This window comes from Kitasatospora sp. NE20-6, from assembly GCF_045862635.1.
In genome coordinates this window covers 1-80,987 of record NZ_BPRL01000050.1, presented here as the reverse complement: position 1 = coordinate 80,987, position 80,987 = coordinate 1, and the positions used below count along the sequence as shown (strand labels likewise).

At 74.8% G+C, this 80,987-nt stretch carries 68 protein-coding genes and 1 pseudogene; 28 read left to right on the top strand and 41 right to left on the bottom strand.

Annotation, left to right across the window (positions count from 1 at the left end; genetic code table 11):
• Both SNE206_RS29010 and SNE206_RS29005 read left to right on the top strand, forming a co-directional pair.
• A pseudogene (locus SNE206_RS29010) lies at positions 1-238 on the top strand (sphingosine kinase); the annotation flags it as partial.
• 110 nt (positions 239-348) lie between these two features.
• The gene (locus SNE206_RS29005; RefSeq protein WP_407916473.1) at positions 349-600 is read left to right on the top strand and encodes a hypothetical protein; all 252 of its coding nucleotides are present in this window, start codon (positions 349-351) and stop codon (positions 598-600) included.
• Between the two features lie 73 nt (positions 601-673).
• Here SNE206_RS29005 and SNE206_RS29000 read toward each other — a convergent pair whose 3' ends face one another.
• On the bottom strand, positions 674-1,291 hold the full coding sequence (locus tag SNE206_RS29000; protein WP_407916472.1) for a DUF5994 family protein: 618 nt from the start codon (positions 1,289-1,291) through the stop codon (positions 674-676).
• A 724-nt stretch (positions 1,292-2,015) separates the two neighbouring features.
• Between SNE206_RS29000 and SNE206_RS28995 the strand changes: the two genes are divergently transcribed.
• Together SNE206_RS28995 and SNE206_RS28990 are read left to right on the top strand one after the other, a co-directional pair.
• A complete protein-coding gene (locus SNE206_RS28995) occupies positions 2,016-2,273 on the top strand; it encodes a hypothetical protein (RefSeq protein WP_407916471.1) in 258 nt (85 codons plus the stop codon).
• A gap of 117 nt (positions 2,274-2,390) precedes the next feature.
• The gene (locus tag SNE206_RS28990) at positions 2,391-2,888 is read left to right on the top strand and encodes a hypothetical protein (protein ID WP_407916470.1); all 498 of its coding nucleotides are present in this window, start codon (positions 2,391-2,393) and stop codon (positions 2,886-2,888) included.
• A gap of 13 nt (positions 2,889-2,901) precedes the next feature.
• On the opposite strand, the gene SNE206_RS28985 is transcribed toward SNE206_RS28990, so the two are convergent.
• From SNE206_RS28985 to SNE206_RS28950, 8 genes are all read right to left on the bottom strand, one after another.
• On the bottom strand, positions 2,902-5,376 hold the full coding sequence (locus SNE206_RS28985) for a SpoIIE family protein phosphatase (protein WP_407916469.1): 2,475 nt from the start codon (positions 5,374-5,376) through the stop codon (positions 2,902-2,904).
• A 130-nt stretch (positions 5,377-5,506) separates the two neighbouring features.
• A complete protein-coding gene (locus SNE206_RS28980; RefSeq protein ID WP_407916468.1) occupies positions 5,507-6,160 on the bottom strand; it encodes a TetR/AcrR family transcriptional regulator in 654 nt (217 codons plus the stop codon).
• A gap of 43 nt (positions 6,161-6,203) precedes the next feature.
• Complete coding sequence (locus SNE206_RS28975) at positions 6,204-7,805, bottom strand: AMP-binding protein (RefSeq protein ID WP_407916467.1); 1,602 nt, start codon at positions 7,803-7,805, stop codon at positions 6,204-6,206.
• 189 nt (positions 7,806-7,994) lie between these two features.
• Entirely contained in the window at positions 7,995-9,176 is a 1,182-nt protein-coding gene (locus tag SNE206_RS28970; RefSeq protein ID WP_407916466.1) for an acyl-CoA dehydrogenase family protein, read from the bottom strand.
• A gap of 89 nt (positions 9,177-9,265) precedes the next feature.
• A complete protein-coding gene (locus SNE206_RS28965) occupies positions 9,266-11,206 on the bottom strand; it encodes a biotin carboxylase N-terminal domain-containing protein (RefSeq protein ID WP_407916465.1) in 1,941 nt (646 codons plus the stop codon).
• Between the two features lie 11 nt (positions 11,207-11,217).
• Complete coding sequence (locus tag SNE206_RS28960; protein WP_407916464.1) at positions 11,218-12,816, bottom strand: acyl-CoA carboxylase subunit beta; 1,599 nt, start codon at positions 12,814-12,816, stop codon at positions 11,218-11,220.
• The gene (locus SNE206_RS28955; RefSeq protein ID WP_407916463.1) at positions 12,813-14,510 is read right to left on the bottom strand and encodes an acyclic terpene utilization AtuA family protein; all 1,698 of its coding nucleotides are present in this window, start codon (positions 14,508-14,510) and stop codon (positions 12,813-12,815) included. The genes SNE206_RS28960 and SNE206_RS28955 overlap by 4 nt, the downstream gene beginning before the upstream one ends.
• 226 nt (positions 14,511-14,736) lie before the next feature.
• A complete protein-coding gene (locus tag SNE206_RS28950) occupies positions 14,737-15,588 on the bottom strand; it encodes a LysR family transcriptional regulator (protein WP_407916462.1) in 852 nt (283 codons plus the stop codon).
• 94 nt (positions 15,589-15,682) lie between these two features.
• Between SNE206_RS28950 and SNE206_RS28945 the strand changes: the two genes are divergently transcribed.
• Entirely contained in the window at positions 15,683-16,414 is a 732-nt protein-coding gene (locus tag SNE206_RS28945; RefSeq protein WP_407916461.1) for an SDR family NAD(P)-dependent oxidoreductase, read from the top strand.
• A gap of 231 nt (positions 16,415-16,645) precedes the next feature.
• Positions 16,646-16,801 carry a hypothetical protein gene (locus SNE206_RS28940; RefSeq protein ID WP_407916460.1) on the top strand — a complete coding sequence of 52 codons (156 nt, stop codon included), beginning with the start codon at positions 16,646-16,648 and terminating at the stop codon, positions 16,799-16,801.
• Positions 16,802-16,965: 164 nt separating this feature from the next.
• Here the strand turns inward: SNE206_RS28940 and SNE206_RS28935 are convergent, their stop codons facing one another.
• Entirely contained in the window at positions 16,966-17,868 is a 903-nt protein-coding gene (locus tag SNE206_RS28935) for a LysR family transcriptional regulator (protein ID WP_407916459.1), read from the bottom strand.
• Positions 17,869-18,045: 177 nt separating this feature from the next.
• Between SNE206_RS28935 and SNE206_RS28930 the strand changes: the two genes are divergently transcribed.
• Both SNE206_RS28930 and SNE206_RS28925 read left to right on the top strand, forming a co-directional pair.
• Positions 18,046-18,984 carry a family 2A encapsulin nanocompartment shell protein gene (locus SNE206_RS28930; protein ID WP_407916458.1) on the top strand — a complete coding sequence of 313 codons (939 nt, stop codon included), beginning with the start codon at positions 18,046-18,048 and terminating at the stop codon, positions 18,982-18,984.
• The gene (locus tag SNE206_RS28925; RefSeq protein ID WP_407916457.1) at positions 18,959-20,809 is read left to right on the top strand and encodes a family 2A encapsulin nanocompartment cargo protein cysteine desulfurase; all 1,851 of its coding nucleotides are present in this window, start codon (positions 18,959-18,961) and stop codon (positions 20,807-20,809) included. Before SNE206_RS28930 ends, SNE206_RS28925 begins: the two co-directional genes overlap by 26 nt.
• Positions 20,810-20,886: 77 nt before the next feature.
• Here the strand turns inward: SNE206_RS28925 and SNE206_RS28920 are convergent, their stop codons facing one another.
• Complete coding sequence (locus SNE206_RS28920; RefSeq protein WP_407916456.1) at positions 20,887-21,876, bottom strand: GlxA family transcriptional regulator; 990 nt, start codon at positions 21,874-21,876, stop codon at positions 20,887-20,889.
• A gap of 71 nt (positions 21,877-21,947) precedes the next feature.
• On the opposite strand from SNE206_RS28920, the gene SNE206_RS28915 reads away from it, so the two are divergent.
• Positions 21,948-23,297: an MFS transporter gene (locus tag SNE206_RS28915; RefSeq protein ID WP_407916455.1), complete on the top strand. Its 1,350-nt coding sequence runs from the start codon at positions 21,948-21,950 to the stop codon at positions 23,295-23,297.
• Positions 23,298-23,660: 363 nt separating this feature from the next.
• Here SNE206_RS28915 and SNE206_RS28910 read toward each other — a convergent pair whose 3' ends face one another.
• Both SNE206_RS28910 and SNE206_RS28905 read right to left on the bottom strand, forming a co-directional pair.
• A complete protein-coding gene (locus tag SNE206_RS28910) occupies positions 23,661-24,272 on the bottom strand; it encodes a hypothetical protein (RefSeq protein WP_407916454.1) in 612 nt (203 codons plus the stop codon).
• Positions 24,273-24,399: 127 nt separating this feature from the next.
• A complete protein-coding gene (locus SNE206_RS28905) occupies positions 24,400-25,359 on the bottom strand; it encodes a helix-turn-helix domain-containing protein (RefSeq protein WP_407916453.1) in 960 nt (319 codons plus the stop codon).
• A gap of 101 nt (positions 25,360-25,460) precedes the next feature.
• Between SNE206_RS28905 and SNE206_RS28900 the strand changes: the two genes are divergently transcribed.
• Both SNE206_RS28900 and SNE206_RS28895 read left to right on the top strand, forming a co-directional pair.
• Positions 25,461-26,492: a saccharopine dehydrogenase family protein gene (locus tag SNE206_RS28900; protein WP_407916452.1), complete on the top strand. Its 1,032-nt coding sequence runs from the start codon at positions 25,461-25,463 to the stop codon at positions 26,490-26,492.
• Between the two features lie 334 nt (positions 26,493-26,826).
• Positions 26,827-27,078 (top strand): chaplin, encoded by a 252-nt coding sequence (locus SNE206_RS28895; RefSeq protein ID WP_407916451.1) that lies wholly within the window; start codon positions 26,827-26,829, stop codon positions 27,076-27,078.
• A gap of 74 nt (positions 27,079-27,152) precedes the next feature.
• Here SNE206_RS28895 and SNE206_RS28890 read toward each other — a convergent pair whose 3' ends face one another.
• The gene (locus tag SNE206_RS28890; protein ID WP_407916450.1) at positions 27,153-28,082 is read right to left on the bottom strand and encodes a Gfo/Idh/MocA family protein; all 930 of its coding nucleotides are present in this window, start codon (positions 28,080-28,082) and stop codon (positions 27,153-27,155) included.
• A gap of 322 nt (positions 28,083-28,404) precedes the next feature.
• On the opposite strand from SNE206_RS28890, the gene SNE206_RS28885 reads away from it, so the two are divergent.
• Positions 28,405-29,040: a DedA family protein gene (locus SNE206_RS28885; RefSeq protein WP_407916449.1), complete on the top strand. Its 636-nt coding sequence runs from the start codon at positions 28,405-28,407 to the stop codon at positions 29,038-29,040.
• On the opposite strand, the gene SNE206_RS28880 is transcribed toward SNE206_RS28885, so the two are convergent.
• The 9 genes from SNE206_RS28880 to SNE206_RS28840 all read right to left on the bottom strand — a co-directional run bounded on the left by SNE206_RS28880 (position 28,953) and on the right by SNE206_RS28840 (position 41,502).
• Entirely contained in the window at positions 28,953-29,813 is an 861-nt protein-coding gene (locus SNE206_RS28880; protein WP_407916448.1) for an alpha/beta hydrolase, read from the bottom strand. The genes SNE206_RS28885 and SNE206_RS28880 overlap by 88 nt on opposite strands.
• Before the next feature lie 91 nt (positions 29,814-29,904).
• Positions 29,905-31,326: a GH1 family beta-glucosidase gene (locus SNE206_RS28875; RefSeq protein ID WP_407916447.1), complete on the bottom strand. Its 1,422-nt coding sequence runs from the start codon at positions 31,324-31,326 to the stop codon at positions 29,905-29,907.
• A gap of 86 nt (positions 31,327-31,412) precedes the next feature.
• Complete coding sequence (locus SNE206_RS28870; protein ID WP_407916446.1) at positions 31,413-32,411, bottom strand: ABC transporter ATP-binding protein; 999 nt, start codon at positions 32,409-32,411, stop codon at positions 31,413-31,415.
• The gene (locus SNE206_RS28865) at positions 32,408-33,385 is read right to left on the bottom strand and encodes an ABC transporter permease (protein WP_407916445.1); all 978 of its coding nucleotides are present in this window, start codon (positions 33,383-33,385) and stop codon (positions 32,408-32,410) included. Before SNE206_RS28865 ends, SNE206_RS28870 begins: the two co-directional genes overlap by 4 nt.
• A 2-nt stretch (positions 33,386-33,387) precedes the next feature.
• Positions 33,388-34,368 carry an ABC transporter permease gene (locus tag SNE206_RS28860; protein WP_407916444.1) on the bottom strand — a complete coding sequence of 327 codons (981 nt, stop codon included), beginning with the start codon at positions 34,366-34,368 and terminating at the stop codon, positions 33,388-33,390.
• Positions 34,365-35,486, bottom strand: coding sequence for an ABC transporter ATP-binding protein (locus SNE206_RS28855; RefSeq protein ID WP_407916443.1), 1,122 nt, complete (start codon positions 35,484-35,486; stop codon positions 34,365-34,367). The genes SNE206_RS28860 and SNE206_RS28855 overlap by 4 nt, the downstream gene beginning before the upstream one ends.
• 113 nt (positions 35,487-35,599) lie before the next feature.
• Positions 35,600-37,297 carry an ABC transporter substrate-binding protein gene (locus tag SNE206_RS28850; RefSeq protein ID WP_407916442.1) on the bottom strand — a complete coding sequence of 566 codons (1,698 nt, stop codon included), beginning with the start codon at positions 37,295-37,297 and terminating at the stop codon, positions 35,600-35,602.
• A 115-nt stretch (positions 37,298-37,412) separates the two neighbouring features.
• The gene (locus SNE206_RS28845) at positions 37,413-39,332 is read right to left on the bottom strand and encodes an RICIN domain-containing protein (RefSeq protein WP_407916441.1); all 1,920 of its coding nucleotides are present in this window, start codon (positions 39,330-39,332) and stop codon (positions 37,413-37,415) included.
• Positions 39,333-39,549: 217 nt separating this feature from the next.
• Positions 39,550-41,502 (bottom strand): discoidin domain-containing protein, encoded by a 1,953-nt coding sequence (locus SNE206_RS28840; protein WP_407916440.1) that lies wholly within the window; start codon positions 41,500-41,502, stop codon positions 39,550-39,552.
• 315 nt (positions 41,503-41,817) lie between these two features.
• Here SNE206_RS28840 and SNE206_RS28835 point away from each other — a divergent pair, with 315 nt between their 5' ends.
• Entirely contained in the window at positions 41,818-42,756 is a 939-nt protein-coding gene (locus tag SNE206_RS28835) for a substrate-binding domain-containing protein (protein WP_407916475.1), read from the top strand.
• Between the two features lie 271 nt (positions 42,757-43,027).
• On the top strand, positions 43,028-43,312 hold the full coding sequence (locus SNE206_RS28830) for a DUF427 domain-containing protein (protein WP_407916439.1): 285 nt from the start codon (positions 43,028-43,030) through the stop codon (positions 43,310-43,312).
• A gap of 34 nt (positions 43,313-43,346) precedes the next feature.
• Here SNE206_RS28830 and SNE206_RS28825 read toward each other — a convergent pair whose 3' ends face one another.
• From SNE206_RS28825 to SNE206_RS28795, 7 genes are all read right to left on the bottom strand, one after another.
• Entirely contained in the window at positions 43,347-44,264 is a 918-nt protein-coding gene (locus SNE206_RS28825) for a LysR family transcriptional regulator (protein WP_407916438.1), read from the bottom strand.
• A gap of 48 nt (positions 44,265-44,312) precedes the next feature.
• Positions 44,313-46,259 (bottom strand): phosphatase PAP2 family protein, encoded by a 1,947-nt coding sequence (locus SNE206_RS28820; protein WP_407916437.1) that lies wholly within the window; start codon positions 46,257-46,259, stop codon positions 44,313-44,315.
• Between the two features lie 295 nt (positions 46,260-46,554).
• Positions 46,555-47,748 carry a glycine C-acetyltransferase gene (locus tag SNE206_RS28815; RefSeq protein WP_407916436.1) on the bottom strand — a complete coding sequence of 398 codons (1,194 nt, stop codon included), beginning with the start codon at positions 47,746-47,748 and terminating at the stop codon, positions 46,555-46,557.
• A 21-nt stretch (positions 47,749-47,769) separates the two neighbouring features.
• Entirely contained in the window at positions 47,770-48,798 is a 1,029-nt protein-coding gene (tdh, locus tag SNE206_RS28810; protein ID WP_407916435.1) for an L-threonine 3-dehydrogenase, read from the bottom strand.
• 343 nt (positions 48,799-49,141) lie between these two features.
• Complete coding sequence (locus SNE206_RS28805) at positions 49,142-50,209, bottom strand: hypothetical protein (protein WP_407916434.1); 1,068 nt, start codon at positions 50,207-50,209, stop codon at positions 49,142-49,144.
• 289 nt (positions 50,210-50,498) lie between these two features.
• The gene (locus SNE206_RS28800) at positions 50,499-52,967 is read right to left on the bottom strand and encodes a glycoside hydrolase family 9 protein (RefSeq protein WP_407916433.1); all 2,469 of its coding nucleotides are present in this window, start codon (positions 52,965-52,967) and stop codon (positions 50,499-50,501) included.
• A 498-nt stretch (positions 52,968-53,465) separates the two neighbouring features.
• Positions 53,466-54,524 carry an ATP-dependent DNA ligase gene (locus SNE206_RS28795; RefSeq protein WP_407916432.1) on the bottom strand — a complete coding sequence of 353 codons (1,059 nt, stop codon included), beginning with the start codon at positions 54,522-54,524 and terminating at the stop codon, positions 53,466-53,468.
• Positions 54,525-54,605: 81 nt separating this feature from the next.
• Here SNE206_RS28795 and ligD point away from each other — a divergent pair, with 81 nt between their 5' ends.
• Positions 54,606-55,589 carry a non-homologous end-joining DNA ligase gene (gene ligD / locus SNE206_RS28790; RefSeq protein WP_407916474.1) on the top strand — a complete coding sequence of 328 codons (984 nt, stop codon included), beginning with the start codon at positions 54,606-54,608 and terminating at the stop codon, positions 55,587-55,589.
• Between the two features lie 151 nt (positions 55,590-55,740).
• Here ligD and SNE206_RS28785 read toward each other — a convergent pair whose 3' ends face one another.
• Positions 55,741-57,195 (bottom strand): DNRLRE domain-containing protein, encoded by a 1,455-nt coding sequence (locus SNE206_RS28785; protein WP_407916431.1) that lies wholly within the window; start codon positions 57,193-57,195, stop codon positions 55,741-55,743.
• Positions 57,196-57,494: 299 nt separating this feature from the next.
• Here SNE206_RS28785 and SNE206_RS28780 point away from each other — a divergent pair, with 299 nt between their 5' ends.
• A complete protein-coding gene (locus SNE206_RS28780) occupies positions 57,495-58,469 on the top strand; it encodes a TolB family protein (RefSeq protein ID WP_407916430.1) in 975 nt (324 codons plus the stop codon).
• Positions 58,470-58,497: 28 nt separating this feature from the next.
• Here the strand turns inward: SNE206_RS28780 and SNE206_RS28775 are convergent, their stop codons facing one another.
• On the bottom strand, positions 58,498-59,202 hold the full coding sequence (locus SNE206_RS28775) for a histone deacetylase (protein WP_407916429.1): 705 nt from the start codon (positions 59,200-59,202) through the stop codon (positions 58,498-58,500).
• 181 nt (positions 59,203-59,383) lie between these two features.
• On the opposite strand from SNE206_RS28775, the gene SNE206_RS28770 reads away from it, so the two are divergent.
• From SNE206_RS28770 to SNE206_RS28760, 3 genes are read left to right on the top strand one after another with little or no spacing between them, the layout of a single operon-like run.
• On the top strand, positions 59,384-59,812 hold the full coding sequence (locus SNE206_RS28770) for a hypothetical protein (RefSeq protein ID WP_407916428.1): 429 nt from the start codon (positions 59,384-59,386) through the stop codon (positions 59,810-59,812).
• Positions 59,806-60,060, top strand: a complete 255-nt coding sequence (locus SNE206_RS28765; protein ID WP_407916427.1) for a helix-turn-helix transcriptional regulator — start codon at positions 59,806-59,808, stop codon at positions 60,058-60,060. Before SNE206_RS28770 ends, SNE206_RS28765 begins: the two co-directional genes overlap by 7 nt.
• On the top strand, positions 60,057-61,040 hold the full coding sequence (locus SNE206_RS28760) for an NAD(P)-dependent alcohol dehydrogenase (protein ID WP_407916426.1): 984 nt from the start codon (positions 60,057-60,059) through the stop codon (positions 61,038-61,040). The genes SNE206_RS28765 and SNE206_RS28760 overlap by 4 nt, the downstream gene beginning before the upstream one ends.
• 72 nt (positions 61,041-61,112) lie before the next feature.
• On the opposite strand, the gene SNE206_RS28755 is transcribed toward SNE206_RS28760, so the two are convergent.
• The 3 genes from SNE206_RS28755 to SNE206_RS28745 all read right to left on the bottom strand — a co-directional run bounded on the left by SNE206_RS28755 (position 61,113) and on the right by SNE206_RS28745 (position 63,722).
• A complete protein-coding gene (locus tag SNE206_RS28755) occupies positions 61,113-61,916 on the bottom strand; it encodes an alpha/beta fold hydrolase (protein WP_407916425.1) in 804 nt (267 codons plus the stop codon).
• 121 nt (positions 61,917-62,037) lie between these two features.
• Complete coding sequence (locus SNE206_RS28750; RefSeq protein WP_407916424.1) at positions 62,038-62,556, bottom strand: tyrosine protein phosphatase; 519 nt, start codon at positions 62,554-62,556, stop codon at positions 62,038-62,040.
• A 317-nt stretch (positions 62,557-62,873) separates the two neighbouring features.
• Positions 62,874-63,722 carry an SMP-30/gluconolactonase/LRE family protein gene (locus tag SNE206_RS28745; RefSeq protein WP_407916423.1) on the bottom strand — a complete coding sequence of 283 codons (849 nt, stop codon included), beginning with the start codon at positions 63,720-63,722 and terminating at the stop codon, positions 62,874-62,876.
• Positions 63,723-63,838: 116 nt separating this feature from the next.
• Here SNE206_RS28745 and SNE206_RS28740 point away from each other — a divergent pair, with 116 nt between their 5' ends.
• From SNE206_RS28740 to SNE206_RS28730, 3 genes are all read left to right on the top strand, one after another.
• Complete coding sequence (locus tag SNE206_RS28740) at positions 63,839-65,128, top strand: NAD(P)/FAD-dependent oxidoreductase (protein ID WP_407916422.1); 1,290 nt, start codon at positions 63,839-63,841, stop codon at positions 65,126-65,128.
• A gap of 163 nt (positions 65,129-65,291) precedes the next feature.
• On the top strand, positions 65,292-66,065 hold the full coding sequence (locus SNE206_RS28735; protein WP_407916421.1) for a DUF6585 family protein: 774 nt from the start codon (positions 65,292-65,294) through the stop codon (positions 66,063-66,065).
• 135 nt (positions 66,066-66,200) lie between these two features.
• On the top strand, positions 66,201-66,857 hold the full coding sequence (locus tag SNE206_RS28730) for an HAD family hydrolase (RefSeq protein ID WP_407916420.1): 657 nt from the start codon (positions 66,201-66,203) through the stop codon (positions 66,855-66,857).
• Positions 66,858-66,901: 44 nt separating this feature from the next.
• Here SNE206_RS28730 and SNE206_RS28725 read toward each other — a convergent pair whose 3' ends face one another.
• Positions 66,902-68,080, bottom strand: coding sequence for an 8-amino-7-oxononanoate synthase (locus tag SNE206_RS28725; protein WP_407916419.1), 1,179 nt, complete (start codon positions 68,078-68,080; stop codon positions 66,902-66,904).
• Positions 68,081-68,232: 152 nt separating this feature from the next.
• Here SNE206_RS28725 and SNE206_RS28720 point away from each other — a divergent pair, with 152 nt between their 5' ends.
• The 3 genes from SNE206_RS28720 (at position 68,233) to SNE206_RS28710 (ending at position 71,802) form a co-directional block, all read left to right on the top strand.
• Entirely contained in the window at positions 68,233-69,813 is a 1,581-nt protein-coding gene (locus SNE206_RS28720; RefSeq protein ID WP_407916418.1) for a PucR family transcriptional regulator, read from the top strand.
• 255 nt (positions 69,814-70,068) lie between these two features.
• Complete coding sequence (locus tag SNE206_RS28715) at positions 70,069-70,650, top strand: TerD family protein (RefSeq protein WP_407916417.1); 582 nt, start codon at positions 70,069-70,071, stop codon at positions 70,648-70,650.
• Between the two features lie 105 nt (positions 70,651-70,755).
• Complete coding sequence (locus SNE206_RS28710; protein ID WP_407916416.1) at positions 70,756-71,802, top strand: hypothetical protein; 1,047 nt, start codon at positions 70,756-70,758, stop codon at positions 71,800-71,802.
• Here SNE206_RS28710 and SNE206_RS28705 read toward each other — a convergent pair.
• The 3 genes from SNE206_RS28705 to pgm all read right to left on the bottom strand — a co-directional run bounded on the left by SNE206_RS28705 (position 71,771) and on the right by pgm (position 76,549).
• Positions 71,771-74,164: a SpoIIE family protein phosphatase gene (locus tag SNE206_RS28705; RefSeq protein WP_407916415.1), complete on the bottom strand. Its 2,394-nt coding sequence runs from the start codon at positions 74,162-74,164 to the stop codon at positions 71,771-71,773. The genes SNE206_RS28710 and SNE206_RS28705 overlap by 32 nt on opposite strands.
• Positions 74,165-74,284: 120 nt before the next feature.
• The gene (locus SNE206_RS28700; protein WP_407916414.1) at positions 74,285-74,863 is read right to left on the bottom strand and encodes a PadR family transcriptional regulator; all 579 of its coding nucleotides are present in this window, start codon (positions 74,861-74,863) and stop codon (positions 74,285-74,287) included.
• A 45-nt stretch (positions 74,864-74,908) separates the two neighbouring features.
• Positions 74,909-76,549 carry a phosphoglucomutase (alpha-D-glucose-1,6-bisphosphate-dependent) gene (gene pgm, locus SNE206_RS28695; protein WP_407916413.1) on the bottom strand — a complete coding sequence of 547 codons (1,641 nt, stop codon included), beginning with the start codon at positions 76,547-76,549 and terminating at the stop codon, positions 74,909-74,911.
• Between the two features lie 436 nt (positions 76,550-76,985).
• Between pgm and SNE206_RS28690 the strand changes: the two genes are divergently transcribed.
• From SNE206_RS28690 to SNE206_RS28680, 3 genes are all read left to right on the top strand, one after another.
• Complete coding sequence (locus SNE206_RS28690; RefSeq protein ID WP_407916412.1) at positions 76,986-77,363, top strand: hypothetical protein; 378 nt, start codon at positions 76,986-76,988, stop codon at positions 77,361-77,363.
• 217 nt (positions 77,364-77,580) lie between these two features.
• On the top strand, positions 77,581-78,183 hold the full coding sequence (locus SNE206_RS28685; protein ID WP_407916411.1) for a carbonic anhydrase: 603 nt from the start codon (positions 77,581-77,583) through the stop codon (positions 78,181-78,183).
• Between the two features lie 46 nt (positions 78,184-78,229).
• The gene (locus tag SNE206_RS28680; protein ID WP_407916410.1) at positions 78,230-79,699 is read left to right on the top strand and encodes a SulP family inorganic anion transporter; all 1,470 of its coding nucleotides are present in this window, start codon (positions 78,230-78,232) and stop codon (positions 79,697-79,699) included.
• 69 nt (positions 79,700-79,768) lie between these two features.
• Here the strand turns inward: SNE206_RS28680 and SNE206_RS28675 are convergent, their stop codons facing one another.
• On the bottom strand, positions 79,769-80,434 hold the full coding sequence (locus SNE206_RS28675; RefSeq protein ID WP_407916409.1) for a lactate utilization protein C: 666 nt from the start codon (positions 80,432-80,434) through the stop codon (positions 79,769-79,771).
• Positions 80,431-80,987, bottom strand: a 557-nt coding sequence (locus SNE206_RS28670) for a lactate utilisation protein LutB domain-containing protein (protein ID WP_407916408.1), incomplete at its 5' end; no start/stop codon positions are given. The genes SNE206_RS28670 and SNE206_RS28675, both read right to left, overlap by 4 nt.

Sequence of the window (80,987 nt, the reverse complement as noted above, 5' to 3'; positions counted from 1 at the left end):
CCTCGACGTCACCGTGGTGCGGGCCATGCCGCGGCACCGGGTGGCCCGGTTCTTCCCGTCGGTCTTCAGCGGCACCCACGTCCGCCACGAGGAGGTGGAGACCCACCGGACGGCCTCGCTGCGCATCGACTCACCCGGCATCACCGCGTACGCCGACGGCGAGTACATCGGCCCGCTGCCCGTCGACGTCCGGGTGGCACCGGGCGCACTGCGGCTCCTGGTACCGCGCCCGGCCTGACGGGCGCGTCCGCGGGGCCGGCCCGGCCCCCCGGTCGCCGCGGGGCCGTGCCGCACCTACGGTCGTGACCGGGGCGGGCTCGCGTTCGGATCGGCACCCAGGAGGCCGGCATGCGGCACTACCGATGGGTCCTGGAGACCCAGGACGACCACGGGCACTGGTCCCGCCAGGAGGGTTCGCCGATTCCGAACCCGCTGGAGTACGACGGGCCGCCCCAGCGGGCGGCCAACCACGTGCGGGACGTCCTCGTGCGCACGCTGTCCCGGCCTGCACCGGGGCCCCGGGCGATCAGGGTGTGCGTCTGGGAGGGCGACGCGACCGTCGGCGAGCCCCTGGCCCGGACGGAGTGGTCACGCGGGTGAGCCGTTCGGCCCCCGGACGGCCACCCCGCCCGGCCGTCCCGGGCGGGGGATGCGCCGGAGCGCTGTCAGGCCGTCAGGCGGGCGTCGGCCACGTCGCGGCACGGGTACGGGCCACGGCCTCGCGCCGCCCGGCGTCGCCGGGAACGTCGCCGGGCGCGGCGGCCGACGGCAGGAAGCCCGAGCGGAGGCCCCGCGCCTCCGGCGCGTCCACGGGACCGGCCGGCCCCGCCTGGGCGGACGCGCTCTCCATGCCCTCCGCGAGCAGTGCGCTCGCCGTGCAGGTGTTGGCCGGGTCCGCGGCACGGGCCATCAGCCGGACGGCCTCGACCGGGTCCGTCGACGGCGGCACGACCAGCAGGTCGAGCCGCCGGGGGGTGTACGAGCACACCATGATCATGTGCTCGTCCTGTTCGACGGTGAACCAGCCGGCATGCACCGAACGCCCGGCGACCGGGATGCGCCGCGGGACGACCGGCCACTGCGCCGGATTCACGGTGATCCGGGTGACCCGGCCCCACCGTGCGTCCAGCTCCGCGGCGAGGGCGGGGATTTCGAGGAGAAGATCACGCGACCGGGGCCACCAGGCGCCGTCGAGGCGGCCGGGTCGGACACCGTCGGGCGCCAGCGAGAGCCGTATCGGGGCGGCTGCTGCGGCCAGGGGCGAGGTTGCGGGATCGAGGATGGTGGACATGGTCGACGACCTGTCTCAGGGTCCGCCCGAGGGCCGGATCCGGAATTGCCGTGCGCCGGAGACGACGCCAGTGTCCGGTGCCGGCATGCGAGGTGCCTTCGGTAGTGCCCAGGTTACTCCTGGTCGTCACCGGCCGGGCGCCATCCGGCGCAGCGGTTTCCCCCTGGTCAACCGGAAAGGCCTCCAGCGCACTTCACGCGCCCGCGCGTCGATCCGGCACCGGGGCCCCGGGCCGGTGCCGGACGGCCAAAAAGGCCGCTTCCGCACATTCACGGAAACGGCCCACGCCCTGCGTCGATACCGGCCTGTACAACAGGATTTGTCCCTGTGCCCCCTACGTCCGAGCGATCCCACCGTCCCCGCCGGTCACCCGGCGGAGACCCTGGCGATCGCGGACCGCAGAATCAGGGCTCCTGCTTCGCCGAGCCTCATGTTCCACCTCCTACAATCGCCTTGCCGGTCCTTCGTGTCCCGGTGAATCCCAGGCTACTCCGCCCGACGGCCGCCCGGACCGGATGAGGTCCGCGGATTCCCGGTCGCGGCACGAGCGCGCCCCGGTGGCGTCCGGCCCGGACTACTCTGCGCGCAGCGGGAGTTCGATCTCCGCCCAGACGACCTTGCCCTCCTTCGTCGGGCGGGTGCCCCAGCGGTGGGCGAGTTCGCTGACGAGGTGCATGCCGCGGCCGCCCTCGTCCTGTTCGGCGGAGGAGCGCAGCCTCGGCGAGTGCCCGCCCGCGTCGGCGGCCTCGACGTCACCGTGGTGCGGGCCATGCCGCGGCACCGGGTGGCCCGGTTCTTCCCGTCGGTCTTCAGCGGCACCCACGTCCGCCACGAGGAGGTGGAGACCCACCGGACGGCCTCGCTGCGCATCGACTCACCCGGCATCACCGCGTACGCCGACGGCGAGTACATCGGCCCGCTGCCCGTCGACGTCCGGGTGGCACCGGGCGCACTGCGGCTCCTGGTGCCGCGCCCGGCCTGACGGGCCCGACGCGGGCCCGTCAGGGTCCATGCGGAACCGCCGGCCACCAGGAGACCGTCCCACCGGTCTCAGGACCCGTGTCGCCGCCCCGTCCCCTCACCGACCCCAGGACCCAGTGTGAAGAAGAGATCCGCCCGCCTCGCGACCGCCGTCGCGCTCACGGCCGCCGCGGTGGCAGCGTCCGTGCTGTACCTGCCGGAGGTGCTGCGCCCCGGCTGCTCCGTCGCGGCAGCGAAGGCCCCCGGCCACCCGGACACCCTGCGGCTGCTCTCCTCGCACCCGGCGGGCACCACCCCGCTCGGGGCCGTGGAGTCCTCCTGCGAGGACGGCAGGTTCAGCGAGTACGCGGGCTACGCCGAGAGTTCCGTCGTCTACGCGTACACGACCGGCGAGCGGGAGTTCGCCGCCCACTACGACGCCGAGGCGGCCCGGTCCGGCTGGGTGGCGCACCTGCGGGAATCCGGCACGGGCGCCGTCGAGACCTTCGACCGCTGCTGGACCCGGACGGTCGACGGCAGCCCCGTCACGGCCGAGCTGCGGTACGACCCCACCGCACGGACGTACGCCCTCACCGCCACGAGCGCACTGGACGGCAGCGGCATCCACTGCCCCTGACCGGACCCGCCCGTCAGCCGCCAGCCCTGAGCGGGAGTTCGATCTCCGCCCAGACGACCTTACCCTCCTTGGTGGGGCGGGTGCCCCAGCGGTGGGCGAGTTCGCTGACGAGGTGCATGCCGCGGCCGCCCTCGTCGTGCTCGGCGGAGGAGCGCAGCCTCGGCGAGTGCCCGCCCGCGTCGGCGACCTCGACGGTGAGCGTGCGGTCGTCGCGGTAGAGCCGCAGGCGGCGGGGGGCGTCGGCGTGCAGCAGGGCGTTGGTGACGAGCTCGCTGACCATGAGTTCGGTGAAGTCGGCGTGCACGGCGAGCCCCCAGGCCTGCAGGGTGGACCGGGCGAAGCGCCGGGCCTGCGACGCGAGCGGCCCCTCCCCGGTGAGGTGCAGGGTGGCGATCCGCTCGGCGGGCACCGGAAGGGCGCGGGCGAGGATCATCGCGATGTCGTCGTCGGTGCCGTCGGCGACCAGCGTGGCGAGCACCGCGTCGGCGCTCTCCTCCAGCGTGCGGGAGCGCCCCGACAGCGTGCGGGCGAGGAGGCCGATGCCCACGTCGAGGTCCTGGCCGCGGCGTTCGACCAGGCCGTCGGTGTAGAGGGCGACCGTCGCCCCGACCGGCAGGGTGAACTCGATGCTCTCGAAGGTCGCGCCGCCGACGCCCAGCGGCAGGCCGGGCGGCAGGTCGACGGGGCTGGACGAGCCGTCCGCGGCGACCCGCACGGGGGGCAGGTGGCCGGCCGAGGCGACCAGGCAGGTGCGGTCGACGGGGTCGTAGACGAGGCAGACGCAGGTCGCGAACTGTCCCTCGCCGATGGCGCTGGCCGTCTCGTCGAGCCGGGTCAGCACCTGCTCGGGCGGCAGGTCGAGGGTGGCGAGGGTGCGGGCGACGGTGCGCAGCTGCCCCATGGTGGCGGCGGCGCGGATGCCGTGGCCCATGACGTCGCCGACGACCAGGGCGACCCGCCCGCAGGAGAGCGGCACCACGTCGAACCAGTCGCCGCCGACCTCGGAGACGAGGCTGCTCGGCAGGTAGCGGTGCGCGATCTCCAGGCCGAGCGTGCGGTGGATCTCCTGCGGCAGGAGGCTGCGCTGCAGGGTGAGCGCGGTCTCCCGCTCGCGGCGGTAGAGCCGGGCGTTGTCGATGGCGAGGGCGGCGCGGGCGACGAGCTCCTCGGCGAGGGCGACGTCCGCGGCGGTGAACGGCTCGGGGTTGCGGGTGCGGACGAACTCCGCCCCGCCGAGCACCATGCCGCGGGCGAGCACCGGCACCATGAGGTAGGAGTGCACGCCGGCCTCGACGCCGGGCGCGACGCGGTCCGAGGTCGGCACCAGGCCGCGCAGCACCTCCTCGTCGACGTGGGAGCGCAGCAGCGGCCGGCCGCTGCGCAGGCACTGGGTGTAGACCCGCTGGGCGTCGTACTCGGTGGTGGCGCCGACGGCGTCCGCGGCGCGCGTCAGCCCGGCCTCGTACGCCTCGCCGACGGCGACGGCCCGGACGAGGACCGGCCGCTCCGGGTGGATCGGGGCGGGCTCCTCGCCGCGGAGCACGGGCTCCAGCAGGTCGACGGTCGCGAAGTCGGCGAACCGCGGGATGACGGCCTCGATCAGTTCCTCGGCGGTGCGCTGCAGGTCGAGGGTGGTGCCGATCCGGGCGGTGGCCTCGGCGAGCAGGGCGAGGCGCTCCTGCGCGCGGGCGGCGCGGGCCTCGGCCTGGAACCGTTCGGTGACGTCGATGAGGTTGGAGCTCACGCCGAGCACCCGGCCGGTGGAGTCCTCCAGGCGGAAGTAGGAGGCCGACCAGGCGCGGTCGCGGCGCGGGTCGCCGGGGGTGCGGCCGTGCGAGCGGGCGTCGACCACCGGGCGGCCGGTGGTGAGCACCTGCCGCATGACGGCCTCGACCTCGGCGCTGTTGAGGCCCGGCAGCAGGCTGGAGACGCGGCGGCCGAGGTGTTCGTCGACGGTCAGCCCGTTGATCTTCGCGAGGGCGTGGTTGAGGCGGACGAACCGCAGGTCGGTGTCGTAGACGGCCATGCCGATCGGCGACTGGTTGAAGAGGCCGTCCAGCACGGCGAGGTCGGCCTCGACCTGGCGCAGCGTGCGGACGTCGGAGGCGGTGACGAGCAGCAGCGGCTGCCCGCCGGGCCCGGCGATCGGGTAGGTGTGGAACTCCAGCTCGACGCTGCTGCCGTCGCTGTGGCGGATCGCGTGGACCCCGGACCAGCCGGAGCCCGCCATGATCTCCTGGAACAGCTCGTGCACCTTCGCCCGCATGCCCTCGGGGGCGAGCAGCCGCGCGGCGTACGCGCCGACGGCGCGGTCGGCGGGGTGTCCGGTGAGTTCCTCGGCCTCGGCGCTCCAGTGCAGGATGCGGCCGTCGGCCTCCAGCAGCGCGGTGGCGAGCGGTACGAGCCGGTGGCCGCCCAGGCGCGCGGAGGCGGCACCCGCCTCCGCGCGGCCGGCGCCGTCCTCGGCGATCCAGTCGAATCCGTGCATGATCAGGAACTCACCCGCCCGGTACCTTCCCTACGGGAGGCCGGCCAATCCGGTCCCCACCAGACTGCACAAAGCCCGGCCGGTCGGCGACTGCTCGTCGCCGGCCGGGCCGGGCGGGGTGCCGGAGGGCTCAGCATCCGGGTCTCCCCGCGTCGGGGGCCGGGCCGGCCGGGGCGGTGAGCGCGGAGTCCAGGAGGCCGGCCCACTGGCGGACGATGCCGGCGCGGCGCGGGCCGTCGTCGGTGAGCAGGTTGGCCAGGCCGAGGCCGCGGGCCATGTCCAGGGTGGCCTGGACGGTCTCGCGGACCCCGGGCACGTCCTCGTCCGCGCCGAGGAACTCCACGGCGGCCCGGTGCGACTCCCGGCCGACGTGGTGCTCCAGCGCGACGATCCGCTCCCGCAGCGCCTCCTCGGTGGCGGCGGCCACCCACAGGTGCAGGGCGGCGCGGAACAGCGGGCCGGTGTACAGCCGGACGATCATGGAGACGACGGCCTCCGTCCGGCCGGGACCGGCCGGCGGCAGCTGCTCCGCACTGGCGCGCACCGCGGCGAGCCGCTCGTCCGCGACGTGCTCGACGGCGGCCGTGAAGAGGTCCTCGCGGGTCGGGAAGTGGTGCTGGGCCGCGCCCCGCGTCACCCCGGCCCGCTCGGCGACGACCGCGACCGTGGACCCCTGCCAGCCGACCTCCGCCAGGCACTCCACGGCGGCCTCCAGCAGGCGGCGGCGCGTGGCGCGGCTGCGGTCCTGCTGCGGGGTGCGCAGCGTGGCGGCGTGGGCGTTCATGGCCTGGCTCTCCGATGGCGGGGGACGGGACGGGCCGATCCTCTCAGATCGCGCCTGCCCCGCTGGACTGCGGGCGGGCCCGCAACTCCCGTCGCAGGATCTTGCCGCTCGCGGACTTCGGAACGGCGTCGAGGAACTCCACCGCCCGCACCTTCTTGTAGGGGGCCACCTGCGCCGCGACGTACGCCTCGACCTGGTCCCCGGTCAGTTCACTGCCCGGCGCGCGCACGACATATGCCTTCGGGCGCTCGGTGCCGTCCTCACCGGTGACGCCGACCACCGCGGCGTCGGCGATCTCGGGGTGGGTGAGCAGCAGCGCCTCCAGTTCGGCGGGGGCGACCTGGTAGCCCTTGTACTTGATGAGTTCCTTCACGCGGTCGACGACGAAGAGGTAGCCGGCCTCGTCGACGTAGCCGACGTCGCCGGTGTGCAGCCAGCCGTCCTCGTCGATCATCGCGTCGGTCTCCGACTGCCGGCCGAAGTAGCCCTTCATCACCTGCGGCCCGCGGAAGAGCAGCTCGCCGCGCTGCCCGGCGGGCAGGTCGGTGGCGGGGTCGTCGAGGTCGGCGATGCGCAGCTCCGTGGAGGCGACCATCCGGCCGACCGTGCCGGGCGGCGGCGCCGGGTCGTCCAGCGGCACCACGTGCGTCACCGGCGAGAGCTCCGTCATGCCGTACCCCTGGTGGATGCGGGGCAGGCCGAGACGGCGGGCGGCCGCCTCGGCGAGGTCGGCGTCGAGCGGTGCGGCGGCGCTCAGCACGTACTTCACGGAGGAGAGGTCGAAACGGTCGACGAGCGGGTGCTTGGCCAGGGCGAGCACGATCGGCGGGGCGGCGAAGACGCCCTCGATGCGCTGGTCCTGGATGGTCCGCAGGAACTGCTCCAGGTCGAAGCGGGGCAGCACGACGACGGTGGAGCCGCAGCGCAGCGGATGGTTGAGCAGCGCGGTGAGGCCGTAGATGTGGAAGAAGGGGAGCACGGCGATGATCCGCTCGCCGGGGGCGGTGGCGTGCACCGCGTCGGTCTGCGCCAGGTTGGAGGCGACCGAGCGGTGGGTGAGCATGACGCCCTTGGGCAGGCCGGTCGTGCCGCTGGAGTACGGCAGCACGGCGAGGTCCACGGCGGGGTCGATCCGCGGGGCGGGCTCGGGCGCCGTCGAGGCGGCGAGCTCGGCGAGGGTGCGGTGGCCGGACGCCGGGTCGCAGACGAAGATCTCGGCGATCGGGCTGCCGTCGGCGGCGAGGGCGGCGGCCGCCGCGGTGGCCACCGGCAGGAACGCGGCGATGGTGATGATCCAGCGGGCCCGGCTGTCGCGGAGCTGTCCGGCGAGCTCGCCCGCGGTGGCGAGCGAGCTGACGGTGGTGACCGTGGCACCCGTGCGGGTGGCGGCGTAGAAGGCGACCGGGTAGGCGATGGTGTTGGGGCTGTACAGCGCGACGACGTCGCCCTGCCGCACCCCGGCCTCGGCCAGCCCGGCGGCGGTGCGGCGGCTCGCGAGGTCGAGCTCGGCGTAGGTGAGCGAGCGGCCGGTGATGCCGTCGACGAGGGCGGGCAGGCCGGCCCGGCCGTCCAGGTCGCCGAGCACGGCGTCGTGGATGGGCAGGTCGAGCGGCTCGATGTCGGGATGGTCGCTGCGGAACACCATGCATGCCTCCGGTGGGTGGTGGGGGCTCGTCCTCGGGGGTGGCCGAGTCGCTCGGTGACAGCGTGCCCGGTTTCCGCACCGGGGCCCAGAGGGCGTGCACCGCCGATCCTGTGCGCCGCCGCCCGGGCGCCGGGCGCACCGGGCCCACCGGGTGGCCGGGAGGAGCGGGAGTCGGGAGCCGCGGGGCGGTCAGTACGAGCGGGGCAGGCCCAGGGTGTGCTGGGCGACGTAGTTGAGCACCATCTCCCGGCTCACCGGCGCGACCCGCCCGACCCGGGTGACGGTGAGGAGCGCGGCGAGGCCGTACTCCTGGGTGAGGCCGTTGCCGCCGAGGGTCTGCACCGCCTGGTCGACCGTGCGGCAGGCGGCCTCCCCTGCCGCGTACTTGGCCATGTTGGCGGCCTCGCCGGCCGCCGCGTCGTCACCGGCGTCGTAGAGGTGGGCGGCCTTCTGCATCATCAGCCGGGCCAGCTCGACCTCCACGGCGCACTGCGCGAGCGGGTGTGCGATGCCCTGGTGGGCACCGATCGGGGTGTCCCAGACGGTGCGGGTGCGGGCGTAGTCGACGGCGGTGTCGAGGGCCCGGCGGGCCGCGCCGATGGAGAACGCCGCGGTCATGATCCGTTCCGGGTTGAGCCCGGCGAAGAGCTGCAGCAGCCCCGCGTCCTCGTCGCCGACCAGCGCGTCGGCGGGCAGCCGGACGTCGTCCAGGAAGACCTGGAACTGCCTCTCGGCGGCGACGATGTCCATCAGGATCGGCCGGTACTCGAAGCCGGGGGTGTCGCGCGGCACGACGAACAGGGCGGGCTTGAGGCGGCCGGTGCGGGCGTCCTCGGTGCGGGCCACGAAGAGCACCGCGTCGGCGTGGTCGATCCCGGAGATGAACACCTTGCGGCCGGTCAGCAGCCAGTCGTCGCCGTCACGGCGGGCGACCGTGGAGATCCGGTGGGAGTTGGAGCCGGCGTCGGGCTCGGTGATGCCGAACGCCATCCGGCGGGTGCCGTCGGCGAGCCCCGGCAGCCAGCGGCGGCGCTGCTCCCCGGTGCCGTAGCGGGCGATCACCGTGCCGCAGATCGCGGGCGACACGACGAGCATCAGCAGCGGGCAGCCGCCCGCGCCGAGCTCCTCCAGCACGATGGCCAGCTCGGTGATCCCGGCGCCGCCCCCGCCGTACTCCGCGGGCAGGTTGACGCCCAGGTAGCCGAGCTTGCCGGCCTCCGCCCACAACTCGTCGGCGTACTGGCCGGCGCGGGCCTTCTCCTGGAACCAGGCCGGGCCGAAGCGGGCGGCGAGGGCGGCGACGGCCCGGCGCAGGGCCTGCTGCTCGGGGGTCTCGACGAGGGTGCCTGCGGTGGTGCGCGGTGCGGACATGCGGGTTGTCCTTCCGGGCGGTTCGGGCGGTTCGGGAGGGTGTCGGTCCGGGCGGGTGGGCGGTTCGGGCGGGTGCCGGTCCGGGCGGTTCAGGCGGGCCGGACGACGGCGAGGACGGTGCCGGGCTCGACCTGCTGGCCGGGCACGACGCGGAGTTCGGTGAGCAGCCCGGCGGCGGGCGCGGCGACCTGGTGCTCCATCTTCATCGCCTCCAGCCAGAGCAGGGGCTGGCCGGCGGCCACGGTGTCGCCGGCCGCGACGGCCGTGCGGACGACCGTGCCCGGCATGGGGGCGAGCAGGGCTCCCGGGTCGGTGCGCACGGCCGGGTCGGGGAAGCGGTCGAGGGCGGTCAGGACGGTGGCGCCGGACGGCCCGTCGACGTACACCTGCGAACCGTGCACGGCGATGTCGAAGACCTGCCGCAGGGTGCCGGTCTCCAGCACGACCCGGCCGGGCGCGGCGGTGAGGAGGCGGGTGCCGGGGTGGTCAGCGGCGTCCAGCCCGGTGCGGGTCTGCCGGTAGCGCACCTCGGTCTCCGTGCCGTCGGCGGTGCGGTAGCGCTTGACCTGCGGCTGGGAGGGCAGGTTGCGCCAGCCCGGGGGCAGGGCGGTGCGGCGGCCCGCGGCGTCGGCGAGGGCGGCGGCGAGCGCGGCGAGCGGGGTGTGCTTGCCGTCGGCGGCGGGGTCCGCGGTGAGGTCGGCGGCGTGTTCGGCGAGGAAGCCGGTGTGCAGGCGGCCGTCGAGGAAGGCGGGGTGGCGCAGGGCCCGTACGAGGAGGTCGCGGTTGGTGGCGGGGCCGTGCAGGCGGGCGCGGGCGAGGGCGTCGGCGAGGCGCCGGGCGGCGGCCGCGCGGGTGGGTGCCCAGGCCACGGCCTTGGCGAGCATGGCGTCGTAGTGCACGGTGACGGTGGAGCCGTCGGTGACGCCGGAGTCGAGGCGCAGCCCGGCGGTGGCGGCCGGGTCGGTGGTGAACTCGGCGGTCACGCCGGGGAGTTCGATGCGGTGCACGGTGCCGGTCTGCGGCTGCCAGTCGCGGGCCGGGTCCTCGGCGTAGAGCCGGGCCTCGACGGCGTGGCCGGTGGTGGCGGGCGGCCCGGGCGGCAGCGGCTCGCCCTCGGCGACGGCGATCTGCAGGGCGACGAGGTCGAGGCCGGTGGTGCACTCGGTGACGGGGTGTTCGACCTGGAGGCGGGTGTTCATCTCCAGGAAGGCGAGCCGGCCGTCGGGGGCGAGCAGGAACTCCGCGGTGCCCGCGCCGGTGTAGCCGATCGCCCGGGCCGCGTCGGCGGCGGCGCGGTGCAGCCGTTCCCGCAGGGCGGCGGGGAGGCCGGGGGCGGGGGCCTCCTCGATCACCTTCTGGTGGCGGCGCTGGAGCGAGCAGTCGCGGTCGCCGACGGCCCACACGGTGCCGTGGGTGTCGGCCATCAGCTGCACCTCGACGTGGCGGCCGTCGGGCAGGTACGGCTCGCAGAAGACCTCGTCGGAGCCGAAGGCGGCCAGTGCCTCGGCGCGGGCCGCGGCGAGCGCGGCGGGCAGGTCGGCGAGGTCGCGGACGACCCGCATGCCGCGGCCCCCGCCGCCGGCCGCGGCCTTGACGAGGAGCGGCAGGTCGGCCTCGCCGGGCCGGTCGCCGACGGTGAGGACGGGCACCCCGGCGTCGGCCATGAGCCGTTTGGCGGCCGTCTTGGAGCCCATCGCGGCGATGGCCGCGGGCGGGGGGCCGATCCAGGTCAGTCCGGCGTCGAGGACGGCCTGCGCGAAGGCGGCGCTCTCGGAGAGGAAGCCGTAGCCGGGGTGGACGGCGTCGGCCCCGGCCGTTCGGGCGGCGGCGACGAGGAGGTCGGCGCGCAGGTAGGTGTCGGCGGGCGCCGCGCCGGGCAGCCGGACGGCGCGGTCGGCCTCCCGGACGTGCGGCGCGTCGGCGTCCGGGTCGGAGTGGACGGCGACGGTCGCGATGCCGAGGGTGCGGCAGGTCCGGAAGATCCGGCGGGCGATCTCGCCGCGGTTGGCGACCAGCACTGAGGTGATCACGACTGCACCTTTCACATCCGGAAGACGCCGTAGCCGCGGGCGCCCTCGACGGGGCCGCTGTGCACGGCGGACAGGCAGAGGCCGAGCACGGTACGGGTGTCGCGCGGGTCGACGACGCCGTCGTCGTAGAGGCGGCCGGAGAGGAACGCGGGCAGCGACTCCGCCTCGATCTGCTGCTCGACCATGGCGCGGATCGCGGCGTCGGCGTCCTCGTCGTAGGGCCGTCCCTTCGCGGCGGCGGACTGGCGGGCGACGATGGAGAGCACCCCGGCGAGCTGCTGCGGGCCCATCACGGCCGACTTGGCGCTCGGCCAGGCGAAGAGGAAGCGCGGCTCGTAGGCCCGCCCGCACATGCCGTAGTGGCCGGCGCCGTAGGACGCCCCCATCAGCACCGACAGGTGCGGCACGCGGGAGTTGGAGACGGCGTTGATCATCATGGCGCCGTGCTTGATGATGCCGCCCTGCTCGTAGGCCTCGCCGACCATGTAGCCGGTGGTGTTGTGGAGGAAGACCAACGGGATGTCGCGCTGGTTGGCGAGCTGGATGAACTGCGCGGCCTTCTGCGACTCGGCGCTGAACAGCACGCCCCGGGCGTTGGCGAGGATGCCGACGGGGTAGCCGTGCAGGGTGGCCCAGCCGGTGACGAGGCTGGTGCCGTAGAGCGGCTTGAACTCGTCGAAGTCCGAGCCGTCGACGATCCGGGCGATCACCTCGCGCGGGTCGAAGGGCACCCGCAGGTCGCCGGGGACGATGCCGAGCAGCTCCTCCTCGTCGTACGCCGGCGGCTCGGCGGCGGTGTCGGGCAGCGGGCCGTGGCGGCGCCAGTGCAGGCGCCTGACGATGCGGCGGGCGACGCGGCAGGCGTCGGGCTCGTCCTCGGCGACGTGGTCGGCGAGGCCGGAGGTGCGGGCGTGCATGTCGGCGCCGCCGAGGCGTTCCTCGTCGGCCTCCTCGCCGGTGGCCATCTTCACCAGCGGCGGCCCGCCGAGGAAGACCTTCGCCCGGTCGCGGACGAGCACGGTGTGGTCGGACATGCCCGGCACGTACGCGCCGCCGGCGGTGGAGTTGCCGAAGACGACCGCGACGGTCGGGATGCCCGCCGCGGAGAGCCGGGTGAGGTCGCGGAAGAGCGCCCCGCCGGGGATGAAGATCTCCTTCTGGCTGGGCAGGTCGGCGCCGCCGGACTCGACGAGGTTCACGAGGGGCAGGCGGTTCTGCAGGGCGATCTCGTTGGCCCGCAGGGCCTTGCGCAGCGTCCACGGGTTGCTGGCGCCGCCGCGCACCGTGGGGTCGTTGGCGGTGATGACGCACGTCGTGCCCTCGATCACGCCGATGCCGGTGACGAGGGCGGCGCCCACCGGGAAGTCGCTGCCCCAGGCGGCGAGCGGGGAGAGTTCGAGGAACGGCGAGTCCGGGTCGACGAGCAGCTCGATGCGTTCGCGGGCGAGCAGCTTGCCGCGGGTGCGGTGCCGTTCGACGTAGCGCGGGCCGCCGCCGGCCAGGGCCTTGGCGTGCTCGGCGTCGAGGGCGGCGAGCTTCTCCAGCATCGCGGCGCGGTGGGCGGCGTGGTCGGGGCCGCCGGGGTCGAGGCGGCTCGCGAGGACGGTCACAGGAGGGCCTCCGGGATGTCGAGGTGCCGGGAGCGCAGCCACTCCCCCAGTGCCTTGGCCTGCGGGTCGAAGCGGGCCTGCGAGGCGACGCCGTCACCGAGCAGGCCGGGCAGGGTGAAGTTGACGGCGCGCAGGTTCGGGAGCAGGTGCCGTTCGACGGCGAGCCCCGCGGTCTCGGGCAGCAGCCGGCGCAGCACGTCCTCGGTGAGGGTGTGGGCCAGCCACCGCCAGGCGTCCTCGGTGCGCACCCAGACGCCGAGGTTGGCGTCGCCGCCCTTGTCGCCGCTGCGGGCGCCGGCGACGAGGCCGAGCGGGGCGCGCCGGGTGGGGCCGTCGGGCGGCGGGGCGGGCAGCGGCGGGGCGGGCAGCGGCGCGAGCGCCCGGGTGAGGGCGGGCGGGGCGATCGCGAGGCGGCGGCCGTCGGGCAGCACCGCGGTGTGCGGCACGCTCCCGGCGTCGAGGTGGGCGCTCTCGAAGACCCCGTACGGGGTGCCCGGCCCGGGCGGAGCGGTGAGGTGGAAGCCCGGGTAGGAGGCGAGGCCGAGCTCGACGGCGGCGGCGGTCAGCGCCCGGCCGACGGCCCGCTCGTCGGCGTCGCGGACGGTGAGCCGCAGCAGGGCGGACGCCGTCTCCTCGGTGTCGGCGTCGGCGTGGTCGGTGCGGGCGAGGGTCCAGCGGAGGTCCGCGGGCGGCTTCGCGAGGCCGGCGGCGAGCTGACGGCGCACCAGGTCGGCCTTGGCCTCGATGTCGAGGCCGGTGAGCACGAACACGACCTCGTTGCGCCAGCCGGCGAGCCGGTTGAGCCCGACCTTGAGGGTGGGCGGCGGTGCCTCGCCGCGCACGCCCTCGATCCGCACCCGGTCCGGGCCCTGCTGGGTGAGCCGTACGGAGTCGAGGCGCGCCGTCACGTCCGGCCCGGCGTAGCGGGGGCCGGCGGTCTCGTAGAGGAGCTGGGCGGTGACGGTGTCGACGGTGACGGCGCCGCCCGTGCCGGGGTGCTTGGTGACGACGCAGCTGCCGTCGGCGTGGATCTCGGCGAGCGGGAAGCCCGGGCGGGGGTCCGCCTGCGCGCCGAGGTGCTCGCGGAACGCCGAGTGGTTGCCGCCGGTGGCCTGGGCGCCGCACTCCAGGACGTGCCCGGCGACGACGGCCCCGGCGAGTGCGTCGTGGTCGTCGGGGGTCCAGCCGAAGTGCGCCATGGCGGGCCCGGCGACGAGGGCGGCGTCGGTGACGCGGCCGGTGACGACGACGTCGGCGCCGCCGCGCAGGCAGGCGGCGATCCCGGCGGCGCCGAGGTAGGCGTTGGCGGCGAGCAGGCCCGGCCGGGGGCCGAACTCGGCGGCCCGGTCGAGCAGGTCGTCGCCGAGCACGTGGCCGACCTTCAGGTCGAGGCCCTGCCGGGCGGCGAGTGCGCCGACCGCCTCGGCGAGGCCGGCGGGGTTGAGGCCGCCCGCGTTGACGACGAGCCGGACGCGCCGCTCGGCGGCGAGGGCGAGGCAGGTCTCGGCCTGCCGCAGGAACGTCCTGGCGTAGCCGAGGGCGGTGTCCTTGAGGCGGTCGCGGGCGAGGATGAGCATGGTGAGTTCGGCGAGGTAGTCGCCGGTGAGGACGTCCAGCGGCCCCCCGGTGAGCATCTCCTCGAACGCGGCGAACCGGTCGCCGTAGAACCCTGACGCATTGCCGATCCGCAGCACGGCCCGCCTCCCCTGCCCTGGTCGTGCAGCAGCGTGGCACCCGGCCCGAGATAAATCAAGCATGCATGCTTGTTTTCAGGGCGGAGGCAGCACCCGGCCCGCCCCCTCCTGCGACCGTCGGCGATGGACGGCGATGGACGGCGATGGACGGCGATCGCGATGCCCATCACCGTCGGTAACGGCGGGCCGGGACACGGCAGGTGGAACCCGGCCGGGCATGGCGGAACTACCGGAGACGGGTCGCGGTCCGGACAAGGTCGGCGACGGCTCTGGAGCGGCTGTGCGGCGGCCAGGCGATCACGGTGGTGACTGTCGGCGCGTCCAGCACGGGCACGGCGGCGAGGTCGCCGTGCAGTTGAGCTCGGCACGACTCCGGTGAGACCGCGCAGGCCCGGCCGAGCGCGACGAGCTGCAACAGCTGCGCGTGGTCGCGGACCTGCGGGCCGGGGCCGGGCGGGTAGGTGCCGTCGGGGTCGGGCCAGCGCGGCAGGGGCAGGTCCGGCAGCCCGGTGATGTCGGCCATGTGCACATGGGTCCGGACGGTGAGCGGATGCCCGGCCGGCAGGACCACCACCTGACCCTCCGTGTCGAGTTCTTCGGTGTGGAACCCGGCCGTCGAGTCGAACGGCCGGTGCAGCAGCGCCACGTCGGCCCGGCCCTCGCGCAGAAATCGTCCCTGCTCGGCCGGGCCGCACAGGATGACGTCGACGGGGACCGCGCCGGGTTCGGCGGCGTACGCGTCCAGCAGTTTCGCCAGCAGTTCGCGGGACGCGCTGGCCTTCGTGACCAGGACCAGACCGGGGCGGCCGGCCGCGGGAAGGGCGGCGCGGCGGGTCCGGCGCTCGGCCGCGTCGACCGCGTCGAGGGCCGCCCGGCCCTCGGCCAGCAGTACCGAGCCGGCCTCGGTCAGCGTGACGGTGCGGCTGGTCCGGTCCAGCAGCGCCGCCCCGAGCCGGCGTTCGAGCTGCTGGATCGCCCGCGACAGAGGCGGCTGTGCCATCCCGAGCCGCTGCGCGGCGCGCCCGAAGTGCAACTCTTCGGCGACAGCGACGAAGTAGCGCAGTTCCCTGGTCTCCATCCGGCCACGGTACTCCGGATCAATACCCGGACGGTATCGCCGCCCACCCAATCGGTCCTGGACCCCCGCCGGGTCCGACAGCAGCATGGTCCCCATGAGCGAACGAACGATTGCGCTGGTCACCGGCGCGAACAAGGGAATCGGCTACGAGATCGCCGCAGGCCTGGGCGCCCTCGGCTGGAGCGTCGGCGTCGGCGCCCGCGACGATCAGCGCCGCAGGACCGCGGTGGAGCAACTGCGCGCGGCCGGCGTCGACGCGTTCGGCGTACCGCTGGACGTGACCGACGACGCGAGCGCGACCGCCGCCGCACGGCTGATCGAGGAACAGGCCGGGCGCCTCGACGTGCTCGTCAACAACGCCGCCATCACCGGCGGCATGCCGCAGGAGCCCACCCGCGTCGACCCCGCCACCATCCGCACGGTCGTGGAGACCAACGTCATCGGCGTCATCCGCGTCACCAACGCGATGATGCCGCTGCTGCGCCGCTCCGCCTCACCGCGGATCGTGAACATGTCCAGCAGTGTCGGCTCCCTCGCCCGGCAGTCAGGAACCGCCGGTGAGCTGACCACGGGTCCGGTGGCCGCGGCGTACTCGCCGTCGAAGACGTTCCTGAACGCCGTCACCCTCCAGTACGCCCGGGAGCTGAGCGGCACGAACATCCTGATCAACGCCGGCTGCCCCGGCTACGTCGCCACCGACCTCAACGGCTTCCGCGGCGTGCGCACCCCCGAACAGGGCGCGGCCATCGCCATCACACTCGCGACCCTGCCCGACGACGGCCCCACAGGCCAGTTCTTCGACGACGCCGGCGTCGTGCCCTGGTGAAGTGCACGGCGGTCGTCACCCGCCGGGGTGAGGTCGTTTCGCCCGCGCGTCTCGAACAGGTTCATCGACGGCGGCCGCCGCCCCGGCCGGCACTCCGGCGCCCGGGGCAACGCTCCGCACCGCCACCGGTTCCACCATGAACGGCAATCCACCACAGGTTGCAAGCAGCGTGACCATCCGGTTCCGACCATCGTGACCCGGGGATCCGCACCGCAGGGTCACTACACACCCATGGGCGGGATCATCGGCCTGGGAGACGCGGAGTTCCGGCTGCCCTTGCTGATCGGCGTGTTCGGCTCCGCCGCGCTGTCGGCCGTCATCTTGAACAAGGCGATGAGCCTGGTCGTGGTCAAGGTCGCCCGGCACGCCCGGCCCTCGGCTCCGTGAGGCCGGACTCTCCGTGACGAACCCCCGCAGCACTGGCCCGTTCGATCCTCCACCTGCCCACGTGACCATCTCTGTGGCCACCTACCGCTTCCGGTCACATACCGTCGGCAGGAGCCGGATCGGCGCCACGGACGTACAGCCGGTGAGGCGGAGCGGATCCGGGGTCAGGAGGGCCATTCGGGCTCGGAGACGGTCGCGCCGAGCGCGTCGAGGAGCACCTGGGCGGGCTGGGACGCGGGCGGCTTGCCGTACACGGCGGCGACGACCCGTCGGCGCATGCCGGAGATCCGTTCGAGCCTGACGCCGGGATGCCGGTTGGCGAGGAGGGTGAGCCCGGGCAGCAGGCTCACGCCGAGCCCGGCCGCGACGAGTGCCTGCACGGCGACGTAGTCGTCCGTCTCGAACTCGACGACCGGCGAGAACCCGGCCCGTCCACAGGCCGCGACGAGATTCTCGCGGCAGCGTTCGCACCCGGCTATCCAGCGGGTCTCGGCGTAGGTGGCCAGCTCCGCCAGGGGCCCGTCCCAGGAGCGGTCCGCCGGTGTGACCATGTACAGCGGTTCGTCGAGGAGCGGTGTCATGGTGGTGTCGCGCCGATCGCGCTGGGGCGGATCGCCGTGCTCGAAGATCAGCGCCACGTCGACGTCGTTGTTGCGCAGGGCGCTGAGCGCGTCCGGTGGTTCGGCTTCGACGAAGGTCAGCTGGATGCCGGGGTGCTGGGCGGAGATGCGCGCGGCCGCGAGCGGTACCAGGGTGGCCATCGCCGAGGGAAAGGCGGCCAGGCGGACCCGGCCGGCGCGCAGCCCGGCGAGCTCGTCCAGTTCGGCGTGCACCGATTCGACCTGCGCGAGGATCGACTCGGCGCGGTCCACCAGCAGCCGGCCGGCCTCGGTGAGCCGGATGCCGCGGCCCATCCGCTGCAGCAGCGGCACGCCGGCCTCCGCCTCCAGCTTGGCGAGTTGATGGCTCACCGACGGCTGGGCGTAGTGCAGCACCTCCGCCGCCGCCGTGATCGAACCTTCACGGGCGACGGCCACCAGCACACGCAACCGACTCAAGTCGATCATGTGTAAATCATAGCCTGCGTCGATGAAAGCCTCGAAAACGCGCATTGGACCGTCATCAGGCCTGCTGGAAGGGTGAGTTGAGACGCAGATGCGAGAGATCCCGACCGCGGACGTTGCGTCGACGATCTCGCCCCCCTTCAGCGTGCCCGCCTCCCGGGCACGGAGAGGAGACGTTGCATGACCACGGCTGCAAATCCGCCGTCGCGACCGGTGTCGGTGAGCGACACCGCGGCACGGACCCTGGCGAACGCCACCAAGAGCGTTCCGCAGATGGCCTCCATCACGCCGCGCTGGCTGGTGCACCTCATGTCCTGGGTGCCGGTCGAGGCCGGCATCTACCGGGTGAACAAGGTCGTTCACCCCGAGTCGGTGCGCATCGAGTGCGACAACTTCGACGAGTCGCCGCTGCCCGACACCTTCGTCGACTACGCACGGGAGCCCCGGGAGTACCGGCTCAAGGCCGTCCAGACGGTCCTCGACATCCACACCCGGATAGCCGACCTGTACTCCAGCCCGCACGACCAGACCGCCCAGCAACTGCGCCTGACCATCGAGGCGGTGAAGGAGCACCAGGAGGGCGAGCTGATCAACAGCCCGGAGTACGGGATGTTGAGCAGCGTGGCGGACACGCAGCGGATGCCCACGCTGACGGGCCCTCCGACGCCGGACGACCTGGACGCCCTCATCACGAAGGTGTGGAAGCAGCCCGCCTTCTTCCTCACCCACCCGGAGGGGGTCGCCGCGTTCGGCCGGGAATGCACCCGGCGCGGTGTTCCGCCGGCGACGGTGAGCATGTTCGGCTCGCAGTTCCTGACCTGGCGCGGCCTGCCGATCATCCCGTCGGACAAGGTCCCGCTGGAGAACGGCAGGACGAAGTTCCTGCTGCTGCGCACCGGTGAGTCGCGCCAGGGCGTGGTCGGCCTGTTCCAGCCCGGGCTCTCGGGGGAACAGGGGATGGGCCTGTCGGTGCGCTTCATGCAGATCGACCGAAGCGCCATCGCCTCCTACCTGATCTCCCTGTACTGCTCGCTCGCGGTGCTGACCGAGGACGCGCTCGCGGTGCTCGACGACGTCGAGGTGGACAAGTTCCATGACTACGCCCCCGTTTACCGGTGACGAGGCCGCCCCGGCGTGGCTGCCGGACGAGGCGACGCTGAGCCGGCTGGCCGGGGAGTTCTTCCGAGCCCTCCCCGGGCAGTCCCCGGAGTCCGGGACCCCGGCTCACGACGGCCTGTCGGGGTGGCCGTCGCCGGCTGGCCTCCCGGCGGCCGACCCGCCTCCTCCGGCGCCGACCGCCGGGACGAGCCTGCCGTCGGGGCCACCGCCGACCAGCGCCCCGGCCGCCTACGCGGCGGGTGCGCCCGGTGGTGCCGGACCCGCTCCGGAGCTGCGGGCGCTGCCGGCGCGGCCGGTGACACCCGGGCCGCCCCCGGTCGCGTCGCCGGTCACGCCTCCGGCCGCGTCGCTTGCCGCACCGGCCGCACCGGCCGCACCGGCCCGGCCGTCGGACACCGGGCCGTACTACTTCCTCACCGAGGCACCCGGGTACCCCGCGAAGGCACCGGAGCTCCCCGGCTTCGGACACCTGGGGCTCCCGCCCCTCTTCGTGCCCGCGGCGCCGGCGGCCACGACCTCGCCGTACTACTTCGTCCAGGAGCCCGACGCCGGCGACACGGCCGGTGCACCCGCGGGGCTGCCGATCGACCGGCACCCGGCCTTCGACGTGCGGGCCGTGCGCCGGGACTTCCCGATCCTGTCCGAGCTGGTCAACGGCCGCCCGCTGATCTGGCTGGACAACGCCGCGACCACGCAGAAGCCGCGCGCGGTGATGGACCGGCTGGTGGAGTTCTACTCACGGGAGAACTCCAACATCCACCGGGCGGCCCACGAGCTGGCCGCCCGGGCGACGGACGCCTACGAGGGCGCGAGGAACACCGTCGCCCGGTTCGTCGGAGCGGGCTCCGCCGAGGAGATCGTGTTCGTCCGGGGCACCACCGAGGCGATCAACCTGGTGGCCAAGGCGTGGGGGCCCCGGCACATCCGGGCGGGGGACGAGATCGTCGTCTCCCACCTGGAGCACCACGCCAACATCGTGCCCTGGCAGATGCTGGCGGAGCAGACCGGTGCGGTGATCAAGGTGATCCCGGTCGACGACGACGGGCAGCTGCTGCTCGACGAGTACGCCGCGCTGCTGTCCGACCGCACCAGGCTGGTCGCGGTCACCCAGATGTCCAACGCGCTCGGCACCGTCGTGCCGGTCGAGCAGGTCATCGAGATCGGGCACCGGGCCGGGGCACGCGTCCTGATCGACGCGGCGCAGTCCGTTCCGCACCTGCCGATCGACGTCACGGCGCTGGACGCGGACTTCCTGGTCTTCTCCGGGCACAAGCTGTTCGGACCGACCGGGATCGGCGTGCTCTACGCCAAGCGGGAGGTCCTTGAGGACATGCCTCCGTGGGAGGGCGGCGGCAACATGATCACCGACGTGACCTTCGAGCGGTCCAGCTACCAGCCGCCGCCGGGTCGCTTCGAGGCCGGCACCGGCAACATCGCCGACGCGGTGGGGCTGGCCGCGGCCATCGACTACGTCGAACGCATCGGCCTGCCGAACATCGCCGCCTACGAGCACACCCTGCTCGAACACGCCACCGAAGGACTGCGCGGCGTGCCCGGGCTCCGGCTGGTCGGCACGGCCCGGCACAAGGCGAGCATCGCGTCGTTCGTCCTGGACGGCTACGAGCCGGCCGAGGTCGGCACCGAGCTCAACAAGGAGGGCATCGCGGTGCGTTCGGGTCACCACTGCGCGCAGCCGATCCTGCGCCGCTACGGCCTGGAGGCCACCGTCCGGCCGTCGTTCGCCTTCTACAACACGCACGAGGAGGTGGACACGCTGGTCGCGGTGGTCCACCGGCTCGCGGAGCGCCGCGGCAGGCGCCGCTGACCCGTGCTCCCCGACGGCCCGGACCGCACCGCGGTCCGGGCCGTCGTCACATCCCGCCGCGCCCCGGTCTACCCGGTCTACCCGGCCTCGCCCGCGCGGAAGGCGCGCCGGTAGGCGGCGGGCGTGGTGCGCAGGGCCTCGTGGAAGCGCCGGCGCAGGTTGACGGCCGAGGAGAGGCCGACCCGGCGCGCGATGGTCTCCACCGGCAGGTCGGTCTCCTCCAGCAGCGCCCGGGTGGCCGCCAGCCGCCGGTCCAGCAGCCAGCGTCCGGGGCTGATGCCCAGTTGCTCGGTGAAGCGCCTGGTCAGCGTGCGGGCGGAGACCTGGGAGCGGGCCGCCATCTCGGCGACGCCGACCGGCTGGTCCAGCCGCCCGGCCAGCCACTCCAGCAGCGGGGCCAGCGAGTCGGCGACCGGTCCGGAGGTGGGCAGTTCGGCGTACTGCAGCTGGCATCCCTCGCGGTGCGGCGGCATCACCATCTGCCGGGCGATCCGCAGCGCGTGCGCGGCGCCCTGGTCGGTGCGCACCAGGTGCAGGCAGAGGTCCACGCCGGCCGCCGACCCGGCGCTGGTGGCGACGTCGCCGTGGTCCACGTACAGCACTGCGGGGTCGACCCGGACCTGCGGGAACCGGGTGGCCAGTTCGGCGGCCCGGGCCCAGTGGGTGGCGGCCCGCCGGCCGTCCAGCAGTCCGGCGGCGGCGAGCACGAAGGCACCCGAGCAGATGCCGACGATCCGCGCGCCGCGCCGGTGCGCCCGGCGGACCGCCGCGACCACCGCGGGCGGCACCTCGGTGCCGGCCGGCTGCTGCCAGCCGGGGACGAGCACGGTGTCCGCGTGCTCCAGCGCGTCCAGGCCCGCCGCGACCAGCAGGTCGTAGCCGACCCGGGTGCGCACCGGGCCGGGGTGCTCGGTGCAGACCTCGAACGTGTAGCGGTCGGGGACCGCCGGGCCGTGGTCGCCGAACACCTCGGTCGCGCAGGCCAGCAGGAAGGTCGACTGCGGGGGCTGCAGCAGGGCCACGACCCGGTGCAGCGCAGGGGGTTTCGGTGGCGGACGGAGCGTCATGGCGTGAAAGTACCCCATCATGTCGTTCGGGACACTGGGACGGCCGATTGGTCCAGACCAGTATCGGTGCCGTGACCACCGAACAGACCCGGACGCAGTTCCGGAAGCAGGCCCGGGCGACCCGGACCGATCCGCCGACCCCCCGACCCCCGGCCCGGCCGCCGCTGTGGGACCGGGGCTTCACCCTCTACTTCACCGCCCGCACGGTCTCGCTGGTCGGCGACGCGATGATGCCGGTGGCCGCCGCACTCGCGGTCGGCGCGCTGTACGGGATCTCCGGCGTCGGCATCGTCCTCGGCACCTGGACCGGGACGGTCGTCGCCCTGGTCCTGTTCGGCGGGGTGCTCGCCGACCGGATCGGCGCGCGCCGGATGATGGTCGGCGCGGACCTCGCCCGGGTGCTCACCCAGGGCGCGCTGGCCGCCGCGTTCTTCGCCGGGACGCCGCCGTTCTGGCTGCTGGTGACCATGGCGGCACTGGCCGGGGCGGCCACCGCGATGTTCCAGCCGGGCGTCAACGGGATGGTCCCGCTGATCGCCCGCGATCCGCAGCGGGCCAACGCCACGCTCAAGGTGGCCGACGCGCTCGCCCAACTGCTCGGCCCGGCCCTGGCGGGGCTGCTGATCGCCCTGACCGGCGCCGGCACGGTGTACGCGATCGACGCCGGCACCTTCCTGCTCAGCGCCCTCTGCCTGGCCCTCGTCCGGCTCGCCCCGGCCGGCGCCGGCTCCCCTCCCTCCGGCTCTCCCCCCAGCGGCAGTTCACTCCGTCGCGACCTGCGCCAGGGCTGGCACGAGTTCCGCGCACGCACCTGGATGTGGGCGGTGATCCTGATCTGGGTGGGCTACGGCGTCCTGCTCTTCGGCCCGCTCGTACCGCTCGGCTCGGCGCTGATCGACGACCGGCTCGGCCCGGACGCCTACGGCCTGGCGGTCTCCTTCCTCGGCGCCGGAACGGTGCTCGGCGGCCTGCTGGCACTGCGGCTGCGCCCGGCCCGGCCGCTGGCCGCCGGAGCGGTGGCGATGGCGCTGTACACCGTGCTGCCGCTCTGCATCGCGCTGGACGCCGGCCTGCCGGTCCTGCTGGCGGGCCACGTCCTCGGCGGCGGCGCCTGGGCGTTCTGGTCGGTGATGTGGGCGACCAGCGTGCAGACCCACACCCCGCCCGCGGTCCTCAACCGGGTCACCGCGTACGAGCTGGCCGGCTCGGTGTCCGGGATCGCGCTCGGCCAGATCCTGGCGGGGCCGGCCACCGCGCTGGCCTCCCCGGAGCGGCTGCTGCTCGTGTCGGCGGGCGCCTGCCTGGCGGGCTGCGCGGCACTGTTCGCGACCCCGGCGATCCGCACGCTGCGCCGCGCCGACCCCGCGGACGGCGGCGAGCCGGGGGCGCCGGACGGCCCGGACGGCCCGGACGGAGGATGAACGGGTCCGGGGCCCGCCCGCTCCGGCCGGGACGATCAGGCTTCCGACCCGGCGTCTTCGGATGGGAAGAACAGATCCTCGATCCGGCTCCCGAACACGGCGGCGATCTTGAACACCAGGGGCAGGCCCGGGGCGGAGGACACGTGCAGCTCACGCGCGGTGGCCGGCCGCTCGAACCTCAGGTGCGCGGGCCGTCCGATCGACGTCGTCCCACCCCACCCGAAGGCCCGTCACCGAACGGACGCGGCACAGGACGCCCGCGCGGGACCGTCTCCGTGGAGAGGCTGGGGACAACCGGAACGGCTTCACGACGATCTCACGGCGGCCTCCGGGCCCGCCCCGGCCGGACCCCCGGAAGCAGGCTCAGGACAGGACGTGACCCTGCGAGGGGGTGGCCGTGACCGTGTGGCCGTCGGGGCCCACGGGGGTGGCGGACGCGTCGGGGCCACCGAGGTTGGCCGCGGACACGTACACCGTGTCGGACGCCCGGTCGAAGTACAGCTGCGCACTGTCCGCCGTGACGAGCGACGCGTCCAGCTCGTCGTCCCGCACCCAGGAGGCGCCGGGCGGCATGAACGGCGCGAGCGGCGCGGGAACCCGCCAACCGGCATGCCACGGTCCGGTAGCGGCCCCCTGCAGCGGCGGTGACGGTTCGGGAGTCATCGGCCGCTCGCCGAGCAGGCGGGCCACCTGCCCCGGGGCCAGGTGCGCCACGATGTCGTAGTAGTAGTCCGTCGGCCCGATCGGAAGCCGGTCCCCGGGCACGGCGGACGAGGTCTGCACCCAGTGTGCCGAGACGACCGGCCCGAGCAGCACGAGATCCCGCCCCACCCACGTGAGGTCCGTCGACACCTCCGGCGGCTTGTGCGCCCCTGCCGCCACGGACCTGTCGGACTCCCGCTCCAGCCACACCCCGCCGACCGCCAGTGGCGCCGCGGCCGCGGCACCCAGGAGCAGGAATCCCCTGCGTCGCACTACCACTCCCCGCCTCGATGGTCGGCCCATTCGATCACGCCGGCCCCACGAGGTCCAGGCTGCGGCCTCGGGTCAGGCCCCGCCGGACGCACCGTCACACGCCGCCGCGGCCACCGCCGCGCGGGTCTCACGCGGTCGGGCCGGGTCGGGACCGGGCGCGGAAGGTGCGGCGGTAGGTGTCCGGGGGGACGCCGACGGTCCGGTTGAAGTGGCGGCGCAGGGTGGTGGCGGTGCCCATGCCGGTGGCGGCGGCGACGGCGTCGACGCTGTCGTCGGTGTTCTCCAGCAACTCCTGGGCGCGGCGGATCCGCTGGGTGAGGAGCCACTGCAGCGGGGTGGTGCCGGTGGCCGCCCGGAAGTGGCGGCCGAGGGTGCGCGAGCTCGTCCGGGCCCGGCGTGCCAGGTCGTCCACGGTCAGCGGCCGGTCGAGGCGTTCGAGCACCCAGGGGAGGAGGGCGGCGAGCGGGTGGTCGTCCTGGGCGGGCACCGGGGTGGTGACGAACTGCGCCTGGCCGCCGGCCCGGAGCGGTGGCACGACGAGGCGGCGGGCGACGGCGTTGGCGACCGACGAGCCGTGGTCGAGGCGGACGAGGTGCAGGCAGAGGTCCAGTGCGGCGGCCTTGCCGGCGGAGGTGAGCACGGTGCCGTTGTCGACGTAGAGCACGTCCGGGTCGACCTCGACCCGGGGGTGACGGTCGGCCAGCTCCGCGGTGTGCGCCCAGTGCGTGGTCGCCCGCCGCCCGTCGAGCAGGCCGGCCGCGGCCAGGACGAAGGCGCCGGTGCAGAGGGAGGCCACGCGCGCGCCCGCCGCGTGGGCCGCGCGGACCGCGTCGACCAGGTCGGCGGGCGGCGGCACGTCGACGTCGGCCCAGCCGGGGACGATCACGGTGTCGGCGTGCCGGAGCCGGTCGAGCCCGGCGTCGGGCTCCAGCCGGAACCGGCCGACCCGCACGGCGTCCGGCCCGCAGACGGCCAGGTCGTACCAGGGAACCGTGACGGCGGCCGGTGCGGGGCCGAAGACCTCGTACGCCACGGCGAGTTCGAAGTGCAGCATCCCGTCGGTGACGGCCAGTGCGACAGTTCCCATGTCCGGAATTGTACGCACCGTGGCGTTCCGGACACTCACGACGGGACACCTTTCCCCACCAGAATGTTCACGGTTGAACATTCGGCACGGAGGGGAACCCCATGGGATCGGCGCACAAGGTAGCGGTGTTCGGCGCGTACGGGCACACCGGGCGGTTCGTGGTGGCGCAGCTGCGGGAGCGCGGGTTCGTCCCGGTCGCATCCGGGCGCGACGCCGTGAAGCTGAAGGCGCTGGCGGCGTCCGGCCCCGGTCTGGAGATCCGGACGGCGTCGGTCGACGACCCGGCCTCGCTCGACCGGGCCCTGGCCGGCACGGCGGCCGTGATCAACTGCGCCGGGCCGTTCGCCACGACCGCCGCCCCCGTGATCGAGGCGGCCCTGCGCGCCGGGATCCCCTACGTGGACGTGGCGGCCGAGATCGAGGCCAACCTCGACACCTTCACGCACTTCGCGGAGCGTGCCCGTGCCGCGGGGGTGGTCGTCGTCCCCGCGATGGCGTTCTACGGCGGCCTCGGCGACCTGCTGGCCACCGCGGCGGCGGGCGACCGGACGGCGGCCGACGAGGTGCACATCGCGTACGGGCTGAACGGCTGGCACCCCACCGAGGGCACCCGGGTGGCGGGTGCGGTCTCCCGGGAACGGCGGAACGGCCGGCGCATCCGCTTCTCGGACGGGCGGCTGGAGTACCGCGACGACGCCCCGCCCGCCCTCGACTGGGACTTCCCCGAGCCGCTGGGCACCCGGGCCGTCATCGGCGAGTTCACGATGGCCGACGTCGTCACCGTGCCCAGCCACCTGTCCGTCCCCGAGGTGCGCACCTACATGACGGTCGAGGCCGCGGGCGACCTGTCGTCCCCGGACACTCCGGCGCCGACCGCGGTCGACGAGCACGGGCGGTCCGCGCAGACCTTCCTCGTCGACGTCGTCGTGCGCTCCGGCGGCACCGAGCGGCGCGCCACGGCCCGGGGCCGCGACATCTACGCCGTCACCGCGCCGCTCGCGGTGGAGGCGGTGGGGCGCATCCTCTCCGGGCGGACCAGGGCGGTCGGCGTCGTCTCCGCCGGGGCGGCCTTCGACGCGGCCGACTTCCTCCGCGCGCTCTCCGCGCACCTGTCCGTCGACCTGCCCGGGTAGCGGCCGGGAGACGGACGGCGGACCCGGGGCGGGGCGGGCCCTGCGCGACGTCCGGCCCGCTCCCGACGACCGCTCCGACGGCGAAGCACCCTGCCGCGAGGGGCTCGTCCGTGGCCGAAGCCGCACACCGCTCACTGTCCGTAATCGTCACGGTGGGCTGCGGTACCGCCGATGGCGCAGCGGATCCGGAGATTCCCACCCGCCCGGCCGAACCTCGCGCGTGCCCGGAGGACCGCTGCGCTTCCCCGTGCCAAGACTTGGTCGCGGGCGCCGCCCGGCCGGCATGCCGCCGGCCCGGCGTCCAGGAACCATCTCAGGCACGTCCCCTCCCGAATTGGAGAAGACCGTGAAGGACATCCGCAGGGCTCTCGCGCTGACCGGCGTCGCCGGTGTACTCGTGCTCGGTACCGCCGGCGTGGCGAACGCCGACGCCACGGCCACCGGCACCGCCATCGGTTCGCCCGGCATCCTCTCCGGCAACGTCATCCAGGTCCCGATCCACATCCCGATCAACCTCTGCGGGAACAGCATCAACCTGATCGGCCTGCTCAACCCGACTGCCGGGAACGTCTGCACGAACAGCTGAGCCCTCTGCGCCCCGGCGCCCCCCGCACGGCCCGAACGAGGGCTGTGCGGGGGGCGCCGGTACGCGAGGGCCCGTCAGGCCTGTTCCTCCACCGCGCGGACGACGAGCTCGCACAGCTCGTGGGTGGCCAGGGCGTCCCGCGCGGAGAGCACCTTGCCGGCCCGGACGGACTCCAGGAAGGCGAGCACGACCTGCTCGATGCCGCGCTGGCGCGAGACCGACACCCAGTCACCGCGGCGGCGGACGGTGGGCTGGCCGCGGTGGTCGACGACCTCGGCGAGGTTGCGCACCTCGCGCTTGGAGTCGCCGCCGGAGACCTCCAGCACCTCCTCCGTGGAGCCGCTCATGCGGTTCATGATGCCGAGCGCGGTGAAGCCGCCGCCCGCCAGGGTGAGCACCACGTGCTCCAGCAGGCCGTTGCGGCTGCGCGAGCGGACGTCGACGTGCTCGATCTCCCCGGGCACCAGGAAGCGCAGGGTGTCGACGACGTGGACGAAGTCGTCGTACACGACCGTCCGGGCGGCCTCCGGCAGCCCCTCCCGGTGCTTCTGGAGGACGATCAGGTCACGCGGGCGCTCCAGGGCGAGCAGGTAGCCGGGGGCGTGCCGGCGGTTGAAGCCCACCATGAGCGAGCGCCCCTCCTGCTCGGCCAGCTCGACGAGGTGCCGGGAGCCCTCCAGGGTGTGGTCGAGCGGCTTGTCGACGTACACGTCGACGCCGGCCGTCAGCAGCCGCTCGACGATCGGCACGTGCTGGTCCGTCGAGGCGTGCACGAAGGCGGCCCGCACGCCGCTGTCGATGAGCTCGCCGAGGTCGGTGAAGCGGTGCGCGATGCGGTGGGCGTCGCCGATGCGGTCGAGCTTGGCGCGGTCCCGGGTCATCAGGCGCAGGTCCAGCCCGGGCTGGGCGGCGAGCACCGGGAGGTAGGCCTTCTGCGCGATGTCGCCGAGGCCGATCACCGCCACCGGAAGGGCGGTGCTGTCGAGGTCGTGGTCCTGACTCACGGAACGCTCCTGCTGAGGGTGCGGTGGCCCCTCTGTGGCGGACCCACGGGGGCCGGGCCGCCCAGCAGCATATGCCAGGAGCGCCGGTGAGCAGCGGGAACGCGAAAAGATCCGGCCGTCCCGGCCGGCCGTCACCACGTCCCACCGCAGGCCTGACCGCCGGGCGCCGGGCTTCCCCGGGGCCGCCCGGGGCGCACGGCCCGGAGCCCTCCCGGGCTTCCCGGTGTGGCCGGTCGGGGATCCGTGCGCGTACGGTTCGAACCGTGTCCAGTACTCCGGCAGGCCGGCACCCGGACCGGCACCCGGCCGCGGCCGGGCCCCGATGAGCGGGGCGCTGCAGGCCGTCGACCCGACGAGCGGGTCCTCGCTGCTCGCCGCCTTCGGCGCCCTGGCCGTCCTGGTGGCGCTCTTCGCCGAGTCGGGGCTGCTGGTGGTGGGATTCTTCCTCCCCGGCGACACCCTGCTGCTGCCCGCCGGGGTGCTCTGCGCCACCGGCGACGGCTCCGGGCCCCACCTGTCGCTCTGGCAGGTGATGCTGTGCGCCGCCGTCGGGTCGGTGGCCGGCGCGCAGCTCGGCTTCCTGATCGGGCGCCACGGCGGACGGACCGCGCTGGCCCGCACCAGGAGCGGACGCCTGAGATCGGCGGCGGCCCGGGGCGAGGCGCTGCTGCGCCGCTACGGCTACCGCAAGGCGATCGTCCTGGGCCGCTTCGTGCCCGTGGTCCGGACGGTGCTCGGCCCGCTGGCGGGCATGCTGGACGTGCCCACGCGCACCTTCACCGTCTGGCAGATCGTCGGCAGCCTGCTGTGGTCGCAGAGCATGGTGCTGGCCGGGTACTGGCTGGGCGCCGCCGTCCCGGGGATCGAGCACTACCTGTGGCTGCTGGTGGCGGCGGCCGTGGTGGTGTCGCTCCTGCCGCTGCTGTTCCGCTCGCGCAAGGACAGCCCTCCCGGGTGATCCGGCCTCGGCGGCGGCGCGGTCGGCGGCCCGGGCGGCGGCGCGGCCCGGGGCCCGCGGGGCGGTGGCGGGCCGTCGGCGGGCCGCGGCCAGCCGTGCCGGGTGAGCCAGCGGGTGCAGGCGGCGAGCCAGTCGGCCTGCGGGCCGGTCTGCGGGCCGCCGGGGCCGCCCGGGCCGCCGGACGGGGCGATGTGGAGCTCGAAGTCGATGGCGTTGCGGGCGAGTTCCCGGGCGTAGCGCAGCGAGTGGGTGACGGGCAGGACGGCCGTGTCACCGGGGTGCCAGAGGAAGGTCGGCGGGGTGCGTTCGCGGACGAGGTTCTCGGCGCTCAGGGCCCGGCGGTCGGCGACCGTGTGGCAGGGGCCGAGGAGCCGCTCCGTGGCGGCGTGGTCCGTGTGGTGGGCGAGCGAGACGAGGGGGCCGTGCAGGACGGCGAGGTCGGGCGGGTGGGGCCCGGTGGCGAGGAGCGCGGCGAGGTGCCCGCCGTCGCCGAACCCGAGGACGGCGACCCGGGCCGGGTCGACCGGCACGTGGTGGCCGCCGGCGCGGACCGACTCCAGGGCGTGCCGCGCGTGCACGAGCGGCCCGGGGTGGCGTCCCGGCCCGGCGGGCGTCTCCAGGGTGAACACGTGCAGGCCGTGCCGGGTGAGGGCGTCGACCGCGGGGCGCGGGTCGGTGCGGGCGGGCCCGCCGTAGGCGTGGCCCGGCAGCACGAGGACCGCGGGCGCGGTGGCGTCCGGGTCGTGCCGTGAGCGCGTGACCGACAGGTGCATGGGGCGGTCCTCCGTCCGGTGCGGGCGGGCGGTCACCCGGGCCGCGGACCGCCGGCGGGCGGTCCGCGGCCCGGGGAGCGCCCGGGGGGGGTCAGGCGTGGCGGGCGCGGTGGGCCGCGATGGTGTCGCGCAGCCACAGGGCGCTCTGCTTCGGGATGCGCTCCTGGGTCTCGTAGTCGACGCGGACGATGCCGAACCGCTTGTCGTAGCCGTACGCCCACTCGAAGTTGTCGAGCAGCGACCACACGAGGTACCCGCGGACGTCGGCGCCGCGCGAACGGGCCTCGGCGACGGCCGCCAGATGGGAGGCGAGGTACGCGGTGCGGTCCGCGTCGGCGACGAAACCGGACGCGTCCGGCTTGTCGTCGTACGCGGCGCCGTTCTCGGTGATCACCAGCGGGATGCCGGGGTAGTCGCGCGCGATCCTGGTCAGGAGGTCCGCGAAGTCGTCCGGCATGACCTCCCAGTCCAGGTGCGTGGTGGGGCGGTCGCCCATCGGCAGGCCGCGGGTCACGGGCAGGCCGTCCGGGGTGGTGGTGGAGCCGTCCTCCGCGGTGCCGGACGCCCTGAAGGAGCGGTAGTAGTTGACCCCCAGCGTGTCGATCGGCGTGGAGATGATCTCCAGGTCGCCGTCCTCGACGGGGATCCGCACCCCGCGGGCCGCCAGGTCGGCGACGAGGTCCTCCGGGTAGGAGCCGCGCAGCACCGGGTCGAGGTAGAAGCGGAAGCCGAGCGCGTCCGCACGGCGGGCGGCCTCCCGGTCCAGGTCGGAAGCGCTCGCCGGGACGGTGTTGCTCAGGATGTGCGTCACCGCGATGTCGAGCGGGCGCGTCGCGGCGGCCCGCAGGCGCTGCGCCGCGAGGCCGTGCGCGAGGTGCAGGTGGTGCACGGCGGCCACGCCGTCCGCGAAGTTCCGCCGCCCGGGGGCGTGGACGCCCTCGACGTAGCCGAGCATCGCGGAGCACCACGCCTCGTTGAAGGTCGTCCAGTGCCCGACCCGGTCGCCGAGCCGCTCGTGCACCAGCTCCGCGTAGTCGGCGAAGCGGTGGGCGGTGTCGCGGACGGGCCAGCCGCCGGCGTCCTCCAGCTCCTGCGGGAGGTCCCAGTGGTAGAGCGTCAGCCACGGGGTGATGCCCCGGCCGAGGAGCTCGTCGACCAGCCGGTCGTAGAAGGCGAGGCCCGCCGGGTTGGCCGGGCCGCGGCCGTGCGGCTGGACGCGGGGCCAGGAGACGGAGAACCGGTAGGTGTCCAGGCCGAGGCGGCGCATCAGGGCGACGTCCGCCGGCATCCGGTGGTAGTGGTCGCACGCCACGTCACCGGTGTCGCCGTTGTCGATCGCGCCCGGCACCCGGCACAGGGTGTCCCAGATCGACGGGGTGCGGCCGTCCTCCGCGACGGCGCCCTCGATCTGGTAGGCGGACGTCGCCGCACCCCAGCGGAAGTCGGCGGGCAGCGTGGCGAGCGGATCGTCGTGGTGCGCGGGCGCGGTACGGGCGGGCAGGTCGAGTGCCATGGGGCGGCTGCTTTCGGATCGGGGAGGGTCGGGGAGGGTACGGAAGGGTCGGGGGCGGTGGTCCGGGCGGTCGGCCGGCCGGTGGTTCAGACGGTCGTCCGGGCCGCGGGACGGAGGTGGCAGGCGACGCTGCGCCCCTCGTGCCCCGCGGGGACGGCCAGGACGGGGGCCTCGGCGCAGGCGTCCGTCACCAGCGGGCAGCGCGGGGCGAACGGGCAGCCGGGCGGCACGGCCCGCAGGTCCGGCGGTGAGCCGGGAATGCCGGCGAGTGCGCGGCGCGGCCCGTGCAGGGCGGGGAAGGAGTGCAGGAGACCGTCGCTGTACGGGTGCAGGGGGTCGCGGTACAGCGCCCTGGCGGGGGCCTGTTCGACGATCCTGCCGCCGTACATGACGGCGATCCGGTCGGAGAACTCGACCAGCAGGGACAGGTCGTGCGTGATGAACACGACCGAGAACGCCAGCTCGTCGCGGAGCGCGACCAGCTGCCGCAGGATCTGGCGCTGCATCACCACGTCGAGGGCGGTGGTGGGCTCGTCCATGATGACGACCCGGGGGCGCAGCGCGAGGGCCATGGCGATCATGACGCGCTGGCGCATGCCGCCGGAGAGCTGGTGCGGGTGGCTGTCGAGGCGGTCGGCGGGGATGCCGACCGTGCGCAGCAGGTCGCGGGCCCGGGCGAGGCGGCCGGCCCGGGTGGTGCCGGGCTCGTGGGCCCTGATGACGTCGGTGAGCTGGGCGGCGACGGTGTGCACCGGGTTGAGGGAGTTCATCGCGCCCTGGAACACGATCGAGGTCTGCGCCCAGCGGAAGGAGCGGAGTTCGGCCGGTGTCATCGCGAGGATGTCGGCCGGCGGGCCGTTCTCGGGGTGGTGGAGCACCTCGCCGCCGGTGATGACGCCGGGCGGCGGCAGGAGCCGGGTGAGGCCGTGGGCGAGGGTGGACTTGCCGCTGCCGCTCTCCCCCGCGAGGCCGAGGACCTCGCCGGTGTGCAGGGTCAGGTCGACGCCGTGGACGGCGCGGACGGCGCCGGGGCCGTAGCCGTAGTCGACGTCGAGTCCCTTGATCTCCAGGACGGGCTTGCTCATCGGGCGGTGCCTTCCGTGACCGGCCGGCCGGGGGCGGGCTCGGGGTCGGGGGCCGGCGCGGCCGCTGCCGGGGCCGGCCGGGCGGCGGGGCCGGTGCGGACGACCGGGGTGAAGCCGGGGCGCATGCGGATCCGGCCGGCGGGGGTCCGCAGGTCGCGGCCGGCGGTGCGCAGCCGGGGGTTGACGATCTCGTCGATGCCGAAGTTGACGAGGGAGAGGGCGGTGCCGAGCAGGGCGATGGCGAGGCCTGCGGGCACGAACCACCACCAGGCGCCGAGGCCGAGGGCCTGCTGGGTCTGGGCCCAGTAGAGGATGACGCCCCAGTTCCAGGGGGACATGCCGGGGATGCCGATGAAGGCGAGGGAGATCTCCGTCATGACCGCGTACATCATGGTGCTGATGAAGGAGGAGGCGATGACGGCGGTGAGGTTGGGCAGGATCTCGAAGGTGACGATGCGCCAGGTGGACTCGCCGGTGGCCTTCGCGGCGGTGACGAAGTCGCGGTGGCGCAGCGAGAGCGTCTGGGCCCGCAGGATGCGGGCGCCCCAGGCCCAGGAGACGAGGCCGATGACGAGGGCGACGACCCAGTCGCCGGTCTGCGGGAGCACCGAGGCGAGGATGATGATCATCGGCAGGGCCGGGACGACGAGGAACACGTTGGAGAGGGCGGAGAGGCTCTCGCCGGCGGGGCCGGCGAGGTAGCCGGAGGTCACGCCGACCAGCACGGCCAGGACCGTGGCGATCGCGCCGGCGACGAGGCCGACCAGCATGATGCTGCGGGTGCCGACCAGCAGTTGGCTGAGGACGTCCTGCCCGAGGTGGGTGGTGCCCAGCCAGTGGCCGCCGGAGGGCCCCTGCAGCAGGTCGGTGCTGCGGGCGCCCGGGTCGTGGGGGGCGACCCACGGGCCGGCGACCGCGACGAGGACGAAGAGGCCGAGCAGCGCGGCCCCGGTGCGGGTCTTGGCGTTGGACACCGTCAGCCCTCCTTGCGGGTGCGCGGGTCGAGTGCCATGTAGGCGAGGTCGGCGAGGAGGTTCGCGGCCAGCACGGCGAGGGTGATGACGAGGAAGACGCCCTGTATGAGGGGGTAGTCCTTGACGCCGATGGCCTGCACCAGCTCCAGCCCGACGCCGGGGTAGGAGAAGACGACCTCGACGAGGAAGGTGCCGCCGACGACCAGGCCCAGGGCCATGCCGAAGCCGGAGACGCTGGGCAGCAGGGCGTTGCGGGCCGCGTAGGAGAACATGACGCGGCGTCCGGAGAGGCCCTTGGCGTGGGCGACGGTGATGTAGTCCTCGGCGGTGACGGTGACCATCATGTTCCGCATGCCGAGGATCCAGCCCGCCACCGAGGAGACGAGGATCGTCGCCGCGGGGAGCAGCGAGTGCACCAGCGCGCTGGAGACGAACGCGCCGCTCCAGCCGGGGACGAGCCCGGGCTCGTAGCCGCCGGAGGACGGCAGGAAGCTGCCGCCGCCGGTGAGGAAGGCGATGGCGACCAGCGCCAGCCAGAAGTACGGGACCGACGCGAGGAAGGTGGTGGCGGGCAGCAGTCCGTCGGCCCAGGAGCCGCGCCGCCAGCCGGCGAGGACGCCGAGCAGGGTGCCGCCCAGGAACGCCAGCACGGTGGTGACGCCGACCAGCCCGACCGTCCACGGCAGGGTCTGCCCGATCACCTCCGAGACCGGGGTGGGGAACGACTTGAAGGAGATGCCGAGGTCGCCGTGGGCGAGCTGCACCCAGTAGGCGGTGTACTGGTCCCACAGGCCCTGGTTCCGGTCCAGGCCGAAGAGCACGGTCAGCGAGTGGACGGCCTGCGGGTCCAGCTGTCCCTGGAACTGGTTCATCAGGGACTGCACCGGATCGCCCGGGGTGAGGCGCGGGATGAAGAAGTTGACGGTGATCGCGGCCCAGGCGGTGAAGGCGTAGAAGCCGAGGCGCTGCAGCAGGTACTTCACGAGGCACTCCCCGCGCTTCCGGCGGCGCTTCCGTCGGCGTTTCCGGTGGCGCTTCCGGCGGCGTTCCCGTCGGCGTGGAGCCAGCAGGCCGCCCAGTGGCCGGGCGCGTCGGGGAGGTCGAAGCGCGGTGGCACGTGGGTGCGGCACCGCTCCGTCACGGCGGGGCAGCGCGGGCCGAACCGGCAGCCTGCCGGCGGGGACGTCAGGCTGGGCGGCTCTCCCGTGTCACCGCCACCGTCGCCGTCGCCCGGGCCGCCTGCGGTGGAGGCGGCGAGGCGGTCGGGGTCCGGGGCGGAGGCGATCAGGAGCCGGGTGTAGGGGTGGGCGGGGTGCTGGGTGACGGTCTCGCTGTCGCCGCCCTCGACCATCCGTCCGGCGTACATCACGACCGTCTCGTCGGCGAAGTACCGGGCGGAGGCGATGTCGTGGGTGATGTAGAGGATCGCGAGGTCGAGGCGGTCCCTGAGGTCGCGGAGCAGGTTGAGGATGCCGAGGCGGATGGAGACGTCGAGCATCGAGACCGGCTCGTCGGCGAGGAGCACCTTCGGGTCGGCGGCCAGGGCACGGGCGATGGCGACACGCTGGCGCTGGCCGCCGGACAGCTCGTGCGGGTACTTGTCGAGGTACGCGTCGGCGGGTGCGAGGTGCACGCGGCCGAGGAGTTCGCCGAGGGCCTGCTGCAGTCCGTCCCGGCCGCGGCCCGCGCGGTGGTGGATGCGCAGGGCGCGGGTGAGGTGGTAGCGGACGGTGTGCACGGGGTTGAGCGAGCCGAACGGGTCCTGGAAGATCATCTGGACCTCGCGGGCGTACGCCCGGAACGGCCGTCCGCCCCGGACCGCGGTGCTGACGCCGTGCAGCCGGACGTCGCCGGCGGTGCGCGGGTGCAGCTGCGCCAGCAGCCGGGCGACGGTCGACTTGCCGGAGCCGGACTCGCCCACCAGGGCGGTGACGGTGCCCCGGCGCAGCGTCAGGTCGACGTCGTCCACGGCGTGGACGGCCTGCACGGTGCGGGAGAGGATCGCGCGGCCCCGGCGCGGCACGGGGAAGTGTTTGGTGAGGCCTTCGGCCTCCAGCACCACCTCGGGAGGCGGTGCTGTCGCGGGCTGGTTCGACGCCATGGGACCGTGCTTTCCGTTCTTGGGGGAGGTCGGCCGCGCCCCGGCAGGGGCGTGGCCGGGAGGCGGGCCCCCGCCGGGACGCGGAGCTGTCGCGCGGGCCGCCCCGCGCGGGTTCAGCGGTCGGCGGGCTTGAGGTGCAGGACCACGTCGAGGGCGGTCGTCTGGCTGGGCTGGACGGGGGCGTAGGGGTTGGTGTCGTCGGGCCAGCCGGTCCAGTGCTTGGTGGAGTACTCGGCGCCGAGGTTGCCGGCGGAGGTGGGGATCATGGGGGTCTGCTCGGCGAAGACCTTCTGCAGGGTGTTCAGCGCGCCGGTGCGGGCGGCCTCGTCGGCGGCGTTGGCGTAGTCCTCCAGGGCCCTGGTGGCCTCGGGGCTGTCGAAGCGACCGTAGTTGCCGGTGGCCGGCCGGCCGATCGGCTTGAGGGCGGCGCCGTCCATGACGTCCTTGTAGAAGTCGTACGGCGTGGCGCCGCCGTTCGACCACCGCATCGCGGCCTGGAAGTTGCCGGAGGCGATGTTGCTCTCCCAGGCGTTCTGGTCGGCCTTGTCGATGCTCGCCCTGATGCCGATCGTCCCGAGGTTGTCGGCGACGATGGTGAGGGCGGTCTGGTAGTCGCCCCAGCCGGCCGGGTCGGTCAGGGTGAGGGCGACCGGCTTGCCGGACGGGTCGACGAGGTCGGCGCCGCGGTAGGTGAAGCCGTTGTCGGTGAGGAGCTTCTTCGCGGTGGCGGCGTCGGCGGTGGCCTTCCTGCCCCGGTAGGCGGGGGCGATGAAGGCGTCGCCGGCCGGGGTCGGCAGGCCGGTGACGGACTCGACCTTGGGCTTGAAGTAGCCCGCCTCGGCGAGGTCGAAGATGTCGTCCCGGTTGACGACCATCGACATGGCGCGGCGCAGCACGGGGTTGTCGAACGGCTTGAGGGTGGTGTTGATCCACAGGCCGTCGGCGGAGAGGTTCGGCGGGAACCAGAGCTTGTTGTGCTGCGGGTCCTTGTCCTGGTAGAGCTTCTTGGCGTCCGGCAGGAAGGCGTACGTCCACTCCAGGGCGCCGCTCGCCAGGGCGCTGGTGACGGCGTCGTTGCCACTGTAGGTGGTGTAGCGGAGTTCGGTGACCTCGGGCGCGTCCTGCCAGTAGCCCTCGCGGACGGTCAGGGTGGCGGTCTGCGGGGTGAAGGACTTCAGGGTGTAGGGGCCGGTGCCGACCGGCTTGGCGACGGTGTCGGTGGTGGGATCGGCGATCGTGGACCACAGGTGCTTGGGCACGACGAGCGTGCTCAGCACGGAGGCCTGCCGGACGAACTGGGATCCGGTGAAGGTGACGACGGCCCGGTCGCCCTGGACGGTGACGTCGGCGATGGGCAGGGCGCTGCTGTTGAGGGCCTTGTGGTCCTTCATCAGCTGGAAGGCGTAGGCGAGGTCCTCGGCGGTCATCGGGACGCCGTCGGAGAACTTCACGCCCGCGCGGGCGGTGAGGGTGAGCTTCCTGTAGTTGTCGGCCCACTCGATCTTCTCCGCCAGCCAGGGCTTGGGGGCCTCGGCGGGCTTGACCTGGTTCCACATCGCGATGGGCTCGTAGATCATGTGGCGGTAGCCGAGCTGCGCCGCCGCCGAGGTCGGCAGCAGCGGGTTGTTGTTGTTCGTCATCGTGGCGCCCTGCGGCATGCCCACCTTGAGGACGGTCGGAGCGGGAGCCTTGGAAGACCCGGAGGAGCCGCTGCTCCCGCTGCTGCAGGCCGTCAGGAGACCCAGGGACAGCACGGTGATCGCCGCTGCCGCCGGCACGCGGTGTCTTCTGGCGGGGGTCGGGTTGGGCATCGCTTCTCCTCAGGGGTTCCCGCCGGACGCGGGGTGGGTGCAGGACGGTGGGACGGGTCGGACCGTGGGGCGCGGCGGCCGCCGGGGAGGGCGGCCACCGCGCGGTCGCCGGTGGTCAGCCGGCGGTGGTGAGGCGGAAGGTCTGGGCGGGGCCTCCGGTGCAGTCCCACTGCTGGAGGCGGGCGCCGTCGGCGGTGGACACGTCGGTCACGTCGAGGCACTTGCCGCTGTTGCGGTTGACCAGCGTGTAGGAGCCGTTCGCCTGCTGGACGGGCTTGAACTGCTGGTTGGCGCCGCCGCCCCACTGCCAGGTCTGGATCTTCGCGCCGTTCGACGCGGACACGTCGGTGACGTCCAGGGCCTGGCCGGCCGCCCTGCGGTTGGCGACGCGGTAGTAGCCGCCGTCGGTGGCGGTGAACTGCCACTGCTGGTTGGTGGCGGCGGTGCAGCTCCACTGCTGCACGGCGCTGCCGTTGGCGGTGCCGGCGTCGTCCGCGCACTTGCCGGAGTTGGTGTTGGCGAGCGTGTACCAGGCGCCGGTGTCGATCGGGCCGCCGGTGGTGGGGCTCGGGCTGGGACTCGGGCTGGTGCTGCCGGTGGGCGCACCGGGCCAGGTGAAGGTGGCGACCGCGCCGGCCGGCAGGTCGTAGGTCAGGGAGCGGCCGTTCTCGCTGAGGGAGAAGTGCTGGGTGGCGGAGGTGGCGTTGAGCACGACGTCGCCGCGCGAGCCGTCGGGGTTGAGGAACGCGACGTTCTGCAGGCCGCCGCTGCCCTGGCTGGTCGAGCCGATCCGGTGCGCACCCGGCTGGGCGAACTTGGCGATGTGGCCGAGCAGGTAGTACTCGGCGTTCTTGGTGTAGCCGCCGTTGGAGATCTCGACGACCCCGTTGCAGTTGGTGGCGCACCCGCCGTACTGCGGGCCGCCGTTGGCGTCGAGTGCCATGTTCCACAGCACGACGCTCTGTCCGCCGGAGCGCAGGTTGCGGATGACGAGGTTCTCCGTCTGCCACTTCAGGGTGTCGGCGAAGGTGTTGGCCTTGTTCGCCGAGTCGGTGCCGGAGCACTCGGTGAACAGGACGGCCTTGCCGGTGTTCGCGACCTGCTGCTCGGCCTCCGGCTGTCCGCCGTAGCAGTGGAACGCGGCGCCCTTGAGGCGGCCGACGCCGCTCGCCTGGGAGAGCACGGTGAGCGGGAAGTTGGGGTGGTCCCAGTTGTGGTCGTAGGCGAAGAGGTTGGTGGGCAGGCCGGCGGCGGTCAGCTTGGTGTCGAGGACCTTGACGAAGTCGGCCTGCTGGGTGGCGGTCATGCCCATCGACGGGTAACTCGTCTGGAACTCGGGCTCGTTGGCGACGGTGAGGTCGGTGATCGGGGCACCCGCGTTGCCGTAGGCCTGGATCGCCTTCACGAGGTAGTCGGCGAAGGCGCCGTAGTTCTCCGGCTTGAGGCTGCCGCCGTTGAGCGAGTTGCTGTCCTTCATCCAGGCCGGGGCGGACCACGGGGTGCCCATGATGCGGATGCCGGGGTTGACGGCGCGCGCCTGGGTGATCGCGGGCAGGATCTCCTGCTGGTCGCGGGCGATGCCGAACGAGCCCTTGGTGTCCTCGTAGGAGTAGAAGGGCAGTCGGGCGACGAAGTCGGAGGCGCCGAGCGGCTGGCGCAGGTAGTCCAGGCCGATGCCGCTGCCGGTGCTGAACAGGTCGTTCATGAGGTTGGCACGGGTGCCGGACGACAGGCCGGCGACCAGGTGCGCGGCGGACTCGGTGAAGGAGGCGCCGAAGCCGACCAGCGGCTGCTGGACGTCGCCCGCGTTCACCGCGATGTCGGTGCCCTGCGGGCCGGTGGAGGAGAACGCGGCGTCGCCGACGCGGGCCAGCTTGCTGGACCCGTCCGCGGTGGTGATCCAGACCTGGGCCGTGGTGTCGGCGGCCTGCGCGGTGCCGCCGACCGCGGCCAGGCCGGTGCCTGCCAGAACGAGCGTGGCGGCCGCGGCGGCGAGGCGGTTACGGGTGGTGCCGGAACGGTGCGCTCCGTGCATGGTGCAGCTCCTGACGGGGTGGGGGTGGACGCCGCATCCGGGCAGGCCGGGACGGCCGTACGGCGGACCGGCGGACAGTGGCCCGGCAGATGGCACGAGGGGGTTGCCACCTGCGGGGAGGTGCGGGCCCCGGGCCCTGCGCGGGGTGACGCGCGGTGGCGGGCCGGGGTGGTGGCCCGGCGCGGGTGGGCCCGGCGCGGGGATCAGCGGGAGGGGATCAGCGGGAGCGGTACAGCCGGATGTCGGCGAGGCTCCACCAGGCGTCGGCGGTACCGGTGTTGGTCACGCGGAGGTGGCGGGCGCGGGTGCCGGGCACGGCGACGGTGGTGAGCTGTCCGGTGCCGGTGCCGCTGCGCAGCTCGCGCCAGGTGGTGCCGTCGTCGCTCACGGAGAGCTGCCAGCCGCGGGCGTAGTCGCCGAGGTCGTCGCCGCTGTCGAGCGCGACCTCGTCGAAGCGGGTGGCGCGGCCGAGGTCGACCTGCACGTACTGGCCGGGCTGCTGCGCGGCTCCGCCGGACCAGCGGGTGGATGCGTCGGCGTCGACGGCCAGGGCGGCGGTGCCGTCCTCGACGGGTCCTGCGGCGGCCTTCGCCCCGGTGAGCGGGATCTCGCGCTCCGAGGCCGTCGGCGCGCCGGCCTTCGGCCAGGTGAAGGTGGCCAGGGCGCCGCCGGGCAGGGTGTATTCGAAGGTCCGGTCGCCGACGGCCACGGCGAAGCTGCGGGGGGCGTCGTTCTCGTTGTGCACGACGAGGGCCGTGGAGCCGTCGGGGTTGCGGAACGCGACGTCGGTGATCCGGCCGTTCCAGCCGGTGGTGCCGAAGCTGGTGCTGGCGATGCGGACGGCGCCGGGCTTCACGAACTTCGAGAGGTGGCCGATGGTGAAGTACTCGGCGTCGGTGGAGACGGCGCCGTCCGCGCCGACGGTGAGCAGGCCGGTGCAGGTGTCGCAGCCGCCGTTGTGGGGGCCGCCGGTGGCGTCGAGCGCGATGTTCCAGTTGGCGACGGACTTCGCCCAGTTGCGGGTGGTGCCGACGGTGATGGTGCGGGCGTGCCAGGTCAGGGTGCCGCGGAAGATCTGCCCGGGGGTGTCGGTGGCGCCGTGGGAGCCGGAGCACTCGGTGAACCAGATGCCCTTGTCGGGGTGCGCGTCGTGCATGGCGCTCTGCGCGGACGGGTCGCCCGCGTAGCAGTGGTAGGCAGTGCCGGCGACCCACTTCGCGGCGGGCCCGGACAGCACCTCGTACGGGTAGTCGGTCTGCGGGTCCTCGCCCGGCGGGGTGGACCCGACGTCGCCGGGGTGGGTGGACCAGTTGTGGTCGTAGGCGAGGATCCTGGTGCGGAGGCCGGCCTTCTTCAGCAACGGGCCGAGCTCCGCGATGACCGCGGCCTCCTGCTGGGCCGGCAGGTCGGTGCCGGGGTAGCCGGCGGGCTTGCGGTTCTGCGGCTCGTTCTGCACCGTCAGGTAGTCGACGGGCACGCCGGCCGCCGCGTAGGCCTGGACGAACTTCACCAGGTAGCGGGCGTAGGCCCGGTGGACGGCGGGGTCGTCCCTGAGCCGGCCGCCGACCAGTGAGTCACCGGTCTTCATCCACGCGGGCGGGCTCCACGGGGTGGCCATCACGGTCAGGTCGGGGTTGAGGCGCCGGGCCTGCCGCAGGAGCGGGAGGATCACCTGCTCGTCGTGGGCGATGCTGAAGTGCCGGAGCTCGAAGTCGCTCTGCCCGGCCGGCATGTCGTCGTAGGTGTAGTGCTGCTGTTCGGCGGTGAAGTCGGAGGAGCCGACGGGCTGGCGCAGGAAGCTGACGCCGATGCCCTGCCCGGGGTCGAAGAGTTGGCGCATGGCATCGTTGCGGGCCCGGGCGGGCAGGCCGGCGAGCACGGCGGCGGAGGAGTCGGTGAGCGCGGCACCGAAGCCGTCCATGCTCTGGAAGGTCCGGTTCGGGTCGATCGTGATGGTGGTGAGCGTGGAGGCGCCGTCGTGGAAGGCCACCGGCTCGCGCCGGTGCAGGAGTTCCGTGCGGTCGGGGGTGGTGACCCATACGTCGGCGCGGGGGGTGCCGTGGTGTCCGGCGGGGCCGGGCGCCGCGGCGACCGTCCGGACACCGGTGGTGCAGGCGAGGCTCAGGGCGACGGTGGTGGCGATCGCCGCGCCGAGGGCACGTCTGTTCATGGCTTCCTCGAAGATGGAGTGCCGGATGGAGTGGCCGGAAGGGGGCGGCCGGACCGAGAGGCGAGGCCGGGACGGTGCCTCGTGAAACAGAATGAAACAGATATGCGTGATTTTCTCGGTGGGTCATAGGAAACGGCCCGATTGTCGTAGTGTCAAGCTTTAGAACCGCCGCAGTTACAAGGACTTCACTGCGCCGCGTCGCCAATATCGTGAAACAAAAGGATGAAACAAATGGGTAGGCCGAGGTCATCGAAGGTGACGGTGCGGGACATCGCCACCGCGGCGGGGGTCTCGATCGCCACCGTTTCCCGGGTGATGAACGGTCAGGTGCCGGTCGCCCCGGAGACCCGCGAGGCCGTCGAGGGGGCGATGGCGAGGCTCGGCGCCCCCCAGGTCCGCAGCCGTCCCTCCGGGCGGGCGGGGCGCGACGTGATCGTGCGCTGCCCGTACCTCCTGACCGACTACTTCGGCATCATCGTCTCCGCGGTCGCCGAGACCCTGGAGCTGCACGGCCGGCAGGTGATCCTCAACGCCGGCGACGCCGTACGGGACGTCGAGGTGCTCGCCGGGCTGCCGGACCGCGAGCAGTTGGGAGGAGCGATCCTGATCCTTCCGCCCGAGCCGGCCCGCGATCTCGAAGCCCTCCGGCGCCGGGACTTCCCGTTCGTGGTGATCGACCCCCGCACCCCCCTGCCGCGCGACATCGCCGCCGTGTCCGCCGCCCACTTCTCCGGTGCCCGCAGCGTCACCGCGCACCTGGTGTCGCTGGGACACCGGCGCATCGGCATGATCGGCGGCCCCGGCGAGTGGCTCGCCAACGAGGCCCGCATGGCCGGGCACGCCTCCGCGCTCTCCGAGGTCGGCGTGCTGCCCTCGCCGGAGCTGTGCCGCAGCATCGAGCCGACCTCCGACTGGGGCCACAGCTCCGCGGCCGAGCTCCTCGACCTGCCCGACCGGCCGACCGCCCTCGTGACCTTCAACGACAAGGCCGCCGTCGGCGCCCTGCGGGCCGCCTACGAGCGCGGCCTGCGGGTGCCCGAGGACGTGTCGATCGCCGGCTTCGACGACGTCTACCTCAGCAGCAGCACCGTCCCGATGCTGACCACCGTCCGCCAGCCCCTCGGGGAGCTGGGCCGCATGGCGGTCAGCCTGCTGATGCGGCTGATGGAGGGCCACGCCGTCGAGACCCTGCACGTGGAGCTCGCCACCGAGCTGATCACCCGCGGCTCCACCGGCCCCGTGCCGACGGCCTGAGCCCGGGGCCCCGGCCGTCCCTCGCCCCACGACCGCGGGGCCGGCCGGGGGCTCCGCCGGGTCCGGTGCGCGAAGGGATCTCCGCCGCGCCCCTTGACGTGCACGGGCCGGCGCCCTTCAATCGTCGTCTGACGACGACAAGTGGCCGGCCGGGACACTGCGTTCACCTGTCGGATCCACACCCACGGAAACGGACCCTGACCCGGACCCGGAAGCGGAGGACGGCCGAAGTAGGGCCGCCGGCCGCCGGTGTCCGGGCAGAATGGCCGCCATGGCCACTGCACGATGGAACGGCGAGATCATCGCCGAGAGCGACCGGACGACGGTCGTCGAGGGCAACCACTACTTCCCGCTCGACTCGGTGCGGGAGGACCTCCTCGACCACTCCCCCACCACGACGTTCTGCCCGTGGAAGGGCACCGCCTCGTACTACACCGTACGGGTGGCGGGCTCGGAGAACCCGGATGCCGCCTGGTACTACCCGGAGCCCAGCGAGGCGGCCTCGCACATCGCCGGCCGGGTGGCGTTCTGGCGCGGCGTGGAGATCACGGACTGAACGGACCGAACGGGCTGAACGGACCGAGCGGCCGTCAGCCGCCCGGGGGCCGCTCGGCCACCGCGGTGAGCGCCGTGAGCACCGGTGCGATCAGCGGGTGGCGCTCCGCGCCGGCCCGCACCGCCGCGAACACCTTGCGGGTCGCGAGGTCGCTGTCCACCGGCCGCACCGCGACGGCCGACAGGTCGGCGCCCCGCAGGGCCGACCGCGGCACCAGGGCGACGCCCGCGCCGGCCGAGGCGAGCGCGACCACCGCGGTGAAGTCGTCCGAGGAGTGCACCAGCCGCGGCTGGAACCCGGCGTGCTCGCAGGCGAGCAGCACCACGTCGTGGCACGGGTTGCCGGGGTAGGGGCCGATCCACGGCTCCGCCGCGAGGTCGGCCACCGCGATCGGGCCCTCCCCCGCCGCCAGCGGGTGCCCGAGCGGCAGCACCGCCCGGAACGGCTCCGCGTAGAGCGGCACCCGGGTGAGCCGCCCGTCGCCGGCGCGCGGCGCGCCGCGGTACTCGACGGCCACGGCGAGGTCGGCCTGCCCGTCGAGGAGCATCGGCAGGCTGGCGTCGCCCTCCGCGTCCAGCACCTTCAGCCGGACGCCGGGGGCGGTGACGGCGAGCTCCCGTATCGCCGGGGCCAGCACCAGGGTGATCCCGGTCGCGAACGCGGCGACCGTCACCTCGCCCGCGATGCCGGCGCTGTACGCCGCGAGGTCGGCCTCGGCCCGTTCCAGCTGGGCGAGCACGGCGTCCGCGTGGGCGAGCAGGATCTCGCCCGCGGCCGTGAGGCGCACACCGCGGCCGTCCCGGGCGAGCAGGTCGTGGCCGGTCTCCTGCTCCAGGGCGGTGAGCTGCTGCGACACGGCGGAGGGTGTGAGGTAGAGCGCGGCCGCGGCGGCCGTCACGGTCCGGTGGTCGGCCACGGCCCGCAGGGTCCGCAGCCGTCGTGCGTCGATCACGGTGCCAATTCTGCCAGCGCCGGACGGCCGCGCCGGACGCGCCCGGGTTCAGGCGCCGCGGGGCGGACTGCCGCGTTCCGCGCCGCCGGCGACCTGCTGCTGCGGCAGGACCGTGCCCGGCGGGAGGCCGGCCGACCGGTCGAGCAGTCTGCGCCCGGTGAGCACGTACTGCACGAGGCAGCCGACGGCCACGACCGCCGCACCGCCGACGGCGTCCAGCACCCAGTGGTTGGCCGAGGCGACGACGGCGAAGAGGGTGGCCGCCGGGTACAGCCAGGCGAGCCCGCCGAGACCGCGGCGGCGGGTCGCGGCGGACACGCACAGCGCGCACCACAGCGCCCAGGCGATGTGCAGCGACGGCATCGCCGCGTACTGGTTGGTGAGCTCCGTCAGCGCGCCGAGCGGGGCGGTCGCGACGGTGCCGGCCGGGCTGTCGCGCAGGCCGAGGCCGGGGGTCAGCCGGGGCGGCGCCAGCGGGTAGGCCCAGAACCCCGCCAGGGCGAGTCCGGTGGCGGTGAAGAGCACCGTCCGCGAGGTGCGGTAGCGGCCCGGCCGCCACAGGTACAGCCAGACCAGCACCAGCATCGGCACGATCAGGTGGAAGGACTTGTAGAAGAACAGCGAGAGGTCCAGCACCGCCGGCTCGCGCAGCGCCCAGCCGTTGAGCAGCCGCTCGGCGTCCAGGTGCAGCAGTTCCTCGGCGCGCAGCACCTGCCGGGCGTGACCGACGGCCACCGCCGCGCGGTCCGGGGCCGCGTTGCGGATCCACGAGTACACGCCGTAGCCGACCTGGACGAACAGCAGCTCCAGCAGCGGGTTCGGCCGTGACACCGGGCGCAGCCCGGCGGGCAGCAGCGGCAGGTACGACCGGCCGAACGGGTGCGCCGGCGTCGGCCCCGGCCTCCGCCGCACCGACCAGAGCGGGTCGCCGGTCCGCCGGAACGGGAGCACCGCCGCCGCGGCGGCCGCCGTCAGCGCCGGGGCGTTGCGCAGCAGCAGGCCGGAGACGGGCTCGATCGTCGGGTCGAGGAGCGACGGCGGCAGCAGCGCGACGGTCGCCGCGACGACCGGCCACAGCGCACGGTCCTCCGGCCGCCGCCCGACCCGTCCGACGGCGGCGAGCAGCAGCCACGCCGAGGCGTCCGCACCGGCCCGCGGCGCCGCGAACGCCACCGCGCAGCCCGCCACCCCCAGGGCGAGCGGCCGCTGGAGGTCCGCGGCGAGGAGGCTCCCCCGCCGCAGTGCCAGGACGCAGACGGCCGTGCCGGCCGCTGCCCAGACGAGCAGCAGCGGGACGCCGTGCAGGTGCAGCTGGGCGAGCAGGCCCGGGACGGACCGGCTGTCCGGTCCTGCGACGGCCACGGAGTCGGCGACCCGCCGCCAGCCGCGGGCGGACGCCGCCGGACGCGCCGCCCAGGCCGCCGCGTCCAGCGCGAGCGCCAGCGCCACCGCCCGCAGGGCCCGGCGCCGGGCCCGCCCGACGGCGAGCAGCACCGCGAACAGCACCAGCGCCGGCTGCAGGGCGACGGCCAGGCCGAGCGCCACGCCGCCGGGCAGCGGCCGGCGGCGGCCGGGAGCGAGGAACTCCGCCAGCACCAGCGCCACGCAGCACAGGCCGACCACCGCGGCGCCGGGACGTTCCCGCAGGCCGGTGGCGACCAGGACGGCACCGGCCGCGAGCATCCCCGTCACGCGCGGCAGCGGCAGCCCCGGCGGGGGATCCCGCGCGAGCAGCGCCCCGACCGCCGCCACGGCGGCGACGCCCGCCGCGGTGAGCACCACCCGCGCGGCGGTGCCGGACGCGCCGCCCAGCGCGCCCGCCGCGAGACCTGTCACCGGGCCGGACCAGGGCCGGCCCGTGCCGCCGCCACGCGTGAGCGCCGACCACGTGAACGCGGCGGTCACCGCGAGGGCGGCCGCCAGGCCGAGCCCGATCAGGACGGTGGGGAGCGCGGCGCCGGTCCGGGGCGCGGAGGCCGGGAGGATGGGGCGCACCTCGCTCCTCCCGCCGATGCCGTCCGTGCCGTCCCTGCCGACTCTCGGACGGCGGCGGCCCGGTCGCATCCGGGGGGCTGCCGGGCGGGTGGCCGGGCAGGTGGCCGGCGGCGCACGGCGCGGCGGCCGCGTACGGGGGCTTCGGCGACGGGTGCGGGCCCCGGCGGCGGCACGGGGGGACAGGGGGAACGGGGGGAACGCCGCCGCCGACCCGGTGGAAGCCGGGCCGGCGGCGGGTGCGGGGCCGGGGGTGCCCCGCGGGAGGGCGCGGTGAGGGTGGTCCGCGCCTGGTCGGTCACTCCCCCAGGGCGTCGCGGGCGTCGACGAAGGCGGCGACGGCCCGCTCCACGTCCGCGGTGGAGTGTGCGGCGGAGAGCTGGACGCGGATCCGGGCCTGGCCGTGCGGCACGACCGGGTACGAGAAGCCGATCACGTACACGCCGCGCTCCAGCAGCAGCTCGGCGAGGCGGCCCGCCTTCGCGGCGTCGCCGACCATCACCGGGGCGATGGCGTGCTCGCCGGGCAGCACGTCGAAGCCCGCGTCGGTCATCCGGCTGCGGAACAGCTTCGTGTTGGCGGCGAGCCGCTCCCGCAGGTCGGCGGAGCGCTCCAGCAGGTCGAGCACGGTCAGCGAGGCGGCCGCGATCACCGGCGCCAGCGAGTTGGAGAAGAGGTACGGGCGCGAACGCTGGCGCAGCAGGGCGACGACCTCCCGGCGGGCGGCGACGTAGCCGCCGGACGCCCCGCCGAGGGCCTTGCCGAGGGTGCCGGTGATGATGTCGACCCGGTCCGTGACACCGTGCAGCTCGGGGGTGCCGCGGCCGGTCGGGCCGACGAAGCCGACGGCGTGCGAGTCGTCGACCATCACCATGGCGTCGTAGCGGTCCGCGAGGTCGCAGATCTCGCGGAGCGGCGCGATGTAGCCGTCCATGGAGAACACGCCGTCGGTGACGATCAGGCGGCGGCGGGCGTCCTGGCTGGCCTTGAGCTGCGCCTCCAGGTCGGCCATGTCGCGGTTGGCGTAGCGGTGCCGGCGGGCCTTGGAGAGGCGGATGCCGTCGATGATGGAGGCGTGGTTGAGGGCGTCCGAGATGACGGCGTCGCGGTCGTCGAGGAGGGTCTCGAAGACACCGCCGTTGGCGTCGAAGCAGGAGGAGTAGAGGACGGTGTCCTCCTGGCCGAGGAACTGCGAGAGGCGCTCCTCCAGCTGCTTGTGCACGTCCTGGGTGCCGCAGATGAAACGGACGGAGGCCATGCCGTAGCCCCAGCGGTCCAGCGCCTCCTTGGCGGCGGCGACCACGGCGGGATGGTCGGCGAGGCCGAGGTAGTTGTTGGCGCAGAAGTTCAGCACCTCGCCGGGGCGCCCGCCTCCGGTCACGGTGACGGCGGCGCTCTGCGGCGAGCCGATGACCCGCTCGGGCTTGAAGAGGCCGGCCTCGCGGATCTCGTCGAGGGTCGCGGCGAGGTCGTCACGGACGTTGTCGAACATGTGTGGCTGCTCCTGGGGGTGTCAGACGGTCCAGTCGAGGATGACCTTGCCGCACTTGCCGCCGGACGCCTCGTCGAAGGCGGCCTGGAAGTCGGCGGCGGCGTAGCGGCCGGTGATGACGGGGCTGAGGTCCAGGCCGCCCTCCAGCAGCACGGACATGGCGTACCAGGTCTCGAACATCTCGCGGCCGTAGATGCCCTTGATGGTGATCATCGAGGTGACGATGCGGGCCCAGTCGACGGCGAAGTCGTTCGCGGGCAGGCCCAGCATGGCGATCCGGCCGCCGTGGGTCATGTTGGCGATCATCGACTGCATGGCCTCCGGCCGGCCTGACATCTCCAGGCCGACGTCGAAGCCCTCGCGCAGGCCGAGCTGCTGCTGGCCCTCCTCGATGGTCTGCTGCGAGACGTCGAGGGCCAGCGTCACACCGACCTTGCGGGCGAGGTCCAGCCGGTACGGGGACACGTCCGTGATCATCACGTTGCGGGCGCCGGCGTGCTTGGCGACCGCCGCCGCCATGATGCCGATCGGGCCGGCACCGGTGATCAGGACGTCCTCGCCGACGAGCGGGAACGACAGCGCGGTGTGCACGGCGTTGCCGAACGGGTCGAAGATCGCCGCGACGTCGAGCTCCACCGGCACCCGGTGCACCCAGACGTTGGCGGCGGGCAGCGCCACGAACTCGGCGAACGCGCCGTCGCGGCCCACGCCCAGACCGACCGTGTTGCGACACAGGTGCCGGCGCCCGGCCAGACAGTTGCGGCACTTGCCGCAGACGAGGTGGCCCTCGCCGCTCACCAGGTCGCCGACCTCGATGTCGGCCACCGCCGCACCGGTCGCGGCGACCTCGCCGACGAACTCGTGACCCAGCGTCAGGGGCGTCGTGATGGTCTGCTGCGCCCAGCCGTCCCAGTTGCGGATGTGCAGGTCCGTTCCGCAGATGCCCGTGCGGAGCACCTTGATGAGCACGTCGGAGGGGCCGATCTCCGGCATCGGGACGTCCACCAGCCAGAGCCCGGGCTCGGCCTTCTGCTTGACGAGTGCCTTCACGGCGAGCGCTCCTGACGCACGATGGAACGGAAGCCCGGCGGGGCGGGAACCCGCCCCGCCGGACACTGTGCAATCTGCCCGTCCGGAGCCCGTCCGGTCCATCGAGGAATTCTTAAGGGCGGTCACAGCTGGGCTGAACGATCGTCCCCGAGCCCCGCCCCGGACAGGCCCACGGCATGCCGGGGCGCACCCGGACGGGTGAGCGACCGCCGTGCCGGCGCCCGTACGCCCGGGGCCGGCAGGGCACCGGGCCGGGTGCCCACGGGCCGCGGGAGACGGGCCGCGGGAGACGGGTGGGGACGGGGTGGGGTGGGGACGTCTTCGGTGCGGCGCTACCGCACCGCTACCGCACCGGGCCCGCGCCCGGTCCGCCGCTCCGCACGGCCGTGCCGTCCCGGCCCACCAGCGCGCCCCGGCCCGGCACAGCACCCTGGCCCGGCGTCGCGCCCCGGCCCGGTGCGGTGTCCGGCCGACCGGCCGCAGCCAGTGCCAGGCGCGCGAAGGCGCCGCCGGAGAGCCCGGAGAGCAGGGCGATCGCCAGGGCGATCGGCCGTGCCGGGGCACCCCAGGAGTTCTCCAGGAACACCTCGCCCAGCAGGCCGAGCCGGGGGTCCGCCAGCGTGCGGACGAGCAGCAGGCCGCCCACCGCCGCGAGCGCGCCGCCCACCGGGGCCAGCACCGGCACGCCCCGGGGCGAGGGCCGCTGCGAACGCACCGCGCCGACGAGCGGCGACAGGAACCCGCCCAGGGCGCCGACCAGCAGCGTCGGCCCGTTCCCGAACACCAGGCCGACCACGAGCACGACGCCGAGCCCGGTCGCGGCGAGCCAGAGTGCGACCCGCTGCTGCTCGTACTCCCGCTCGGCCGCACCGTCCTCGCGGTCGTCGAGCAGCTCGGTCGCGGCCACGAGCAGCGGACGGGCGGCGCCGCCCGGCGCGGTCGAGGCGGCCGCCAGCTCGGCGGCCAGTGACGCGTCCGCGGGGAGACCGGTGGCCACCAGCCGGAGCCGGACGGTACGGACCCGCGCCTCGGTCTCCTCCCCCGCCTCCAGCAGCAGGAGCCGGCGCTCGGCCCCGTGCAGCGAACGCCACCCCGCGGCGAGCTTCGACAGCGACATCGTCGTCACCGGGGCGCCGGGCACCGCCCGGCCCGCCGTCCGCCGGCCCGCCGGGCTCTCCGCACCGTCCAACAGGTCGGTCACCACGGCCAGTTCGGCTCCCCGGAGCGGATCACCGCCCGACCCGGCGGCCAGCACGGCGATCCGCGCCCGGCAGCTGCGGACCCGTGCCAGCAGTTGCCGGTGGCGGGGTGCCGCGATCAGAAGACGGCCTGCGAGCAGCGTGAAGCCCTGATAGCACGCACACACCAGCAGCAGCGCCCCTCGCCCGTCCCGCACCACTGCCTGCCACACCTGCGCCCCCTCGAAATGCTGTGGCCCGCAGCACCGTTGCCGCGGACCGTCGTCGAGCATCCTCCCGCATCCGGATCCCTCCGGAGGATTCATGCGGGAAAGATCCCCGACGGGGCGCGCGCCGCGGTAGTGGGCCCTGATCCCGGGGTCCGAGGACGGCCGTTCATTCGACGGGAGGGGAAGCGCGGCATGCCCGAAGCCTGCCGCCCGGCGGGGCGGCAGGCAGAGGGTGAATGCGGTCCGGCCTGCCCCCTCAAGCAGGCCGGACCGCGGCTCGGGGTGGGGTGCGTCAGGCTGCCGTGCAGGCCTTCCCGTTGAGGGTGAAGGCCGGTACGGCGGCGGGCGCACCGGACGCCTGGAATCCGAAGGAGGTGGAGGCCCCTGCGGCGATGCCGGCGTTGTAACCGGCGTCCTTGGCGGTGACGGCGCTGCCCGTCTGGGCCACCGTCGCGCTCCAGGCGTTGGTGATCTTCTCGGCGCCCTGGAACGTCCAGGCCAGCGTCCAGCCGGAGACCGGCGCGGACCCGGTGTTCTTCACCGTGACGTTCGCGGTGTAGCCGGTGCCCCAACTGCTCGCGATCGCATAGGTGACGGCGCATCCGCCGACCGGCGCGGTGGGGCTCGGCGACGGCGAGGAGGACGGGCTGGGCGACGGGGACGGCGAAGGTGAGGGCGACGGCGACGGCGAGGAGGACGGGGAGGACGAGGGCGAGGCCGACGGGGAGGGCGACGGCGACGGCGTGGAGCCGTCCGGCAGGGCGCCCCACTGCTTCACGCCGCCGTCGAGCAGCACCAGGTGCGTGGTGTCGACCGGCGGGGAGCTCGGGTTGGTCTCGATGCCCTGGTACGACCAGTCGTTGGTGGGATCCCACGCCCCGGAGGAGGCGATCCGGAACTGCACCTCCTTGCGGTACGCCGACTGGCCCGCCGGTGCGATCACCGTGTTGGAGCAGTCGATCGACACGTAGTAGACCGAACCCGCGTACTGGGTGGGCCCGCTGATGGTGCCGCACTGGTTGTAGTTGGTGGTCAGGGTGAGCTGGCTCGGGCTGACACCGGGTTCGAGGGTGAAGTAGTAGCGCAGTTCGGCGCGCTTCATCGCACGGGCCGGCCACGCCGACTTGTTGATGAGGTAGGCCTTGACCTCGGTGAAGGTCGTCCCGGTGGTGTTCAGCGACGCCTGCACGGACATCTCGGGCCCGTCCGGGGTCTCCTTCGTCGGGAACGACGCGAGCGGGGTGCCGCCGTACTCGGCGTAGAGGCGGGCCAGCGCCCCGGTGAAGGCCGCGTTGTAGTCCGTCGCGACCTCGTTGTTGGTGTAGTTCCCGCGGTCGTCGGTGTAGGTGTCGTCCGGCGAGCTCGGGCCTCCGACGAGGGCGCCGACGAGCAGGTGGCGGCTGTTGACGGGGCTGGTGAGCTGGTCCGTCCAGGAGCCGTGCGCGGTGCGGTGGTGCGGGTTCTTCGGGGAGTTGTCGCCGAAGCCGATCAGGTAGCTGGACTTGCGCGGGTTGTCGCCGAGGGCGTAGTTGATCTGGCGCACGGCGAAGTCGTGGTACCGGGCCTTGCGGGTGGCGTCACCGGTCAGGCCGTCGGAGTAGACGAGCGCGGCGAAGGCGGTGTTGGCGGCGTAGCGCAGCGAGCCCCACGAGTCGAGGACGGCCTCGCCGCCCGGCGAGTACCGCACCTTCGCGCCGTCGACGCCGACGGTCCACCAGTCGAGCCAGCGGTTGGTGTCGTCGATGTACTGCTGCTTGCCGGTGAGCTGGGCCAGCAGGACGTACGCGCCGTACGACTTGTCGTCCCACGCGATGGTCCACTTGTAGGAGCGGGTCGCCGACTGCGGCTCGGTGGAGAGGTTGGCGTAGGCCGCCTCGGCCTTTGCGAGGTAACTCGCGTCCCCGGTGGCCTTGTAGAGCCAGATCGCGCCCCAGACCAGCTCGTCGTTGTAGCCGCTCCAGGAGTTGTAGTAGTCCTTGGCGTCGGTGATGCAGTCCGAGTACTTGCCGCGGTAGGTGTCGGCGAAGGTGTAGAGCTGCTTGGCGTGCGACAGCAGGGTGGCGGCGTACGCCGGGTCGCTGTCGGCGAAGACCATGGACGAGGAGGCCATCGCGGCGGCCGTCTCGCCGGCGAGGTCGGAGCCGGGGCAGGAGGCGTCGATCTTGTACGACGGCCGGTCCATCGGCAGCACCTCGGCCGGTCCCCACCAGGCGTGGTCCTTGCTGCCGTTGCCCACCTGGCCGTAGAGGACGTTGGGTGCGGGGTGCGCCTTGATGAAGTAGTCGTTGACGAAGCGCAGGTTGTTCTTGAGGTACTGCATCTGCCCGGAGGCGGTGTAGCCCTGCTTCTGGGAGATGCCGCCCCACGCCAGCATGGTGGTCGAAGCGGCCATCGGCAGACCGAACTTGACGTGGTCGCCGGCGTCGTACCAGCCGCCGGTCAGGTCGAGGCCGGCGCTCTTGCCGTCGTCGAGCGCGGAGTTGCCGCGCCAGGAGACCCGGTTGGTGGCGGGGAGCGTTCCCGACTGCTGCGCCTCGTAGAAGAGCACCGACTTCTGCAGCGCCTCCGCGTAGTTGAAGGCGGGGGTGGCCGCCTGAGCTGCGGAGTGGAGCGGCAGCAGGAGGCCCGCGGCGAGCGCCCCCGCGAGGGCGAACCCGGCCACGCCGCGGTGCACCCTGCCGCGCCGGGGCGCGGCGGGCTGCTCGGGCAGCAGGCGGGCCGGAACGGGCCGGCCGGGTGGGAGTGCGGCGGGGTACGACATGGCGTCCTTCCGGGACGGCGGGGGTGGGGGCACCCGGCGGAGGGACGCGGCTCGCGGCGCCGGGCGGTGGTGGGGGTGTGGTGACGGGGGTGTGGTGACGGGGGTGCGGTGACGGGCGGCGCAGGGGGTTGCGCGGGGTGGGCGTGGGGTGGGCGTGGGGGTGCCCGGGCATGCCGGACGGGCCGGACAGGGGGGTGGGGCCGTACGGGGGGTGGGGGCGTACGGGTGACGGCACAACGAGGCGGCCGGCTGCCACGGGGGTGGGAGCAGCCGGTCTACCGGCCCAAACGTCGTGGGAGCGCTCCCACTTCGGTGCGGGAGAGTGCGCCTTCGGACGGTCGGGCGGTGCGGTCCATGGTCGCGGCGGGGGCGTGGCCGTGTCAATGAGGAACGCAGCACCGGAATCACGGAGTTGCACCCGCCGCACCGGCCCCGCGGTCGCGGGCGGGCCGGTGCGGCGGGTCGCGGGCCGGCTCCGGCTCCGGCTCCGGCTCCGGCTCAGCGGAGGATCTCCGCGAGGTCGTACGACTGCGGCTCCTCCAGCTGCCCGTAGCCGCAGTCGGACGGCTCACGGTCGGGCCGCCACCGGCGGAACTGCGCCGTGTGCCGGAAGCGCGTGCCCTCCATGTGGTCGTACGCCACCTCGATCACCCGCTCGGGGCGCAGCGGCACCCAGGAGAGGTTCTTGGTGCCCGTCCAGCGGCTGACCGCGCCGGGCAGCCGGGAGGAGGCCTGGGCGCTCTCGTCCGCCCAGGCCTCCCACGGGTGGCCCGCCAGGTCGTCGAGGCGCAGCGGGGCGAGTTCCTCGACGAGTTCCCGGCGGCGGTCCATGGGGAAGGACGCGCACACGCCGACGTGCTGGAGCCGGCCGTCGTCGTCGTGGAGGCCGAGCAGCAGCGAGCCGACGATCGGGCCGCTCTTGTGCTCGCGGTAGCCGGCGAGCACGCAGTCGGCCGTCCGCAGGTGCTTGATCTTGAAGAGGGTGCGCTCGTTCGGCGCGTAGGGCGCGTCCAGGGGCTTGGCCACGACGCCGTCCAGCCCCGCGCCCTCGTACTGTGCGAACCAGGTGCGGGCGACGTCGATGTCCGTGGAGGCGGGGGCCACGTGCACCGGCGCACCGGCGCCCGCGAGAGCCGTCTCCAGGGCGGCCCGGCGTTCGCTCAGCGGCAGGTCCGCGAGCGCGGTGCCGTCGAGGGCGAGCAGGTCGAAGGCGACGAAGGACGCCGGGGTGCGTTCCGCGAGGGTGCGGACCCGGGAGGAAGCGGGGTGGATGCGCTCCAGCAGGTCCTCGAAGCGCAACCGGCCGTCCCGGGCGATCACGATCTCGCCGTCCACCACGCAGCGGGCGGGCAGCTCGCGCCGGAAGGCCTCCACCAGTTCGGGGAAGTACCGGGTGAGGGGTCTGGTGGTGCGGCTGCCGATCTCGACCTCGTCGCCGTCGCGGAAGACGATCGCGCGGAAGCCGTCCCACTTGGCCTCGTACTGCATGCCCGGCGGGATCTCGGCCACCGACGTGGCGAGCATCGGCCGGACGGGCGGCATCACGGGAAGGTCCATGGTCCGATCCTCGCCGCAGGCCCCGCGGCCCGCGCGCCGGATGGCGCGGGCCCGCCTAGCGTGGAGGCCATGGGCTCAGCGGTGGAACTGGACGTGGACGGCAGGGCCGTGCGCCTCTCCAACCCGGACAAGGTGTACTTCCCGGCCCGGGGCTGGACCAAGCGCGACGTCGCCGAGTACTACCTGGCGGTCGCGCCGGGTGTGCTGCGCGGCCTGCGCGACCGGCCGACCACCCTGCAGCGCTTCCCGGACGGGGTGGAGGGCGAGTTCTTCTACCAGAAGCGCGCCCCCAGGGGCCTGCCGGAGTGGCTGGGGACCGCCCGGATCTCCTTCCCCAGCGGCCGGAGCGCCGACGAGATCTGCCCGGCCGAGCCGGCCGCCGTGCTGTGGGCCGCCAACCTGGGCTGTCTGACGTTCCACCCGTGGCCGGTGCGGCGCAGCGACACGGAGCACCCGGACGAGCTGCGCATCGACCTCGACCCGCAGCCGGGCACCGACTTCCACCACGCCGTCCGGGCCGCGCACGAGCTGAGGGCGGTGCTGGAGGAGTCCGGGCTGCGCGGCTGGCCGAAGACCTCGGGCGGCCGCGGGCTGCACGTGTACGTGCCGGTGGAGCCGCGCTGGACGTTCACCGACTGCCGGCACGCCGTCATCGCGCTCGGCCGGGAGCTGGAACGCCGCATGCCGGGCCGGGTCACCACCGCGTGGTGGAAGGAGGAGCGCGGCGAGCAGATCTTCGTCGACTACAACCAGATGGCGCGGGACCGCACGATCGCCTCCCCGTACTCGCTGCGCGCCCGCCCCGAGGCGACGGCGTCCACGCCGCTGCGCTGGGAGGAGCTCGACGATGTCGTGCCGCTCGACTTCGACCTGCGGACGGTGCCGAAGCGGTTCGCCGAACTCGGCGACCTGCACGCCGACATGGACGACCACGCCTTCGACCTGACGCCCTTGCTGGAGCTGTACGCGCAGCAGGACTCCGGCGACCTGCCCTACCCGCCCGACCACCCGAAGATGCCGGGCGAGCCGATGCGGGTGCAGCCGAGCCGGGCGAAGAAGGAGTGACGCCCTGCGCGCGCGAGCTGTCGGCCCCGGGGCCCGCCGAGCCGTTCGCCGCGGCGGTCCCGCTGCCCGGACGCTTTCCGCGGACGGTCGCCCGGTCCTGACCGGGCCGTGGCACGCCGCCCTGCCCGGCGGGGAGCACCGGACCGGTGTGTCAGTGGCAGTTCCCGGTGCCGCGGTCGTTGTAGGTCTTGCCGGCCTCGGGCACGAACTCCCAGTCGTAGCTGTTGGCGTGAAGGGTGAACTTCAGCACGCCGTGGGTGTCGCTGTTGCGGGCCTCGCTGTTGGCCTGGACGGTCCCGAAGCCGTAGAAGCCGGCACCGCCCATGCCCGCGACGAAGCTGCGCAGGCCGCGCGCGTTGTCGAGGCCCCCGTTGGCGTTCTGCGGGGCGAACCGCTCGTACTGGTGGTTGTGGCCGGTCACGACGACGTCCGCGTCGGCGTCGTAGAGGGCCTGGTACAGCGGCCGTGTCGCGGTGGACGGCGCGTGGTTGGAGCCCGAGGTGTAGAGCGGGTGGTGCCAGTAGGCGATCGTGCAGGGCTTGCCGCTCGCGGCGAGGTCGGCGCGCAGCCACTGCTCCTGGGCGGATCCGGCCGCCATCGCGATGTTGGAATTCAGGGCCACCACGTGCCAGTTGCCGAGGTCGTAGGAGTAGTAGCCCTTGCTCGGGTCGCCGGCGGCCGCTCCGAAGTAGGCGTAGTAGCCGCTCGCGCCCGAGGTGTTGTAGTCGTGGTTGCCGGGGGCCGGCTTGGTGCGCGCCTTGTGGCGGCCCCACGTCGGCTCGTAGAAGGAGGCGAACTCGGCCGCGGTGCCGTTGGTGTAGACGTTGTCACCGGCGGTGAAGACCGTGCCGGGGATGCCGTCGAGCAGTTTGGCCGTGGCCGTGTCGCCCGAGCCGGAGTCGGCGATGTCACCGGCTCCGACCAGCACGGGATCGCCGGACGGCACCGTGCCCGAGGGACTCGGCGAAGCGGTGGGCGAGGAGGGGGCGGACGGCGAGGGCGAGGGCGAGGGTGAGGGTGAGGGGGTGCCGGCCGTGGTGATCACCAGCTGCGGGGCGTCGGCGCCGCTCTCTCGGGTGTCGTAGTACGCACCGTCCGAACTCGACGAGCCGGCGCCGAAGCTGAAGGTGCCGTTGCCGGTGACGGCCGAGGTCACGTCGATCTCGTACCAGGTGTCCTTGGTCACCGCGCCGAGCGTGGCCAGCGTGGCGCCGTCCAGGGCGGGCCTGTTGTTCCAGGTGGTGCCGGTCTCGGTCCAGGTGGTGTCGGACACCGCGGTGAAGACACCGCCCTTGCTCGCACCGGAGTTGCCGCTGATCGTGCGGATGCGCAGCTTGGCGCCGGTGACGGGCGCGGTCACACCGCTCACCGTGAACTTCAGGAACGACTGCCGGACGGGCGAGTTGTCGACCACGAACTGGGTCGACGTGCCGTAGTTGGTGGAGGGGGTGCTGTCCTGGACATACGTGTCGGCGACCGGCGTGAAGGTCGTGGTGGCCGCGGCGGCGGCCGGCGCGGTCGCGGTGAGGAGGGTCGCGGCGATCGCGACGGCCAACAGGCCGGCGGCTCCGGCGGTGGCTGTTCCCCAGGTGTGGCGCGTGCCCATCGGACGGTCCCTTCTGGCAGGTGGTGCCCCCGGCCCGTGCCGTGGGCGGGAGAAACCTAGGGGTCCGGCCCGGCGCGACCGGCACGCGCAGGTGAACGGCCCACGTGCAACGCATGAGGATCCGGCACCCGAACGGGCCGACGCCCATCCGGTCGACAGGTGTTCACCTGCCGACCGCCGGCCTGCCGTCCGGCCCGTGTTGTCCGGCCTCACCGCCGCGCCCGACGATGGGGAGCCCGGCCGCCGCCGAGGACCACGGAGCCCGCCGCGCCCGGCGCCGACACGACCGAGGACGCCCGATGACCCTCCGCAGGCGGATCGCCGTCCTGGCCGTCGCCACCGCCCTGCTCGCAGCCGTCGCAGCGGGGTGGATCACCGTGGCCGCCGCGCGGGCCCCCCGTACGCCGCCGGGCGCCGGTGCGCCGCTCGTCCTGGGCACCGACGGATCCCGGCTGCTGCTGGTCGGGGGCCGCCGGCTGGTCACGGCCGACCTGGCCCGGCCGGACGCGGGCCGCACCGTGGGCGCCCTGGAGTGCGTGCGGTCCCATGCGGCGGCAGGCACGGGCGTGTGCGCGCATCCGGACAGCCCGTGGTCGTACCGCATCCTCGTGCTGGACAGTGCGCTGGGGCGGCGGAAGGAGATCCCCGTCCCGGGGCTGCCCAGCCGCGCCCGGGTGTCGGCGAGCGGCCGCATGGTCGCCTGGACGACCTTCGTGGGCGGCGACTCGTACAGCGGCGGCGGGTTCTCCACCCGGACCGGCGTCTACGACACCCGGACCGGCCGGCTGCTCGACTCGCTGGAGGAGTTCGCCGTCACCCGGGACGGCAGGCCGTACCGCGCCCCGGACGTCAACTACTGGGGTGCGACCTTCGCCGCCGACGACAACACCTTCTACGCGACGCTCGCCACCGGCGGACGTCGCCACCTGGTGGTCGGCGACCTGGCCGCACGGACCGTCCGGACCCTCAAGGACAACGTCGAGTGCCCGTCGCTCTCGCCCGACGGCACCCGGATCGCCTTCAAGGAGGCCGTGGACGCCGACCCCGGCAAGGGCTGGCGCCTCTCCGTGCTCGACCTCGCCACCCTGCGGGTGACGCCCACCGCCGAGACGCGCAGCGTGGACGACCAGGCCCTCTGGCTGGACGGCCGGACGCTCGCCTACACCCTCCGCGACAGCTCCGGCGACCCGGACGTGTGGTCGGTGCCGGCCGACGGCTCGGGGGCCGCCGCCCTCCTCGCCGCCGACGCCGAGTCACCGGCCGTCCTGCGCTGAGCCGGGGGCCGGCCCGCCCGGGGCCCGTTCACCCGCGGATCGCGGCGAGGAGGGCGGCGGCGGTCCAGTGCCCGGCCGCGCCCGGACGGCTGCTCAGGTAGGCGGCGGCCCGGTCGGCCGGCCAGCCGTGGGACTCGGCGAGGCCGGCGGCGATGGCGCGGCAGTACGCGGCGGTGGGCGCGCCGAGTTCGGCCGTGGCGGAGCCGCCGGGGGCGGTGAGGGTGAGCACCGGGTGGCCGTCCAGGGTGCCGGCGCAGAGCAGGTTCTCGTAGCGGCCCGGCCCGAGCTGCAGCCGGCCGTCGCGGTACGCCGTCGCGAGGTCGGGGAGGGAATCCGGCACGGGGCCGTCCCCCGGGGTGCGGTGCATCTCCTGCGCGGCGATGTCGAGGAGTTGACCGTACGTCAGGAGATAGACCCTGGCGGGGAGTTCACCGGCGTCGTCCGGGTCGAGGAACGCCATGCCGCCGCCCCAGACCCGGGACCGGCGGGCGAAGTAGAGCGTCCCGGGCAGCAGGACGGGCAGGTCGGCGGTGGGCGGGCGGGCGTCGCGGCATCCGGGGTGGACCCGGGTGCTGCCCGGCAGCCGGCCGCCGGCGAGGTAGAGGCCGAGGCGGGCGCGCCGGAGGTTGGAGCCGTACGCGGCGTACCAGACCGGCAGGTCGGCGGTGGCGGCCCAGCCGGGTTCCGGCCCGCCGGGGCGCGGCCCGGGGCGGCGGGGCGTGGGGGTGCGCATGGCCGGAGGGTGCGCGGGGCCGGGCCGCCGGGGCGGGCGCGACACGCCGCTTCGGCCTTTCTCCGCACCGGAGTTCACCCGTTCAGAGGTGCCCGTGGCCCGGTCCGGCCGTCGGCGGTGACGGCGGCGATGGATGTACAGAATCTTTGACACCAGGTACGGCCTGTTTTACATTTCCTGCATGGCATTCGAAGAGAGACGCGCCTGGATCACGGCCGTGGTCACGGTCTGCTCCTACGGGCTCTACCTGGCCGTCGTGCTCGGACGGGCCGACGGCGTGCCGCTGGCCACCGTGCCGTACGCCGCGGCCCTGCTGTGGAGCATCGCCGGCGCGGTCGCGGCCTCCGTCGCGCTCACCGCCGCGGCCGCCCTGGTGTCCCCGGAGGGCGCCGGGCAGAAGGACCTGCGGGACCGCGAGATCAACCGGTTCGGCGAGTACGCCGGCCGGTCGTTCCTCGTCGTCGGCGGGGTGACCGTGCTCGTGCTGGCCATGACGAGGGCGGACCACTTCTGGATCGCCAACGCCACCTACCTCGCCTTCGCGCTCTCCGCGCTGCTCGGCTCCGCCGCCCGGATCTCCGCCCACCGGTGGGGCTTCTCCGGATGGTGAAGCCGACCAGGGTCACCAACGTGATCCGCGCCCTGCGTTTCGCACACGGGGAGATGACGCAGGCCGAACTCGCCCGCCGCATCGGGGTCACCCGCCAGACCGTCATCGCCATCGAACAGGGCCGCTACTCGCCGTCGCTGGAGATGGCCTTCCAGATCGCCCGGGTCTTCGGCGTCCGGCTCGACAGCGTCTTCCAGTACCCGGACAGCACCGACGACACCACCGCGCACCCGGAGGGAACACCGTGAAGGCCATCGTGCAGGACGGGTACGGCGAGGCCGACGTACTCCGCCTCCGGGAGGTCGACCGGCCGTCCGTCGGCGACGACGACGTGCTCGTCCGGGTCGGCGCGGCCGGGGTCGACCGCGGGGTGTGGCACATCATGACCGGCCTCCCCTACCCCGTCCGCGCCGCGTCCGGCCTGCGGCGGCCGCGGAACCCCGTCCGTGGCACGGACGTCGCCGGGCAGGTGGCGGCCGTCGGCCGCAACGTCACCCGCTTCCGGCCGGGCGACGCCGTGTACGGCTCGTGCAACGGCTCGTTCGCCGAGTACGCCCTCGCCCGCCAGGACCGGCTGGCACCCACCCCGGCCGGCCTCTCCGACGCGCAAGCGGCGGCGATCCCGGTCTCCGCGGTCACCGCCCTCCGGGCGCTGCGCGACGCCGGCCGCATCCGGCCGGGCCGAAGCGTGCTCGTCATCGGCGCGGGCGGCGGCGTCGGCTCGTTCGCCGTGCAGCTGGCCCGGGCCCTCGGGGCCGCCTCCGTGACCGGCGTGTGCAGCACCGCGAAGACCGAGCTCGTCCGCTCGCTCGGGGCCGACGACGTCGTCGACCACACCCGCACGGACGTCACCGACGGCACCCGCACGTGGGACCTCGTCATCGACACCGGCGGCAACCGTCCGCTCGCCCGGCTGCGGCGGGCCCTCACGCCGAAGGGCACGCTCGTGATCGTCGGAGGCGAGGGCGGCGGCCGGTGGTTCCAGGGCCTCGGCCGCCAGCTCGCGGCGCCGATGGTCTCCCTCGTCACCGGCCAGCGGCTCTGCAGCCTGCTCGCGACGGTCGGGACGGCTGACCTGGAACACCTGACGGAACTCGTCGAGGCCGGACGGCTCACCCCGGCCGTCGACCGCACCTACCCTCTGGAGCGTGCCGCGGACGCGGTCCGCCACCTGCAGGAGGGCCGTGCCCTCGGCAAACTGGTCGTCACCGTCCGAGCCACCGGCTGAACCGGCCGGGCACAGCGCAGGACAGGGCAACACAGCGCAGCGCAGGGCCGAGCACCGGCCGGGCGGCAGCCGCTACGCCCCCAGCACCACCCCGGCGACCAGCCGGGCGAGCGCCGCGGGCTGGTCGATCATCAGCATGTGACCGGCGTCCGGCACGGTGACCAGGGTGATCTGCGGGCCGGCCGCCAGCTCGGCGCGCTCCTCCTCGGTCAGCCCGATCTCGTCGCGGTCGCCGCGGACCACCCAGGCGGTCGCCCCGGACGCCCGGAGCCGGGGAGCGAGCGAGCCGTAACGGTCGAGGTGCTCGAAGTAGTGGTGCACGATCCTGCGGCAGAACGCCGGATCGTTCTTCCGCAGGTCGGCGATGAACGCCTCCCGCCGGCCCTCGGGCAGGTCGTCCTCCATCATCCGCGGGGTCAGCCGCAGCGCCGCCGACCACGTGACGCCGCCGAGTCCGGGGATCCGCCCCAGGCGGTCGATGATCGCGAGATCACGCACCTCGTCCGGCCGCGAGATCGAGGGCGACAGCAGCACCACCGGCCCGGGGGCGTGTCCGGCGGCCGCCATCTCCAGCGCGATGTTCGCGCCCAGACTGTGGCCGACCACCGTCGTGCAGCCCCGCTCCGCGCCGAAACGGCCCAGCAGCGCCGCGTAGTTCTCCATGCTGAGGTCCTGCGGGGGCGTGGTGCCGGCGAACCCCGGGACGGTCACCGCCACCATCCGCACGGGCGCGCCGGCCAGCGCCGGGTCGGCCGCCATGTCGTCGAACACCGCGGTGCTGCACAGCGCGCCGGGCAGGAGCAGCACCCGGTGCGGGGCGTCGGCGGGACCGTACTCGTGCACGTCCCACGCGTCGAACTCCTCGATCCCGCTCACGTCCTGACCTCCGCCTCCGGGGTGTACCGTGCTCGCAGTCTGCGGCCTCCGCGCGGACGAACCGGAGAGCTTGGTCCGAACGCGGCATGTCGGGCGGGCCGGCCGGCCCGCCCGCGCCGCGTCAGCACCGGGCGCCCGCGAGGCGCACCACCCAGGCACGCTGCTCGTCGGTGTCCGGCACCGCGAGCCCGCGGGCGCGTGCCAGCCGTGCCCAGGCCTCCTCCGGCGGCGCGCCGCCGAGCACCAGGACACCGGCCGCCAGCAGCGAGGCCCGCCCGATGCCCGCCCTGCAGTGCGTCACCACGTGGGCGCCACGGCCGAGTCGGGCGAGCAGGTCGTGCAGGACGGGAAGCACGGCCGTCACCTCGGGCACGCACCGGTCGGGTACCGGCACCGGCACGAACCGCAGGCCCGCCGCCGCCGCGGCACCGGCCTCACCCGCCAGCCCGAGCTCGTCGAGCTCCGGCGGCGTCAGTGCGCAGACGAGCACGTCGACGCCGGCGGCCGCCAGCCCCGCCATCTCGTCGTCCAGCCAGTCGGATCCGCGGGGCCGGGCCATGATGCTGAGCCGCCCCGGGCCGGGGCGGTCGACGGTGAAGAGCGTGGGGCGCACGGGCACGGCCTTTCGGAGGGGTCGCATCGGTGGACCCGTCCGGGACCGGCACGGCAGGCAGGCGCAGCGGCAGGCACGGCGGTCGGCGCACGTCGGACGGGAGGGGCGGCCGCCGTCGGGGCCGCCCGGGGATCCGGCGGACGCGCCCGGACCGCAGAAGGCCGCCGGGGCGCACACGTCGACGCCGGGAGGGGGACGCAGACCGACGGAGCCGGCCGTCCCCGGTCGGCATCCTGCCACACGGGCCGACGGACCGTCCGGGCCTTTCCGGCCTCCCTCACATCCGCCGCCACCAGCGCCACGGCCGCGACCGCAGTCGGGCGGCGACCCCGTCCGGCCGGCGGCTACGGCCGCGCGGCCGCCGGAGCGGGCGCGGGCACCGCGAGGACCTGCCCGGTGCGGGCGGCACCGGCGGCAGCCGGACCGTTCCACTCGGCGGCGGTGATGTAGAGCGTCGGACTGCCGTCCGGGCCGCCGAGGGCGCACGAGAAGCAGCCGCGGTCGACCTCGACGGTCTGCAGCACCTCACCGCCCTCCCGCACCCGGACGCAGCGGCGGTCGGGCACGTCCGCGTACCAGAGCGCCCCCTCGGCGTCGAGGGCGATGCCGTCGGGTGCGGAGCCCTCGATCCGCGCCCACGTACGGCGGTTCACCAGGCCGCCGTCGTCGGCGATGTCGAAGGCGGTGATGCGGGCCGCGTACGACTCGGCGAGGAGCAGTACGGCGCCGTCCGGCGTGACGGCCATGCCGTTGGGGAAGGCGACGTCCGTGGCGACGGTGCGGGCGGTGCCGTCCGCGGCGATCCTGGCGACGAGGCCGGCGGCCGGGGCCTCGCCGGACATCAGGTCGAAGCCGATGCAGTTGGCGTACGCGTTGCCGCGGCCGTCCGCCGCGACCTCGTTCCACGGCCGGTCGCACAGGGCCCGGAGGTCGGCGAACGGGGTGAGGGTGCCGTCGGACCCGCGGTGCAGGAGGCGGCGGTCGCCGCCGGCGAGGAGCAGCAGGCGGCCGTCGGGCAGCGGGTCGATGCAGAACGGGAAGGAGTCGATGCCGCCGGCCGTCCCGCGGGTGCCGTCCGCGGTGAGGGTGAGGAGCTCCTGTGCACCCCAGTCGCAGACCCAGAGCCGCCCGTCGTGCCAGCGGGGCGATTCGCCGAGGACGAGGCCGTCGAGGAGGACGCGGGGTTCGGGCACGGCGGGCTCCTCGGTCGTCCGGCTGACGTCCCATCATGGCGAAGCCTTCGGACGGGTGGAAGGATTCCACGGGGCGGCGTGTCGGCCGCCCGTGGTCCGAGGGAGAGGTGCTCGCGTTGTCCGCAGACGCCGTCGTGATCGGTGCCGGAGTGATGGGCGCCTCGATCGCCCTGGAGCTGGCCAGGTCGGGTCGCCGGGTGGTGGTGGTCGACAAGGCCGGCGGGATCGGCCACGGGTCGACCTCGGCCTCCAGTGCCGTGGTGCGCTTCAACTACTCGACCTGGGCCGGGGTGGCGACCTCGTGGGAGGCGCGGTCGCACTGGGTGCACTGGCGCGAGCACCTGGGCGCGCCGGCCGGCACGGACGGGCTCGCACGCCTCGTGCCGTGCGGCCTCGCGCTGCTGGACGTCGACGTGCTGCCGCGCGACCGGTTCCTGCCGTCCTTCGACCGCGCCGGGGTGCCGTACGAGGAGTGGGACGCCGCCGAACTCGCCCGCCGGGTACCGGGTCTGGACCCCGGCCGCCACTGGCCGCCCCGGCAGCTCGCCGACGAGAGGTTCTGGGCGGAGCCGGAGTCGGCGCTGGGCGCGGTGTTCACCCCCGACGCGGGTTACGTCTCCGACCCCCAGCTCGCCGCCGCGAACCTCGCGGACGCCGCGCGGCGCCTCGGTGCGGAGTTCCGTCTGCGGCGCACGGTCACCGCGGTCGACCGGACCGGTGACCGCGTCCGTGCCGTCCGGCTCGACGACGGCGGGGTGATCGCCACTCCCGTCGTGGTGAACGCGGCCGGCCCGTGGTCCACCCGGGTCAACGAACTGGCCGGTGTCGGGGGTGACTTCGCCGTCGGGCTGCGTCCGCTGCGGCAGGAGGTGCACCGGGTCGCGGCGCCGCCCGGCTGGAACGGCATCGCGCTCGCCGACGTCGACCTCGGCGTCTACCTGCGGGGCGACTCCGGCGGCGGCCTGCTGGTCGGCGGCACGGAGCCCGCGTGCGACCCCCTGCACTGGGTGGACGACCCGGACGCGGTCGACCCCCGCGTCACGGGGGCGGTGTTCGAGGCGCAGGTGACCCGGGCGGCCCGGCGGCTCACCGGCCTGTCCGTGCCGAACCGCCCGAGCGGCGTCGTCGGGGTCTACGACGCGGCCGACGACTGGACGCCGGTCTACGACCGGACCGATCTGCCGGGCTTCTTCGTGGCGATCGGCACGAGCGGCAACCAGTTCAAGAACGCGCCGCTCGTGGGGGCCTTCCTGCGCGCCCTGGTCGACCACGCGGAGGACGGCAAGGACCACGACACCGATCCGGTGCACCTGCGGGGCCCGCACACCGGAGCGGAGATCGACCTGTCGGCGTTCTCCCGGCTGCGGCCGGGCGGTGCGGGCAACTCCGGTACGGTCATGGGCTGATACGGCGGCCGGGGCGGTCCGCCGGGGGCCGGGCGGCTCCGGGCGGGCGGCTCCGGCCGGCCGGGTCCGGGGGCCTCGGCGGGCACCCTGGACCTCCCGGGTCGGCTCCGCCACACTCGTCGCACGCGGGCGACGGCCGCCCGGGTACGAGGGGCGGAACGCGATGGACCCGTTGGCGGAGGAGAACCACGGCGGGGGCGGCGACGCGGAGGAGCGCGCGCTCGGTGCGCTCGTCGGCAGGTGCAGCGGCGACACGAAGGCCGCCGGCCGCACCGACGCGGTCGGCGGGGTGTTCTGGGCGGTCGTACCCGTCGGACTGCTGGGTGCCGGCCTGATCGCCGGCGCCCCCGTGCTGACGCTGATCGGGGCGCTCGGCACCGGCCTCGTCCTGCTGTTCGCCCTGCGCGGCCGGGGCTCGGCGGGCCGGGGCTCGGCGGGCCGGGAGGCGGCGCAGCAGTTCTCGGTGCACGAGCTGGGCGTCGTCCACACGGTCGGCGAGCGGGCCGAGGTGGCGCGCTGGGGGGACGTCAACGAGGTGACGGTGTTCTCCCTCGCGGGGCCCGTGCCGATGCACGGCTGCTACCTGACCCGCGGGGACGGGCACCGGATCGTCCTCTCCACGCAGCGGCTCCGGGGCCTTGCGGAGCTGCTGCCCCGCATCGAGGAGGAGGTCGCGCGGGCGCAGCTGCCCGCGGCGATGGCCTCCGTCGACGCGGGCGGGACCGTGGTCTTCGGCGACCTCCGGCTGGACGCCGCCGGCCTGGCCGTCGGGGGGCGCACGCTGCCCTGGGACGAGGTCGGCCGGGTCACCGTCGAGAACGGGAAGCTCGGGGTGCACCGGCTGGTCGGCGGCCGCTGGTACCAGCGGGAGCTGATGCGCTTCCCGAACCTGGAGCTGTTCCGCGTGCTGGCCGACCGGCAGACGCCTGTCCGCTGAGCCCGCCTGTCCGCTGAGCCCGCCGGGCCGTACGGCCCCGTGCGCGGGGTGCGCCCGCCCGGGGCCCGCGGGGTCCAGGCCGCAGCGGCCGCCCTGCCCGCCCGGGCGGCGCGGCAGCCGTGGTATCCAGGCAGGATGACGATTTCCGGGCCGGACGCGGTGCCCTTCGAGGCCGTGCTGTGCGACATCGACGACGTGATCCGCTTCTACGACGTCACGGAGGTGACCCGGCTGGAGCACGCGGCGGGCCTGCCGGTCGGCAGCACGGCGGCGGCGGGCTTCGCCCCGGAGCGGGGCCGCCCGCTGGTGCTCGGCCTGCTGACCAGGGACGCGTGGGTGGGGGCGACGGCGGCCGCGCTCGCCGACCGGGTGCCGCACGACCTGGCCGTCGGGCTGGCCGCGGCGTTCGCCGGGGCGCCGTTCCGCGCCGAACCCGAGGCGGTCGGCCTGCTGCGCCGCGCGCGGGCGCACTGCCCGGTGCTGCTGGTCACGAACGGCACGCCGTGGCTGGACGAGGACCTGGCCCGGGTGGGCCTGGACGGCCTCGCGGACGGCGTCGTCAACAGCTCCCTGGTGGGCGTCGCCAAGCCGGACGCCGGGATCTACCTGATCGCCGCGTCGCGGGCGGGGGTCGACCCGGCCCGCTGCCTGTTCGTCGACGACCGGGCGGAGAACGTGCAGGCCGCCGCCGCGCTCGGGATGGCCACGGTGCACTACCGCGGCCCGGCGGACCTCCGGGCGGCGCTGGCCCCGCTGCTGGGCCCGGCGGTGGAGGCGCCCGCCGGGCCGTGACCCCTCGTGGCCCGGCCGGCGGCCCGGCCGGCCCCGGAGGCGGATCAGCCCTGCGGGCGGGTCGCCGCGATGATCCGTACGGCGTCGGCGATCTGCGCGTCCGTCAGGTCGCCGCGGGCGGTCAGGCGCAGCCGGGAGATGCCGTCCGGCACGGACGGCGGGCGGAAGCAGCCGACGGCGAGGCCTGCGGTGCGGCAGTCCGCGGCCCAGCGGACGGCGGCCTCGGGGCCCGGGGCGCGGACGGAGACCACGGCGGCGTCCGGGACGGAGGCGTGGAGCCCGGCGGCGGTGAGCAGCGCGGAGAGCCGGTGCGCGACCTCGCGGGCGCGGTCGGCGCGGCCGGGCTCGGCGCGCAGCAGGCGCAGCGCGCCGAGGGCGGCGCCGGCCGCGGCCGGGGCGAGGCCGGTGTCGAAGATGAAGGTGCGGGCGGTCTCGGTGAGGTGCCTGATGACGCGTCGGGGGCCGAGGACGGCGCCGCCCTGGGCGCCCAGCGACTTGGAGAGGGTGACGGTCGCGACGGTGTCGGGTTCGCCCGCGAGGCCTGCCGCGGCGAGCGCGCCGCGCCCGCCGGGGCCGACGACGCCGAGGCCGTGCGCGTCGTCGACGAGCAGCGCGGCGCCGTGGGCGCGGGCGGCGGCGGACAGGCCGGCGATCGGCGCGGCGTTGCCGTCGACGGAGAAGACCGAGTCGGAGACCACCAGGGCGCGCGGATGGCGGCGCCCGGCCAGCACCGTGCGGACGGCGTCGGGGTCGGCGTGCGGCGCGCGGTGCACGTCGCTGCGGGCGAGGCGGCAGCCGTCGATGAGCGAGGCGTGGTTGTACGCGTCGGAGACGATCAGGGTGTCGGGGTCGGTCAGCGCGGTCAGCGCGGCGAGGTTGGCGGCGTAGCCGGAGGAGAGCACGAGGGCGGCCTCGAATCCGCAGAACGCGGCGAGTTCGTCCTCGAGTTCGGTGTGCAGTGCGGTGGTGCCGGTGACCAGGCGGGAGCCGGTGGCGCCGCCGCCCCAGCGCAGCGCGGCGTCGGCGGCGGCGCGGGTGACGGCGGGGTGGCGGACGAGCCCGAGGTAGTCGTTGCTCGCGAGGTCCAGCACGGGGTCGTCGGCGGGGCGGCTGCGCAGGGTGCGGGTGAGTCCGGCGCGGGCGCGGAGGTCGGCGGCCTCGTCCAGCCAGTCGAAGACGGCGGTCGGCGTGCGGGTCGGCTGCGGCGCGGTGGGGTGGACCATGGCCGCACTCTGGCATGCGTCGGCGAGGGGCGGCAACGTGCGCCTGCGCACACGCGGCGCCGGTGCGCGGTGCGCGCGTAGACTCCCCCGACCGGCGGGGCCGGGCGGGCAGGGCCCGGCCGGTGGGGCCCTGCCGGTGGAGGGGAGACCTGGTGGACGACGGCCGCCTGACGGTGCGGGACGTGCTGGAGCTGGAACTCGTCGCGCCGTGGGGGGCCGAGGTGGCGGCCTGCCCGGCCCTGCTGGACCGGCCGGTGCGGTGGCTGCACGTGGCGGAGGCCGCGGACGTCGCGGTGATGCTGACCGGCGGGGAGATGGTGCTGACGACGGGTCTGCTGCTGGCGGGCGACGAGCAGGCGCAGACCGCGTACGTCGAGTCGATGCGGGAGGCCGGCGCGGCGGCCGTGGTGCTGGGGCTGGGCCGGGCGTTCTCGACCACCCCGGAGGCGATGCGGCGGGCGGCGCGGCGGTGCGGGGTGCCGCTCGTGGTGCTGCACCGCCCGGCGTCGTTCGCGCGGCTCACCGAGGAGGTGCACGCGAGGCTGCTGCACGGCCGGTACGCCGCGCTCGACCTGTCGGACCGGCTCGGCGGCTCCCTGTCTGCGCTGAACCTGTCGGGGGTGCCGCTGCAGCGGCTCCTCGACGAGATCGCCGGGTACGCGGGCTGTCCGGCGGTGGTGGTGAACCTGGCCCACCGGGTGCTGGCGTCGGCGGGCGATCCGGCCGCGCTCGGCGATCTCCTGCGCGACTGGGAGCGGGTCTCACGGCAGGTCTCCGAGCTGCAGGGCAACGGCCCGGTGACGCTCGGCCCGGACGGCTGGATCACGGCGCGGCTGGAGGCGCGCGGGCGCCAGTGGGGGCATCTGGTGCTCTTCGGCCACCAGGGCGGCGAGGAGATCGGCCGGGTGCTCGGGCGGCGGGCGGCGGAGGCGCTGGCGGTGCACCGGCTGCTCGGCGACCGGGAGATCGGCCGGCAGCGCGGCTGGGAGGACCAGGCGGCGGAGGCCCTGCTGAGCGACCTCGCCTCGGGCACGGTGCACCCCGAGCAGTTGCTGCCGAGGCTCCGGGCGGCCGGGCTGCCCACCGAGCGCCGCACGCTGGTGCCGGTGGTGCTGCGGCGGTCGTCCGGCGACGGCGCGGTGTGCGGTGCGGCGCGGCGGGCGCTGGAGGAGGAGTCGCTGGCCGGGCTGGTCGCCCGGATCGGGCCGGACGGCACGGTCGCGGTGCTGGTCAGCGTGCCGCCGGAGCGGAACGCCGACACGGAGGTGGACCGGCTCGCGGTGCGCCTGCAGGAGCGGGCGCCGGGGGCGGTGATCGGGGCCGGTTTCGGCTGCCTGGTGCTGGACGAGGTGCGCCGTTCGTTCCTGGAGGCGGTGCACGTCGCGGACGCCGCGGTGGCGGGCCCGCCGTCGGGCCCGGTGGCCCGTCTGCGGGACGTGCGGCTGCGCGGTCTGGTGCGGCTGCTGCGGGACGAGCCCGAGCTGCAGGCGTTCATCGGCCGGGAGCTGGGGCCGCTGCTGCGGCACACGGAGCTGCTGGACGTGCTGCGCACCTACCTGCGGACCGGCCGCAACAAGTCGCTGGCCGCGCAGGAGCAGCACGTGAGCCGCCCGGCGCTCTACCGGAGGCTGCAGAGCATCGAGGCCCTGCTCGGCATCGACCTGGCCGACCTGGAGCAGCTGACCTCGCTGTACGTGGCGCTGCTCGCGCACGACGCGCAGCGCGGCCCGTAGCGGCCCGTAGCAGGCCGTAGCGGGTGGCGGGCACGGGGGCGGGCGGAAGGTGAGCGGGGTGTCCGTCCGCGGCTCCGGGGGTTCGGGACCGGCCCGCGGCGGGTAAAGTCCGGGCAAAGAACCGGGCGCCGGGCAACGCGCACGCGCTGCCGGGAGTCGCCGCCGCTCCGGAGGGGAACGCCGTACTCGTCGGCCGGCGACCACCGGCCGCCCGGCGCAGCACGGCACGCACAGAGCGGAAGGGTGACGCACCCGATGACGGTGAACCTCGGCAAGGGCCAGAAGGTCGACCTCGGCAAGCCCGGAGGGGGCACGCTGGAGGTGGTCCGGATGGGCCTCGGCTGGCAGGCCGCTCCCCGGAAGGGCTTCTTCGCGAAGCTCATGGCGCGCGACATCGACCTGGACGCGTCCGCGGTGCTCTTCGCGGGCCGCGAGCCGGTGGACGTCGTCTACTTCCAGCACCTGACGAGCTCCGACGGCTCGGTGCGGCACAGCGGCGACAACCTGACCGGCGGCGCCGGCCGGGGCGCCGACGACGAGACGATCACGGTGAACCTGGCCCGGGTGCCGAAGAAGGTCGACCAGATCGTCTTCACCGTGAACTCCTTCACCGGCCAGACCTTCCAGGACGTGCAGAACGCCTTCTGCCGGCTGGTCGACGACTCCACCGGCCAGGAGCTCGCCCGCTACACCCTGACCGGCGGGGGCTCCAGCACGGCGCAGATCATGGCGAAGGTGCACCGGTCGAACGGCGGCTGGCAGATGACCGCGATCGGCGCCCCCGCCGACGGGCGGACGTTCCAGGACGTCATCCCCGCCATCGAGCCGCACCTCTGACGGCGGACCGCCGCGCGGGTCCGCCGGGCCTGCGCGCCGCCACGGGCGCAGGCTGTCAGTAGGACCGGGAGGCCCGCGAGGGACGGCACGGCAAAGGCGGTGGCGATGGACGGCGGCGGGCCCGAGACGACCGCGGCACCCGGCACGCCGCCGTCCGGCCGCGCGCCCTGGCCCCCGATCGACCTGCTCGCCCGGATCCGGCGCGATCCCCGCCACATGCCCGAACGGGCCGCGCTCTTCGCCGTCGACCGGATCGGCGCGGAGTCGTCCGAGCGGCTCGCCCGGCTGCGGCGCACCGGGAAGCCCCGGCGGGAGGTCCTGGAGACGGTCGTCGCCCACGGGGTCCGGACGGCCGTGGTCGACGGTGCCTTCGTCGGCGGGCCGTTCATGGCGCTGGTGCCCACGGCCTTCTGCGCGGCGCTCCTCGCGCAGGGCCGGATGGTCATGGAGATCGGCGAGCTGTCGGGCCGTCCCGCCACCGATCCGGCGCGGGCGGCCGACCTGCTGCTCCTGCAGGGGGTGTACCCGACGGTCGAGGAGGCGCGGTCGGCGCTCGACGCGCTGCCGCCGGACGACGGGCCGCCGCCCGGGCGCCGGATGTCCCTGCGGGAGTGGGTGCGGGTCGTCGTGCGGATGGCGTACGTGCTGGGCGTCGTCACGCCCTCCGCCCCGGAACCCGCGCCCGGGCCGCGCCCGGGCCGGTACCTGCGCTGGGTCGCCATCGCCCTGCTGGTCGCCGTGGGGATCCTGCTGCCGTTCGTCTGGGTGCCGGTGCTGGGGTTCGCCTACCGCTCGGCGACGCTGCGTCTCGCCGAACGCGCCATCACGCACTTCGGCGCCTCGCCCGGGGACGAGGACGCCGAGGACGCCCCGGACGGCGGGCGGCCCCGGCGCGGCCGGATACGGCCGCTCGCCCTGCTGGTGGCGCTGCGGACGCTCGCCGCGCTGCTCCTGCCGTTCATGGCCGCCGTCCTGCTGGTGGTGAGCGGCGGCCGGGTCGCCGGGCACCGGTGGCTGGCCGTCGGTGTCGGGCTGGTGGTGGTCTCGCTGATCTCCTGCGTGGTGTGGCGGTTCCGCCAGTGGCGGCGCACGTCGGGGCGCAGCCGCCCGGCGGTCGGGCTCACGCCGGGGGCGGGTCCTCCGCCGGGGTGATCTCCTGCTCCGTCCAGATCACCTTGCCGCCGGGGGTGTAGCGGCTGCCCCAGCGGCTGGTGAGCTGGGCGATGAGGAAGAGTCCGCGGCCGCCCTCGTCGGTGGGCCGGGCGCGCCGCAGCCGCGGCTGGGTCTGGCTGGGGTCGGAGACCTCGCAGATCAGCCGCTCGTCCCTGATGAGGCGCAGCACGATCGGCCCGCCGGCGTAGCGGATGGCGTTGGTGACGAGCTCGCTGACGATGAGCTCGGTGGTGAAGACCAGGTCGTCGAGGCCCCAGGTGGTGAGCTGCGCGGCGGCGGTGGAGCGGGCGTCGGCGACGGCGGCCGGGTCCACCGGGAACTCCCGGCTCAGGACGGAGCCCTCGGGCAGGTTGCGCACCCGGGCCAGCAGCAGGGCGAGGTCGCTGCCGGGCGGGTGGGTGAGGATCCGGGTGAGCACCTCGCGGCCGAGGCCGGCGACCGGGGCGGAGGGCTGCGCGGCGTCCCGCAGGGCGTCGCCGAGCATCCGCACGGCCTTCTCCTCGTCCGCGCCGGCGCGTTCCAGCAGGCCGTCGGTGAAGAGCGCGAGCAGCGTGCCGGGCGGCACGTCGACGCTGACGGGCTCGAACGGGGCCGAGCCGGCGCCCAGCGGCGGACCGGGCCGCAGGGCGAGCGGGGCGGCGGGCCCGGCGGGGGTGGCGACGACGGGCGGCCGGTGGCCCGCCGAGGCCACCGTGCAGGTGCCGTCGGAGGGGTCGTAGACGGCGTACAGGCAGGTGGGCCCGCCGGCCGGGGCGGCGCCCGGCTGCGGCAGCCCGTCGGCGCGCAGGTGCAGGGCGAGGTCGTCGAGGTGGGTGAGGAGTTCCTCCGGCGGCAGGTCGAGGTCGGCGAGGGTCCGGACGGCGGTGCGCAGGCGGCCCATGGTGGCGGTCGCGTCGAGGCCGTTGCCGCGGGCGTCGCCGACCACGAAGGCGACCCGGGCGGACGACAGCGGGATCGCGTCGAACCAGACCCCGGAGATCTGCGCGGACGTGCCGGCGGGCACGTAGGTGCCGGCGGTCTGCGCCGCGCCGACGTCCAGCAGCGGGCGGGGCAGCAGGCTCTCCTGGAGGTTCTGCACGAGGTGGTGCTCGCGGGTGTAGCGGCGGGCGTTGTCGATGCTGAGGGAGGCGCGCGAGCCGATCTCGCCGACCAGGGTGGCGTCGTCCGCGTCGAACGCGGGGCGGTCGGCGGTGCGCCACAGGCCGAGCGCGCCCAGCACCAGGCCCCGGGCCTGCAGCGGCAGCACGAGGAAGCTGCTGGCCCGGCCGGGCAGCAGGAGCCGCTCCCGGTCGGTCTGCCCGGAGACGGTGACGCGGAGCTCGTCCATGTCGACGATCCGCACCAGGCCGCTGCGCAGGTAGTCGCTCTCGCGGGCGCGGACCCTGATGGTGGCGCCCGGCGGGTGCACCTCCTCCGGCCAGGTGCCGTCCGCGGAGGCGACGGCGGCCCGGCGCAGCGGCGCGTCGATGAGGAACTCGCCGGGCTCCTCGCCGCGCAGCACGACCTCGGTGAGGTCGACCGAGGCCAGGTCGGCGACGGCGGGGACGAGGGCCGCGACGAGCTCCTCCGCGCAGCGGGTGACGTCGAGGGAGCGGCCGATGCCGCGGGCCGCCTCGTCGATGACGTCGATGCGGCGCTGCGCGGCGTGCTGCGCGGTGACGTCGGCGAAGCTCAGGAGGGCGCCGACGATGCGGCCCGCCGGGTCGCGCATGGGCATGGCCGACAGGGACAGGATGCGTTCGTCCGCCGGGTCGCGCCGCAGCCGGACGGGCCGCACCCAGTCGTTGAAGGGTTCGCCGGTGGCGACGACGGCCGCCGTCCGGGCCCGGATCCCGGCGGCGTCGGCGGGCAGCAGCACGCTGTCGAGGCCGGCGCCGGGCCCGGCCGGGTCGGGCTGCGGGGGCAGGTTGGCGCGGACGAGGCGCAGCTCGGTGTCGAGGACGAGCAGGCCGATCCGGGTCTGGCCGAAGAGCGCGGCGAGGAGCGCCTGCTCCTGCTCCCGGTGGCGGGCGGCGGCGGTGGGTGCGAGGTGCACGAGGGCGAGGGTGCCGTCCGGGCCGTGCAGCGGCCGGATGCGGAGCCGGACGGGCACGGAGAAGCCGTCGCGGTGGCGCAGGATGGCGTCGGCGCCCGTCCGGGCCGTGTCGTCGGCGGGCGGCGGCCACGGGGTGCCGGGCGGCAGGAGCAGGTCCTGGACGGGGCGCCCGTACAGCTCGGCGGGGGTGCGGCCGAGCAGTGCGCCGGCGGCGGGGCTGCAGGCCGTGATCCGGGCCCCGCCGTCGACCACCAGGGTGGCCTCGCCGTGCGACGGCGGGGCCGTGTGCTGTGAGCCGTTGTGCATCCGCGGGTCCTCACCGGCCGGAGTTCGCCCGTTGTCCGCCCCCGGACACCATTGAACACCCGGGGGCGCCGCGTGCGCCGGGCGGAGCCGCGGCACCGGGGCGGCGCCGGGGCCTGCCGGTCAGGGGCCGCCGGGCGCCGGGGCGGGGCGGTCCGGCGCGGTGCCGCCGGGGCCGGGCAGGGCGGCCAGGGCGGCTTCCAGCCAGTCGATCCAGTGGGTCTCCAGGCCGAGCCCGGCCTGCAGCACGACGTGGTGGAGCCGGCTCGCCTCGTCGGTCCGCCCGGGCGGGAAGTCGCGGAGCTCGATGGCGCGGTACTCCTCCAGCTGGGCCCGGTGCAGGTCGAGGTGGCGGCGGAGCTCGCCGGCCAGGGCGCCGCCGGTGCCGGTGGCGGCGGCGGCCCGCAGCCGCAGCAGGAGCGGGTCGCGGGCGGGCTTGGGGTCCTGCGGCTCGGTGATCCAGGCGGCGAGCGCGGTGCGGCCCTCGGGGAGCACCTCGTACTCCTTGCGGCGGCCGCGGCTGGGCGGCTGGGGGACGGCCCGGATCAGGCCGTCCTTCTCCAGCCGCCCCAGCTCGCGGTAGATCTGCTGGTGCGTGGCGGACCAGAAGTAGCGGATCGACTTGTCGAAGCGCCGCGTCAGCTCCAGCCCCGAGGACGGTTTCTCCAGCAGGGCGGTGAGGATGGCGTGCGGCAGCGACATGGGGTCGATCCTAGGGCGCGGTGCGCGGCGCGCGGCGCCCCCTGCTCAGGAGTCCAGGGCCTCCCCCACCAGGGCCCGGGCCTCCTCCTGCACCCGGGCGAGGTGCGCCTCGCCGTGGAAGCTCTCCGCGTAGATCTTGTAGACGTCCTCGGTGCCGGAGGGCCGTGCGGCGAACCACGCGTTCTCGGTGCAGACCTTGAGGCCGCCGATGGCGGCGCCGTTGCCGGGGGCCTCGGTGAGGACGGCGGTGATGGGCTCGCCGGCGAGGCTGTCGGCGCGCACCTGGCTCGGCGAGAGCTTCGCGAGGACGGCCTTCTGCGCGCGGTCGGCGGGAGCGTCGACGCGGGCGTAGGCGGGGGCGCCGAAGCGGCCGGTGAGCTCGCCGTACAGCTCGGACGGGGTGCGGCCGGTGACGGCGGTGATCTCGGAGGCGAGCAGCGCCAGCAGGATGCCGTCCTTGTCCGTCGTCCAGATGCCGCCGTCGCGGCGCAGGAACGACGCGCCGGCCGACTCCTCGCCGCCGAAGGCGACGGTGCCGGAGAGCAGGCCGTCGACGAACCACTTGAAGCCGACGGGCACCTCGACGAGCTCCCGCTTCAGCTCCCCGGCGACCCGGTCGATCATCGAGGAGGAGACCAGCGTCTTGCCGATCCCCGCCTCGGCGGGCCAGTCGCGGCGGTGCCGGTAGAGGTAGTCGATGGCGACGGCGAGGTAGTGGTTGGGGTTCATCAGGCCGCCGTCGGGGGTGACGATGCCGTGCCGGTCGGCGTCGGCGTCGTTGCCGGTGGACACCGTGTAGGCGTCCTTGCGGCCGATCAGCGAGGCCATCGCGTACGGCGACGAGCAGTCCATCCGGATCCTGCCGTCCCAGTCCAGCGTCATGAAGCGCCATGCCGGGTCGGTGACGGGGTTGACGACGGTGAGGTCGAGGCGGTGCGTCTCCGCGATCCGGCCCCAGTACGCGACGGAGGCGCCGCCGAGCGGGTCGGCGCCGATGCGCACGCCGGCCGCCCGGACGGCGTCGAGGTCGAGCACGGCCGGGAGGTCGTCGGTGTAGGCGCCGAGGAAGTCGTACCGGCCGGTGGTGTCCGCGGCCAGCGCACGCGCGTACGGCACCCGGTGCACGCCCTTGAGGCCGGCCTCGATGAGGGCGTTGGCCCGGTCCTGGATCCAGCCGGTCGCCTCGGACCCGGCCGGGCCGCCGTTCGGCGGGTTGTACTTGAAGCCGCCGTCGGCCGGCGGGTTGTGCGAGGGGGTCACCACGATGCCGTCCGCCAGCTGCTTCGGCGCGGAGCGGTTGTGGGCGAGGATCGCGTGCGAGACGGCCGGGGTGGGCGTGTAGCCGTCGGAGGTGTCGAGCAGCACGGTGACGCCGTTCGCGGCGAGCACCTCCAGCGCGGTGGCGCGGGCGGGCTCGGAGAGCGCGTGGGTGTCGATGCCGAGGAAGAGCGGCCCGGTGGTGCCCCGGGCGGCCCGGTACTCGCAGATCGCCTGGGTGGTGGCGGCGATGTGGTCCTCGTTGAAGGCGGTGGCGAGCGAGGAACCGCGGTGCCCCGAGGTGCCGAACGCGACCCGCTGGCCCGGCTCGGCCGGGTCGGGGTGCAGCGTGTAGTAGGACGTCACCAGCCGGGCCACGTCCACCAGGTCCTGCGGGGCGGCGGGCTCCCCGGCTCGTACGTGCACCATCTCTTCGCTCTCCTCCTCGACGTGGCCCGGCGCGCGGCCGGGCCGGGCCCCGGTCCTGGAACCCCACTCTCACCTACCCCGTGTGCGCGCACGCATGCGACGCGCGTTCCCGTTGTGCCGCCGGGGCACCGGTGGGACGGCCGGGGGTACCGACGGGACGGCCCGGGCGCCGGTGGGACGGGCCGGGCGGGCCCCGGCTCCGCGCCGGTGCAGGGTTCCCCGCCCGGGGCTCACCCGGGCGGGGGACACCACTCCCGTGCGCCCTTCCTGCTCCCCCTCACGCTCCGTCACCGTTGCTCACGGTGGAACCGCTCGGACACAAACCGATCCACCGCATTCCCTCACACGGGGTACATCCACCGGAAACTGATCGGTCATCAGATTCGTTTATCACCATGAGCATGTACACCGGCCGGCCGACGGAGGGAGGGCACCGGTGCGAACGAAGACCACCATCAGGGCCCTGCTGTCCGCGCTGCTCGGCGCCGTCCTGCTGCTCGCGGGCGCCGAGGTGTCGGACGCGCTGACGCCCCGCCAGCCCGTGCCGGCCGTCGGCACCGCCGTACCCGCCGAGCGGTCCGACACCGGGAAGGACCTGCCCACCGGGCTCTCCCAGCGGCACGGGCCGCACGCCGCCGCACGCCACCTCCCCGGCACCTCCGCCGCCCTGCGGCCCGCCCGCCCCGACCACACCGCCGCCACGCCCGCCCGGCCGGCGTGCGCACCACCGGCCGGCCCCTCCGGGGCCACGCCCTACCCGTCGAGACCCACCGGCGGCACCACCGCCTCCGTGTTCCAGGTCTTCCGCTGCTGAGCTGACCCGGGCCTGCCCGGCACCCCGGCGGGCGGTGCGCCACCGCACCGCCCCGGGTCCACCGCCCCTGCGCGCCGCACCCGTCGGCGCCCGGCCGCCGCGGCACGCCCCCGTAGCCCAGCACCGCCGCCCGCCCTCCGGCGGAACGGCGCACAGAAACCCTGGTCCACCGTCCGCCCCCGCGCACACCGCGCCGGGGCCATGGAGGTATGCCCCGATGGATCCCTTGAGGGACCGCGCCCGGTCGTTCCGCGACCGCGCCGCCCGTGACGGCCGCGAGTTCTCCGGACTCGCCGCCGGCCAGCAGCCGCAGGCACTCTTCGTCACCTGCTCCGACTCACGCGTCGTCCCGTCGCTCATCACCGGCGCCGACCCCGGCGACCTCTTCGAGCTCCGCACCGCCGGCAACATCGTGCCGCCGTACCGGGCCGACCGGCCGACCGGCGAAGCCGCCACCGTCGAGTACGCCGTCGAGGTGCTCGGCGTCCGCGACATCGTCGTGTGCGGCCACTCCCACTGCGGCGCGGTCGGCGCCCTCGTCCGCGGCGACGACCTCAGCGCCGTGCCCGCCGTCCGCGCCTGGCTCGCGCACAGCGACCCGGTGGCCCTCGCACCGGCCCCCGCCGACCTCTTCGACCCCACCGTCGCCGGACCGGTGCAGCGCCACGTGCTCGCCCAGCTCGACCGCCTCCGCGGCTACCCCGGCATCGCCCGGCGCACCGCCCAGGGCCGACTGCGCCTGCACGCCTGGTTCTACGAGGTCCACACCGGACTCGTCCTGGCCCACCGACCCGGCCCCGATGCCTTCCTCCCGCTCTGAGCGGCCCTCCAGCCGGCCGTTCCACGACCGACCCCAAGAGGACCTGATGTTCCGTAGAACCCCCTCCGTCCCCGCACTGCGGGCGGACTTCGCCGCCTCCCTCGTCGTCTTCCTCGTCGCCCTGCCGCTCTGCGTCGGCGTAGCCGTCGCCTCCGGCGTGCCCGCCGAACTCGGGCTCGTCACCGGCATCGTCGGCGGCCTCCTCACCGGCATGCTGCCCGGCAGCAGCCTCCAGGTGTCCGGCCCCGCCGCCGGACTCACCGTGCTCGTGTACGAAGCCGTCACCGAGTACGGCCTGCCCGCGCTCGGCGTCATCGTGCTCGCCGCCGGCCTGCTCCAGCTGCTGATGGGCGCACTGCGCCTCGGCCGCCTCTTCCGCGCCATCTCCGTCTCCGTGGTGCAGGGCATGCTCGCCGGCATCGGCCTCGTCCTCGTCGCCGGACAGCTGTACGCGGCAGCCGGGGCGAAAGCACCCGGCAACGGGCCCGCCAACATCGCCGGACTCCCCGGCCTGGTCGCCGACACCGCCGGATCGGCCGCCGGCCGGGCCTCGCTCGCCGTCGGCGCCGGCACCGTCGCCGTGCTCGTGCTGTGGAAGAAACTGCCCGCCCGCGTCCGCGTCGTACCCGCGCAGCTCGCCGCGGTGGCACTGGCGACCCTCGCCGTCGCCGCCCTCGACCTGCCCGTCGGCCGGATCGAGGTGAAGGGCCTGCTCGGCGTCGTCCAGCCGCCGGGCACCTCCGCCTTCGACGTGCTCACCGAGGTCGGCGCCCTGGCCACCGTCGTCGCGTTCACCCTCATCGCCTCCGCGGAGAGCCTCTTCAGCGCGGCGGCCGTCGACCGGCTGCACGACGGCAGGCGCACCGACTACGACCGGGAGCTCATCGCCCAGGGCGCCGGGAACACCGTGTGCGGGCTCCTCGGCGCCCTGCCCATGACCGCCGTCATCGTCCGCAGCGCCGCGAACGTGCAGGCCGGCGCCCGCACGAAAGCCTCCCGGGTGCTGCACGGCGCGTGGCTGCTGCTCTTCGCGGCCCTGCTGCCGGCCGCACTCGGCGTCATCCCGCTCGCGGCCCTGGCCGGCGTGCTGGTGCACGCGGGCACCAAGCTGCTGCCGGTGAGCACCCTCCGGCCGCTGTGGCAGTCGCACCGCGGCGAGGCGGTCGTCCTGGTGGCGACCGCGGTGGCCATCGTGGTGACCAACATGTTCGAGGGCGTGCTGATCGGCCTGCTGCTCGCGGTGCTGAAAACCGCGTGGGAGACCTCCTCGGTGCACCTGGAGGTCGACGACCGGCCCGGCGGCGCCGTCCGGGTGACGATCTCGGGCAACGCCACGTTCCTCCGGCTGCCCCGCATCCTGGACACCCTGGAGGCCCTCCCCCGCGACCGCGCCATCGAACTCGACCTGGCCGCGCTGCGCCACCTCGACCACGCCTGCCGGTCGGCCCTGCAGGACTGGGCCGGACGGCACAGCACGAAGGGTGTCGACCCCGTGCACGCCCCGGCGCTGCACTGAGCCACCACCGGCGTCCCGGCCTGCCGGGCCCCGCCCGACGGCGCGGCAGGCCGGGGCGCCGGCACCCCGCTACGGCTGATCGCCGTCGGACGGGCCAGGCCCGACGATCACGACGTCCAGGGTGCGGGGGCCGTGCACGCCCTCGACGCGGTCGAGTTCGATGTCGCTGGTGGCGGACGGCCCGGAGATCCAGGTCTGCGGTCGGGCCGGGTCGAGCAGCGGCAGGGCCCGGGGAAGGGAGGCGACCACCTGGTCGGCACGGACCACGCAGACGTGGTGGTCGGGCACCAGGGTCAGCAGACGGCGGCCCTGCCCGGGCCCCGCGTCGAGCACGATCGTGCCGGTCTCCGCGACGGCGAGGGCGCAACCGGTGACCACGCTGTCCGTGGTGTCGAGGCGGCGGGGGGTCAGGGTGCCGTCGTCGTGGAGCTGTTCGACCCCGGCGGCCCCGGAGAGCCAGTGGGACGGCAGGCCCGGCGGAACCGCAAGGGTGCGGGTGCCGCGGTCGGCGAACAGGCGGGCGAGGACGGCGGGCAGCGCGTCGTCGGTGGTGCGGTGGACGTGCGCGCGGTAGTCGGTGAGGTGGTCCGCGAGCAGGTCGAGGAGAGCTGGCCCGTCGGAGGTGTGGGCGGTGCGGTAGGTGCGCTCGATGCTGCCGGCCCCCTCCTGCTCCCGGTCGGGGACATCGGTGAGGGCGGCGCGGATGCGGGCGAGGATCTGCTCGCGGGAACTCATCGGTCCACCTCGGGAGTACGGTTCTTCTTCCACCAGTCGCGGAAGGGTTCGGCGGGCAGCTCGGGCAGGTCGCGGGTGTCGGTCCAGGCCTTCGCCGGACCGACCGGCAACCGCCGGGGATGCAGGGCCCGGGTCTTCGCAGCGACACGCTCCGCCGCGCCCAGCGCGGCGGGATGGTCCAGCAGCCAGGTCGCGGCCTTCATCACGGCCCGCTCAGCGTGGTGACCGCCCGATCCGACGGCCTGCTCACGCAGATGGACCAGCACCTCGGGGATGTCGATCGCCACCGGACACACCTCGTAACACGCCCCGCACAACGTCGACGCGAACGGCAACGACGCATCCACCTCACTCTGCAACCCCCGCAACTGCGGAGTGAGGATCGCCCCGATCGGCCCCGGATAGGGCGAACCGTACGCATGACCCCCCGCCCGCTCGTACACCGGACACACGTTCAGACACGCCGAACAACGGATGCAGCGCAGCGCCTGCCGGCCGACCTCGTCGGCCAGCGTCGCGGTACGGCCGTTGTCGAGCAGCACCAGATGGAACT

Bases quoted from the DNA above. Each gene is read 5' to 3' on its own strand.
- SNE206_RS28765 (WP_407916427.1), top strand. From the start codon at position 59,806: ATGGTGAAGCCGACCAGGGTCACCAACGTGATCCGCGCCCTGCGTTTC.
- SNE206_RS28950 (WP_407916462.1), bottom strand. From the start codon at position 15,588: ATGGAGACCAGGGAACTGCGCTACTTCGTCGCTGTCGCCGAAGAGTTG.
- SNE206_RS28850 (WP_407916442.1), bottom strand. From the start codon at position 37,297: ATGCCCAACCCGACCCCCGCCAGAAGACACCGCGTGCCGGCGGCAGCG.
- SNE206_RS28800 (WP_407916433.1), bottom strand. From the start codon at position 52,967: ATGTCGTACCCCGCCGCACTCCCACCCGGCCGGCCCGTTCCGGCCCGC.
- SNE206_RS29005 (WP_407916473.1), top strand. From the start codon at position 349: ATGCGGCACTACCGATGGGTCCTGGAGACCCAGGACGACCACGGGCAC.
- SNE206_RS28920 (WP_407916456.1), bottom strand. From the start codon at position 21,876: ATGACGCTCCGTCCGCCACCGAAACCCCCTGCGCTGCACCGGGTCGTG.
- SNE206_RS28930 (WP_407916458.1), top strand. From the start codon at position 18,046: ATGACCACGGCTGCAAATCCGCCGTCGCGACCGGTGTCGGTGAGCGAC.
- SNE206_RS28925 (WP_407916457.1), top strand. From the start codon at position 18,959: ATGACTACGCCCCCGTTTACCGGTGACGAGGCCGCCCCGGCGTGGCTG.
- SNE206_RS28980 (WP_407916468.1), bottom strand. From the start codon at position 6,160: ATGAACGCCCACGCCGCCACGCTGCGCACCCCGCAGCAGGACCGCAGC.
- SNE206_RS28675 (WP_407916409.1), bottom strand. From the start codon at position 80,434: ATGAGTTCCCGCGAGCAGATCCTCGCCCGCATCCGCGCCGCCCTCACC.
- SNE206_RS28775 (WP_407916429.1), bottom strand. From the start codon at position 59,202: ATGCGCACCCCCACGCCCCGCCGCCCCGGGCCGCGCCCCGGCGGGCCG.
- SNE206_RS28885 (WP_407916449.1), top strand. From the start codon at position 28,405: ATGAGCGGGGCGCTGCAGGCCGTCGACCCGACGAGCGGGTCCTCGCTG.
- SNE206_RS28935 (WP_407916459.1), bottom strand. From the start codon at position 17,868: ATGATCGACTTGAGTCGGTTGCGTGTGCTGGTGGCCGTCGCCCGTGAA.
- SNE206_RS28700 (WP_407916414.1), bottom strand. From the start codon at position 74,863: ATGTCGCTGCCGCACGCCATCCTCACCGCCCTGCTGGAGAAACCGTCC.
- SNE206_RS28795 (WP_407916432.1), bottom strand. From the start codon at position 54,524: ATGGACCTTCCCGTGATGCCGCCCGTCCGGCCGATGCTCGCCACGTCG.
- SNE206_RS28705 (WP_407916415.1), bottom strand. From the start codon at position 74,164: ATGCACAACGGCTCACAGCACACGGCCCCGCCGTCGCACGGCGAGGCC.
- SNE206_RS28875 (WP_407916447.1), bottom strand. From the start codon at position 31,326: ATGGCACTCGACCTGCCCGCCCGTACCGCGCCCGCGCACCACGACGAT.
- SNE206_RS28835 (WP_407916475.1), top strand. From the start codon at position 41,818: ATGAACGGTCAGGTGCCGGTCGCCCCGGAGACCCGCGAGGCCGTCGAG.
- SNE206_RS28770 (WP_407916428.1), top strand. From the start codon at position 59,384: ATGGCATTCGAAGAGAGACGCGCCTGGATCACGGCCGTGGTCACGGTC.
- SNE206_RS28725 (WP_407916419.1), bottom strand. From the start codon at position 68,080: ATGGTCCACCCCACCGCGCCGCAGCCGACCCGCACGCCGACCGCCGTC.
- SNE206_RS28715 (WP_407916417.1), top strand. From the start codon at position 70,069: ATGACGGTGAACCTCGGCAAGGGCCAGAAGGTCGACCTCGGCAAGCCC.
- SNE206_RS28780 (WP_407916430.1), top strand. From the start codon at position 57,495: ATGACCCTCCGCAGGCGGATCGCCGTCCTGGCCGTCGCCACCGCCCTG.
- SNE206_RS28880 (WP_407916448.1), bottom strand. From the start codon at position 29,813: ATGCACCTGTCGGTCACGCGCTCACGGCACGACCCGGACGCCACCGCG.
- SNE206_RS28730 (WP_407916420.1), top strand. From the start codon at position 66,201: ATGACGATTTCCGGGCCGGACGCGGTGCCCTTCGAGGCCGTGCTGTGC.
- SNE206_RS28975 (WP_407916467.1), bottom strand. From the start codon at position 7,805: ATGGTGTTCCGCAGCGACCATCCCGACATCGAGCCGCTCGACCTGCCC.
- SNE206_RS28900 (WP_407916452.1), top strand. From the start codon at position 25,461: ATGGGATCGGCGCACAAGGTAGCGGTGTTCGGCGCGTACGGGCACACC.
- SNE206_RS28685 (WP_407916411.1), top strand. From the start codon at position 77,581: ATGGATCCCTTGAGGGACCGCGCCCGGTCGTTCCGCGACCGCGCCGCC.
- SNE206_RS28750 (WP_407916424.1), bottom strand. From the start codon at position 62,556: ATGCGACCCCTCCGAAAGGCCGTGCCCGTGCGCCCCACGCTCTTCACC.
- pgm (WP_407916413.1), bottom strand. From the start codon at position 76,549: ATGGTGCACGTACGAGCCGGGGAGCCCGCCGCCCCGCAGGACCTGGTG.
- SNE206_RS28985 (WP_407916469.1), bottom strand. From the start codon at position 5,376: ATGCACGGATTCGACTGGATCGCCGAGGACGGCGCCGGCCGCGCGGAG.
- SNE206_RS28680 (WP_407916410.1), top strand. From the start codon at position 78,230: ATGTTCCGTAGAACCCCCTCCGTCCCCGCACTGCGGGCGGACTTCGCC.
- SNE206_RS28840 (WP_407916440.1), bottom strand. From the start codon at position 41,502: ATGAACAGACGTGCCCTCGGCGCGGCGATCGCCACCACCGTCGCCCTG.
- SNE206_RS28845 (WP_407916441.1), bottom strand. From the start codon at position 39,332: ATGCACGGAGCGCACCGTTCCGGCACCACCCGTAACCGCCTCGCCGCC.
- SNE206_RS28870 (WP_407916446.1), bottom strand. From the start codon at position 32,411: ATGAGCAAGCCCGTCCTGGAGATCAAGGGACTCGACGTCGACTACGGC.
- SNE206_RS28830 (WP_407916439.1), top strand. From the start codon at position 43,028: ATGGCCACTGCACGATGGAACGGCGAGATCATCGCCGAGAGCGACCGG.
- SNE206_RS28905 (WP_407916453.1), bottom strand. From the start codon at position 25,359: ATGGGAACTGTCGCACTGGCCGTCACCGACGGGATGCTGCACTTCGAA.
- SNE206_RS28735 (WP_407916421.1), top strand. From the start codon at position 65,292: ATGGACCCGTTGGCGGAGGAGAACCACGGCGGGGGCGGCGACGCGGAG.
- SNE206_RS28710 (WP_407916416.1), top strand. From the start codon at position 70,756: ATGGACGGCGGCGGGCCCGAGACGACCGCGGCACCCGGCACGCCGCCG.
- SNE206_RS28855 (WP_407916443.1), bottom strand. From the start codon at position 35,486: ATGGCGTCGAACCAGCCCGCGACAGCACCGCCTCCCGAGGTGGTGCTG.
- SNE206_RS29000 (WP_407916472.1), bottom strand. From the start codon at position 1,291: ATGTCCACCATCCTCGATCCCGCAACCTCGCCCCTGGCCGCAGCAGCC.
- SNE206_RS28785 (WP_407916431.1), bottom strand. From the start codon at position 57,195: ATGGGCACGCGCCACACCTGGGGAACAGCCACCGCCGGAGCCGCCGGC.
- SNE206_RS28815 (WP_407916436.1), bottom strand. From the start codon at position 47,748: ATGTTCGACAACGTCCGTGACGACCTCGCCGCGACCCTCGACGAGATC.
- SNE206_RS28945 (WP_407916461.1), top strand. From the start codon at position 15,683: ATGAGCGAACGAACGATTGCGCTGGTCACCGGCGCGAACAAGGGAATC.
- SNE206_RS28940 (WP_407916460.1), top strand. From the start codon at position 16,646: ATGGGCGGGATCATCGGCCTGGGAGACGCGGAGTTCCGGCTGCCCTTG.
- SNE206_RS28970 (WP_407916466.1), bottom strand. From the start codon at position 9,176: ATGTCCGCACCGCGCACCACCGCAGGCACCCTCGTCGAGACCCCCGAG.